Below are 114,277 nucleotides of genomic sequence, written 5' to 3'. Positions count from 1 at the left end.
AGGAAATCATCATGCGCCGTTGTTGTTGCCGAACCCAGAATCACTTCATAGCCAATGACCCGTACCCCGTTCTCGGAGAACACAATGAACGCCACGACTTTACCGATTCTCGATCTGGCCCGCTATACCAACCCTGCTGAAAAGAGCGGTTTTCTTGCCGACCTCCGCCAGGCCGCGCGCGATATTGGTTTCTTTTATCTTATTAATCACGGCGTGGACGCCGGATTGCAAACCGAAGTTCAACGCCAGGCGCGACGCTTTTTTGCTCTTGATGATAGCGAAAAGCAGCAGGTGGCGATGATTCATTCCCCGCACTTTCGCGGCTATAACCGCGCGGCTTCCGAGCTCACTCGCGGCCAGCCAGACTGGCGCGAACAGTTTGACATCGGCGCCGAACGCCCGGCTTTAACTCTCGCCGAAAACGCGCCACGCTGGCAGCGTCTGCAGGGACCGAACTTATGGCCCGCCGCGCTACCGTCGCTGAAACCGACCCTACTGGGCTGGCAGCAGGCGATGACCGGCGTTGGGATCACCTTGCTGCGCGCGTTTGCCGAAGCGCTACAGTTACCTGCCGACGCCTTTGACGCGCTGTATGGCGAGAAGCCGAATGAACATATCAAACTGATTCGCTACCCCGGTCAGCGTGAAACCAAAAGCGCACAAGGCGTTGGGGCGCATAAAGATTCTGGATTCTTAAGCTTCCTGTTACAGGACGAGCAAAAAGGACTGCAGGTGGAAGTCGCGCCGGAGCACTGGATCGACGCCACGCCGCTGGCGGGCAGCTTTGTGGTGAATATCGGTGAGCTACTTGAGCTGGCGACTAACGGTTACCTGCGCGCCACCGTTCATCGCGTGGTCTCGCCGCCGGCAGAACAGGAACGCCTCTCAATCGCCTTCTTTCTTGGCGCGCAGCTCGATGCCGTGGTGCCGGTGTACCGCCTGCCCGCCCATCTGGCGCAGGAAGCGCTCGGCCCGGATAGCGATCCGCAAAATCCGCTGCTGCGGGATGTTGGCTGGAATTACCTCAAAGGGCGGCTGCGTTCCCACCCGGATGTCGCCGAACGTTATTACCAGGATGTTTTTCGCGAACGTACTGAGCAACTGATCGTTTAATTTAATAAGGATAACAATATGAAATATGCCGCATTCAAACTGGCAGGGGTCGCTTTATCTCTTTCTCTGGCATGGACATCCGCCCAGGCTGCCGCGCTGCGCGTTGCCGCTGACCCGGTACCACACGCTGAGATCCTCAATTACATCAAAAAAATCGATCCCAGCCTCGATATCAAAGTGGTCGAACTCACCAGCGGCGTTAACGCCAACGAGCTGCTGGCAAATGGCGACGTTGATGCCAACTACTTCCAGCACGTTCCGTATCTGAAGGATCAGGAAAAAGCGCTGGGTAAGACCTTTGCCGTCGCCGCTACGGTGCATATTGAACCGCTGGGTATTTATTCCCGTAAGCACAAAGACTTTAATTCCGTCCCGGAAAACGGGACCGTCGCGGTGCCGAACAACACCACCAATCTCAGTCGCGCCTTGTTCCTGCTACAAAGCCAGGGATTAATCAAACTCGGCGCTAAATTCACCAACCCGGCGACCACGTTAGCTACCCCGAAAGATATCGTGGAAAACCCCAAACATCTGAAGATCCTCGAAATTGAATCGCCGCAGATCCCGCGTTCCTTAGACGATGTCGATTTAGCGGTCATTAACGGCAACTACGCGCTGGAGGCGGGACTGGTACCGGCGAAAGATGCGTTAGGGCTGGAGAGCGCGAACAACAACCCTTACGCCAATATCCTGGTGACGACGCCGCAATTGGCTAATGACCCACGCATTAAAGCGCTGGCCAAAGATCTCACCTCGCCGCAGGTTGCCGAGTTTATTCGCAAAAACTATAACGGCTCGGTTATCCCGGTTGCGCCGCAATCATGATTGAGGTCGTCGGGCTGAGTAAAACCTATGCCGGAACAGGCCGACCGGCGTTAAACGACGTGTCGCTGCAGATCCCGAAAGGCGCGATTTATGGCATTCTCGGGCGCAGCGGCGCAGGCAAAAGCACGCTGATCCGCTGTCTCAATTTACTCGAACGGCCCTCTGCGGGCCGGATTGTGGTGAACGGGCAGGATATCACTCAGTTAGACAAAGCCGGTTTACGTCAGCACCGTCTGCGCACCGGAATGATCTTCCAGCACTTCAACCTGCTGCATGCCCGCAACGTGGCTGACAACGTCGCGGTACCGCTGGAAATCGCCGGTGTCGAGAAACGTGCGCGCCGCGAACGCGTGCTCGAGTTGCTGGAGTTAGTGGGACTGGCGGATAAAGCAACCGCCTTTCCATCCCAGCTTTCCGGCGGTCAAAAGCAACGCGTCGGCATCGCCCGCGCGCTGGCGGCCGGCCCGGATGTGCTGCTATGCGATGAAGCAACCAGCGCCCTCGATCCGGAAACCACCGCCTCGGTGCTGGCGTTACTGGCCGATATCAATCAGCGGCTCAATCTGACTATCGTGCTTATTACCCATGAGCTGGAAGTCGTCAAAACGCTGTGCGATCACGCGGCGCTGCTGGAGCATGGCGAAGTCATCGAGAGCGGGAAAATCGCCGATCTGCTGGTGGCGCCGTGGTCCAGATTACGTCAGTCGTTACTGCATAATCCGCAGGCGGAGCAGGATTTCCTCGCCCGCCACGGCTTTCACGGGAGGCCTTTATGCGTAGTCGCATGAGTTGGGAAGATTTATGGCCCTTATTGTGGGAAGGCAGCCTGGAAACCCTCTATATGGTAGGGCTGGCGGCGCTGTTTACCATTTTAATCGGCCTGCCGGTCGGCGTGTTACTGTTTGTCTCCCGTCGCAACGGCCTGGCGCCGATGCCGAAACTGAATGCGCTGCTGGGGGCGATTATTAATTTTGGCCGCTCGCTGCCGTTTATTGTACTGCTCATTGCGCTGATCCCCTTCACGCGTTTGATTATCGGCACCACCTTAGGCAGCACCGCCGCCGTCGTGCCGATTACCATCGGCGCTTTTCCGTTCTTCGCGCGACTGACCGAAAACGCGCTCGACGAAGTGGATTACGGGCGCATTGAAGCCATTCTGTCGATGGGGGGTAATCTGTGGCACGTTATCTTTAAATCGCTGCTGCCGGAGGCGCTACCGACCCTGCTTGCCGGGATCACGCTGACTATCGTGATGCTGATTGGTTTTTCATCCATGGCGGGCGTCATTGGCGGCGGCGGTCTTGGGGACCTGGCGATTCGCTATGGTTATCAGCGTTTTAACGATCAGGTGATGGTCGGTACGGTGCTGATTCTGGTGGTGATGGTCCAGGGCGTACAAATGATCGGCGACAGGCTGGTACGACAGCTTGCCCATCGCCGCTAAGCTCTCATTCGCAGGCGGCTACTCCAGGCCGCCTTCCTCCACGAGAACCCTGACCAACTCTGCCGCCGGCATTTCGCGGATTATCGCCACCCCTTGTCCCGCCCAGTGCGCGCCGAAACCATGATCGCCCTGCGCTTTTGCCGCCGTCGCCAGCGCTTTTCCGGCGTCATAAGCGAGCGGATAGGCGGGAATTTCTCCTTCGCCGATTTCGTGCCAGCTATTTTTAACGCAACGTGCCGGCCGACCCGAAATAGCCGCCGTCAAAAAGGTGACAACGTCACTATTTTGCGTGAGCGCCTGTCGATATCCACTATCTATACCCGCTTCCGGGCACAATAAAAATGCGGTTCCCAGCTGAACGCCCGACGCGCCGAGCTGCATCAGGCTGGCTATCGCCGCCCCATGCATAATGCCGCCGGCGGCGACAATGGGTAAATCGACAGCCTGCTTTAGCGCCTGAAGCAGAGTGAAGGTGCTCATTTGACGATCGTCGCCGTGTGGGTCAAAAATCCCCCGATGGCCACCGGCCTCATACCCTTGCGCAATAACGACATCAATACCCGCTTGCGCAATTAATCGCGCTTCGTCGACGCAGGTGGCGGACGCCATCGTCACCGTTCCCTGTTGCTGGAATCGGCGAATAACCTCTGACGACGGCACGCCAAAATGAAAACTCACCACCGCCGGCTTCTGTTCAAGCAGCATATCGAGCATGGATTGATGTTGATGGAAGGTCTGATAAATCTCGTTAAGCTGTTTCGGCGGCGTGCCGTGATAACGGGCAAACGCCGGAGCCAACCGCGCCAGCCACTGCGCTTCCTGAACGGCATCGCGGCGCGACGGCGTATGACAGAAAAGGTTGACGTTAAAGGGACGATCGGTGAGCTGCCGGGTTTGTTCAATAAGCGCCTGCGCCTGCGTAACCGTCGACGCGCCGAGCCCCAGCGAACCCAATCCTCCGGCGTTGCTTACCGCTGCAGCCAGGGACGGTGTCGACACCCCTGCCATCGGCGCCTGAATAATCGGATAACGAATATTAAGTAATCGCGGTAAATGCTGATTCATTGGCGATCCTGTGCAATTTGCGATGTGAGGCATTAACCATCTCTTTTTAAGATGTTAAGATCAACAATATTGTCATATTGAGAAGAAAAATATGAACCATACCACATTACTGATCTTTAAGCTGGTGGCCGAAACCCAAAGCGTCACTCAGGCGGCGAAACAACTTGGCCGCGCGCAGTCCAATATCACCACGCGCATTCAGCAGCTTGAAGAGGAGCTGGAAGCCGAGCTTTTCGTACGCGGAAACAAGAAGATGCTGCTTTCTCCCGCCGGGCAAAACTTCCTCAGCTACGCGCGGCGAATTTTAAGCCTTGCCGAAGAGGCCAAACTGGCGCTGCACCCGGCACGGCCAACGGGAACGTTAAAGCTCGGCGCGATGGAAGCCTGTGCCGCCAGCCGCCTGCCGGCCATATTGCCTTTGTTTCAGCAACGCTGCCCGGACGCCGACCTGACATTGCGTACCATGCCCACCCGTCAGCTGACTGAACTGGTCGAAAACTCCACGTTGGACTGTGCGCTGGTTTCACTGCCGGCCGGTCCGGACGGCAGCCTTCAATGCCCACAGACGCTTGAATATCTCCCGCTTTTTATCGAACAACTGGTCCTTATCGCCCCTGTCGAGGGGCGCAACTACCGTTTTGCCGCCTTCCCGACAGGATGTTCCTACCGCCAGCACGGCATCGAGTATCTGCAGCAGACGGGAGCGCACGTGGACATCGTCGATGTCAGCTCCTATCACGCGATGATGGCCAACGTCGCCACCGGCCGCTACGCCTGTTTGCTCCCGGAAAGCGTTCTGGCCCTGCTCACGCTACCCGCAGGCTGCCAGACGCAATACGTCACCCAGGCCGCCACCCAGCTTATCTGGCGCCGCGGGTATGTATCGCCGATTCTCGACGCCCTGCGCCAGTTATTGCTGGCGCCGGCCGCAGGCAACCAACCCGGCGGCTCCCAGCAACACGCCGCTGGCCGTCAATAGTGAAGGGTTAAACGATCCCGTCAGGCTGTATAAACCATCGGCGACCAGCGGCCCGATTATCTGTCCGACGCCGTAAGTCGCCGTTAGCGCGGCGATCATATTAAATTTTACCGCCTGATTTAGCCGCTTGCCCTCTGACAAGGCGATGGTTACCGTCCCAAGGAAGGTCGCTCCAACCAGCAGCGCGCTCAACAAACAAAATGTGAATGAGTGGCTCCACGCCGGTAAGGCCACGCCGAAGGCCTGAATAACGAGATTGCTACAAAATGCCCGCTGATAGCCAATTTTCAGCACGAGTTGGTGCCAGATAAAACAGGAAGGTACCGCCGCGAGACCAAATACCGCCCACAGGTGCACCGGGTCGATACCCGAGAGCGCGCCGTGCAAAAACAGCGGCAAATAGGTCGCGGTGATGATGTAGCCGAAGCCCGAGAGACCATAAATCAGCAGCAATTTTACCGCATCGCTCGTGCGCCCATTGTCGCTCGGCATCGTTGTTGCGGGCCCGCTGTTTAACGCCAGCAGCGAATCCGCCGGGCTTAATAATCCGCGCAAGGCGCATAAAAACAGTATCGTCGCCGTGATGGCGCACAGTAGCCAGATTTGCTGACTGCTAAACGCCAGCGCTTTACCGGCGGCAATAAACTCCGCCGACAAAAAGATCCCCATCCCGACACCGGCAAACAGTACCGGCGCGCCGTTATGATGTTTCATATGTTGCAGTAGCCATAACGAGGCGGAGATAAGCGTTACCGCGCTGAGTACCCCGGCCAACCCGCGCAGGATAATGATAGCCAGCGGCGAACGCAGCCAGGCCAGTAGCGCCAGACAAATTAGCGTCAGAATGACCGAGACAATATTCATTCTGGTCGCCTGCTCCGGCTTTGCCTTCGCCAGTAACAATGCCCCCAGCAGGTACCCGGCATAATTAGCGGAGGCGGCCAGATTCCCCTGACGCAGCGTCAGGATCTGATCGCTTAACATCACCGGCAGGATCCCGGTGAAGGCGAAGCGGCCGTAACCCATACCAATCATTAATACCGTCGCCCCTGCCAGCGCTAATAAGAAAGCGTTTATCTGCGGCCTGATTTGTCGCATCTGCGTTACCCCTTGCACAATTTAATCTCAAAAAGAGAATATTATTTAATTTTAATTCTCTTTTTATTATGTATTAGCATGATGCGACGAGCAAGCCGCCGCGCCAGGGCAAAGAGTAAAAGCACCAACCAGAGGATACTTCGGTTAGCGACGAAGGATGGTTGTCAAAAGCGCACGGCCGTTAAACGCCGTACTCGATAATAGGCCGCATCATCTTCAGCGCAGCGCTCAGTTTATCGAGGCTCGGTGACGCCAGCGCCAGACGCAAAGCATGCGGCACATCACGACCGACGCTGTAAGGTTCGGCGGTGGAAATAGCGATATTCATGGTTAGCAGCTGTTTCACGACGCGATCGGCGCGGATCTCCTCGCCCAACGGCAGCCAAAGGAACCAGGCATTTTCATTGCCGATCATTGGTAAGCCAGCCAACGCCTGACGGGCGATGGCCTGCCGCCGCCGCGCATCTGCGCGCATTATGGTTTCGAGCCGGGCCAGCGTCCCATCCTGGATCCAGCCGCAGACCAGCGCCGTCGTTAAGGCCGGCGTATTCCAGCTGGTGGCGCGGATCGTCCGCTCTATCGCCGGCATTAACGCTTCGCGGCATACCACCATGCCAACCCGTAAACCGGTGGCGATGTTTTTTGAAAAACCGCACACATAGACCGTACGCTCAGGCGCCAGCGACATCAGCGGCGGCGGCGCGTTCTCGATCAACCACGCATAGGCGGCATCCTCAATAATGAACAAATCGAACTGGCGGGCAATATCAACCAGTTTGCTACGCTGCGCCAGATTCATTACCCAGCCGAGAGGGTTATGCAGCGTCGGCATGGTGTAAATCGCTTTTACCCGCCGTTTTTCACACAGGCTGCGAAGCATGTCGAGATCCGGCCCTTGCGCTGTGTGCGGGATAGCAACCAGTTCAAGTTGATAGAGCCTGGCGAGGGCGCGAAATCCCGGATAGGTCAAGGCATCTGCCGCAACCACATCGCCGGGACGCAGCAGGCCGCCGAGCGTGACCGCCAGCCCATGCTGAGCGCCGTTAACGATAGCGACCTGCCCGGCGCTGGCCGCCATACCCTGTCTGGTAAGATGCTGGGCCACTATTTCCCGTTCGCTCATGCGTCCGGCGTGCGGTTGATAGCGTAACAACGCCTCCAGATCGCCCGCGCCAGAGAGTTTTTTTAATGCCTCGCGCAGGAGAACGGTTTGTTCCGGCAACGCCGGAGAGTTGAAATTAAGATCGATCATGTCCGGGGCAATGGCGTGCTGATCGACACCCAGCCCCGGCGGCAAGCTCAGTTCACGCACAAAAGTCCCGCGACCCGTTTCGCCGCTGACCAGCCCCATTAACGCCAGTTCACGGTAGACCCGCGTCGCGGTAGCCAGAGAAATTCCGTGTTCAACGACCAATTGCCGATGGGTCGGCAGCTGGCAGCCAGCCGCCAGCGCACCGCTGCGGATGGCTGCCGCATAGCGATCAACCAGAGATTTATAGCGGTTTTTCATCGTCATTGTATCCATGACAATTATTTGATTGTCATGGATTGTGCGACCTACTATCGACCCGGTCAACCACCTTAACTATCACTACAAAGAGGTCACACGTGCACAACCGTCGCGCTTCCACTTCTATATCCGGTTGGATAAACGGTTTTATCGGCGTCGCTATTTTTAGCGGCTCGCTACCCGCCACCCGCATCGCCGTGCAGGAGTTCGATCCTTTTTTCCTGACTTTCTGCCGTGGGGCGATTGCCGGGGGGCTTGCGCTGGGCCTGATCTGGCTTTTACGCCTGCCGCGCCCGCAAGCGGGACAATGGCGTTCACTGGCGCTGGTTGCCGGCGGCGTGGTCATCGGCTTTCCGCTGCTGACGGCACTGGCGTTGCAGCGGGTGACGTCTGCCCACTCAATTGTTTTTATTGGGTTATTGCCGCTAGCGACGGCGATTTTCGCGGTGATCCGCGGCGGTGAGAGACCGCGCCCTGCCTTTTGGGGATTCTCGCTGCTGGGCAGCATACTGGTAGCCAGTTTCGCGCTGGCCGGTAACACCGGGATGTCCATTTCAGGCGACCTGCTGATGCTGGCGGCGGTAGTGGTCTGCGGATTGGGTTATGCCGAGGGGGCGCGCCTCACCCGAGAGCTTGGCGGGCTGGCGGTCATCTGTTGGGCGCTGCTCCTGTCCCTGCCCCTGATGGTGCTAGCCTGCGGGTTAACGCTTCCCGTCAGTTTCCGTGGTATCAGTGCGTCTGCGTGGACCGCGCTGGCCTATGTCTCGTTATTCAGCATGCTGATAGGTTTTATCTTCTGGTATCGGGGACTGGCAATCGGCGGTATTGCGGCGGTCGGTCAACTCCAGCTATTGCAGCCCTTTTTCGGCCTGGCGCTGGCGGCACTACTCCTTCATGAATCAGTGAGCCCGTTGATGGTTGTCGTCACGCTTGGCATCATTTTCTGCGTGATCGGTTCGAAGCGCTTTGCCCGTTAAAATAGTCGGCAGCCTGATTTGAGGCGAGTTCCTCTCTCAGGCTGTCTTTATCATCAATTAAACTGTGGCGCGACCGAATGGCCGCAGGCGCTGTTAGCGTCAATGGTGTCGTTCATGCAGGTCTGCGAATCAAGGCCCTGACCCGGCGCCATCCCCGAGGATGATGAGGAACCTCCTGAACAGGCGGATACAGCAAAAACAATGAGCAATATAAGTAATTTTTTCATCGCGATGACCTCCGGGAAGCAAATAGGTTGCCGTGCTCCATCCTAAGACTGGCCACTCATCCATTTCCCTTTCAAACTCAGGTATCACTCTAAGAAATAATATGGGCGTTATTTATCATCTGTATAGCTATATTATCGGTCATTTTGCCAATAAATGAACCGAGCGTTGGCATAAAATGCTCGCCCGCTCGCCGGAGCCGCCGCGCTTGCGCTATGCTTAACCTCCCTTTCGTTTTAAACACTTAGCGTTATGACTACTTCTGTCAGCACCACTCAGCTTAACCTGCGAATTATTTCCATCGTTGTCTTCACCTGTATCTGCTATCTCTCCATCGGCCTGCCGCTGGCGGTGCTTCCCGGCTACATCCACTACCAGCTCGGGTACAGTACGCTAATCGCCGGAGTCGTTATCAGCCTGCAGTACATTTCAACGCTAGTAAGCCGCCCGCATGCTGGCCGCTATACCGATATCTGGGGGCCAAAAAAGGTCGTTAGCCTCGGCATCATCTGCTGCATGTTAAGCGGACTCTTCACCCTCGCGGCGGTGATGTTGCAAGCTATACCGCTTCTCGCCGTCAGTGCCCTGTTGATTGGCCGGGTTTTCCTCGGCGTGGGAGAGAGCTTTACCGCCACCGGGGCAACGTTATGGGGCATTAAAACCGTTGGCGCGATTCACACCTCGCGGGTGATTTCATGGAATGGCGTCGCGACCTACGTGGCAATGGCCGTCGGCGCGCCGCTGGGGGTGATGCTCAATAGTTATTTTGGCATCAGCGGTTTTGCCGTAGTGGTGGTGCTGGTTGCGCTAATTGGATTACTCTTCGCCCGTACCCGCCAGGATGTCAGCGTGACCGCCGGAGTGAGAGCGCCATTCCATGTGGTAGTGCGCAGAATCTGGCCCTACGGGCTGGGACTGGCGCTGGGTACCGTCGGCTTTGGCGTTATCGCCACCTTTATTACCCTCTATTTTTCGGCTCACCACTGGCAAGGCGCGGCCTTCACCCTCTCTCTTTTCAGCATCGGTTTCATTTGTATACGCCTGATCCTTGGCAACACCATTACCCGCTACGGCGGCGTGCCGGTGTCGCTTGTCTGCTTCGTAGTAGAGTGTCTTGGGTTATTGATTATCTGGCAGGCACCGTCGGCGTGGATCGCCGGTATCGGCGCATTCCTCACCGGTTCTGGTTTCTCGCTGGTCTTTCCGGCGCTGGGCGTCGAGGCGGTGAAACAGGTAGAAGAACAAAACCAGGGTACGGCGCTGGGTACCTATTCAGCCTTTCTCGATTTGGCGCTGGGTTTGACCGGCCCGGTGGCCGGTTGGGTGGCGGGTTATTATGCGCTCGATACGCTGTACCTACTGGCGGCGGTGGTCGTCGCCATGGCGTTTATCCTGCTGCTTTGGGTTCGTCGAGGAATCCGAAGTTCAGTGTAACTAAAACTCGCGTTAAGCCTGTTTTTTTGATTTTCAGAAAAAAACAGAGGAGAATCCTTACAAATAGTAGGCATTAAAATCATGCCCCATCCCTGAATAAAAGGAATTATGGATGAATCCCTATTACAGGACTTTGCTGACCGGTGTCGTTCTGCTGCTTACCGGCTCTCCCGTCGCATTTGCAGGCACTATCGAAGCCATCAACCATACCAAATGGGCGATTAATCATTTCAGCGTTAACGGACAGTCCGGTCTTGATGCCATAGGCCCCTTTCAGGGGGGAGGCGGCGGATGCTGTTACCGCGCACCGCCGTCATGGAAACCCGGCATGACCGTCAGGATAGACTGGGAAACAGGTCTGGGTAGCACTCTTGATATGACAGAACCCAAACCCATCCCACCCAATACCACAGGGATGTCTCAAAAAGACAGAAATCGTGCCTGGGATGAGTACAGTGCTAAAAATAGGGAATGGTTCGCAAAAATCAGGCGGATGAAAAAACAGCATTCACGCATCGTGCCACTCCCGCCCTATACCTCCACAGACAAAACCTGCGGCATCACCGTGCATTTCCAGCCCTGTGACCAGGTAAAAGTCACAACAAGGTGCGCCGATTACGGCAGTCCGGCTTATCCGGTTAAAGACCCCATTCAGATGAAGGAGCCCGCCGTATGTCCGAAGTGAATAGTGCGCCGGTCTGGTATCCACCATTAATCAAAATACAACAGACCAGGGCGAACGTATGATGTATGCCGATTAATCATGATACTGGTAACAATTTAATCAATAATTGACGACGCTTTAATATCCGTGCCACCATTCCGCGAGCATCCAGTCCTGGATGCCGGGCGGTACGGGTGCAGTGATAGAGGTCGTCAACAAAACGATCCCCCCGTGACCTGGCTCCATTCGACTCGTCGCCTGATGCGGCGAGCGGCTTACCCTGGCGGGAAATACCGACATGCATCAAAGTTTCAACCAGCGCGTTCATTTTTACTACTGCATTCTGGTCGCGCTGAAAATCCACGTAAAAACGAAAAAATCGGGCGGAGCGAGAGGGAAAAATAACTTTCTTCTCAAATGGTTGCGTAAAGCGCAGGACAACAACATCTTTCACCCGGATATCACCAGCGAAATCGAATGGCTACGCGGAAAAATTATCCAGGCCGGTCATGATACTGACCTTGAGCCGATGCTGGAATTCGTCTATGCCACCGCCCGGCGCGCCGAAATGCTGAAAGATGCCGACTGATCCTTATTAAGCTAGCTGCAAAATATCCCCTGTAGCCGGCGCCTGTGCGCCGGCGAGCCACAGTTTTCCCCAGGCGCCGGTACAGTGGCAGGCCAAAATTTTCTCCACCTGCAGCTGCTGTAAATAACTTCGGACCTGCCAGACCCTGGCGACGGATGCGGCGCGCAGGTGTAGCCCACCGATCAATGCGTGGACCCGCTCGATGCCGGTGATATTCTGACAATGCCGCACAATGTTCTCTACGCCGCGATGTCCGCAGCCGCAAATGATGACCAGACCGTGGTCGGAAAGATAAATAAGGACGCCTTCATCGACGATATAATCAGGCGTTAACGGCGAGCTGGCTAAAACGCCAAAGGATTGCGGACGGTTTACCACGATCTCGCCCGACCACAACAGACGTTCGCTGATGGCAAACGGCTGCCGGTAGCATTCCATGCGAAAGCGGGAATAGTCGAGCTCAAGCGAGAGTTTTTTGATTTTGCGTACGTGCCGGCCAAGGCTGATAGCGGCATAGCGCGGTTGGGTAAGCAGTGGATGACAAATAATTCGGCTCCCCTCCGGCAGCCAGGGGACGCCACCGCAGTGATCGTAATGGCCGTGTGATAATACCGCCGCGGTCAAGTTATCCAGTTTAATCCCCATCCGCTGCGCATTCTTAAGAAAACTGCCGTCAGGGCCGGTATCAAACAGCACTTTGCTGGTTTCATCTTCAAGGAGCAGGCTAAGTCCGGCTTTGGCTGTCAACGCCGGATCGGCCTGCGCTGCAAGGCGATTTTCCAGCAATACCCTGATGGTTAAGGCCATTATTTCATTCATCCCTGTTATATATGCACTACCAGTGTAACGAAGAAACCCTGCAATCTGTGTGATGGGCGCCGCACCCTTCGCCCCGAAAAAAAGTGACGCTGTCACTAAAAAAACAGCTTCACAACCGCGCTACGTCCTCTATGCTGATAGACGCGGATCGTTAACATGAGGTTATCTATGGCAGACTGGAATCCCTCGCTGTATCTGAAATTTGCTGATGAGCGCACCCGACCGGCGGCTGAGTTAACGGCGCGTATTGCGCAACAGCCGGTCAAGCTGGCTGTGGATCTGGGCTGCGGTCCAGGCAACAGCACGGCCTTACTGCGTGCGGCGTGGCCTGAAGCGCGAATTATTGGCGTTGATAATTCCGCCGCCATGCTGGCACAGGCGGCGCAAGCGCTTCCCGATTGTGAGTTTATCACCGCAAATATAGAAGACTGGCAGCCATCTGAGCCCGCAGACGTGATCTATGCCAATGCCTCTTTACAATGGCTCACAGACCATCAAACGCTGTTCCCGCGACTGGCCGGTCAGTTAAGCGATGGCGGCGTTCTGGCGGTTCAGATGCCGGATAACTGGCAAGAGCCCTCTCATACCCTGATGCGTCAGGTCGCTGAAGAACTGGGATTTCCGGAAAGTGGCCGACAGCCGCTCCCCCGCGTCCAGCAGTATTACGACATGCTGAGCAACAGCAGTTGCGAGGTGGACATCTGGCGCACCACCTATTATCACCCTCTGGAATCGCACCAGGCGATCGTTGACTGGCTGCAGGCGACCGGTCTGCGCCCGTATCTGCAAAATCTTGATGAAGAAGAAAAGAACGTGTTTTTAGAGCGTTATCTGACGCTGTTACAACAACATTATCCGTTACAGTGTAACGGAAAGGTATTGTTATTGTTCCCGCGGCTGTTTATTGTCGCGCGACGCCTGGTTAACGCGTAGTCGCCAGTTCGACATCAACGTTAAGCGCATTCAGCTGATTTACCACACTGCTGCTAAGCCGGTCATCGCTGATGATGACATCAAGCTCGCTCAGCGGCAGGATCAGGTAATTCGCCATTTTTCCATATTTTGATGAGTCGCTTAGCAGGATACATTTTTCACTTACCTTCGCCACGGTCTGTTTCACGATGGCTTTATTTTCGTTGGGCGTCGACAGTCCGCGCAAATTCCATGATGACGCCGAAATAAACGCGACATCGATAAACAGGTTCTCCAGCATTTTTGCCGTCAGGTGGCCAACGGTCGACTGATTCTCACGGCATAAGCGTCCGCCGGTATGGATCAATTCACATTGCCCGCGTTCAATCATCAAATTGGCAATGGCGAAATCATTGGTGATGATCAGCAAGTCCTGACGCTCAACCAGGTTTTCGGCCAGCGCGAGCGTCGTGGTCCCGGCATCCAGATAGACGGTACTGTTGGCAGGAATGTGCTTAAGCGCCGCCAGGCCAATAGCCTCCTTTTCCTGGGGAAACATAAGCGTTTTATCGCGATGCGAAGGTTCATTCAGCAGGCGGGTTCGTTGCGGAAGTGCCACACCCCCCGATACGCTGGCCAGCACGTTAAGCTGCTCCAGGCGCTGAATATCGCGCCGGATTGTCATATGCGACACGCCCAGCGCCTCGACCAGTTCGACGACGCTGACCACCCCTTTGTCTTTAATGATTTCCAATATCTTCTCTTGTCTCTCCAATGGCAGCATCGATTTCTCCTGATGGTGTCTCGCTATCTCATATTTTCACATTTTATCACATCATCCAAGGCTGTACACTGGATTAACAGTGCCTGTTAATGTGAAAAATAGATAATAAATGTTATTTATTGTGATCGTCGTCGCTGTATTCATCACCTCAATCATTGATATTAACATTTAACAACAGATAATACCGTAAATTAACACTCGCTGTATGAGGGGACAGGATATGAGAGCAGGCATAATTGCCGATGATTTTACCGGCGCGACGGATATCGCCAGTTTTCTGGCTAATAACGGAATAGCGACCAGCCTGTTTAGCGGCGTCCCCGGTGAAGATTACCAGGGCGATGCGCGCGCATTAGTCGTGAGTCTAAAATCACGTTCTGTACCAGCCGAAGAATCTGTGACGCTGTCACTTAATGCGCTGCACTGGCTGCAACAACAGGGGTGCGATCGTTTTTATTTTAAGTACTGCTCTACCTTCGATAGCACGAGAAAGGGGAATATCGGCCCGGTAACCGATGCCTTAATGGATGCGCTGGGCGTCGCAACCACGATTATCTCCCCGGCGTTGCCTATTAACGGTCGTACGGTGTATCAGGGACATTTATTCGTAGAAGACCGCCTGCTACAGGAGTCCGGTATGCGCAACCATCCGGTCAATCCCATGGATGACAGCGATCTGCGCCGTTTAATGGAACGTCAGTCACGCGGCACATGCGCCCTTATCAATGTACAGATTCTGGAATCCGGCGAGGCAGCCGTGCGCGACGCGCTCCAAACCCTATCCGCCGCGGGCTATCGCTATATCGCGCTGGACGCATTAAACGAGAAACATCTGCAAATTCAGGGGCAAGCGTTGCACGATATGAAGCTGGTTACCGGTGGTTCCGGCTTAGCCGCGGGTCTCGCGCGTTGCTGGGCCAACGCCACCGAGCCTTCCCTTCCCTTTAGCGTCACCACGCCAGCGGCCTGTACGGTAGTATTATCCGGGTCCTGCTCTATGAGAACTCAGTCACAGGTGGAAAAATACCGCCAACTGGCGCCAGCGCTGGCCGTGGACGTGGCAGGTTTGCTTGATAAACGCTGGACGCTTGATGAGTATTGCGGTCAGATCGTTGAATGGCTGCACCAGCAGTCCGACGCGGCCATGGCGCCAATGGTTTACGCCACGACTTCGGTCGCAGAGCTGCACAACATCCAACAGCGCTATGGCGCCGAGCCAAGTCGGTTGATCGTTGAGACGCTGTTTTCTCAATTAGCAAAACAACTTGCGCAGCAAGGCGTGAGCCGGTTCATCGTCGCGGGCGGAGAGACCTCCGGCGCGGTAACGCAAGCGCTTGATATTCGCCATTTCACTATTGGCGCCGCGGTCTCACCCGGCGTTCCATGGATCAAGGCAGATTCCCGGCCGCTTTTCCTGCTGCTCAAATCGGGTAATTTTGGCGATGACAATTTCTTTGCCCGCGCGCAGACCGCGGAGGCTTGCGCATGAACGAGTCATCCTTACGCCAACAGATGGTCTCTATCGCTCGCTCTTTCTTTAATCGCGGCTATGCAACCGGTTCGGCTGGCAATCTTTCCGTCCAGCTTGCTGACGGCACGATTCTGGCCACCCCGACAGGCTCCTGTCTTGGCGAGCTTAACGCCGAAGAATTGTCGCACGTGACTCTGAGCGGTGAATTGCTCTCGGGTTTAAAACCCTCAAAAGAGGTGAGTTTTCATCTCGCGCTGTACCGCAACAATCCGCAGTGTCGCGCCGTCGTCCATCTGCATTGCCATTACCTGACGGCCCTATCCTGCCTGCAGGACCTGGACCCGGCTAATACCCTGCCGGCCTGTACGCCGTATGTGGTCATGCGGGTCGGCGAAATACCGCTGGTCCCCTATTTCCGCCCTGGCGATCCGCAGATTGGCCAATGGCTCGGCGAACGCGCCGCGAAGCATAAGGCTTTTTTGCTGGCTAATCATGGCCCGGTGGTGGTGGGCAAATCGCTACGCGATGCCGCCGACAATCTGGAAGAGATGGAAGCGTCCGCCCGCCTGTTCTTCACGTTGAAAAACAGCCCGGTGAACTATCTCGATCATCAACAAATGACTGTGCTTCGAGGAATGCAATAATGTTGAAACTTGCTGCCAATTTATCGATGTTATTCGGCGAAAATCCGCCTCTGGAGCGCTTCTCCCTGGCGGCCAGAGCCGGTTTTAATGCCGTTGAGATGTGGTTCCCTTACGAATATCCCGTAGAGACCGTCGCCCGCGAATTAGAGAAACATCACCTCAAGCTTATCGGCATTAATACTCCGGCAGGCAATACCGCACGCGGCGAATGGGGATTATCGGCTTTACCTGGCCGTGAAGAGGAAGCCCGCAAAGCCATTGATTTAGCCATTCACTATGCTGCGGCTCTGCAGTGCCCGGCGATACATGTTATGGCGGGCGTCACCGAAGGGTTCGATCGGCAGCACTGTGCGGACACGTTTATTGACAACGTACGCTATGCGGCGGATCTGGCCAAACCGCATAACATCACCATTTTGCTTGAAGGTTTATCGCCCGCCACCCGTCCGGGTTATTTATTTTCCAGCCAATATCAGGCGATGGAATATATTCGCCAGGCGGACCGCGACAATATTCGACTGCAGCTTGATATTTTCCATGCCCAGCAGGTCGATGGCAATCTAACGTATTTATTGAAAAACTATAAAGAGTATATCGGCCATATTCAGATTGCGTCGGTACCGGCGCGCCAGGAGCCGATTGACGGCGAAGTGGATTATCAATGGATTTTCGCCGTACTCGAGCAGGAAAAATATGATGGTTACGTCGCCGCGGAATATAGTCCTCGCGCCGGAACGCAAGCCGGACTGGATTGGGCGCAAACCTGGTTAAATAACTAAAACCTACATAATATCAATGCCTCAGTGAGCGCCGATGCGCGCTCATTTTTCGGAGATAGAACTATGTCAAACCACTCTGCGTTGAGTCTGGAGGGCGTTGCGCCTGCCATAAATGAAGAGTTAGTGTGGAAGAAAGTCGTCCGCCGCACGCTGCCCTTATTAATGATTTGCTATATTCTGGCCTATCTTGACCGGATCAACGTCAGTATCGCTAAATTACAAATGTCGAGCGATCTGGCATTTTCAGACACCGTTTACGGTATCGGTGCGGGAATATTTTTCATCGGTTTTTTCTTTTTTGAAATTCCCAGTAATATGATCCTTCATCGCTTTGGCGCCAGACGTTTACTTGGCGGTTTACTTATTTCCTGGGCGCTCATTGCGCCGCTGACGGCATTTGTGCGCACGCCGCTGGAGTTTTATACCGTGCGCTTCTTTTTAGGCGTGGCGGAATCTGGCTTTTATCCCGGGGTAATTCTGTATCTTTCGTTCTGGTTCCCCAGCTATCGCCGCGGGCGGATGTTCGCCCTCTTTGCTACCGCCGTACCGCTTTCCGGGATCCTCGGCGCTCCGCTCTCCGGGTGGATTATGGGCCATTTTCATGAGTACGGCGGCCTCGCTGGCTGGAAGTGGTTGTACATTATTGAAGGCGCGCCATCTCTGCTGATTGGCGTGCTGGTGATATTTCTGCTGACCGACCGCATTTCTCAGGCGAAATGGCTGTCAGATGACGAAAAAGCGTTGCTCGAGGCGCGACTGCGCAGCGATGGCAGCCATAAGACCGAACAGCATGGTTCAATGCTGGCTGTATTGAAGAATCCGAAGGTTTGGTTACTGACTTTTATCTATTTCTGCCTGATTGCCGGGTTCTATACCGTCAGTTTCTGGATGCCAACGCTGATTCATAACGCCGGTGAAGGCGATGTGCTGAAAGTCGGATTGTTAACCGCTATTCCTTATGCCGCAGCGATAGTCACCATGATTGCCGCTTCGCGCAGCGCCGATAAACATAGAGAACGTCGCTGGCATCTCGCCGCCATCGCCGTCATGAGCGGCCTGGGGATGATTATTGCGGCGCTGTTCAGCCACGATCTGGTGATTGCGATGATCGGTTTAACAATTGGCGCCGCCGGCGGATTGAGCACCCTACCACTCTTCTGGAGCCTGCCGACGGCCTTTCTTGGCGGCGCTTCCGCCGCGGTCGGTATCGCGGTAATCAACTCCTTTGGCAATCTAGCCGGCTTTGTCGCCCCGTGGATTATGGGCCTGCTCACCGATATGACCCATTCGACGCTAACCGGCACCTTAATCATCTCCGCGACGCTGTTTATCGGCGCTGCTGCGATATTCCGTATTCCTGCCCGTATGGTTAACCATTAATAATATTGAGAAAATCACCATGAATAATACATTAACGATTGCCGTCACCGGCGCCGCCGGATTTCTCGGCACCCAACTGGTCAAGGCGCTGCTTCAGCGCGGTTCGTTGAGCAACCCGCAGGGCGAAACGCAAGAAATCAGTAGACTGATCGCTATCGACCGCGTGGCGTTACAGGGGATCGACGATAGCCGTTTACAGGTATTAACCGGCGACATCAGCGATAGCGAATGGTTACGTAGCGCGATTCCAGCGCAGGTCGATAGCGTCTTCCATTTAGCCGCCATCGTTTCAAGCCAGGCTGAACAAGACTTCGAGCTGGGGATGAAAATCAACGTTGATGCCTTCCGTCAACTGCTGGAGCATCTGCGTCAGTTGCCGAAGAACGTCAAACTGGTGACCACCAGTTCGGTGGCGGTATTCGGCGGCGACTTGCCGGAAAAAGTGTGCGATTCACAGGTATGGTTGCCGCAGAGTTCTTACGGCACGCAAAAAGCCATTTGCGATCTGTTACTGGCGGATTACAGCCGTCGCGGTTGGCTTAATGGCAGAAGCCTGCGCATGCCCACCATCGTCGTGCGCCCGGGGAGGCCCAATCAGGCGGCATCGAGTTTTGCCAGCGGTATTATCCGCGAGCCACTTAATGGGGAATCCGCCGTTTGCCCGGTCGCGGCGGATACCCGTCTGTGGCTGTTATCGCCCCGTAACGCAATTAAGGCTTTAATTCACGGGCATGAACTGGCTGAAGCACAGTTGACGGACGGTCGGGTGATTAATCTCTGCGGGCTGTCGGTCAGCGTCGAACAGATGATCGCGGCGTTGCGCCAGGTTGCCGGCAGTGAAGTCGCGCAGCGTATCACCTTCACCCCCGATGCCGCCATTGAACGCATTGTCAATTCGTGGCCCGGCGATTTCGACACGCGCTATGCTCAGCGTCTTGGGTTTAGCGCCAACCACAGCTTCAGCGAAATGATCGAAGAGTATATGGCGGATTACCTCAAATAGGTTCGGTACCAGCGGCGCCCGACGGCGCCGCTGCATGTCACCAGGGGAAGTCGTGAACCAGCGAAAGATCCCAGGCGGTGGCCAGTAACGACAGAAACATAATCAGATTAACGGTAGTTTCGATTCGTTTTTCCATGCTGCTTCTCCTGTGTCGCACAGCTAGAGCTTCATCAGATACCGAACATAATCGTCCGCAGGGGTGAATTCATCATACAGTCGGCGTGCAGGATTATCGTGACGGGTGTGCCAGTACAGCCGCGACCATCCCTGAATTTTACCTTCAGCCTGCAGGGTTCGAATCAGCGTTCTCGCGACTCCCCGCCCGCGGGCTTTTGGTGCAACAAACAGGTCTTCCAGATAACAGACAGGCGTCGTTACCCAGGTGCCTTCGTGAAGTACGCAGATAGCAAACCCCAGCACCTCGCCCTCAACCACGGCTACCCGACCGATCACCGGAGACTGCGGATCCAGCAGACGTCGCCAGGTATGTTCGGTGACGGTTTCCGGCTGCGGGCTATTATAGAACTGCGTGTACCCCTCCCATAACACTCGCCAGGCGCTGTAATCCCGGTCAGTAGGTTCACGTATGTCTATATTCATTGATGGGATCTCCGCACGCTAAACATCATCGTTAAGTCATTATTTTGCTTTCTGAAAATGACTTCAAGCGCCGAGTGCACATTTCATCCCTTTCCCCGCTGCGAAGCGATGTCGGTACGATGTTACTGCAACGGTTTTCTGCTAACAACAACCAGAATGTTGTAACTAATGAAAGAGATTAACCCGGCAGCATGCCGGGTCATTGCAGAGGAGCGTTTAGCACAGCGGTTTTACGGCGCTGCGCATGCCGTCACGTAAGATAGCATCCAGATTAGCCGTTACCTGCGCCGTCAGTCCTGGCACCTGCGTCAGATCCTGCTGCCAGTGCGATTCTACCGACAACACCGACGTTACCAGATCCTGCGTTGAAAGCTGGCCATCGCGATGCTGCGCCCACAGCGTCTGAAAGCGAGCGATCCATTCCGCGTCGTCCTGAACCGGGTAGACTTCACCGTTACGCTCACCGCGGTAGAAGGCGATCAATGCCGCCAGCGCGAAAGTCAGGCGCGGTGGCAATTTACCGCTTTGCTTCTGCCCTGCCAGCAGCTGCGGCAGGATACGTGTACGGAACTTAGTCATGCCATTGAGGGCGATGGATAACAGCTGGTGTTTGATATAGGGGTTGCGGAAGCGTCCTGTTACCGCGCTGGCGAATGATTCCAGCTCATCGCGCGGCAGATCGAGAACCGGGATAATCTCCTGGTATATCGCTTTTTCGACAAATGCGCAGACTTCCACGTCGTTCATCGCTTCACCGACAGTTTCCAGGCCCGCCTGCCAGGCTACCGGCACCAGTGCGGTATGCGCGCCGTTAAGAATCGCTACCTTCCGTTCTTTATAGGGTTTGATATCGTCAACAATCAGCACGTTGAGCGGTAATTTATTGAGGCGCAGTTCGGCGGCAAGCGATTTCGGCCCCTGGATCACGAACAGGTAAAAGTGCTCGGCGGTATCAAGAAAGGCGTCGTTATAGCCAAGCTGCGTTTCAATCTGCTCCGCTTCATCGCGCGGATAGCCGGTCACGATGCGGTCCACCAGCGTCGAACAGAAGGTGTTCGCCTCTGCAAGCCAGGCGGCGAAAGCTGCCGGCAGCGCCCATTCACGTGCATAGCGCAGCACCAGTTCACGCAGCGCCTCGCCGTTATAATCAATGAGCTCACAAGGGATGATAACCCAGCCTTTATCGGCGGCGCCGGCAAAATGGCTGAAGCGCTCATATAGCAGCCGGGTCAGTTTCGCCGGATAACTTACCGCGGGGGCATCGTCGAAACGGTCGCCCGCATGGTAACTGATACCGGCCTCCGTGGTGTTGGAGAAGACAAAACGAATGTCCGGATTGTGCGCCAGGCGCAGAAATTCATCGTAATCGTGGTAGGCGCTAATTTCGCGGTTTACCGAACGAATAAGACGCGCATCGCTGACCGCCTCGCCCTTTTCATTCAATCCGCGAATAATCGTGGTATAGAGGCCGTCCTGAGTGCTCAGCGACGGCGGGAAATCGCTGGCGATGGGTCGGACGATGACCACGCCAGCATTCAGGTCAGTATGCTCGTTAAGCAGGTCAATCTGCCAGTCAACAAACGCGCGCAGGAAGTTACCTTCGCCAAACTGGATGATACGTTCAGGGTACTGCGCGCCGGGGAAATCACGACGGTTTAAGGTTTTCACAATGGGTTCCCTCTTAGAGTAGTCATACAACCTGAGTAATTGGTCCAATAAGTTATCAGGTTTTATGATTGGCAAAACCCCGTTTTGATCAAACCTCTTCGCTTTATTCGGTCACCGGGAGGATCTTATAGAACAGCGTGGTGCCCGTCATTTCCCCGTCAGGCATTAAGGCAAACTGCGGAATTTCTCCCGCTTTTTGCCAGCCGCACTGCTGATAGAAGCTCTCCGCGCCGCTGCCGGTGGCGGTATCCAGCACCAGCACGGTTTTCCCGTGCGCCAGTGCAATAGCCTCAAGCTCGCTCATCAGTAACCCGGCGATCCCCTGCCGGCGCGCATTTTGGTGAACCAAAAGCTTGGCGACATCGGCGCGATGCGGCTGGTTTTCCGGCTGGTCGATAATCAACTGGACGGTCCCCACTATCTGCCGTTGTTGGTTTTCGGCCGCCAGCACAATCCGCTCGCCGGCAGCGACGCTTTGCGCCATCCGCTGCCAGAAGCGCTCGCCGGTGTCCGGTGAAAACGGCTGCATAAAACTGACCGAAGCCCCGCCGTTAACGCAGCTGGCGAGGATTTCATTTAATTGCGGAAGATGTTCAAGAATGGATTCACGCGTAAGCGTGCGAAGTGAAATAGGTGTGGCCATGGGTTGCTCCCTGATAATGACCACATCACTATGTTTTTAACTAATATTTAACTCAAGCAAAAAGACCATTGGATTTTCTTATCACACGCCGTCAGGCAGCGCTTGCACGCAAACACGATTGCGCCCGGCCTGCTTGGCGTTGACTAACAGGTCATCCGCTTCCATTAGCAGCTGATTAAACAGCTCGGCGATCCGTCCTTCACCCACTTCACGACACTGCAAGCCGAGACTCACCGTCAGGCGAATACGCTGCTGCCCCCAGGTGAACGTTTCCGACTCAATCCCCTGGCGAATTTTTTCCGCCAGCAGATGGGATTGTTGAGCATTATCGAGCAGCGCCGCAACGGCAAACTCTTCCCCGCCGATACGCGCCACCATTCCCTCTTCGCCCGCCAGCTCACGCACGCGCTGGGCAAACTGGGCCAGCACGCAGTCACCGCATTCGTGGCCCCAGGTATCATTCACCCGTTTAAAACCATCGATGTCCAGCACCATCACCGAGAGCTGTTTATCCGGGTGCGGGGCCTGGCGTTTCAGCGCCTCGCCCAAACCGGATCGAGAGTAAACCCGGGTCTGAAAATCGAAGTCAGCGCGGAGCGCCAGTTGTTTTACCAGGTTGTTGATAGCCTCGACGCTGGTCGCCACGATCACCGGGCTAATCAGCATCGCCGCCATGCCAAGACGGGTTGAAAACAGCTGCCACGGCTGCGGACGCGCATCCGGCGACAGATGGATAAGCGAGTTTGCCACCAGCAGAATCTCAGTGATACCGGTAATAAACGTCAGCAGGCAGGTCAGCGGCAATGGATAGCGAATCGCGCACCAGATCAGCGCCGGCAGCGGGAAAGTCAGGCTTCCGGCGCCGCCTACCGCCACGCCGAGCGCCATCGATAGCACCAGCGCTATCACCGGCAGTAGTTGGCTAAAGCGAAAGCGGCCCAGAACCGATGGCAGCGTCAGGGTCAGAATAAACGGCAGGATGAGGACCGCGGTCGAGAACTGCTCGCTAAACCAGTCCGCCAGTTGCGGAATAAAAGTCGCTCGTTCAACATCAACCGAGCCCAACGCGCCAACCGCCGCGCACACCAGCGCCGCCAGCAGGCAATAACAGAAAAGATTCAGAGCGTTAATTGGCCCCGGCATCGAATCGGCACGCCGCTTATCCCACAGCACCAGCTGCGCCAGAATGACGATGAAGACGATATTGGAGAAGTTAATCAGCAGCGACGCAAAGCCCATGCCCCAACGGGAAGTCAGGCCGTCATAAACCAGCATCGCAGCAAAACAAATAGCGTAAAAATAGCTGCGATTTAGCCAGACGTAGCGTGCGAAAATACCTGCCATAACGGCATTGAGCGGCCAAAAGAACGAGAGCTCCTGCACCAGACGTAACATAGCGCCCATAAAGTGCAGCAGGATCGTCAGCGTGAATAACACCAGCGCATCGCGCACCGGTTGATCCTCGCGAAATAGCGTGAATGACCGAATCGACAGTGAAGACATTCAGTAATTATCCGTCTAATTGTTTCAGGCAATTATTATGTAAATAATTAGTTAGCGGATTATCATAGCATGAGAATATTTGTTAGGCATACTGCCATGCCTGAGCGTTATAGGTTAACGGTTGGTAAGCGCGTTCATTTCCATCACCAGCCAGTGGTGAATCACCTGTACCACGTAACGCTGCTCCTCGCCGCTCAGTTCCCGCCCGCGCGGGATCGCATGCCATTTTTCCAGGCATCCGCGGCAGCAGGTCGCCGTAGCGTGCTGGGCGATAAATACCGGGTGCCCGCGCATCGGCGTCTGCTTACCGTCATTAGCAATCTGCGCCGGAGCCAGCCGTTTAGCGATAAAATCCGCCGCGTGGCTGTCGATAATCTCCGGCCCTTTATCATAACAATACTGCCGCTCTTTCACCCCAAGGTGGAAGCGAGAGCGGAACGTTGAACGCCCAAGCCGGGCGAACAGATTTTCCATTGCAGACATCAGAACACCGATCTTCCTAAACGTTGGGTGAGTTTTTCCAGTAAGGCGATCCCCGCCAGCGAGTTACCCGCTTCATCAAGTTCAGGACTCCACACAGCAATCGCCATCTCCTGCGGCACAATCGCCACAATACCGCCACCGACGCCGGATTTTGCCGGCAGCCCGACACGCCAGGCGAACTCGCCGGCGTTCTGGTACATGCCACTGGTCATCATCAGCGCGTTAACCTGCCGTGACTGAATCGGCGCGATGACCGGGTCCGCCAGATGCGGGGCAATCCCCCGATCGGCGAGAAACAGGAAGGTCCGCGCCAGCTCAACGCAGCTCATCTCCAGCGAGCAGTAGTGGAAATAGTTTTGCAGCACCGTGGCGACATCATTATGGAAATTGCCGAAGGATTTCATCAGCCAGGCGATGGCGGCGTTACGCGCGGAGTGTTCGAACTCGGAGCGCGCGACCACCGAATCATAGGCGATATCGTCCACCCCGCTTAGCCGACGCACGATCTCCAGCATTCTCTGACGCGGCGCGCTCAGGCGGCTTTGCAGCATGTCGCAGACCACCAACGCCCCAGCGTTGATAAAAGGATTACGCGGTTTGCCCTGCTCGATCTCCAGCTGCAGTAAGGAGTTAAAGGGCTGGCCGGAGGGATCTTTACCGACACGCTGCCAGATCTCCTCTTCCTGATAATGGTTCATCGCCACCACCAGACTGAGCACCTTCGAGATAGATTGAATCGAGAAACGTTCGTGGGCATCGCCGGCGCTATAGTGCTGGCCGTCAACCGTACAGATGGCGACCCCCAGTTTATTGCCGCTGACCCGCGCCAGGGCTGGAATGTAGTCCGCTACCTTGCCGCGCCCTATCAGCGGCCTGATTTCTGCCAGAACGGCATCCAGCATTGCATTATTAATAACCGTCGCCACACTCGGCTCCTTGCCCACCATCGAAATTCGGGTGGCGAGTATAGCAGAGCGCGACGACGGACGTCAGGCGCTAACGTCGATTAGCGGCGGTCTTTCCATACGGTTTGAATATTGCAGAACTCATGCAAACCGAAATGCGACAGTTCCCGACCAAAGCCGCTCTTCTTCACGCCGCCGAACGCCACGCGAGCATCGCTGGCGCTGTAGCCATTGATAAACACCCCGCCGCACTCCAGACCACGCGCAAAACGCTCCGCTTCCGCGCTGCTTGACGTAAAGACGGTTGCCGAAAGGCCAAACTCGCTATCGTTAGCCAGTTCAAGGGCATGCGCGGCGTCGCGGGCTTCACTGATGGTAGCCACCGGGCCGAAAAGCTCCTGACGGAAACCGGTCATCTCCGGGGTAACGTTGGCCAGTACCGTTGGCGCGTAGTAGTTGCCGGCGCCGGCGATTTTCTCGCCGCCAAGCAATAACGTCGCCCCTTCCTTCAGCGTGGCTTCAACCTGTTGATGCAGTTCATCGCGCAAATCAAAACGCGCCATCGGGCCGATGTAATTTTGCTCGTCGCGCGGGTCGCCCATTTTCAGCGCCGCCACCGCGGCCACGAATTTTTTAGTAAAAGCGTCGGCGATACCCGCCTCAACGATAAAGCGTTTCGACGCCGCGCAGACCTGCCCGCTGTTCTGATAACGGCCGATGACGGCGGCTTTTACCGCTTCGTCCAGATCGGCATCGTTGAGTACGATAAAGGGATCGGAACCACCGAGTTCCAGCACGCATTTTTTCAGCGCTGCGCCGGCCTGAGCGCCGATTGCCCGCCCGGCGCGTACGCTACCGGTCACCGTGACCGCCGCGATACGATCATCATTGATAATTTGCGAGACGCCTTCATTGGTGGCGTTGATCCAGCCAAAGACGCCAGCCGGCAGACCCGCTTTGGCAAACAGTTCGCCCAGCAGCTGCGCGCAGCCCATCACGTTCGGTGCGTGTTTCAGCAGATAACTATTCCCTGCCAACAGAATCGGTACCGCGCCGCGCAGAACCTGCCAGACCGGGAAGTTCCACGGCATCACCGCCAGAATCGGCCCCAGCGGCCGGTATTCAATCACCGCCTTATTATCTTCTACCTGGGTGGCTTCGGTCGCCAGCATCGCCGGGCCATGTTCGGCATACCAGTCGCAGAGATTAGCCGATTTGCTCACTTCGCCGCGCGCCTGGGCGATGGGCTTACCCATTTCAAGGCTGATCATTTGCGCCAGCTCTTCGCCGCGGGCGCGCATTGCGCCGCCGACTTTACGCAGCGCGGCGGCGCGATCGGCGACCGTTACCTGGCGCCACTGGCGAAAACCCTGTTGCGCCAGGGCAATGGCTGAATCCACTTGTTGTTCGGTTGACCACGGCAGAGACGACACGACTTCACCAGTGGTCGGGTTCACGGAAACCGCATGGGTGGCAGATAAATTCATGGTTATTCTCTCTGTAGGGATTGCGAAGTGTGGATAGTGTGGCCTACTCTTCCTTTCATTGAAAATGAATAATATTAAGCAAAACATTCACAAAAGAAGAATGCTATGGACCTTACCCAACTTGAGATGTTTAACGCCGTCGCCAGTACCGGCAGTATTACCCAGGCCGCGCAGAAGGTGCACCGCGTCCCGTCGAATCTGACCACCCGCATTCGCCAGCTGGAGGCCGACCTCGGCGTCGAGCTATTTATTCGCGAGAACCAACGGCTGCGTCTGTCGCCCGCCGGGCACAGTTTTTTACGCTACAGCCAGCAAATCCTGGCGTTAGTCGATGAAGCGCGGATGGTGGTCGCCGGCGATGAGCCGCAGGGGCTGTTTTCCCTCGGCTCGCTGGAAAGTACCGCTGCGGTGCGCATCCCCACCACGTTAGCCCTTTTCAACCAGCGTTACCCGAAGATCCACCTGGCGTTGTCCACCGGCCCTTCCGGCACCATGATTGACGGCGTACTGGAAGGCGCGCTCAGCGCGGCGTTTGTCGACGGTCCGCTGGTTCATCCCGGTCTGGAGGGGCTACCGGTGTTCCCGGAAGAGATGATGATCGTCGCCCCTTATGGCCATGCGCCGGTAACCCGCGCCAGCGAGGTCAACGGCGCGAATGTCTACGCATTTCGCGCCAACTGCTCCTACCGCCGTCATTTTGAGAGTTGGTTTCACGCCGACCGCGCGACGCCCGGAAGGATCCATGAGATGGAGTCCTACCACGGTATGTTAGCCTGCGTAATCGCCGGCGCTGGGCTGGCGCTGATCCCACGCAGTATGCTGGAGAGTATGCCAGGCCATCAGCAGGTTTCCGCCTGGCCGCTCGCCGAAGAGTGGCGCTGGCTGACGACCTGGCTTGTGTGGCGACGCGGCGCGAAGACGCGCCAGCTGGAGGCATTTATTGAATTGCTGAACGAGGACCGTCAGGCGGCAAGCGCGACATGATGGCCGGACGTTAATCGGCGATAATCAGCCGCGGCGAGAGTTCCTGGAGCGCATCACGGGTCTCCCCTGGCAAATGCGCATCGGTGATGATGTCCGTGAGTGAGTCGAGGTGCGCGATATTGAACAGCGACCAGGCGCCGTATTTCGAACTGTCGGCCAGCAGGATCCGCCGCCGGGCGTTGGCGATCAGATCGCGCTTCAGCGCCGCCTTCTCTTCCGTCGGCGCGGTAATGCCCTTTTGCAAATCCCAACCGTTACAGCTGACGAATGCCAGATCCGGCCACACATTCTGCAGCAAGCGTCGCCCATGTTCGCCAATACACGACTGGCTGCTGTCATCGATGCGCCCGCCGATAATCGTCACCTCAATCTGTTTGAATTCAGCCAGAAACAGCGCGATATGCAGATCGCTGGTGATGACCCGCAGCGGCAGATGCGTAATCTGTCGCGCCAGTTCAATCATGGTGGTACCGGCGTCCAGCACAATGGCATCGCCGGCCTTGATAAGCGACGCCGCCGCCCTGGCGATGGCGTATTTCTCCTGAGGGCTACGCTGCGCTTTTTCCAGCGTCGTCGGCTGTGTGGGAATAAATCGGTTGAGCGTCACGCCGCCGTGGGTACGGCTAATGACCCCTTCCTGATCGAGTTTAATCAGATCGCGACGGATGGTCGCCGGCGAGGCGTTAGTTACCGCAACCAGTTGGTCGACCGTTACCAGATTATGGCTTTTCAGGAAGTCCATAATCTGCTCTAACCGATTATATCCCTTCATGTTATTCCTGTGCGATTTGCATGGCGAGCTCAATGGAGGTTGCCATGCTCTCAGACTTCGCTTTACCTGTCCAGGCAATATCAAAGGCGGTGCCGTGGTCCGCGGACGTGCGGATAAACGGCAGCCCGGCGGTGATATTCACCCCATCATAAAATCCAAGCAGCTTGAGCGGAATATGCCCCTGATCGTGATACATCGCCACCACCATATCGTACATGCCTTCGTGGCACTGCATGAAGACGGTGTCCGGCGGGCACGGTCCGACAACATGGATACCCTGCGCCTCCATCGCCGCGACGGCCGGGGCGACGATACGGATTTCTTCATCGCCAAACAGACCGTTTTCACCGGCGTGCGGGTTCACTCCGGCTACCGCGATGCGCGGCTGCGAATACCCCACGCGGCGTAAAAAATCATCGGCAACCCGGATAACCGTCTCCACCCGCGACTGGCTTAGGGTATCGAGGAAACGCCGCAGCGCGATATGGGTGGTAACGTGGATCACCTTAAGCTTATCGGTGTACAGCACCATAGCGTAATCTTTGGTCTGCGTCAGATGAGCCAGCAGTTCGGTGTGTCCAGGGAAATGGTGCCCGGCCAGATGTAACGCCTCTTTATTCAACGGCGCGGTGGCGATAGCTTTGACTTCGCCCGCCAGCGCCAGCGCGGTGGCGCGCTTGATGCAGCGATACGCCAAATCCCCGGCCTGTGCCTGGACTTCGCCTGGCCGCAACGCCTGCGGATCGCTTAACGGTTCATCAATCACGTTAATCGTCGCGGGTGAAAACAGCGCTTCTCTCGGGTGCTCAATAATCCGCAACTCCGCACGCGGGGTAATGTTCAGCGCCAGGATTCGCCGCAGCGTCTGCGCGCAGCCCACGACCACTACCGGCGCACCGCTCAGTTCCCCTTCGCTCAGTGATTTAATAATAATTTCCGGACCAATGCCCGCCGGGTCGCCCATCGTTACCGCAATCATGTTAGACACTCAGTTTCTCCTCAATAAAATTCACGACATCCCGCAGCGTGGTCTCCGTACCGAATCCCCCTGCTTTGGTCATCACCGGACGCGGCCAGCGACTTCCGAGAAAATGGCCGTACGGCACGCATTGCGCCACCCGGCCGGTTATATGAAACCCCTGCGCGCCGAGCGCATGAGCGACGGCGATAGCGACATCGCCGCCGGACAAATAAAGCGCCCCGGGCGCATGTAACTCAACGGCAAGTTGGGTGACCTGCGCGAGATAAGCGCAGATCCGTTCTCCCAGCGACGCGCGGCTCACCCCGCGTTCACGGCACTGCGCCTCAATACCGTGCCGGGCAGCGCTGTCCGCACAGGTGGTAACCACGCAATGATGACTTGCCGCAAGCACCGCGGCGATTCGCCGGGCATCGGCCAGGGCGTCGCCGTTAAAGGCGCGGGCGGTATCAATCCCGATCCGCTCGACCCGCGGATGGCCGGCCAAAGCGGCGACCTGAGCCTGTGCTATTTCGCTCATGGAGCCGACCACCGCCAACAACGGCCCGGCCGCATCCCGGCGCAGATAGCGCGCCAGCGCCTCGCAGATCCCCGCAGAGCCCACCAGCAGCGTTTGCCGCGCGCGGCTGGCTACCGCGGCGATAACCTCATCCAGCTGCTCGTCTTCTTCGGCATCAATAATCAACACTCGTGGTTGGTCGCTCTCTTCCGCGAGGGCGGCTTCCAGCTGTCGCACGTCAAGCGAACGGCACGGCAGTTGGCTCTGCATAGCGAGCAATTGCCCAATATCGGCGCTAGTGACCGGGGTTTTGGGGTCGCTGGCGAATTCTGTTTCATTAAGCGCTACGCCGTGGACATAACAGCGCCCCCCGCGGGTTATACGCCCTGCCCCCGGAAAGGCAGGCGCGACAACAGCGGTCACGCAACTCCGCGCACGCATCATCGCCTCCAGTTCTGCGCCGGGGTTGCCGCGCAGGGTGGAGTCGATTTTCTTCACCTGCCAGACGGCGGCGAAATTTGCCGCATCACGGAGTACTGCGTTCACTTTCTCTGCAGCCTGCGCCCTGGAAAGCGCCCGACTATCGCTATTGAGGACCAACGCCCGGGTGGTGGACTGATGGCCGGCGTTAAAGGCCACCTCAACCGCCAGGCCCGCTTCCGCCAGACTGACACCAGCATCATTGGCCCCGGTAAAGTCATCTGCCAGCACCAGAACAGGGTTATCGCCGCAGCTCATTCTCTTTCCTTCATCGCTTATTTGAATCGTTAATGATTATATTCAATCATATTTGATTAAATGTGAGCAAGCTCAAGTTATTAAACGTCCGTATAAATTATAACTTTTGCTCATTGAAATGAGTGAGAACTAAGTATGTTGATTGAATTCAATCATAACAATAGAGGAGTGAGACGTGGCGACGATTAACAGCACGATTATCAGCGGCGCGGGCGCCATATCAGCCCTGAAGCCAGTGCTGGCAGGTAAAAAAAGCATTTTGCTGGTCACCGATGCGAACGTCGGTAAGTTGGCAGCGACCAAACAGATCCAACATCTGCTGGGCGAGAATAACGTTGATGTGAGGATCGTGGATTCCGTACCGGCAGAGCCCAGCCAACATGACGTGGCGCAAATTGTTGCCCAACTCGCGGGAGCGCAACCGGAGATGGTCGTCGGTATCGGCGGCGGCAGCGTCCTCGACGTGGCGAAGCTGCTCTCGGTATTACTTCATCCCGCCTCCCCTGCGCTCAACGCGCTGATCGACGGCGAGAAACCGCGCCTGCGTCTGGCATCGCTGCTGATTCCCGCCACCGCAGGCACCGGCTCGGAAGCGACACCAAACGCCATCCTGGCTATTCCCGAGCGTAATACCAAAGTGGGGATTATCTCCCCGGTACTGCTGCCGGATTTCGTGGCTCTGTTGCCGGAACTGACCACCAGTATGCCTGCGGCCATTGCCGCCTCCACCGGCATCGATGCGCTGTGTCATCTACTGGAGTGCTTTACTTCTACCGTCGCTAACCCGGTGAGCGATAACGCCGCCTTAATCGGCCTGCATAAGCTGGTGCGGCATATTGAGCGTTCCGTAACCCACCCGCAGGATCTTACGGCGAAACTGGAGATGCTATGGGCCTCGTACTACGGCGGCGTGGCTATCAATCATGCGGGTACGCATCTGGTGCATGCGCTCTCCTACCCGCTTGGCGGCACCTGGCATCTGCCGCACGGCGTCGCGAACGCCATTCTGCTGGCCCCCTGTATGCAGGTCGTACGCCCGCACGCGGTGGATAAATTCGCTCAGGTCTGGGATCTGATCCCGGACGCCGATCTGACCTTGAATAACGAAGAGAAATCTCATGCGCTGGTCTGCTGGCTGGCGCAACTGGTGAAACGCCTGGCGCTGCCGGACAACCTCGCCGCGCTGGGCGTACCACCAGAGAGTATTGAAACGCTAAGCGCCGCGGCGCTGGAAGTAAAACGATTAATGAATAATGCCCCATGCAGCGTGAACCAGGACGAAGTCCAGGCGATTTACCAGACGCTGTTTCCACAGTCATCTCATCAGGGAGAAGAGAAATAAATGCATCATTCCATTCGCGGCGTGTTAACCGCCATTGTTACGCCCTTTACCGCCAGCGGTGAACTGAACCTGACGGCGCTGCGCCAACAGGTAGAACGACAGCTGGCCGCCGGTAATGGCATTTTTTGCGGCGGAACCAACGGCGAGTTTTTCGTCCTCAATGAAGCGGAAAAAATAGCTGTTGCCGAAACCTGCGTCGAGGCGGTTGCCGGACGCGCGCCGGTGGTGGCGCATATTGGCGAAGTGTCGACGCGGGAAACCATTCGTCTTGGCCAGCAGATAGCAAAGTCAGGCGTCGACGCGGTGTCCGTCATCACCCCGTGGTTCGTGCCGCTAAAACAGGATGAGCTGGTAAGCCACTACACGGCAATCGCTGATGCGCTAAGCGTACCGGTATTTCTGTATAACATCCCGGCGCGCACCGGTAACACCATTGAACCGCAAACCGCACGTCAGCTGGCTGCGCATGGCAACATCATTGGCATCAAAGATAGCGCCGGTAGTTATGAGAGTCTTAAGGGCTTTCTTGATGCGGTGAAAGATATCGACGGTTTTAATGTTCTGAACGGGCCGGATTCGCTGATTCATCAGGGTTTCGTTGACGGTTGTTCAGCGTGCATTTCCGGGTTGGCTAACGTTGCGCCACGGGAGATTAACGCGATTTGGTCAACCTTCCAGGCAGGCGATATTGAAGCCTCCAGGCTGGCGCAGGAAAACGTCACCGGCCTGCGTACCGATCTCTACAAAGTCGCCTTTTCCCCCGCCGCGGTGAAAAAAGCATTGCAGCTGATGGGCCATGAGGTCGGCGATAGCCGCTACGCGGTGCAGTTTAGCGCATCTCAACTGCAGCAAATACGTGGAATCATCGCGCAGTATCTTAATTAAGCGCTGCGCTTCTTCAACAAAATAGACCGGGCACCTGCGTGCCCAGGATTCGTACGCCCAAAGAGAGGCTAAGATGAATCATTTTACCACTGAAGATACCTTTATTATTGTTGGCATTGTCATCGCCTATATCTTATTTACCACCTGGCTGACGTTCCGTATTAGAAGTAAAAACTCCGGGGATTTTATGGAGGGCTCGCGCGCGATGCCGGCCTTTATTGTCGGTATCCTGCTGATGTCGGAATATATCGGCGCCAAGTCCACTATCGGAACCGCACAGGCCGCCTTTGAGAGCGGGATTGCCGCCTCCTGGTCGGTGTTGGGCGCCGCCATTGGCTTTCCACTATTTGGCCTGATACTGGTTAAGCGCATCTATAACACTGGCAAAATTACTATTTCCGGGGCGATTGCCGAGAAATACGGCACCAGCACCAAGAATATTATTTCCATTATTATGATTTACGCCCTGTTGCTGGTGAACGTCGGTAACTACGTCAGCGGCGCGGCGGCCATTTCCACGGTATTAAAGATCAATTTACCCTTCGCGGCGTTTATTACCGCCATCGTCAGTACTTTCTATTTTGCCTTTGGCGGTATGAAAGGCGTGGCCTGGGTCACCATGCTGCACAGCGCATTAAAATATGCCGGTCTACTCATTATTATGGGCTTCGCGCTGGCAAAAACCGGCGGTTTTACGCCAATGATCGAGAAAATGCCAGATTACTACTGGACCTGGGATGGTAATATTGGCGCCGGCACGATCTGCGCCTGGCTTATCGGCACCATCGGCTCCATCTTCTGTACCCAGTTTGTCATTCAGGCTATCAGCTCGACAAAAAACGTAAAATCGGCGAAACGCTCTACCTGGATTGCCTTTTTCTTCTGCCTGCCTATCGCCTTCGCGATCGCCATTATCGGCGTGGCGGCGAAGTTTTTACACCCGGAAATCAATAGCCTGTACGCCCTGCCGGTGTTCCTGCAAGATATGAACCCGTGGCTTGCCGGGTTAGTGACAACGTCACTTGTAGCTTCAATTTTCGTTAGCGTCAGTACCGTTGCCCTGGCGATTGCCTCGCTGGTGGTAAAAGATTTTTACGTGCCGTGGCGCAATCCAACGCCGGAGCAGGAGTTTAAAGCCACCCGTTGGGCCTCGCTGATCATCGGTTTTCTGCCGCTTATTTTTGTGCTGCTGGTACCGGAAGTGCTGAAACTCTCCTTCTTTACCCGCGCCATCAGGCTCTCTATCACCGTCGTCGCGGTCATCGCCTTCTATGCTCCGTTCTTTAAGAGCGCCCGCGGCGCGAACGCTGGCCTTATCGGCGCCTGCGTGGTGACTTCGGCGTGGTATTTGCTCGGCGATCCGTTCGGCATCAATAACATGTACATCGCGCTGATCACCCCGGCCCTGATTATGGTGATCGACCGCCTGATCCCCAATAAAGCGCAACAATCATCCCCGGCCCCCATTGAACAACGTGGAGTGTAAAAATGACCACCACCCCAACTTTTGACGGCGTAATTCGCCAACACCAACAGGATCCTCATCTGGCATGGGCAATGTTGCCCTCCGGCTGCCCGCAAAACCATGCCGCCAATCTTCTGCCGCTGCCCGATGGCACGCTGCTGTGCGTATGGTTTGGCGGTTCGCAGGAAGGAAAAGCGGATATTTCAGTCTGGGGGGCGCGTTTAGCGCCGGGCGCCACAACGTGGAGCGAAGCAGTAAAATTATCCGACGATCCGGACCGTTCGGAACAGAACCCGGTACTGTTTCAGGCTCCAGATGGCGTGCTGTGGCTGTTATGGACCGCGCAACACGCCGGCAATCAGGACACCGCTATTGTGCGTTATCGCCAGTCGCGCGATGGCGGAAAGCACTGGGGCACGATCGGCACCCTGCTCGATGAACCCGGCACCTTTATCCGGCAACCCATCAGCGTGATGCCCAACGGCAACTGGTTGCTGCCGGTTTTCTATTGTCGTACCCGGCCGGGGGAGAAATGGGTCGGTAACGATGATGTGAGCGCGGTAAAAATCTCAGCCGATGGCGGCAAGAGCTGGCGCGACGTGGCGGTACCGCAGAGCCTCGGCTGCGTGCATATGAATATCACCCCGCTGGCCGATGGCTCGCTGGCCGCCTTCTTCCGCAGCCGCTGGGCCGATCACATCTGGTACAGCCGGTCGACAGATTTTGGCGAAAGTTGGTCAGCGCCGATCCCCACCACGCTGCCAAACAATAACTCGTCCATTCAGGCTACCACGCTGAGCAACGGCGATCTGGCACTGGTGTTCAATAACATGAGCGCAGCAGGCGCCAGCGAGCGTCGGGCATCGTTATACGATGAAATAGAAGATGATGACGGTCGTAAAGAGCCTGAACGCACTGGCAAAACCGCCTTCTGGGGCGCGCCGCGTGCGCCAATGACCGTGGCGATTTCCGCTGACGGCGGTAAAAGCTGGCCATGGATGCGCAACCTTGATGAGGGCGACGGCTACTGTATGACCAACAATTCCGAACAAAAACTGAACCGCGAATTCTCCTACCCCAGTATTAAACAGGGTGAAGACGGTAATTTACACATTGCCTATACCTGGTACCGACAGGCCATCAAGTATGTCCGCGTGTCGCCGCAGTGGGTGAAAGGAGAAATCGCATGATCATCGGTAATCTGAATGTCCTGCCTCAGGCGGGGTTGCCACTGGCGTTACGGCAAATCCTCAGCCGTCCTGAATGTTCTCTTGCCGCCCTGGCAGCGCGTGAAGATGGTCGCTTTCAGCCTGCTGATAGCGACTGGTACTGCACCATCGGCACCGCGCAAACCCAGGCGGCAGAACAGCGACATACCGAATACCACCACCAGTGGGCCGATATTCAGGTCATTTTAAGCGGAAAGGAGACTATTCATGCCGGTACGCTGTACAGCGGCCAACCCGACGATGAACAACGCAAACCAGATCTCTTTATCAGCCAGCTGACGCCGCAAAGCGTCACGCTGCATTTGCATGCCGGCGACTTCGCGGTCTTTCTGCCCGGCGAACCACACCAGGCGCTGTGCGCCTTTGCAATACCCGCCCCGGTGAGGAAAGCGGTGTTTAAAGTACCGCGCAGCATGCTGGAGGCGCCATGAAGCAGGCACTGGTCACAGGCGCCAGCTCGGGGATCGGCGCGGCGATTGTGGGGCAACTGCTGGCGGAGGGCTGGCAGGTGCTCGGGCTAAGCCGCTCCGCGCCGCCGTTCGCTCATGAAGGCTTCAGGCATCTGGCAGTCGATGTGAGCGATCGCCAGGCGCTGGTTGATGCTCTGTCGTCGGTACCGACGCCGCAGGCGATTATCCATGCCGCCGGTATGATGGCGGCGGCGCCGCTAGGAGAACTTGACGCACTACGTGGCGAGACGTTATGGCGTCTGCATGTGGATGCAGCGCAGACCTTAGCCAACCGCTTTGCGCCCGTTATGAGCCGCGGCGGTCGGATTATCCTTTTGGGTAGCCGAACCTCTCGCGGAGCGGCAGGCCGTTCTCAGTATACGGCAACCAAAGCGGCGCTGGTGGCGCTGGCGAGAAGCTGGGCGGCGGAACTTGCCGCGGCGGGCATTACCGTTAACGTGGTCGCCCCCGGCGCCACCGATACGCCAATGCTGCGCCAGCCAGGGCGGGAGAGTTCGCCGCCGAAGACGCCGCCGCTCGGTAGATTGATTAAGCCACAGGAGGTGGTGTCGCTGGTGAGCTGGCTTCTTAGCGAAGGAGCCGCGGCCATGACCGGACAAGAGCTGGTAATGTGCGGCGGCACCTCGCTTAGTTAGGATTGCCCGGCTAAGCGCTGCGTCAGCCGGGGAAACTATCGTTAACTTTCGCGCAAATAGACCGTGCCGCGCAGATAGGTGGTCGCCTGGCCGCTAATCAATACGCGGTCATCGCGCCACTGGCAGCGCAGCTCGCCGCTGCGCGCCGACACCTGGCGCGCCAGCAGGTCGGTTTTATTGAGCTTCGCTCCCCAGTAGGGGATCAGCATACTGTGGGTTGAACCGGTTACCGGATCCTCCGGCACCCCATCACCGGGACAGAAAAAGCGGCTAACAAAGTCATACTCTTCGTCGGCGGCGCTGATGCAAATCCGCTTATCCAGCGTCTCCAGCAGCGCCATATTCGGACGTACCGCTTCAACCTGCGCCCGGTCGCGTAGCACCACCAGGTAATCACGCCCTTCCCGCACCTCCAGCGCATCATCGATACCCAACCCGGCGAACAGTGCCGTCGGTACGTCATGCACCGGCGTCGTTTGCCAGGCCGGGAAATCCAGCGTCAGCCAATCGCCGCTGCGCGTCACCCGCAGCTCACCGACAAAACGGGTGCTGAATACGATGGTTGCCGAAGGGTGATCGAGATATTCAAAAATCACGTGCGATGCCGCGAGGGTGGCGTGACCGCAGAGATTAATCTCATCCAGGGTCGTGAACCAGCGCAGCTCATAGCCGCTGTCGGTACGAACAAAAAACGCCGTTTCGGATTGATTATGCTGCTGCGCCATTTTTAAAAGCGTTTCATCAGGCAGCCATTCGCTGAGCGGGCACACCGCCGCGGCGTTGCCGCCAAAATTGCGATCGCTGAAGGCATCGACCAGGTAAAAACTAATTTCTTTCATCGTGCTCCCCTTTTTTATCGTCTATCAACATGACACAGAAAGCGCGGGTGCACACTATTAGCTGAAAAATTAAGTTGTTAGCAGGCACAGGCGTCAGCATAAAATGAGACACAGATCACAAAGTGATTGTATTTTCAGCAGCATTCGTTTTAAGATCGCCTTCTCTTCTTCTCATTACTACCAGCCCGGAATTTATGCTTACAAATACGGTCTCACGCAGAGTCGCGTGGCTGCGGGTCGTCACGCTGGCAATTGCCGCCTTTATCTTTAATACCACGGAATTTGCTCCGGTCGGTTTGCTGTCTGATATCGCCGACAGCTTCGGCATGGAAACGGCCCAGGTCGGGATCATGCTGACCATTTATGCCTGGGTAGTGGCATTGATGTCGCTGCCGTTCATGCTGCTGACCAGCCAAATGGAGCGCCGTCGCCTGCTCATTGGCCTGTTCGTGTTATTTATCGCCAGCCACGTCTTGTCGTTTTTCGCGTGGAACTTCACGGTGCTGGTAGTAAGCCGCATTGGTATCGCCTTCGCCCATGCGGTGTTCTGGTCGATCACCTCGGCGCTGGCTATCCGTATGGCCCCGCCCGGCAAGCGCGCCCAGGCGCTAAGCCTAATCGCCACCGGTACCGCGCTGGCCATGGTGTTCGGCATTCCTATTGGCCGTATCGTCGGGCAATATTTCGGCTGGCGAACCACCTTCCTGGCCATTGGTCTTGGCGCTTTAGCGACGCTGGTGTGCCTGGCTAAACTATTGCCGGCGCTGCCAAGCGAACATTCCGGTTCGCTGAAGAGCCTGCCGGTGCTGTTCCGCCGTCCGGCGCTGCTCGGCATTTATCTGCTGACGGTTATCGTGGTGACCGCGCACTACACGGCATACAGCTATATTGAACCCTTCGTTCAAACCGTCGCTGGCCTTAGCGGTAACTTCGCCACCCTACTGCTGTTAGTGCTCGGCGGCGCAGGTATTATCGGCAGTATTATCTTCGGCAAGCTGGGCAATCACTATGCTTCAGGGCTGATTACCACCGCTATCGGCCTGTTGCTAATATGCCTGCTGTTACTGCTACCCGCCTCACGGAACGCCAACCAGCTGATGCTGCTCAGCGTGTTTTGGGGGATCGCGATAATGGTCATCGGCCTCGGCATGCAGGTGAAAGTGCTGGCACTGGCTTCGGATGCTACCGATGTCGCGATGTCGCTGTTTTCGGGTATTTTCAATATTGGTATTGGCGCCGGCGCGCTGGTCGGCAGTCAGGTGAGTACGCAGCTGTCGATGTCGGCGATAGGCTACGTTGGCGCAGTGCCGGCGCTGGTGGCGCTGGTCTGGGCAGTGATGATTTTTCGCCGCTGGCCAACGCCGCTTGATGAACAGCAAGCGCATCACTCATGATAACGACGCGGGCGGTCAATGCCGCCCGCGGCGCCGACATCCTATCCCCAAAAGGCCCGAAACAGACACGTCGCCGGGCCTTTCAGAAAGTTATCGCGATCAGGCGTGATAGTTGGTGATAATCTCCAGCACGCCGTTAATGATGAACTGAACCCCCATACAGACCAGCAGGAAACCCATCAGGCGGGAAATCGCTTCTATGCCGCCTTTCCCCACCAGCCGCATGATTGCCCCGGAACTTCGCAGGCAGCCCCACAGAATGATCCCCACCAGCGCGAAGATAATCGGCGGCGCCGCCAGTACGACCCAATCAGGGAAATCGACGCCGTGCTTCACCGTCGAAGCGGAGCTGATAATCATCGCAATGGTGCCCGGCCCGGCGGTGCTGGGCATCGCCAACGGCACGAAGGCGATATTCGCCGTGGGTTCATCCTGCAGTTCTTCCGATTTGATCTTCGCTTCCATCGAATCATGGGCTTTCTGCTGCGGAAACAGCATACGAAAACCGATAAAAGCCACGATCAGCCCGCCGGCGATACGCAGACCGGGAATGGAAATACCGAAGGTATTCATGACCACCTGGCCGGCATACCACGCCACCATCAGGATCGCGAAGACATACACCGATGCCATCAACGATTGCCGGTTACGCTCGGCGTTGTTCATATTGCCCGCCAGGCCGAGGAACAGCGCCACGGTGGTGAGCGGGTTCGCCAGCGGTAAAATCACCGCCAGACCGATCCCTATTGCTTTAAAGAGTTCCAGCATAGTGAGTCAACATCCCGTTAAGTATCATTTTTTCAGTACAGTTTCACCCCGTGAGTATATCGACAGCAGCAGCGCAGATGCCACACCCCATGAAAAAATCACGCTTATAAAAAATAACAAGCGTTAGTAAAATGGAAAAAAGTGACCACCATCAAATTATCGTTCTTTAGCAAATCGTGGCATCGGCGAATTCATAATGTTGACTTATGATTGCCACGGCAATAATATCCATCGCAACTAAATAATTGCCTGGGCAACTATCATGGAAAACACCAACAATCTGTTCAACGAGATGATCCCTCTCGGCCGATTGATCCAGATGGTTAACCAGAAAAAAGATCGACTGCTCAACGACTACCTTTCACCCATGGATATCACCGCTACCCAATTTCGGGTGCTCTGTTCCATTCGCTGCGAGGTATGTACGACACCCGTTGAGCTGAAGACCGTTCTGTCGGTCGATCCAGGCGCAATGACGCGCATGCTCGACAGACTCGTCTGCAAAGGCTGGATAGAACGGTTGCCCAACCCCAATGACAAGCGCGGTATTCTGGTGCAACTGACTCCAGAAGGCGCAGCCCTTTGTGAGCACTGTCATCAGGTTGTGGGTCAAAAATTGCACCAGGAACTAACAAAAAATCTAACGGCAGACGAAGTGGTCATGCTTGAGCAACTGCTCAAGAAAGTCCTGCCGTAATAAGAAGAGGTAAGATGATGTCCAGACGCAATAACGACGCCATCACTATCCATAGTATTTTGTCGTGGATCGAAGAGAACCTGGAATCTCCATTGTCGCTGGAGAAAGTTTCGGAGCGCTCAGGTTACTCCAAATGGCACCTGCAAAGAATGTTCAAGAAAGAGACCGGCCACTCGCTGGGCCAGTACATCCGCAGTCGTAAGCTGACGGAGATTGCGCAAAAACTCAAGCAGAGCAACGAGCCTATTTTGTATCTGGCTGAACGTTACGGTTTTGAATCGCAACAGACGCTGACGCGAACGTTTAAAAACTACTTCGATGTTCCGCCGCACAAATATCGCATCACCAACGTTCCGGGAGAATCCCGCTACCTGATGCCGCTAAATAATTATTGTTGTTAATCGCCTGCATAAAGACGTATCGAGGAAATCATGAAATTATTCGCTACCGCCGCCATCGTGCTAATGGCGCTGGCTGCAGGCCAGAGTTACGCGGAGCAAACCACCACTCCGGTTCGCCACAATAACCGGGATGCGATGATTATTCCTTCGGAACATAACGACTCGCCGTTTGATTTTAATCACATGGCTGCCGGCAATGATAAATCGGATGAGCTGGGCGTACCGTATTACAACTAATGCTCCACTTGTTCTGATATCTCCTGGGCCCCGCTAACGCGGGGCTTTTTTATCCCGCGCCGCGCCCGGGCGCACCAGCCGCAGACCAAACACGTTAATGTAGAGCCCGCCCATAATCAGCGCCGCCCCCAACAGCTGCAGGCCATTGAGCCGTTCACCGAGTAGCAGAGCCGCGCTGGCCATCCCGACCACCGGCACCAACAGCGACAACGGCGCCACCCGCCAGGTTTCATAACGTCCCAGCAGCACTCCCCAGATACCGTAACCAACAATAGTGGCGACAAACGCCAGATACATGAGCGATAGCACGGTCGTGGCGTCGATATTCACCAGGCTCTCCGCCATCGCCTGCGGCCCATCAACAATACCCGACGCCAGCATAAACGGTAAAACCGGAATCAACGCGCTCCACACCACCAGCGACATAATCGGCGGCCTGTGCTGCTGAGACATAATCTTCTTGTTGAAAATGTTACCGCAGGCCCAGCTAAACGCCGCCGCCAGAGTCAGCATAAAACCGACCAGCGGCACGTGCTGGCCACCGAGGCTGGCCTCAACCAGTACCAGGACGCCAAAAATCGCCAGCGCGATACCGGCAACCTGCTTTCCCTGTAACCGCTCGCCAAAGACAAAAGCGCCCAGCACGATTGTGAAAAAGGCCTGCGCCTGCAGCACCAGAGAAGCCAGCCCGGCCGGCATACCGAGGTTGATCGCGCAGAATAAAAAGGCGAACTGGCCGAAACTGATGGTCAGGCCGTAGCCCAGCAGCAGACGCAGCGGTATTTTGGGCCGCGCAACGAACAGCAGCGCCGGAAACGCCACCAATAAAAAACGTAACCCCGCCAGCATCAGCGGCGGCATATTGTGTAACCCGAGCTTAATCACCACAAAATTAAGCCCCCACACCACCACTACCAGCATTGCCAGCAGTCCATCTCTGCGCGTCATACGAAGCCCCTGTCTTCCTGGTCAACGATGACCACCGTCAAAGTAACCAAATTCCCGCCGCTCGAACAGATCATTATTTTTAGCAGGTGCTGAAGGCACTTTCCGACACGGAGCCCGCTATACAAGGCTCAGTTAGCATGCTATTTGTGATCGGGCACAACAAAAATAAAACACATCATCGGGCAAGGAAAAAATGACAACCACCATCAGGCGCTCAACGGTAGCGCTGTTGGCGTCGTCGTTGCTGTTAACCATCGGCCGCGGCGCAACGCTTCCTTTTATGACGATTTATCTCACCCGTCGGTTCCAGCTGGAAGTCGATGTCATTGGCTATGCGCTCTCCGTCGCGCTGGTCGTCGGCGTTATCTTCAGCATGGGCTTCGGTATTCTTGCCGATAAGTTCGACAAAAAACGCTATATGCTGATCGCCATCGTGGCGTTTATCGTGGGCTTTATCGCCATCCCCGCGGTCAATAGCGTGGCGCTGGTGGTGTTCTTTTTCTCATTGATCAACTGCGCCTATTCGGTTTTCTCCACGGTACTGAAAGCCTGGTTTGCCGACGTGCTGACGCCGGAGAAAAAAGCGCGCATCTTTTCGCTCAACTATACCTTCCTCAATATCGGCTGGACCGTTGGGCCGCCAATCGGCACCCTGCTGGTAATGCAGAGTATTAACCTGCCTTTCTGGCTGGCCGCGCTGTGCGCCGCTTTCCCGCTGGTGTTTATTCAGCTCTTCGTCGAGCGCACCTCTGCCGCCAGTGCGGAAGGCATCACGCCGCAGTGGACGCCGTCGGTGCTTTTGCGCGACCGCGCCTTGCTGTGGTTTACCTTTTCCGGCTTGCTGGCGTCATTTGTCGGCGGCTCTTTCGCCTCCTGCATTTCGCAGTATGTGCTGGCCGCAGGCACCAGCGACTTCGCGGAAAAAGTGGTCGCGGTAGTGCTGCCGGTCAACGCCGCGGTGGTCGTCGCGTTGCAATATGCCGTCGGGCGACGGCTTTCGGCGCGAAACATCCGCCCGCTGATGACCTTCGGCACCCTGTGCTATGTGTTGGGTCTCGGCGGGTTTATCCTCTCCGGTAATAATCTGCTGATGTGGGGCATTTCCGCTGCCATCTTTACCCTTGGCGAAATTATTTATGCGCCGGGCGAATATATGCTGATCGATCAGATTGCCCCACCCGGTATGAAAGCCAGCTACTTTTCCGCCCAGTCATTAGGCTGGTTAGGCGCGGCTTTCAATCCGATGCTAACCGGGATAATCCTCACCCATCTGCCGCACTGGTCGCTATTCTTCATTTTAATGCTGGCGATCGTCGCCGCCTGGCTGATGATTTTCCGCGGCATGAACGTGCGTCCGTGGCAAACCGTACAGGCGTAAGCCGCGCGTCATGCGGCTGTCGGGTTGCTGTCGCCTGTCTGTCGGGTGCCTGTCGTGGCGCCCGGCAGGCTAAAAAACCACACTGGTCTCAGGTTCCCATCCGGAGATTAACATCATGAATAGCAGTACCCGAGTCAAACAATTACGTCTGCAGCGCGCCTGGTCCCAGGAACAGCTTGCCGAACTGGCTGGCGTCAGCGTTCGCACTATCCAGAGGATCGAAAACGGCGATCGCCCGGGGTTAGAAACCCTGAGCGCCCTGGCGGCGGTGTTTGAGATAAATGTGGCTGAACTCAGCGACGATGCGCCTGTCGGTCACGAAGCGTCGCTCGATTTACGGATCGAAGAAGCGAAAAGCCGTCTGCATCAGGAGAGCCGTTTTTTCCGCTCGCTGAGCGTGGCGGTCACGGTTTGCGTTTTGTTGCTGGTGATTAATCAATTCACCCAACCGGATGTCTACTGGTCAGTATGGGTGGCGATCGTCTGGGGTGCATTATTGCTACTACGGGGATTACGTCTGTTTGTCTTTGCCGGGTGGATCCGCCACTGGCGACAGGCACGCCTACAGCGCCTGCTGCGCAAATAGAAAAAGCCCGCTTAATGCGGGCTATCTCCTTACCAGACCTGGGCGGCGATCCCTGTGACCAGCCGCACTTTATCCCACTGCTGGGCTTCGCTTAACGAATTGCCCTCTTCGGTGGAGGCAAAGCCGCACTGCGGGCTCAGGCAAATCTGCTCCAGCGGCACATACTGCGCCGCCTCCTGCAGGCGCGCCTTCACGCCTTCCGGGTTTTCCAGCTCGCCATTCTTGGTGGTAATCAGCCCCAGTACCACCTGCTGATGACCTGGACGGATAAAGCGCAGCGGGGCAAAATCACCGGAACGGTCATTATCATATTCGAGGAAGAACGCATCGATGTTGACGCCGCCGAAGAGAATTTCCGCCACGGGCTCGTAGCCGCCTTCTGAAATCCAGGTCGAACGGAAGTTACCGCGACAGACGTGCAGACCAACGGTCAGATCCTGCGGTTTCCCTTCCAGCGCTTTATTCAGCACCCGGGCATAGGTACGCGCCAGTTCGTCCGGATCGTCACCGCGCTCGCGTACCTGCTGGCGTTGTTCGTCTGAACATAAATAGGCCCAGACGGTGTCATCGAGTTGCAGATAACGGCAGCCAGCGTCATAGAAAGCGCGGATCGCGTCACGCCAGGTGGTTGCTAAATCGTCGAAGTATTCGGCCAGGTCCGGGTATACCGTGCTATCGATATCTTTACGCCCGCCGCGGAAGTGCAGCACGCTGGGGCTGGGTATGGTCATTTTCGGCTGCGCATTGCCACTGACGCTTTTCAAAAAGCGGAAATCTTCCAGCATTGGATGGTTGCCGAAGCCCAGTTTACCGGTCACGCGCACGCCGTGCGCTTTAGTCTGCACGCCGTTGAACTGAATACCTTTCTCTGAATCGTAACGTTCCACGCCTTCCAGACCGTCGAAGAAGTCGAAGTGCCACCACGCACGCCGGAACTCACCGTCGGTCACCACGTGCAGGCCGCAATCGCACTGCTGCTGAACCAGTTGGCGGATGGCTTCATTCTCAATTTCACGCAGATGGCCGGCATCAATATTGCCTTCCGCCAGCTGCAGGCGCGCCTGCTTAATAGCGTCAGGACGTAAAAAACTGCCAACAATATCTGCGCGGAACGGGGCCTGGTGACGTTGCATGTTCTCTCCTTAACGGCAGGCAGGTAGTTGCCCGCCGTGATAATTCATTATTTGAATTTTTAGACTTCTGGATGTCTATATGTCCAGATACTGTCATGCGGAGAGAGCATCGGCAAACGAGAAAAATTCATGGCTGTTGAATTTATTTCATGTTGCTCGTTTCGCTGACGCTAAATGCGAACCCCTCATCCGCCCAACCGGTGAGGCCGCCGAGCATCATTTTTACCGGTCTGCCAAGCTGCGCCAGCTTCAAGGCGGCAATATCCGCGCCGTTGCAGTGCGGCCCGGCGCAATAGACAACAAACAGCGTTTCCGCGGGCCACTGCGCCATTCGCGCGGCATTGATCTCGCGATGCGGCAGATGCAGCGCGCCAGGCAGGTGGCGACGGGCAAACACATCATGACTGCCAATCACGTGCAGTAGCACAAAGTCCTGTTCGCCGTGCTGCATGGCGTGATGGACATCCGCGCAGTCGGTTTCGAAACTCAGTTTATGGGCAAACCAGGCAGCGGCATCGACCGGGGCGGCTGGTGTAAATTGGCTTACAACACTCATGGCGTATTCTCCTTGTCTGTGGTAACACTACTTTAACCACCACCGTACCCGGACCACCGCCCCTATTGATGACAGAAAACGCTGAAATCCTGACAACCCGCAATGTGACACTGTCACCACCAAAAGTCGTCGTTCTGGCCTATGACGGCCTGTGTACCTTTGAATTCGGCGTGGCGGTGGAGATTTTTGGCCTCCCGCGCCCGGAAATGGGGGAAAACTGGTATCGGTTCGCGGTCGCCGCCGTCGATGATGGCGAGCTTCGCGCCACCGGCGGTATCCGTATCGTCAGCGATGGCGGGCTGGCGCTGCTTGATGAAGCGGATACCATCGTGGTGCCCGGCTGGCGTGGCATAGAAAGCGATGTTCCTCAAGCGTTGTGCCAGGCGCTGGCGGCTGCGTACGCGCGCGGCTGCAGAATCGTTTCTATCTGTTCCGGGGTGTTTGTGCTCGCCGCCGCCGGATTGCTCAATGGGCGGCAGGCCACCACCCATTGGCGTTATACTGCCCGGCTGCAGCAGCGTTTTCCGTTGATTGAGGTGGTGGAAGACGTGCTGTACGTTGGCGATGCGCGGCTGATGACCTCCGCCGGCAGCGCCGCGGGCATCGATCTCTGTCTGCATCTGGTGCGCGAAGATTTCGGCCATGAAGCGGCGAATATCGTCGCCCGGCGGCTGGTGGTGTCGCCGCACCGCGACGGTGGGCAGGCGCAGCAGGTGATTCGCCCGGTGGCTACAGCGCGTGAAAGCCAGCGCCTCGGCCAGCTGTTTGATTACCTGCATCAGCATCTCGCTGAGAGCCATACCCTCGCCTCGCTGGCGCAACGGATGGATATGAGCCCGCGCACTTTCTTGCGCCGTTTTCAACAGGCGACCGGCAAATCACCGGCCCGCTGGCTGCTCGATGAGCGGTTGCTTCGCGCCCGCCAGCAGCTCACCGACAGCCGCCTCAGCATCGACAGAATCGCCGAAATATGCGGTTTCGCTAATGCCAGTACGCTACGTCATCACTTTCGCCAGCATTTCGCCGTGAGCCCGCTGCAATATCGAAAAAAGTTTTCCACCCGTCAGTGATAATATTAAGATGGCCAGCGACAATAATTCGCGTCGTTGATTTACACCTGCAAGGATTAAGCTGATGAAAAAAGAGTGTCGCGTCGTTATCTATAAAGAGGGGCTGCTGGGCAGTATGTTTTTTGGCGAAGCGAAAGCCGATCCCGACAAAATGAGCCGGTTCCTCACTGAGTACACGCAGCAGGGCTGGGAAGTCAAAACCATGGCAGTCGAACGCCGCCGCAGCGCACTGTTCTGGTCGCGCGAAGCGTATTTATTTGTGCTTGAACGCGCCATCTGATGCGTTAATTTATTTCATATACCCTAACGCCATTCTGGTTAATCGTTTGTTTAGATTGACCAGGATATTATCTATTCAACAACCGTAAACCCTGTTCAATGAGGACAACATTAGCGCATAAATAAGATGGAGGTAGACCATGCTGGGAAACATGCATGTTTTTATGGCCGTACTGGGAACAATCCTGTTCTTTGGTTTTCTGGCCGCGTATCTAAGCCACAAATGGGATGACTGATGAACGACGATAATCCCCACCCGTAAGCGCCCCCTGCTGCTGTTGCACCAGGGGGCGTTCTGTTTTTAAAGACCGTTATTGCCGTTGTTGCTGCCAGATAGTGATTTCGTCAAAAAGCCAGCCGATAAACAGCGCTGCCTCCTCCTTTTCCTCCGCCAACGGAGAGACCGCCAACCAGTAGTGCCAGGGATAAGGCGCAGTAATTGCCGTTATCTGCACCAACTCTCCTCTATCCAGCGCCCCCTGAACCAGAGATCTACGCTCCAGAGCGATACCTTCGCCCAGCCGTACCGCATCAAGAACCAGATTTGAATCATTAACCCGTAGTCCGCCTGGCTCGATCTCTTTCTCCAGCCCAGCGTTCAGGCACCAGCTTTTCCATGATTCCATCGAATAAATAATGTTGCTCGCAGCCACCTCCTCCGGCGTCGCTGGCAGCTTGCCGCCGTTATAATTTGGCGCGGCGACAACCATTAATTCATCCGCAAAGAGAAAATGACTTTTAACCCCTTCCCATTCACCACGCCCCATACGGATAGCAATATCAATCCCTTCCTGTTCCAGATCGCTCACCGTCAAGCTGGCCTGAAGCCGCAATAAGATATGAGGATATTTCTCGCGAAATCTCATTAGCCGCGGCAATAGCCAGTGACAGCCAAATGAAGGTAGTGTTGACAACGTAAGTTCCAACGTCCGAGGTTTAATTTGTACCAGCTTTGTCGCCTCTGCGATATGCTGCAGAGCCTCGCGAATTTGCAGCGCGTACAGCCGCCCTTCTTCATTGATTTGTACGCCACGCCCCTGGCGGATAAAGAGTTTTACCCCAACAAGCTCCTCGAGGATTTTGATTTGCTGGCTAATCGCCGAATGTGTCACATTCAGTTCCTTCGCCGCTAGCGTCACGCTGCCAAGACGGGCGACGGCCTCGAAACTGCGTAAACTTGCAATGGGTGGATAATTCGACATCTGTTGTTCTCTGCACCTTGCCGGCTAATGTCAGAAATACTTACGCTCTGTATAAGAAAACCATGATATTCGTCGCTATCGGTTTACGCTAATCTGCGGTGGTCTGCTTATCGGCAGCGCCTGAACACATGATTTCCCGATAATAGAATGATGTTAATCTGGAATAAAAAAATGACGATGAAACTTATTGGTATGATGGATTCGCCTTACGTTAGGCGTGTTGCAATCTCACTGGAACTATACGGCATACAATTTGTGAGCGTTCCTTTATCAGTATTCAGCACCTTTGATGCGTTTTCACAAATTAACCCGGTTGTTAAAGCGCCAACGGCGGTACTGGATAACGGTTTGTTATTAATGGACTCGACACTGATTCTACAATATTTCGAAATGCAGGCCGAACCCAGGCGTAAACTGTTAGCGAAAAATCCGCATCGGTTAGCGGAGGATCTGCAACTGTTGGGGTTTATTCTCGCTGCCAGCGAAAAGGCGGTACAAAATATTTATGAACATCGCCTCCGTCCGGCGGAAAAACAGCATCAGCCATGGATTGAGCGTGTAACACAGCAACTGCTGGCAGCTTGTCATGAATGGGATGCAAGATTGGCCGGCCGCACTACCGCCCAACAGCTTGATCAGGTCATGATAACCAGTACTGTCGTCTGGTCATTTATTCAGGCCATGATCCCAACGACGATCCCGCCCCACGATTTTAAACATATACATGGTTTAGCCGAAGCATGTGAGGCTTTAGCCGCTTTTAAAAAATATCCTCTGGCGGAATAATCGCGTTTATAAGGTTTTCCTACGCTTGCGCGAATACATCACTTCATCGCTTTGTTTTAGCATATCCCCGAGCATCGGATAACGGCTGACATCGCTCTGTAGCTCGCCGTAAGAGTAATTAATGTTATAGGGTTTTCCTGACGTCTGGTTGTAATGATCGACACTCTCACGCAGCTTTTGCAAGAATGTGTCGGCACGCCCGTTGCGGGTAATGATGGCGGCGAACTCATCGCCGCCTAAACGGCCGACAACCTCGCCTGGCAGCAGATGTTGCGCCAGAAACGCCGCGAAGGTTTTTAGCACCTCGTCACCTTCCGCATGCCCCCACAGATCGTTAATGGGTTTGAATTTATCGAGATCAAAAAAGACCAGGCTAAACGGCGTTGCATTGCTGGTAAGCGTACGGAAACGTTTATCGCCGATGCGGTAAAAGCCGCGCCGGTTAGCGATGCCGGTCAGACTGTCGGTCATCGCCATGCCAATCACCTGGAACTCATCCTCGACGATATACGCCAGATCCTTGAGTACGGCGATCTCTTCATCGTTAAACTCGCGCGGCGTGGTATGAATCAGGCATAGCGTACCGGCCACGGCGCCATCGGGCAGATGGACAGGATAGCCCGCGTAGAAGCGGATATAGGGTTCGCCCGTCACCAGCGGGTTATCATAAAAACGATCGTCATTGACCGCATCGTTAACGATGAAGGCGCCGTCCTGCAAGATGGCGTGGGCGCAAAAAGAGATATCGCGCCGGGTCTGGCGAATCCCCAGCCCCTGACAGGCGAGCAGCCACTGCCGTTCCCGGTCGAGCAGGCTGATAAGTACCACCGGCACCTGAAAAATTTTTTTAGCCAGCCGGGTGAGGCGTTCGAAACGCTCATCATCACGGGTATCGAGCAGGTCCGCCAGATATAGCGATTTCAGTCTTTCTTCTTCATTTTCCGGTACGCCAGGGAATTTCATAAAGCCTCATTGCACTAAAGCGAAAAAATCAGGTGGCGGGATTAATGAGCAGCCGATGAAAAGCGCGTCAGCGCCCCATACCAGTCATAGCTGCCCTGGGTGCCAATTTCGCGTTCCCCCTCTTCCAGCTTCAGCAGAAAACGTCGTTTGTTAAGCTGATCGAGGTTGTGGAAGTAAGTTGCCAGCCGTCGGGCTAAATCTTCATACATGGCAAAAGCCACCGCGGTCCCTTGCGCCGCATCGGCATACTTCGCAAATTCGTTCTTAATCGCCTGAAAATCATCGTTCATTGAAAGCACCACCACCTGTCACAATGTCATCAGTATGGTTAGCCCTGACCGTTTTTTCCATCCCGATAGCTATCAGCATTTTATGCTGCCTTAAAAAATACAGACCTGGGAATCGCCGAGACCCACGCCATGAAAAACAACGTATTTACGCCGCCATCAGCGCAAATTATCAACAAACAGCAGAAGATAATAAAATCGACAAGCGACGAGACCGGGGAAATGGGCAAAAAAAAACCGCCATGTGACTGGCGGTGAATAAATGCTTGCATGGATAGATCGTAGATTGTATTTAGCGTTTTCGTAGAAAAGCGTCGTGAGTTCCTACGTCTGACTCGCAGGCTAGCACGCCCTTGTTCAATAAATCTTAAACCGCAGACGTACTCATAGCTTCTCTACCAGCGCTTTGAGTTCAGCGATCAGCGGCGCGGTATTGCCCTGCGCCGCGAGCGGCCACGTCGACTGGCGTACCACCAGCCGCGCCGGCAGCAGTTCGCGCAGGCGGCCGGTCGGCGCCGCCATCTGCTGCATCAGTAACTCCACCGCCCGGCGGCCTAACAGATCAAAATCCTGGGCGACGGTGGTAAGCGGCGGCTGAAAGTAAAGGCTATCGGCCGTATCGTCATAGCCGGTCACCGAAATCGCCTGGCTGCCGCGCCGATTAAGCTGCGCCAGCGCGCTTAACACCCCGAGCGCCATCTGATCGTTGGCGACCACGATCGCGCTTAATTTCGGGTTTTTATGCAGCAACTCGAAGGTTTTTTGCCAGCCGCTGGCGGCGCTCCAGTCGCCGAACACCGTAATCGATTGACTGACCCCCAGCCGGTGCAGCGTCTCGCGCCAGCTGCCAAGGCGCATACGCGCCGATACCGAGCTTTCCGGTCCGGCCAACAGGCCAAACTCGCGATGCCCTAATTCCCAAAGGTGGCGCACGCAGGCGCCGCAGCCATCACGATGATCAAAACGCACGCAGGAGACATCCGTCTCCGGCGAGACATCGAGAAACAGACAGGCGATATCCGTATTTTCCGCCGCCAGCCGTTCGGCGACGCTGCTCTCCAGCGGCAGGCTGATAATGGCGCCTCGAATATGCTGGGCGCGAAACTCATCCAGCCGCGCCTGCAGCGCCGGATAATCACTTTGCGCCGGCATGGCGATGGCGACCTCCAGCCCCTGCTCACCGGCATACCGTTTCACCGCCGCGGCAATTTGCGACGGCGCGTGTAAGGTCAACGACGCGGTGATAAGCCCTATCGATGCCGCCGCTTTGCCCGCCAATAGCTGTGCCGAACGGTTAGGTACATAGTGCAGCGTCTGCATCGCGCGCAGCACCTTTTCACGGGTGCGCTGCGCCACTATCTGTGGGTTATTGACCACCCGCGACACCGTCTGCTGCGAAACGCCCGCCTCGCGGGCGACATCTTCTAAAGTGGCTGAACGGCGCTGCATCGCGTACTCCTGTCAGTGAAAACGGCTTAATGTCTTACGCTAACATTTTATGTCTTCCTTACGACAAAAATCTGCTATTTGCGCCGTGATTCGTGATCGTGAATGGGTTTCATTTTCGCCAACGTTGCGGGCCTGCAAAAAATACCCGATAACCCGATGAGATTGTTTAGCGAATAACATTTATTACCATTATCCGTCAGGTATGCGTATGCAACGATATGATTCAGGCGCCGCTCGCGGCCCCGCTTTTCACGAAGTCCTGGCCCGCGAGGACTGGCAGAACCAGACTATCACCCACCTCAACCGCCTGCCCGCACATCCCACTTTTGCCAGCTGGCGCGATGCCGATGCGGCGCGCGACAACCGCCCTTCCGACCGCCGTCGTCAACTGGACGGCGAATGGCAATTTTCCTATGCCCGCAGTCCGTTTCAGGTTGATGCCAGCTGGCTGCAGCATGACCTGCCTGACAGTCGCCCGACGCCGGTGCCTTCAAACTGGCAAATGGAGGGCTATGACGCGCCGATATACAGCAACGTCCGCTATCCGATTGATACCGTGCCGCCGCGGGTGCCCGAAGACAACCCTACCGGCTGCTATTCGCTACAGTTGACCGTCGATGAGGCGTGGCGGGCCGAAGGGCAAACGCAAATTATCTTTGACGGCGTCAACTCCGCCTTTCATCTGTGGTGCAACGGCGAATGGGTTGGCTACTCCCAGGATAGCCGCCTGCCCGCCGCCTTTGATTTAAGCCCGTATCTGCAGCAAGGCGCCAACCGCTTGTGCGTGATGGTGATGCGCTGGAGCGCGGGCAGTTGGCTTGAAGATCAGGATATGTGGCGCATGAGCGGTATCTTCCGTTCGGTCTGGTTATTGCATAAACCGCAGGCCCGCCTCAGCGATGTGCAATTAACCCCGCAGCTCGATGCGCGCTATCGCGATGCGCAATTGCAGGTCAAACTTAGCGTCGAGGCCGCGTCTGAAGCGCTGGCGGCGCTGGAAGTGGAGGTTGCGCTGTGGGATGGCAAAACGCGCCTTGCCAGCCAGCGCCAGCCGCTGGGTACGCCGATTATTGATGAACGCGGCAGCTACGGCGAGCGGGCAATCATCAATCTCGACGTCGAACGCCCGCGGCTGTGGAGCGCCGAGCAGCCTCATTGCTACCGCGCGGTGGTATCGCTATGGCGCGGCGAGACGTTGCTTGAAGCGGAAGGCTGGGATATTGGTTTTCGCCAGGTAGAAATCCGTGACGGGCTACTGTTGCTCAACGGCAAGCCGCTATTGATCCGCGGCGTCAACCGCCACGAACATCATCATCAGCGCGGCCAGGTGGTCAACGAAGAGGATATGGTGCAGGACATTCTGCTGATGAAGCAGAACAATTTCAATGCTGTGCGCTGTTCGCACTACCCCAACGCCCCGCGCTGGTACGAGCTATGCAACCGCTACGGCCTGTACGTCGTGGACGAAGCCAATATCGAAACTCACGGCATGGTGCCGATGAATCGGCTGTCTGACGATCCGGCCTGGCTTGCCGCTTACAGCGCGCGCGTCACCCGTATGGTCCAGAGCAACCGCAACCATCCCTCGATCATTATCTGGTCGCTGGGTAATGAGTCCGGCTGCGGCGACAACCATCAGGCCATGTACCAATGGTTGAAGCACAACGATCCTTCGCGTCCGGTACAGTATGAAGGCGGCGGCGCCGACAGCAGCGCCACCGATATTATCTGCCCGATGTACGCCCGCGTCGAGCGCGACCAGCCCTTCCCGGCGGTGCCCAAATGGTCGATCAAAAAGTGGATCGGTATGCCTGGCGAACAACGCCCGCTAATCCTCTGCGAATACGCCCACGCGATGGGCAATAGCCTTGGCAATTTCGCCGATTACTGGCAAGCCTTCCGCGACTATCCTCGCCTGCAGGGCGGTTTTATCTGGGATTGGGCCGACCAGGCAATCGAAAAAACATTCCCGGATGGTAGCGTCGGCTGGGCCTATGGCGGCGATTTCGGCGATAAGCCTAACGACCGGCAGTTCTGCATGAATGGCCTGGTATTCCCCGACCGGCGCGCTCATCCTTCGCTTATCGAGGCCAAACATGCGCAACAGTATTTCCAGTTCGCCTTGCTGGAACAAAATCCGCTGCGCATTGCTATCACCAGCGAATACCTGTTCCGCGCCACCGACAACGAAACGCTGCGCTGGCGAGTAGAGTGCGCCGGAGAAACGATAGCCAGCGGCGACTTAGCGCTGGCGCTGCCGCCGCAAGGGCGGGCGGAATTGATTCTTAGCGACAGCCTGGCCCTGCCGCGCGGTGCCCGCGATGTCTGGCTGCTGCTCGAGGTGATCCAGCCGCAGGCGACGTCATGGTCTGAGCCCGGTCACCGCGTCGCCTGGCAGCAGCTAGCGCTTACCGCGCCTCTGGCGCTAGCTGAGACCTCCGCCGAAGGCCCGGCGCCGGTCCTGACCATCAAACCCGCGATCTACGAGGTTAGCGTCGGATCCCAGCGCTGGGTTATCGATCGCCAGAGCGGGCGTTTAAGCGAATGGTATTGCGCGGGAGAACAGCAGCTGCTGACCCCGCTGGAGGATCAGTTTGTCCGTGCGCCGCTGGACAATGATATCGGCGTCAGCGAAGTCGAACGTATCGATCCGAACGCCTGGGTCGAACGCTGGAAGAGTGCCGGTCTGTATTCGTTGACGACCCGCTGCGTAAAATGCGAGGCACAACAGCTGGCACGGGAGGTGATCGTTGATAGCCACTGGCACTATCTGCGCGACGAGGAGACGGTCATTGCCAGCCACTGGCGCATGACCTTCACCGCCGACGGCAAGCTCCAGCTCACCGTTGATGGCGAACGTGCAGCCACGTTACCGCCGCTGGCGCGCGTCGGGCTGCGCTTCCAGGTCGCCGATCAACACACTGAGGTCAGTTGGCTGGGATTAGGGCCGCACGAAAACTATCCGGATCGCAAAAGTAGCGCCTGTTTTTCACGCTGGCAACAGCCGCTGCGCGACATGAGCACGCCCTATATCTTCCCCAGCGAAAACGGTCTGCGCTGCGATTGCAAAGCGCTGGACTGGGGATGCTGGCACGTCGCAGGCCAGTTCCACTTTTCGGTGCAGCCGTACAGCACGGAACAGCTGATGACGACCGATCACTGGCATCGCATGACGCCGGAAAAAGGCGTCTGGATCACCCTCGACGGCCAGCATATGGGCGTTGGCGGCGATGATTCCTGGACACCAAGCGTTCTGCCACAGTGGCTGCTGCTCGAGACACACTGGCACTATCAGGTTACGCTTCATTGTCAATAATAACGGGGGCCTCGGCCCCCACCGCACAGGTATAATAAGATATGAAACTCTCTGAACTCACGCCCCGCGAACGGCACAATTTTATCTATTTCATGCTGTTCTTTTTCTTTTACTATTTCATTATGTCGGCTTACTTTCCCTTTTTCCCGGTATGGCTGGCGGAAGTAAACCATTTAACGAAAACCGAAACAGGGATTGTTTTCTCCTCCATTTCGCTGTTCGCGATTATTTTCCAACCGGTGTTTGGCCTGATTTCCGATAAGCTCGGGCTGCGTAAACATCTGCTGTGGACCATTACCGTACTGCTTATTTTATTCGCCCCGTTCTTTATTTTTGTCTTCTCGCCGTTGCTGCAAATGAACATTATCGCCGGCGCGCTGGTGGGGGGCATTTATTTAGGCGTGGTATTTTCCAGCGGTTCCGGCGCGGTCGAGGCCTATATTGAACGCGTCAGCCGCGCCAACCGTTTTGAATACGGCAAAGTGCGCGTCTCGGGCTGCGTCGGCTGGGCCCTGTGCGCGTCAATTACCGGCATCTTGTTCGGTATTGATCCTAATATAACCTTCTGGATAGCCTCCGGTTTTGCGCTGGTGCTTGGCGTGTTGTTATGGCTATCGCGCCCGGAAGCCAGCAGCAGCGCGCAGGTTATTGACGCCATCGGCGCCAACCGCCAGGCCTTTTCTCTGCGTACGGCGGCCGAACTGCTGCGAATGCCGCGTTTCTGGGGATTTATTATTTATGTTGTGGGCGTCGCCAGCGTATATGACGTTTTTGACCAGCAGTTCGCAAACTTTTTTAAAGGCTTTTTCGCCACGCCGCAGCGCGGGACCGAAGTTTTTGGCTTTGTCACCACCGGCGGTGAATTACTCAACGCGATGATTATGTTCTGCGCCCCGGCAATTATTAACCGCATCGGCGCGAAAAACGCCCTGCTGATCGCCGGTATAATTATGTCGATGCGCATTCTCGGATCTTCATTTGCGACTTCGGCGGTGGAAGTGGTCATTTTAAAAATGCTGCACATGTTTGAATTACCGTTCCTGCTGGTCGGGACCTTCAAATATATTTCTTCCGCATTTAACCCTAAGCTTTCCGCCACCCTATTTTTAATCGGCTTTAACCTGTCGAAACAGCTTTCCGGCGTAGTGCTTTCGGCCTGGGTCGGGCGGATGTACGACACCGTGGGTTTTCACCAGGCCTACCTGATCCTCGGCTCAATCACCCTGAGCTTTACCCTGGTATCGCTATTTACCTTAAAAGGCGGTAAGACGCTGCTGCCCACGGCAGAGTATAACAACGCGGCCTGAGAGATTAACGTTCCGTCAGGGATGACGGCAACGCCGCTCTAATTTGCGTTTGCCCACCGTTATTTTCCAGTTCGTAGATGCGGCTCTGCGCACGCGCCGAGATCAATTGCGCCAGTTCCGCCGAGTGGCTGGTGAGCCAGATCTGGCTATAGCGTGATGCTTCGACAATCAGTCGCGCCAGCGCCGGGAACATCTGACGATGCAGGCTGTTTTCCGGCTCATTAATGGCGAGAAAGGCCGGTGGCCGTGGGCTGAGCAAGGCAACCGCCAGGCATAAAAAACGCAGGGTACCGTCAGACATCTCCGCCGCCAGCAGCGGCCGATAAATTCCCTCCCGGCGCATCTTCATCACGAACCGCGAGTTGTCGTTCTCACAGAAAAAGGTACAGTCAGGGAACGCTTCGCCGAGGATTTCATGCAGCAACTCCTCAGCGCCAATTTCGACGATAGTCTGAAATGCCGCCGCCAGATTGCCGCCATCGCTATCGAGCACCGGCGAACGGTAGCCGACCGTCGGCTGGCGCAGCGGTGAAAGCCTGCCGATGGCAAATTCATGGTAAAAACGCCAACGGCGCATGGTCTCCCGCACGCGCGACACTTCCGGAAAACGATGCGGTTCGCCAAGCTGGCCGAAAATAGATTCGTTTTCGTAAATGGTATCGGTGAAGGTACTTTTTTCACCGTTGACGTCGACCAGGAACGCTGCCTGGTTTTTCCGCTGCAGTACACGCGATGATGGTCGGCGGTTAAAGCCCGACAGCCAGATATTCTCTTCTTTAACGATCGGGTCGAGCATGAATTGCGTCGGATACGGCAGTTTTTCCGGAAACCCCACCTGCAGTTCATATTCAAATTCATCGGTCAGGCAGGCGATTTGCAGACGCCGTGGGTGGCGGTCGGTCGGCGCCTGCTTGCCTGACCACATGATGTTCTCCAGCCCGCCCTCCTCGCTGAGATAGCTGGAGAACTGGCCGTTAGCCGAGGCGGTTAACAGATGGATTGCTTTGTAGATATTCGATTTTCCGCAACCGTTAGGGCCAAACACAATGTTCAGCGGCCCCAGTTCCAGTTCAATCTCTCTGACTGAACGGAAATTATTGATACGAATACGGTTAATCATGCCATTCCTCAGGCGTGCCGACGCTCAACTGAGCGATTTTTTCATCCCGCGCGTCAGCGCGACTCTGGCGAGCTTATCGGCATCCAGGTGTGTATCACTAAACACGCCGAAAAACAGGCGTTCATTATCAATAACCTGCGACACCACCCGGTAGTTCAGCGGAAGCCCGGATGGCGCACCGTACTGCGCAGGCGTGACGGAAACTTCCGTCGCGGTGTCGGCGACGCTGACCAGCAGACCATCTGCTTTGCCGCCCACCAGCATGACCTTAATTAACGGGTGCACTGTGTTCCTCCCGAGTGGGGTCAAAAATGTCATTGAACAAGTCCCTGGCCACGCCCAAGCGCCGCAGGAAAAAACATCATCGTAAGTACTTTTTTATAGTTCATAGCGGCCAGGAATATAAAAAAAAACAAATTGCACTTTGTAAGTACGCATTATTAGTAGTAAAGGCCGACAAATGATGAAGGAAAAAAGTGGAATTGTGAATCTTAACAACTCTTATTTGTTGCTCCGGGCGTTGAGAATGGTCGCAAAATGTACATTGGTGACAGTAGCATGCCGTGCGTTTTGGTTGCCCGAACAAGGCGCAATGCGCCGCCGCCGGGAAAAACCCTGGCGGCGGCGGGTAGCACAGTATCTACAAACCGCGATTTTTCAACATCGGCTCGATCAGCGGATCGTGCCCGCGCCAGTCGCGATACAGCGCTTCGAGATCGCAGCTGTTACCGCGCGATAAGATCGCCTCGCGGAAACGTTGACCGTTTTCCCGGGTTAATCCCCCCTGCTCGACAAACCACTGATAACCGTCGTCGGCAAGCATTTGCGTCCACAGATAGGCATAATAGCCCGCCGCATAACCGCCGCCGAAAATATGTGAGAAATAGCTGCTGCGATAGCGCGGCGGAACCGCCGCCAGATCCATCTGCTCCTCGCGCAGAGACTGCTGTTCGAAAGCATCGACATCCTGCGGCAGCCCCTGCGGGGTGACGCTGTGCCAGTGCATGTCCAGCAGCGCCGCCGCCAGCAGTTCGCTCATGTCATAACCCTTATTGAACGTTGAGGCGCGGAACATGCTGTCTCGCAGATCGTCCGGCATGGCTTCGCCGGTCTGGTAGTGCTTCGCATAATGGGCGAAGACCTGCGGCTCGCGGGCCCAATGTTCGTAAATCTGCGACGGAAATTCGACGAAATCGCGCGGCGTATTGGTGCCTGAAAGGCTCGCATAACGCTGGTTAGCGAACAGGCCGTGCAGCGCATGGCCAAACTCGTGGAACAGCGTGATGACGTCATCCCAGGATAGCAGCGCGCAGCCGCCGGCTTTTGGTTTCTGGTAGTTGCAAACGTTGTAAATCACCGGACGCTGGGCACGCAGCGTCGATTGCTCGACAAATACGTCCATCCAGGCGCCGCCGCTTTTGCTATCACGCGAGAAATAATCGCCGTAAAACAGCGCCATGCCTTCGCCGTTGGCATCAAAGATTTCCCAGACCCGCACATCGGGATGGTAAAGCGGAATATCAAAACGTTCGACAAAACGGATGCCAAACAGTTGGGAGGCGGTCCAGAAAACGCCATCTTCCAGCACCCGGTCCAGAGCGAAATAGGGTTTTAGCTGCGCTTCATCGATGGCGAATTTAGCGCGCCGTACCTGCTCGCCGTAATATAACCAGTCCCAGGCCGCGGCCTGAAAATCACCGCCCTCTTCATCAATTACCTGCTGGATGTCGGCAAGCTCCTGTTCGGCGCGTCGGCGGGCCGCAGGCGCGATGCGGCGCATAAAGGCAAGCGCCTCAGACGGCGTTTTCGCCATTTGATCGGCCATCGACCAGCTCGCGTAATCGGCGACGCCCAGCAATTCGGCCTTACGGGCGCGGATTTCCGCCAGCCGCAAAACCAGTTCACGGGTGTCGTTGGCATCGCCCTTCTGGTTACGCGTCCAGCCCGCGGCGAACAAATTGTGCCGGGTCTGGCGATCGGCAAGTGCCTGCAGCGCCGGTTGCTGGGTAGTATTGGTCAGCGCCAGCAGCCAACGGTCGTGCAGGCCTTTGTCGCGCGCGGCATCGGCGGCGGCGGCAATCTCATCCGCGGCCAGTCCGTCAAGCTGGTGTTGATAATCAACGACCAGACCGCCAGACTTCACCGCCGCCAGCAGACGCTGCTGGAACTGACTTTGCAGTAACGCTTCCTCGGTATTCAATGCTTTTAGCGCGGTTTTCTGCTCTTGCGCCAATGCGGCTCCCGCCAGCTGAAAACGCTGCCAGCTCACTTCGAGCAGACGACGCGACTCCGGATCCAGACTCAGGGCGTCTCGCTGCTGCCAAACCTGTTTGACTCGCTGGTACAGCGCATCGTTGAGCCAGATATCGTTGCCAAGCTCGGCGAGCTCAGCGGAAAACTGTTCGTCCAGTTCCTGTATCAGCGGATTGGTATTCGCCCCGGCCATGGCGAAAAAGACCCGGGTCACCCGGCCCAGGAGCTGGCCGCTCTGCTCCAGCGCGACCAGGGTATTGTCAAAATCCGCCGGCGCCGGATTGTTGACGATTGCCGCAATCTCCTCGCGCTGGCGCCGAACGCCCTCATCAAAAGCCGGGCGATAATGACTATCTTCAATCAAATCAAAATGCGGCGCCTGGTACGGCAGTAGGCTGACGTGTAAAAAGGGATTATTGTCCGTCATCATTCTCTCCTGAACGCGGGTATCCACTAAGATTAGGCAACTCGTTGATTGGTCGCAATGATTTATCCTGCCAGCGCGTTATACCAACAGATGACGATACGATTTTCCTTTACCGCGCGGCGTTATCGCGTGCTATGTTATGACAACACAAAAAGCGTTGAGGAACAGTAAGATGATTATTCTGGTGACTGGTGCAACTGCTGGATTTGGCGAATGTATTACTCGTCGTTTTATTGCTAACGGCCACAAAGTAATCGCCACCGGGCGTCGTGAAGAACGCCTGAAGGCGCTCAAAGAGGAGCTTGGCGATAACCTGTATACCGCGCAACTCGATGTGCGTAATCGCGCCGCCATCGAAGAGATGATCGCCGGGTTGCCTGCACAGTGGCAGGCTATTGACGTCCTGGTGAACAACGCCGGCCTGGCGTTAGGTCTGGAACCCGCCCATCGCGCCAGCGTTGAAGATTGGGAAGACATGATCGATACCAACAATAAAGGCCTGGTTTACATGACCCGCGCGGTGCTGTCGGGGATGGTTGAGCGTAATCGCGGCCATATTATTAATATCGGTTCGACCGCCGGCAGTTGGCCCTACGCTGGTGGTAACGTCTACGGCGCGACCAAAGCGTTCGTGCGCCAGTTCAGCCTGAATCTGCGCACCGATTTGCACGGCACTGCGATTCGCGTCACCGATGTCGAGCCGGGCCTGGTTGGCGGCACCGAGTTCTCCAACGTACGTTTTAAAGGCGACGATGCAAAAGCCGGTAAAACGTATGAGAACACCCAGGCGCTGACGCCGGAAGATGTCACCGAAGCGGTGTGGTGGGTCGCGAATCTGCCGAAACACGTCAACATTAATACGCTGGAAATGATGCCGGTCAGCCAGAGCTTTGCCGGTCTCAGCGTCCATCGTCAGGGCTAACGTCCTCTGCGGCCTGGCCTGCAGGCCAGGTCTGGGCGGAACGGTAAAAAACGAGTAAAATAATGCTCATAACCCATTAAAAAGTAATCATCAATGGCCGCAGAAACGCAACTGAATCCGACCCAGCCCGTCAATCAGCAAATCTATCGCATCCTTCGCCGGGATATTGTCCATTGCCTGATCCCGCCGGGAACGCCGCTGTCGGAGAAAGAGGTGTCGGTGCGATTTGATGTCTCTCGCCAGCCGGTACGCGAAGCCTTTATCAAATTGGCGGAAAACGGGCTGATTCAGATCCGCCCACAGCGCGGCAGCTATGTGAATAAAATCTCGATGACCCAGGTACGCAACGGCTGTTTCGTGCGTCAGGCCATTGAGTGCGCGGTAGTACGCCGCGCAGGTTCGATGATCAACGATGAACAGCTCTATCAGCTGGAGCAAAACCTCAACCAGCAGCGAGTGGCGGTAGAGCGTCAGCAGCTCAATGATTTTTTCCAGCTCGATGACGAATTTCACCAGAAATTGTCTCTTATCGCCGACTGCCAGCTGGCGTGGGACACCATTGAAAATATTAAAGCGACCATCGACCGGGTTCGTTATATGAGTCTCGATCACGTGACCCCGCCGGATATGCTGCTGCGTCAGCATCTCGATATTTTTCATGCGCTGGAAAAACGCGATCTTGATGCCGTCGAACAGGCGATGAATATCCACCTGCATGAGATTAGCGAGTCGGTATTATTAATTCGTCAGGAAAATAGCGAGTGGTTCAGCGAAGAATAATGGGATAAGCGGCAGCCAACGTTGCGTCAGCTGCCGTAAAATAGATTACCGCACCACTAACACCGGAACGTTGGCATAGCGTAAAACGGATTCAGCGTTTGAACCAAGAAGGTGGGTTGAAATACCCGGTTTACGTGAGCCAATAACGATAACGTCAAACTTTTCTTTTTCGCTCAGCGCTAATATTTCATCGCGCACATTACCAAAAACAATGTGGGTATGGATCCGCGAAGCCGGGGTAGAAAACAACCGCGAGAGATCGCGCATTTTCTTTTCCGACTCCTCTTTCATATAGGCTTCAAATTTACGAATATCCGCCGTAAAGCCGCGCAGCAAAGAACTGGTGCTGTTTGGCAGCACGTTCAGCAACGTGATTTCACCCTCTTCGGCAGATGCTAAAAAATCGGCGTGACGAACGGCCTTATCGCTTAAATCCATTTCAAAAACATCGACCGGCAACAGTATTTTTTTGTACATAGCCTGAGCTCCTTAGTCCTGAAGAAACCGTTGGGATGATTTTATTCTGCCATATTTAAACGTATGGGAATACGATCAATCACCCAAATAAATACTTCAGAGATAAAAATAAATTTCAGAAATGTATAATTAATTATAGATTTTTAGAGTGATGTACAGGCGGGAAATATCAAAAGGTATTCGTATTGCTAATACAAAAATAGCCCGGCACGCTATATGTTGCCGGGCTACTAGTGGAATGATGGTTTTTTACTGGGCTTTAGCCCATTCGGCAACGGTCGCCTTCGCGCCGTGAATCTGCAAAGAGAGATACGCCGCCGTCACCGCATCGACAAAACGCGCTTCCTGCGGCAGGCTATCGCCGAAAATGGCCTTAATACCCAGCAGCGCCTGCACGCGTTCGCTACCCTCTTTACTGCCCTGCACCGCCTGTTGAATTACCGGCAGCAGCGGATCGCTGATTTCAATCGTCTGCCCCTGATCATCGACGCCGCTCACGTAGCGCATCCAGCCGGCAATACCCAGCGCCAGCAGGCTGAAATCACTGTGATGCGCCAGGTGCCAGCGCACGGAATCAAGCATACGCTGCGGGAGCTTCTGACTACCGTCCATCGCAATCTGCCAGGTGCGATGCTTAAGCGCCGGATTACTATAACGCTCAATAAGCAAACCAGCATAACGCGCCAGATCGACGCCCTGTACTTTTAGCGTCGGCGCTTGCTCTTGCAACATTAACGCCTGCGCGGCGCGGCGGTAGTTATCATCCTGCATGCAATCATTGATATGCTGATAACCGGCGAGATAGCCCAGATAAGCAAGGAACGAGTGGCTGCCGTTGAGCATACGCAGCTTCATCTCTTCAAACGGCACCACGTCAGTGACCAGCTCCGCACCAGCTTTCTCCCACTGCGGACGACCGGCGACGAAGTTATCTTCGATAACCCACTGGCGGAACGGTTCGCAAGCCACACCGGCCGGATCGCGCACCCCGGTGAGTTGTTCAATTTTATCCAGCGTATCAGCGGTCACGGCAGGAACAATACGGTCGACCATTGTAGAAGGGAACGTCACGTTCTGCTCAATCCACTGTGCCAGTTCGTCATCAACGGCGCGGGCAAACGCACAAACTACGTTGCGCATTACGTGGCCGTTTTCCGGCATATTATCGCAGGACATGACGCTGAAAGCCGGCAGACCGGCGGCGCGACGGCGCGCCAGCGCTTCTACCACCACGCCCGGCGCGGATTTTGGCTGGTGTGGAGTTTGCAGATCGGCGGCAATCAGCGGGTTATCGAGCTGCAGCTGGCCGGTGGCCGGAGAGTGACAGTAGCCTTTTTCGGTGATGGTCAGCGAGACAATCGCCACCTGCGGCTCGCACATTTTCGCCAACACGCTTTCCAGGCCATCGACCTGCGCATGCATCGCCTGCTTCACCACGCCGACGACGCGCGCGGTCCAGGCATCGGCGGACATTTCAGCCACCGTATAGAGCAAGTCCTGCTGTTGCAAATCGGCAATCTGCTGCTCGCCGCCAATAAGGTTCACTTCGGTATAACCCCAGTCGCTGCCGTGTTCGGCGGCAAGGATATCGGCATACACCGCCTGATGGGCGCGGTGAAAAGCCCCAAAACCGAGATGAACGATGCGAGAAACCAGCTTGCTGCGATCGTAAGAAGGAAGCGTTGCCCTGGCGTTTAAAAGCGTGTTTTCCATGGTGTCTCTCATTTTTATGATGACTGATAAATCATTCTCAAACAGAATGTTTTGGTGAGGTAAACCATCGCACGCAATTGGTATGACATCTTTGATTTCCATCAACTACCATACAAGAAGATCCGACGCTGTCGCGTTTCGTGATCCTGCGCGCAATGGTGGGAATGAGCCGGGAATAAACCCGGCTGGATAGCGTTAACGATGAGATTAGGATTTCGCGTATTGGCCGTTCGCGCTCAGCGCCTGGCGTGTACCAGCGTCCGCCGCATCGTGGTCCAGACTCAGGTCACGGTCGCACACTTCCGGCATCAGCAAGGACGAGATGAGACCGATAGCTGAATAGCAGACCAGCATCGCGACAATCGGCCACCACGAACCGGTTACGTTACAGAAGATACCGGCCAGCACCGGCCCGAATCCCACCGCCACCAGACCGCCGGCCTCTTTTGAGATAGCCATTCTGGTGAAACGATTACGCGATCCGAACATTTCCGCCATAGTAATATTTTCCAGCGCGAACAAGCCCAGCACCGCCACGTTATGAATGACAATCAGCGATAGCATAATTGTGCTGGCGCTATAGCTTTTATCGACAATAATGGCCAGCATCGGCCAGGCCAGAATAATGGCCGAAATATTCACGATAATATAAGGCAAACGGCGCCCAACTTTATCCGACAACCAACCTAACAGCGGAATAGTAATAAAACCAATCACTGAGCTAATCATTAAGGCATCGGTCGGAATCGCTTTATCAAATAATAGGGTTTGAACCAGATATCCCGCGAGAAATGTTTGTAATAAACCGGAATTACCGGCCTGGCCAAAACGTAAACCGGTCGCCAGCCAGAATGATTTACTTTTTAACATTGCGCCGAACGTGTTTTGCGCGGCGGCGGCTTTAGCCTGAATTTCATCGGCTTCGTTGACCTGTTCAAATACCGGGCTTTCTTTCAGATTCAAACGCAGCCAGATGGCAAAGATCATTACCACGACGCTCGCGAGGAACGGAATACGCCAGCCCCAGGCGATGAGTTGTTCGCGATCGAGCAGGAAGAACATTATCGCCCAGATGGCCGTGGCGCTCAGCGTCCCGCAGTTGGTGCCCATCGCCACCAGAGAAGAGATGATGCCGCGTTTGCCTTTTGGCGCATACTCCGCCAGCATGGTTCCGGCGCCGGAAATTTCAGCGCCCGCCCCCAGCCCCTGGATAATACGCAGGGTCACCAGTAACACTGGCGCAAAAATACCGATCTGCGCATAGGTAGGTAAAACGCCGATCAACGTGGTACAAATTCCCATCATGGTGATGGTAATAAACAGAACCTTTTTACGCCCGATGCGGTCCCCCATTTTACCGAATATGAAAGCGCCAACGATCCGCGCAATATATCCTGCGCCATAGGTTCCCATCGCTAATATCAGCGCCATAGCCGCCGACTGCTCCGGGAAAAATATCTCATGAAAGACCAGCGCGGCGCCTAAAGAATAAAGCTGAAAATCCATAAACTCCAGTGCCGTGCCAAGCCAACCGGATACCGCGGCGCGAATTAGATCCGAGGTGCTTCTCTCTTTTTTAGCTGTCGTCATAATAATAATCTCTAAAGTAGGATACAGCGAGGTTATTTATATTTATGCGTTGAAGGTTAATAACACCTTACAACAATGCTTGCGATCTTCTTCAAATAACGTCATGGCATCGACAACATCCTCAAAGGCAAACTGATGGGTGATGAGCCGATCCGGATTTATTAATCCGTTTGCCAACCATTCAAGAACCAGCGGGAATTTATTGGCATTGAGTCTGGAAGAATAAATAGTGAGTTCTTTGCCGGTAATCCCCTGCTGCGCCACCATTGAAGGTTCGGTAGAAAAGCCCATCAATACGATCCTGCCCGCCGGCGAGGCCAGTGCGATGGCCTCTGCGAAAATCGCCGGATGGCAGGCGGCGTCGATAATCAGCGTCGGCCGGATACCCTGCGCTTCCAGCGCCTGCGCCAGCGGCTGTTCCTTATTATTGATGGTCAAGTCGGCGCCGTTTTGCTGCGCCATCTGCAGCCGCTCGGGGATCTGATCGGCAACGATGACCTGCCGCACGTTATAGACGCGCTTGAGCACCTGAATGGTGGTCAGCCCCATTGGCCCGGCGCCGTAGACCAGCGCAATATCCTGTTCGCGTGGTTTAGCCTGCCCGGTGACATTCGCCGCAATGGTAAAGGGCTCCACCATTACCGCGTGATGGTCGCTCACGTTCTCCGGCACCGGCCAGGCGTTTTTGGCCGGTACCACCGCGTATTCGCTAAACCCGCCATCGCGATGGACGCCCAGCACCACCAGCGAAGCGCAGACGTTGGGCTTACCGACCGAGCAGGGATAACAGTGGCCGCAGCTGATAACCGGATCAACCGTCACCCGCTGGCCTACGATTTTATCCGTCACGCCCTCGCCCACGGCATCAATCACGCCGAAAAACTCGTGGCCGATGACCCGTGGATATTTGGCGAACGGGTTATGTCCACGATAGATGTGGCTATCTGAGCCGCAAATTCCCGCCAGTTTCACCTTTACCCGCACTTCTCCATTTCCCGGCTGCGGCAGCGGCCGTTCTTCAATCGCCAGCGCGTTTGGCTGTTGGATAACAATGCTCTTCATTTTTCTCTCCTTACCAATTCCACAGCGTGCCATCTTCGAGGCGCGCCACCGGCAGACAGGCGGGTTCATAGGGATATTTCGCCGCCAGCTTCTCGTCGAATTCGATGCCCAGCCCCGGTTTATCGCCCGGATGCATATAGCCATTGTCAAAACGCCAGCTATGCGGGAAGACCTCCAGCATCTGTTCGGAATAGCCCATGTACTCCTGTACACCGAAATTTGGCACCCACAGGTCGAAATGCAGCGCCGCCGCCATGCATACCGGAGAGAGATCGGACGGCCCGTGAGAACCGGTACGTACCTGGTACAACGAAGCAAAATCGGCGATGCGCCGCATGCCGCTGATCCCGCCAGCGTGGGTAATGGTGGTGCGGATATAATCAATGAGCTGCTCTTCAATCAGCTGTTTGCAGTCCCAAATGCTATTGAAGACTTCGCCCACGGCAATCGGCGTGACGGTATGCTGACGGATTAAGCGAAAGCACGCCTGATTCTCTGCCGGGGTCGGATCTTCCATCCAGAACAGGCGATACTCCTCAATGCTTTTACCAAAACGCGCCGCCTCGATTGGCGTCAGGCGATGGTGCATGTCGTGTAGCAGGTGCTCGTTAAAGCCAAATCTTTCGCGCACGGCGGCAAACAGCCGCGGGGTAAAATCGAGATATTTTTCCGTTGACCACAGCTGTTCTTCCGGCCACACGCCTTTGGTCGCCGGCTCGTATGCCTGACCTTTGCCCTTGGCCATGCCGTAAGTGGTTTTCATCCCCGGAATACCGCACTGCACGCGGATCGCCTTAAAACCCATTTCCTGATGGCGGGCGTAGTCGTCCAGCACTTCATCAATGGAATGACCGGTGGTGTGGCAATAGACCATCACCCCTTCGCGCGAGGCTCCACCCAGCAGTTGGTAAAGCGGCATTCCGGCGGCTTTGGCTTTGATATCCCACAGCGCCATATCAACGGCGGAAATCGCCGACATGGTCACCGGGCCGCGGCGCCAGTAAGCGCCTTTGTAGAAGAACTGCCAGATATCTTCGATGCGGTGAGCATCACGGCCAATCAGCTGCGGACAAAGGTGATCTTTCAGGTATGAGGCGACCGACAATTCACGGCCGTTTAGCGTGGCATCACCGAGGCCGACAATCCCTTCATCGGTGGTGATTTTTAAGGTGACGAAGTTACGCCCTGGACAGGTAACAAACACGTCGGCGGCAACGATCTTCATGGATAATTCCTTACATCTGTGCGGTTAGTGATCAAAATTAAATCACCAGACCTACTACCATACAAGTATGATATTTAAAAAAGATGCGAAGGATCACAAACGGATGTGGTTGCGGGGGGCGACTGGCGCCCCCCGTTAGCGATTAATTGATGCGGTCTTTTACGATGAAGAAATAACACAGCGCGCCGGCAAAGGTCACGCAGGCGGCGATAACCAAGGCCAGGTTGAAAGAGTGCGTGGTATCCACCACCCAACCGGTGACGACCGGTGCAAAAGAGGCGAAAACAAAGCTGCCGAAGTTCTGAATCGCCGCCACCGACGCGACTTTATTCTCGCTGACCATCACCTGTACCAGCCCCCAGGCCGAGGTCCCGGCAAAGTGGACGCAGAATAGCGCCATGGAGATAAACGCCACCGCCTGGGTCGGCGAGTTTGATTGCACCACCAGCAGCGTGCCGAGCGCGGAAAGTGTCAGCCCGACTACAATGGCTGTTTTGCGCGTTTTTGCCAGATCGTAACCGCGGCGCGCCAGCGCATCGACTACCAGCCCATTGACCCACATGCCCACCGCCGCGGCCAGGAACGGGATCGCCGCCACCCAGCCGGTTTTCGCCAGGCTCAATCCCTGCTGCGCCTGCAGATAACCCGGCAGCCACGCGATATACAGCCAGCCGGTATAGTTCACCCCGGAGAAGCCAAAAATCATGCCCCAGGTGGTGCGCCGTTTGAACAACGCCAGCCACTCGCTGAATACCAGCGTTGGGCGCGCTTTTTCCGGCGCCGCCAGATACTGGCGCTCCTCCTGTTGCAGATCGAACTGCGCGCGGTTGCGATACCACGCGTACCAGCACAGGCCTACAACGATCCCGGCAAGGCCGATAACCACAAACATGGTGCGCCAGCCCCAGGCTATCTGCATCAGCACCAGCGCTGGCGGCGCAATCGCCTGGCCAAGCACCGTTGACGAGTTAAAAATGCCGACCGCGGTGCCGCGCTCTTTTTGTACGTACCAGTCGGTAATGGATTTTACCCCCGCCGGCATAAACGGCGCTTCGCCAATTCCGAGGCCAATGCGCAGTAAAATAAAGTGGCTAAAGGAGTTCACTACCCCGGTCAGCGCCTGCATCAGTGACCAGAAAATCAGCCCTGCCCCCAATACAATTCGCGGGCCGAAGCGATCGAGCAAAATACCCGAGGGCAGTTGAGCAAAGCCGTATGACAGAGAGAACGCCGACAGCAGCACGCCAAATTCGGTCGCGCTAAGCCCGAGATCGCCGCGAATAGCCTCACCGGCGACGCTTAATGACGAACGATCGAGGAAGTTGACGATACCGGCGATAAACAGCAGCGTCAGGGTGACTTTTTGCACCCGGCCAATGCGCACGGGTTTGGCGCCAGCTTCGCTGGCAAGGGTTTGTGTAGCCATAATTGCCTCTTACGATAAACAGCACGATGCGGTTAGAGTAAGTAAGGCAACTAGTCGGCTACCATACAAGAATCAAGGTTAAAATTAGCGTGGAAGATCACAAAGGGCATTTTTTATGCTGCTGCCAGACGTTATACCCGCCCCCAGCCAGCAACGATGATCAGCATGCCGCACAGCGCAATCGCCGCCCCCGCCCAGTCAAAGTGGTTTAGCTTCACGCCGTCAACGAAACGCAGCCACAGCAGCGCAGTACAGACGTAGACGCCGCCATAGGCGGCATACACCCTACCGCTGGCCTCCGGATGCAGGGTCAGCAGCCAGACGAACATCGCCAGCGCCATCGCCGTCGGGATCAACAGCAGCGGAGAACCTTCCCGCTTCAGCCATAGCCACGGCAGATAACAACCGATGATTTCGCACAGCGCGGTAGCAAAGAAAAGTAACGTGGTTTTCAGCATTAAAGTTTGGTAAATGAGACAATTTGTTGCACCAGTGTACGCGATAATGTTCCTGAACCCATGCCATTTTGTCAGGTAGGCGTGGGTAGCGAGTTGTAGTAAACTTGTCCAACTGGTTAACCCTTTTTATCACTCAAAGGAAATCGTGATGAAAATGACACGCAATAAACGCTGGTGCCTGACCGCCCTGCTGGCGGCAAGCGCAATGGTCTATACCGCTTCGTCCTTCGCGCAAACCGACAAACTGGTGATCGAGTCCGGCGACAGCGCGCAGAGCCGTCAGCAAGCCGCAATGGAAAAAGAGCAGTGGAACGATACCCGCTCGCTACGGCAGAAGGTGAATAAACGCGCGGAGAAAGAGTGGGACAAAACCGACGTCGCCTTCGATGCGCAGGATAACTGCCAGAAGAGCGCCAACGTCAACGCCTACTGGGAACCTAACACCCTGCGCTGTCTTGACCGCCGTACCGGTCGCGTTATTACGCCATAATTCCCCGGCGCCCGTGGGCGCCATCCTCTATTTCTATTCATGCACACAGGATTTCCCATGTCTGACGCCCCTCACGTCAAACTCCGCCCGCTTGAGCGCGAAGACCTGCGCTTCGTCCACCAGCTTGATAATAACGCCAGCGTAATGCGTTACTGGTTTGAAGAACCTTACGAGGCCTTCGTCGAACTCTCTGACCTTTACGACAAACACATTCACGATCAAAGTGAACGCCGTTTCGTTATCGAATGCGATGGCGAAAAAGCCGGGCTGGTTGAACTGGTGGAGATAAACCACGTTCACCGTCGCGCCGAGTTCCAGATTATCATCTCCCCGGAATATCAGGGCAAAGGGCTGGCGACGCGCGCCGCTAAGCTGGCAATGGACTACGGCTTTACCGTTCTGAATCTGTATAAGCTGTATCTGATTGTCGATAAAGAAAATGAAAAAGCGATCCACATCTACCGCAAACTCGGTTTTATGGTCGAAGGCGAGCTGATTCACGAGTTCTTTATCAACGGCGAATACCGCAATACTATTCGCATGTGCCTGTTCCAGCATCAGTACCTTGAGAAACATCGTCCTCAAGGCCAGACGCTACTCAAGCCCACGGCTCAGTAATAGTCGATACTGTTTTTGATGCTGTAGTGTCGCGTCACCGCCGGCTGGACGCTTTCATCGACAACCTGCATCTCGCAGCGGATCGGGTTGTCATGATCGTCATAGTCGCAGGTTTGATTGACCTTGCCTAACGCGCGGTCGTTAAATACGCTCACCGCGCTGTAATCGAGCTTTTTACGCGGATCGGTGGACGGCGTCGATACGACGCTGAAGCGCTCATCTTTCGCGGTGGTGGTTTTGCCCAGCGGATAACCTTCGCTGTCGTAGCGATAGCTGGAAGTACTCTCTTTCCCGCGAGCCGTCACCACAAAGCCGTTGTCATCGGTCTCCCAGCTGACGCCCGCCGCCGGCATCTCGGCGAGCTGGCATTTCCCCTGCAGCCGCAGGCGTTTCTCCTGCGTTTGCGCATCCAGATAGTAATTCGCGTCAAGTACCAGCGTCGCGCCGGTTTTATTTTCGAGGTCGGTAAAATCCAGCAGATCAAAACAGCCTTCTGCCGACACCTGGGCACGCACCCGTTTCACCATTTCCCCCTGGTCGTCGAACAGGATCTGAGTAAAGGTTTTAACCGGGCCGCGCAGCGGATCGAACTCAAACTCATTGGAAAAACTGGCCATCTCCGGGGTAAACGCCGCCGGCGCTGACGGCTTATCGCAGGCGCTGAGCAGCAACGCCGCCGGGATCAGCAAAAACAGTTTATTCACAGCCGCTACCTTTTTGGGAACATTCCAATCATTTTAGCAAATACAATTGTTTACACCAATTCTGCTATGCTTAAAACTGGATGACATCAATAAGGAGCTTATGATGAAACTATCCTCATGGTTGTGCGCGGCCCTGCTGCTGGGTTCGGCATCCGCACTGGCAGCGCCGGACTCCTGCGAGCGGGTAAAGGGCGAGATCCAGCAAAAGATCATCAACAACGGCGTTCCGGCTTCTGGTTTTAGCCTGGCCATTGTACCGAACGATCAGCCTGACCAACCCGGCGCTCAGGTGGTGGGCCACTGCGCTAACGACACCTTCAAGATAATCTATACCCGCAACGCCGACGCGGCGGCCACCGATTCAGACGGGCAATAACCGCCGCTTTCGAGTGAAGGATCTTATCTCTGGTTGACCGGAGATAAGATTCGCCTACCCCTATTTAAGTATTATTCCTCACCCATGCGCCAGCACCCCCGCGGTTGCCAGCGGCATTTCGCATAATAAAAATCATGGAGTGAGCACAATGTCCTACCCAGAACATCCCGGCGGCGTCAGCCGTCGCAACCTCATAAAATCCTCAGCAATCGGTTCCCTGGCCCTGGCCGCCGGCGGCCTGTCGCTGCCTTTCAGTCTACGCGCCGCGGCCGCCGCCGTGCAGCAAGCCACCGGAGCAGAAGAAAAAACCGTATGGGGAGCCTGCTCGGTTAACTGCGGCAGCCGCTGCGCGCTGCGCCTGCACGTTCGCGACGACGAAGTGGTGTGGGTGGAAACCGATAATACCGGCCACGATATCTACGGCGATCATCAGGTTCGCGCCTGCCTGCGCGGACGTTCTATCCGCCGGCGTATCAATCACCCCGATCGTCTTAACTACCCAATGAAACGCGTAGGCAAACGCGGCGAAGGAAAATTCGAACGCATTAGTTGGACCGAAGCGCTGGATACCATCGCCGAAAGTCTGAAACGCGTGGTAAAAGAGTACGGCAACGAAGCGGTCTATATTAACTACTCTTCCGGGATTGTCGGCGGCAATATGACCCGCTCTTCCCCTTCCGCCTCGCCGGTGATGCGGCTGATGAACTGCTACGGCGGATCGCTCAACCAGTACGGCACCTACAGTACGGCGCAGATCGCCTGCGCCATGCCCTATACCTACGGTAGCAACGACGGCAACAGCACTTCGGATATTGAAAACAGTAAACTGGTGGTAATGTTCGGCAATAACCCGGCGGAAACCCGCATGAGCGGCGGCGGCATTACCTGGTACCTGGAGCAGGCCCGTGAGCGTTCCAACGCCCGCATGATCGTCATCGACCCACGCTATACCGATACCGCGGCCGGGCGTGAAGATGAGTGGATCCCCATTCGTCCCGGTACCGATGCCGCGCTGGTCGCCGGTATCGCCTGGGTATTGATTAATGAAAATCTGGTAGACCAGCCGTTCCTCGATAAATACTGCGTCGGCTACGATGAGAAAACCTTGCCGGCCGATGCTCCGGCCAACGGCCACTATAAAGCCTATATTCTCGGCCTGGGCGACGACGCTACCGCCAAGACACCGCAGTGGGCCTCGCGTATTACCGGTATTCCCGCCGATCGCATCATTAAGCTGGCGCGCGAAATTGGTATGACCAAACCCGCCTATATCTGCCAGGGCTGGGGCCCGCAGCGCCAGGCGAACGGCGAACTCTCCGCGCGCGCTATCGCCATGCTGCCGATTTTAACCGGCAACGTCGGCATTAACGGGGGTAACAGCGGCGCCCGCGAATCGACCTATACCATCACCATTGAGCGCCTGCCGGTGCTGGAGAATCCGGTAAAAACCGCCATCTCCTGCTTTAGCTGGACCGACGCTATCGCTCGCGGGCCGGAGATGACCGCCACCCGCGACGGCGTGCGCGGCAAAGAGAAGCTGGCGGTCCCTATTAAATTCCTGTGGAACTATGCTGGCAACACCATCATTAACCAGCATTCCGACATCAATAAAACCCACGATATCCTGCAGGACGAGAGCAAATGCGAGATGGTCGTGGTTATCGAAAACTTTATGACCTCGTCGGCAAAATATGCCGATATTCTGCTGCCGGATCTGATGACCGTCGAACAAGAAGATATCATTCCTAACGACTATGCCGGCAATATGGGCTATCTGATTTTCATCCAGCCCGCCACCACGGCGAAGTTCGAACGCAAACCTATCTACTGGATCTTAAGTGAAGTAGCAAAACGCCTTGGCGACGATGTGCATCAGCGCTTCACCGAAGGACGAACTCAGGAGCAGTGGTTACAGTATCTGTACGCCAAAATGGTCGCCAAAGATCCGGCGCTGCCGGGTTATGACGAGCTCAAAAAAATGGGCATTTACAAGCGTAAAGACCCGAACGGCCATTTCGTCGCCTATCGCGATTTTCGTCGCGACCCTGAAGCGCATCCGCTAAAAACCCCCTCCGGCAAAATTGAGATTTACTCCAGCCGCCTCGCCGATATTGCCGCCCGCTGGCAACTGGAAAAAGACGAAGTCATTAGCCCGCTGCCGGTCTATGCCTCCACCTTTGAAGGCTGGGACGATCCGTTGCGCAGCCAATTCCCGCTGCAAATGTTTGGCTTCCATTATAAGGCGCGTACCCACTCCAGCTACGGCAACGTCGATGTCTTACAAGCGGCCTGCCGCCAGGAAGTGTGGCTTAACCCCATCGATGCCGAAAAACGTGGGATTAAAAACGGCGACATGGTGCGCGTCTTTAATCAGCGCGGCGAACTGCGTATTCCGGCAAAAGTTACGCCGCGTATTATGCCTGGGGTAACGGCGATGGGTCAGGGAGCATGGCACGATGCCAATATGGCTGGCGATCGCGTCGACCACGGCGCCTGCATGAATACCCTCACCACCCACCGGCCTTCACCGCTGGCGAAGGGAAACCCGCAGCATACCAACCTGGTCGAAATCGAGAAGGTTTAAGGAGTAAACCATGAGCGCTCAGTATGGATTTTTTATCGATTCCGCCCGTTGCACCGGTTGCAAAACCTGCGAGCTGGCCTGTAAAGACTACAAGAACCTGACGCCGGACGTCAGCTTCCGTCGTATCTATGAATATGCAGGCGGCGACTGGCAGGAGGACAACGGCGTCTGGAATCAGAACGTTTTTGCCTACTACCTTTCCATCGCCTGTAACCACTGTGAAGACCCGGCGTGCACCAAGGTCTGTCCGAGCGGGGCGATGCACAAGCGCGAAGATGGTTTTGTGGTGGTCAATGAAGAGGTGTGCATTGGCTGTCGCTACTGCCATATGGCCTGCCCGTACGGCGCGCCGCAGTACAACGCCGCTAAAGGGCATATGACCAAATGCGACGGCTGTCACGAACGCGTCGCACAAGGCAAGAAACCGATTTGCGTCGAGTCCTGCCCGCTGCGGGCGCTGGACTTCGGGCCGATTGCCGAACTGCGTGAAAAGCACGGCCAGCTGGCCGCCGTGGCGCCGCTGCCGTCGGCGCACTTCACCAGGCCGAGCATTGTGATAAAACCAAACGCCAACAGCCGTCCGTGCGGCGATACCACCGGCTATCTGGCCAATCCGCAGGAGGTCTAAAATGGGAAATGGATGGCATGAATGGCCGCTGGTTCTGTTTACGGTACTGGGGCAATGCGTAGCTGGCGCGATTATTGTCAGCGGCCTGGGCTGGGTGTCGCTCTGCGATCAGCGCGAAGCGCGACAGCGGCTGGTGCGCAGCATGTTCTTTATCTGGCTATTGATGGGAATAGGTTTTCTCGCTTCTGTCATGCATCTCGGCTCGCCGCTACGGGCATTTAACTCATTGAACCGCGTTGGCGCTTCAGCGCTCAGTAATGAAATCGCCAGCGGCGCCCTCTTCTTCATCGTCGGCGGATTCTGGTGGCTATTGGCGGCGGTGGGAAAAATGCCCTCGGCACCTGGCAAAATCTGGTTGTTTCTCACCATGTTGCTGGGGTTGCTATTTGTGATGGCGATGACCCGGGTCTACCAAATTGACACCGTGCCAACGTGGTACAATGGCTACACCACCAGCGCGTTCTTCCTGACGGTACTGCTCGCCGGGCCGCTGTTCGCTGCCCTGCTGCTAAAGCTGGCGAGAGTCGATTTCAACGGCTGGTTTTTTGCCGCTATTAGCGTGGCCGCACTCATCATCAGCGTGGCCGTAGTTGTCTTGCAAAACGCGGATCTCAGCACGATCCACAGTTCAGTACAACAGGCGAACGCCCTGCTACCGGATTACGGCAGACTGCAGGTTCTACGGCTGAGCCTGCTGGCGCTCGGTCTCGGCTGCTGGCTGTGTCCGCTGATCCGCCGCCAGCCGCCGCGCGCCGCCGGGTTATTGTTCGGGCTGATAATGGTTTTAGTCGCGGAGTGTATAGGCCGCGGCCTGTTTTATGGCCTGCATATGACCGTGGGTATGGCGGTTGCGGGTTAACGAGACGGCGCGCCTGTGCGCGCCGCAGTAAGGAATAGGGTAATGATGCAGATCCCAAATCGCGACGCCGTCGCACTAAGCGCCCGCACGTTGGGCGCGCTGTTCTCTTATGCGCCGAATAGCGAGCAAAACGCGCCGCTGGTCGCCGCTTTTCTCGATGGTAGCTGGCAGCCGCAGTGGCCGTTCCCGGTCTCCGATTCACTGGCAATGGAATTCGCCGCCAGCAGCGACGAGGCGCTGCCGCAAGCCTGGCAGCGTCTGTTTATCGGTCCATGGGCGCTTCCCGCTCCGCCGTGGGGTTCGGTGTGGCTGGATAAAGAGTCGGTGTTATTCGGCGACTCAACGCTTGCGCTGCGCGAGTGGATGCGCACCAGCGGTATCGCGCTGGATCTTGAGCGCAACGAACCCGAAGACCACTTCGGAACACTGCTGCTGCTGGCCGCATGGCTGTGTGAAACAAATCAGGATGAGTTGTTTGCGCAACTGCTGGCCTGGCATCTACTGCCGTGGTCCGGGCGTTTTCTGAGCGTTTTTAAGGAAAACGCCGGGCATCCGCTCTATCGGGCGCTGGGCCAACTGGCGCAGTCGACGCTGGCTAACTGGCAGGAATATTTACCCATCGCGGTGGCGGAAAAGCAGCTGTATCGTTAACTCACCCGCCGCGTCGATCCCTGGCGCGGCACTTATAGCTTTTGCATCTAAGGTTATTCCCTATCACAATAACGCTATGACTCCCAATTTCATTCCCGCTAATGCATCGTCTTCATAACTACCCTGATGTGCAGGTGATGTTCCGTCGCCTGATCATCGCCACGCTCGTCGGCATCTTTGCGGCGCTGGCCGTGGCGCTGTTTCGCCACTCGATGGTGGCACTGGAAACTTTATTTCTCGGTAATGATAGCGGCAGTCTGGTGAACGCCGCGCAGTCGCTACCGTGGTGGCGTCGGCTGCTGACGCCGGCGCTTGGCGGAATCGCGGCGGGGACATTGCTCTGGTTATGGCAACGGCGCAACGTGTCGCGTCCGCACGCCCCGACCGATTACATGGAAGCGCTGGAAACCGGCGATGGCTGTTTCGATACGCCGGCAAGCCTCGTCAAATCGCTGGCATCGCTGCTGGTGGTCGTGACCGGCAGCGCCATTGGCCGCGAAGGGGCCATGATCCTACTGGCCGCGCTGGCCGCCTCGCTGTTTGCCCGCCGTTTTACCCCGCGCGCTGAATGGAAGCTGTGGGTCGCCTGCGGCGCCGCCGCCGGGATGGCCAGCGCCTATCATGCGCCGCTGGCGGGGAGCCTGTTTATCGCCGAAATCCTCTTCGGCACCCTGATGCTGGCCTCGCTCGGGCCGGTGGTCATTTCAGCGGTGATCGCCCTACTGCTGACCAATTTACTCAATGGCGGCGCCGCGCCGCTGTACCACGTCGTCTTGCAACAAAACCTGACCGCGCTGCATTACGGTTTAATGCTGGCAACCGGCCTGCTGGCCGGGCTGTGCGGGCCGCTGTTCATCTGGCTGATGGACTACAGCCACCGTGGTTTCGTCCGGCTGAAACTGTCGCCGCCGTGGCAGCTGGCGCTGGGGGGACTCATCGTAGGCGTGTTATCGCTTATTACCCCGGCAGTATGGGGCAATGGTTATAGCGTGGTGCAAAGCTATCTGCTATCGCCGCCGCTATTTAGCGTCATTATCATCGTCTTTGTCTGTAAGCTGTTGGCGGTGCTGGCCAGCAGCGGCTCCGGCGCGCCGGGCGGCGTCTTTACCCCGACGCTATTCGTCGGGCTGGCAATAGGAATGCTATTCGCCACTTTTAGCGGGCTGTGGTTAGATAACGATCAGAACATAGCTATTATGATTGGGTTAACCGGAATGGCGGCGTTTCTCGCCGCGACAACGCATGCGCCGATGATGTCGACGCTGATGATTTGTGAGATGACCGGGCAGTATGTGCTGCTGCCCGGTTTATTGATCGCCTGTGTACTGGCTTCGGTAGTGTCGCGAACGTTACGCCGGGATTCGATCTATCGCCATCACGTTGCCGAGCACGTCTAAGTCAACATACTGGCTGAGTTCGCGCTGTTCGGCGCGCGGCAGATAAGGCAGCTCGCCAATCAGCGGCGCAGGCAGCTTTTTGCTCAACACATCGATGATTTCAGCGTAGTGCGCAAGGCCAGGGTTAATGCGGTTGGCGACCCAGCCGATTAACGGCAGACCATCGTTGGCGATCGCCTGAGCGGTCAACAGAGCATGGTTGATACACCCTTCCTGAATACCCACCACCAACACTACCGGCAGTTGTTCCTGCACTACCCACTCGGAGAGCGGGCGTAAGTCGTTCATCAGGCTGCGCCAGCCGCCGGTACCTTCCACTACGACATGATCCACTCTGCCGCTGAGCTGCTGCAGGCCGTCACTGAGTAAGCCGTAGTTGATCGGGCAGCTGTGCGCCACGCTGCTTTCTTCTTCGCTTAACGCGATGGGATTGACAGCATCATACGGCAGCGACAGCGTCGACACGCTCTGTAATACCAGCGCATCTTTGTTACGCAGTCCTTCCGGCGTCTCTTTGCTGCCCTTCGCCACAGGCTTATACCCGGCGACGCTTTTACCGCTGGCAGCAAGTGCCTGCAGCAGCGCGCGGGATACTACCGTCTTCCCGACAGCAGTGTCAGTACCTGTTATAAAGAAACGCTTAAACATCACTAACCCCAAAGTTGTGTATACGAAAAATACATAAGAGAAATAATCAACAGTGGGAAAAGTCTACGCGAAGCCGTCGGGGCCCAGATTGAGATAGCGCAATTTTTGGTGCGACTATGAAAAAATGTTAACCCTGTAACAGTCGGATAAGGAGCGATCCGTTATAGAGGGCGTCTTTCACCAAAGCCGCGCCAGCCATCGTTCCGCGGTTTGAGAACTGGGTACTCTCAACCGCGATATGACGACTATATGCCGGTAGCGCCTGTTGCCGAATACAGTCAGAAATTGCCGGAAACAAAATATCAGACGCCTGATTGAACGGCGAACCAATAAGGATTTTTTGCGGGTTAAACAGATTGACCATGATAGCCAGAATACGCCCTACATGAGCGCCAACGCCGGTAATGATATCCCGCGCCAGTAAATCGCCCTGCTGCGCCGCCTGACATAACCATTCAACGCTCAACTGCTGTTGATGCAGCATAGAGCTCATCGATTTTGCCATGCGCATCTGCGCCAGTTCCAGCACGCTTTCGACGCTGGCGATGGTTTCCAGGCAGCCGTGATTGCCGCAATAGCAGCGTTTACCATAGGGGTCAACCTGGGTGTGGCCGATCTCCACCAGGCTGCTGCTGCCAGCGTGCAACAGGCGGCCATCGGTGATCACTCCCGCGCCGACGTTGTGGTCGATTACCACCTGGATGACGTCGCGCGCCCCCCGCGAGGCGCCAAACAACGATTCGGCCATGGTCCAGGCGCTGATATCGTGCTGTATATAGACCGACACTCCGGTGTGATTAGCCAGAGCCTCACCGAGCGGCATATCTTTCACGTCATCATAAAACGGCATCCGGTGGATGATACCGTTTTCAGTATCAATGATCCCCGGCAAGGTGATGGCGATTGCGGTAAGTCGTTCGAGCTTGTGCTGATGGCGAATAAAAAACTGGTCGATATGCTCGATGATCCGCGTCAGCAGTGGTTGCGCATGCTGCAGCGGCAGTTCCAGTTGTTCTTCCACCACCAGCTTGCTGCTCAGATCGCGCAGCGCCAGGTGGATTTCCCCCCGGCTGATGCGCAACGACAAATAATGCCAGGCTTCCGTTTCAACCATCAGCCCGACCGCCGGGCGGCCGCGGCTCCCCGGCTCCTGGATTTCGGTCTCCTGCACCAGGTGCGCTTCCAGCATCTCGCGAACAATTTTGGTAATGCTGGCCGGCGCCAGTTGCGCAAATCGGGAAAGGTCGATACGCGACACCGGGCCAAGCTGATCAATCAGGCGATATACCGCGCCGGCATTGGTCTGCTTTATTTGATCGATATGGCCTGGTTGACTGTCCGCTACCACCGTTGACTCCCTTTATTTTCGCGCTTCGAAATAAACTTTTGGCTATGGTGAAGCACTTCGATGGTGCACGTCAAATTTTTACTTAGCCTTGTGATTTGCCGCACATTTTTACCCCGTTTTTGTCTTAATTCGCCAGGGCGGCGGCAGCGAGAAGATAATCGCGAAAGCGCTGCGCCGCCAGACCCTGTTCACGGTGTTTGGCCCACACCAGCCACATTTCCGACACCGCATCGGGTTCACTAATCGGCAGCCAGCGCATTTCATTTAACTGCACCCGCTTAAACGAGGCCGGTAGGATCGATACCCCAAGACCTGAAGCCACAAGGCCAATGATGGTCATTGCCTCGCCGACCTCCTGGGTGATAACGGGCGTGGTACCGTAGCGGCGCATCAACCCGAGAATATCGTCATACAGGCCGGTACCCACGTGCGGATCGAAAAAGACAAACGGCTCGCGCGCCAGCTCAAGCAGACTGACCGATTGCTGACGGGCCAGGGGATGATCGCTGGGCACCATCGCCAGTAGCGGTTCGCGCAGCACCCTTTCCCAGCACAAGGTATCCGGCAGCTGCGTGTTGCGCATCAGGCCAAGGTCAAGCGCCCCTTCATTCAGCGGCACGATCTGTTCGCGGGTGTTGGTTTCGCGGGTCTGGATATGGACATCGGGAAAGCGGCGACGAAAAGTGGAAAGCGTATCGGAAACCGCTTTGATAAATGGCGCCGACGAGGTGAAGCCGATACGCAGTTCACCGGTTTCGCCGTGGTGCAGGCGCCCGGCGCGAGCGGCGGCATCTTCAACCTGCGTCAGTATTTGCCGACTATCGGCGAGGAACTGCACTCCCGCCGCCGTCAGGCTGACGCTGCGATTAGTGCGGGCAAACAGCCGCGCGCCAATCTGTTGTTCGAGAATCTGAATTTGCTGGCTTAACGGCGGTTGAGAGATATTCAGGCGCGCCGCCGCGCGGCCAAAATGCAACTCTTCCGCCACGGCGACAAAGTAACGCAGATGACGCAGCTCGATATTCATATTTAAAACGTCTTATTTGAGATTATTAATATATTAGACGGAATATTTACAATTTTATACCCTAAAAATGTGAGCTGAATGGTCACATCAGTTTGTTTGTAATCCAGCTGTATATAAGCAAGGAATTCTCCGTGAGTAACACAACAACCGCTGACACCGCGCCGGCGAGCGATGTCAGGGATAAGGTCGCTTCCCAGCCAAATCAATTTATTAAACGCGGCACCCCGGCGTTTATCCGCGTCACCCTGGCGCTATTTTCCGCCGGACTGGCCACCTTCGCCCTGCTCTATTGCGTGCAGCCCATTCTGCCGGTGCTGTCAGGCGAGTTCGGCGTAAGCCCGGCCAGCAGCAGTATTTCGTTATCGATTTCCACCGCGATGCTCGCCATCGGCCTGCTATTTACCGGTCCGCTGTCGGATGCCATTGGCCGTAAACCGGTAATGGTCACCGCCTTACTGTTGGCGGCGTGTTGCTCATTATTATCAACGATGATGACCAGCTGGCACGGTATTCTGATCATGCGCGCGTTGATCGGCCTGTCGCTCAGCGGCGTAGCCGCCGTAGGGATGACTTATCTCAGCGAGGAGATCCACCCAAGCGTGGTGGCGTTTTCAATGGGGCTTTATATCAGCGGTAACTCGATAGGCGGCATGAGCGGCCGCCTGCTCACCGGGGTCTTTACCGATTTCTTCGGCTGGCGCGTGGCGCTGGCGGTGATAAGCGCCTTCGCCCTCGCTGCGGCAATCATGTTCTGGCGTATTCTTCCGGAGTCACGCCACTTCCGCCCTATTTCGTTGAAACCGAAAACGCTGCTGATTAACTTCCATCTGCACTGGCGCGATCGCGGCCTGCCGTTGTTGTTCCTCGAAGGCTTCCTGCTGATGGGCGCATTTGTGACCCTGTTTAACTATATTGGCTACCGTTTGATGATGTCGCCATGGTCGCTGAATCAGGCGGTGGTTGGCCTGCTGTCGGTTGCTTACCTGACCGGGACCTGGAGTTCGCCAAAAGCCGGCGCGCTGACGGTGCGTTATGGCCGCGGTCCAGTAATGTTGTTCTTTATTGCGGTGATGCTTTTTGGCCTGCTGATGACGTTATTCTCGCCGCTGTGGCTGATTTTCATCGGCATGCTGCTATTCTCCGCCGGCTTTTTTGCCGCGCACTCGGTCGCCAGCAGTTGGATCGGACCACGGGCGCGTCGCGCGCGCGGCCAGGCATCTTCGTTATACCTGTTCAGCTACTATCTTGGCTCAAGTATTGCGGGGACGCTCGGTGGAGTCTTCTGGCATCATTACGGCTGGAATGGCGTCGGCGGCTTTATCGCCCTGCTGTTAATGGCCGCGCTGCTGACCGGCGCCTGTTTGCACAACCGCCTGAAATAATCGTTAAACGACGTGACCTTATTGGTCACGTCCGTTCACCACAGCCCGAGTACCGATGGTAACCCCAACAGTTCTCTGAGAGCATCCATAGAAAGCAGTGCGAAAAACACCCACGTGAACGGATTCATACTCGCCTCCGCTGACAGCCAGCGCCTGTTTTCAGTGTAGCCGCTGGCGAAGCGCACCGTCCGTTATGGTTATCACATGCGCATTTTTCGATACACGCAAAATGTCGTTCCAGCGACTCGACCAAATCACCCCGACGCGCTAGTGTACCCACTGACAACAGATTTATTTCACTCGCCACAGGCCAGCAGAGACTATGACTGACAACAACAACTATCAGCAGCTCACCCGCACTTTCCAACGGCTCTCCCGCTTCTCTCACCTTGCCGCCATCGCCGGCTGGGATATGTTCGCCATGATGCCGCCCGGCGGCAGCCGCGCGCGCGGCGAAGCGCTGGCGGAGCTCGGGGTGCTGCAGCACCAAATTTTGACCGATAAGAAGGTTGGTGAATGGCTGGAAAACGCCCTGCAGGAAGATCTTAACGATCTGGAACAGGCTAACCTGCGCGAAATGACCCGCCAGTACCAGCAAGCGGCGCTACTGCCGGAAAGCCTGGTGGAAGCGAAATCGCTGGCCGGCAGCCGCTGCGAACACGCCTGGCGCAGCCAGCGCCCGGCTAACGACTGGCAGGGGTTTGCCGAAAACCTGCGCGAGGTCGTTAAGCTCAGCCGCGAAGAGGCGCAGATCCGTGCCGATGCGAAAGGCTGTTCACGTTATGATGCCCTGCTGGATATTTTCGAACCCGATATGACCAGCGCGCGTCTTGACGTGCTTTTCGCCGATCTGAAATCCTGGCTGCCGTCGCTGCTGGCAAACGTCGTCGATAAGCAAGCGCAGAAGACGCTGCTCGAGCCACAGGGGCCCTTCGCCATCACCGACCAACGCGAGCTGGGGCTGGAAGCAATGCGGGTTTTAGGCTTTGATTTTGATGGCGGCCGCCTGGATATTAGCGCACACCCCTTCTGCGGCGGCGTGCCTGAGGACGTTCGTATTACCACCCGTTGTAACGAAAACGATCTACTCAGCGCGCTATTTGGCGTGATCCACGAAACCGGCCACGCGCGCTATGAACAGAACCTCCCGCGTAACTGGCTCGATCAGCCGGTTGGGCTGGCTCGCTCAACGGCGATTCACGAATCTCAGAGTCTGTTCTTCGAAATGCAGCTTGGCCGCAGCGAAGCCTTCCTCAACCGCCTGCTGCCCGCCGTGCGTCAGCGCTTTGGCGACCAGCCGGCGTTCAGCGCGGAAAACTTTATCGCCTGGAACCAGCGCGTGAAGCCGGGCTTCATTCGCGTCGATGCCGACGAAGTCAGCTACCCGGCGCACGTCATTCTGCGCTATGAACTCGAGCGGGCGCTGATCGACGGCGATATTGAAGTAGACGATATTCCCGCCCTGTGGGATGAGAAAATGCAGAGCTGGCTGGGTATTTCGACCCTCGGCAACTATCGCGACGGTTGTATGCAGGATATTCACTGGACTGATGGCGGTTTCGGCTATTTCCCTTCCTATACGCTGGGGGCGATGTACGCCGCACAGCTGATGGCGGCCGCCAGACGCGCGTTACCGAATCTCGCACAGGATATCGCCTGCGGCGATTTTAACGCTCTGTTCGACTGGTTGCGGCAAAATATCTGGCAGCACGGCAGCCGCTTTACCACTTCGCAGCTGATTAAGAATGCCACCGGCGAAGATCTCAACGGTGAGTATTTCCGCCAGCATCTTACCGCGCGTTATCTCTAAGCCTGCGCGCCGGGGCCTGCTCCGGCGCGTTATACCCGTTCGCTTCGCGTTGTACATATGGTTACACGCCGATACCAAACACTCACGGAAAGCTCGAAAAGACAAGCATATAGTTACCTCAACGGCCCCGCAGTGGGGTTGAAATGAAGAAACCTTTTCGAGGATATCAGAATGAAAAAAGTATTAGCTCTGGTCGTTGCCGCTGCTATGGGTCTGTCTTCCGCTGCTTTCGCTGCTGATGCAGCAAGCACCACTCAGGCACCTGCTGCTGCAACTCACAGCACCACTGCCAAGACAACTCACCATAAAAAACATCACAAAGCTGCCGCCAAACCGGCTGCAGAACAGAAAGCCCAGGCTGCCAAGAAACACAAAAAAGCCGCGGCGAAACCCGCTGTAGAGCAAAAAGCTCAGGCTGCGAAAAAACACCACAAAGCCGCCACTAAACCGGCTGCACAGAAAGCCCAGGCTGCCAAAAAGCACCACAAAACTGCCGCTAAACCAGTAGCGCAGAAAGCTCAGGCTGCGAAAAAACACCACAAAACCACTAAACACACCGCTGCTAAACCTGCTGCTCAGCCGGCTGCATAATCGTTTCGGTTAGTCTGGTATTGTATAAATCGGCGCTGTTTCAGCGCCGTTTTTTTCTGGAGAGCGCTATGCTGCGACGCTATCGTTTTGAGCTCATCCTGATACTGCTGATAATATGCGCGCTGGTGGCAACCCGCTTTTTCCTCTATTAGGCGCCGCTAATCATCCCCCTCAATAGGAAAACCGGCTTCACGAATTGCCTGACGGCAATCGCTGACTCCCGCAGCATATCCCGCTTCAATTTCGCATACCGGGCTCGCACTGGAGAAAGGTAAGCGAATCGGCGTCGCCAGTTGACGTTCCAGCTCGCCAATTTTTACCCGCGCCGCCAGCAATTCCTTCGCCAGTTCTGGGGGCGACACTTCGGTTTTTTCCCCCGTAATGATCGCCCGCAATTGCTTCTCATCGATAGTCATCATATCCGCCAGTTTGCATTCATTGACAGATATTATAGCCAACGCCACCTCAGTGGCGTTGGCGTGCCGCTACATGGCACGTACCGCCTCAATCACGAGATAGCCCATCGCTCCCCACATAAAAAAAGAAACCAGCGAAACATAAACTAATGCGCGAATACCTTGTTTAGACATACACCCTCCCACTACGGGAAATGACCTTGCGCTTATAATGGCCGGGACAACCTCACATTTCACTCAACGGGAATCGCCAATGACAATGTTTACAGTGAGAAAATGTTTCGTAGTGAAAATAATTGAGAAGATGGTAAAAAAACGCCAATGACCATGAACTTTTGCGGTCTTAAGGCGACTAAAACACCCTCGAAAAATTGCGCTTTGCGAATGTCCTGTAAGGCAAAGTGATTATTTTGCCGTCGTTTTACGTACGTTCCGATACACGAATTATGTTGCGTTGCACGCCGCTTTCTGCGGAAATGACGACAGCAGAGATAATGCGTTAACCATCTGAATTAACATGGTTCTTGCATAGATGAAATGTCTTCAGGAGTCATTTTAACTGCCGTTTGGCTTAATAAAAATTATTCTTAACTTTCATAAACTTAAATCTCCTGCTACTTTCAATAGACATAATTATCTCCCCAGAGAGTGATATGCGTAGAGACGTACTGTTATTACTGTGTTCGTTTTGTGTATTTCCCCTGTTTGCTCACGCCGATGATGACGGCATGAGCGCGAAAGATATCAAAACGCTTTTTTTCGGCCATGACGATCGTAAAGCGGTCAGCGATCCGGCCAGTTCCCCCTGGGATGCCATCGGCCAGTTAGAAACCGCCAGTGGTAATCTGTGTACCGCAACGCTGATTTCGCCGCATCTGGCCCTCACCGCCGGTCACTGTTTGCTGCAGCCGCCGAAAGGAAAGCCGGACAAGGCCGTTGCGTTGCGTTTTATCTCGCGTAAGGGCAGTTGGGTCTATGAAATTCACGGGATTGACGGCCGTACCGACCCATCGCTAGGCAAACGGCTTAAAGCGGACGGCGATGGCTGGATTGTCCCCTCTTCCGCAGCCCCCTGGGACTTTGGCCTGATCGTCCTGCGCTACGCGCCCGGCGGCATTACGCCTGTTCCTGTGTTTCGCGGTGATAAAGAAGCGCTGACCGCGGCGCTGAAAGCAACGGACCGCAAAGTGACGCAATCCGGCTACCCGGAAGATCATCTCGATAGCCTCTATAGCCACCAGGATTGTCTGGTGACGGGATGGGCGCAAGCCTCAGTTCTATCACATCAATGCGATACGCTACCGGGCGACAGCGGTTCTCCGCTGCTGTTAAAAACGGACAACGGCTGGCAGGTCATTGCAGTGCAAAGCTCGGCGCCGGGACCGAAAGATCGCTATCGCGCCGATAACCGGGCTATTGCCGTAACCGGTTTTCTCGACAAGCTGGAAGCGCTGGCTAACGAGTGATTATCCCTGCTGCTGGCGCAGTTGAAGCAATGAATCGATCGGCATCGGTTGGCTGAAATAATATCCCTGAAGTCGATCGCATCCCGCCCGCCGCAGCAGCGCCAGCTGCTGCTGAGTTTCTACCCCTTCAGCAACCACGGTGATCCCCAGCGCATTAGCGATACGTACCGTGCCGCGCACCAGTTCTGCCGCCTGCGGGTCGACATCCACCACCCCGGCTAACGACTTATCAATCTTGAGGCTATCAAAACGACAGCTGCGTAGATAACCAATACTGGAATAGCCAATGCCAAAATCATCCAGCGCGACGGCGATACCTAACGATTTCAGGTTCTCGATAGCCACGCGAGCGCGCTCCGGGTTTTCCAGTACGTAGCTTTCGGTTACCTCAAGCTGCAGGCGGCGGGCAGGAAACTGACAGCGTCCCAGAGTTTGTACCACCCGCATTTCGAATTCCGGGTCGCGGAACTGCGCCGGGGATATATTGACGGAAAGGAGTAAATCCCCCATCGTCTGGAGATCGTAACAGGCTTGCGACAGCGCAAACTGGCCCAAGGCATAAATCAATCCGCTGCTTTCGGCAATGGGGATGAAAGCATCCGGCGCCAGCGGGCCTTCAGGACGTCGCGGCCAGCGCAGCAAGGCCTCTACGCCTTCCATCACCAGCGTTTCGGCATTGACGATCGGCTGATACCAGACATCAAATTCGCCTTTTTCGAGACCTTCGCGGATACCATTTTCAATGTGCAGCTGGTGCTGACGCGTTTCGTTAAGGGTGTCATCATACCAGGCCGCTCTTCCCTTACCGCTTTTCTTCGCGTGGTACATGGCCATGTCCGCACGGCGAAACAACTCAGTACTGGAACACTGCGTCGGCACCCCGCTGGCAATACCAATACTGGCGCTGATATATATTTTCCGGGCGCTGAGCGCAACGGGAGTTTTTAATAATTCGAGCACCGCCAGGGCGAATGCTGAGGCCTGATTAACCGCATGTTCGCCGCTCATGGTCATGGCGAATTCATCCCCGCCCATCCGCGCCAGCATCGCCCCCGCCGGAACCCGATCGCGTAATTCGCGGGCGATATGGGCAATCAGCGCGTCGCCAGTATCATGGCCGTAGTTATCGTTGACGTCTTTAAAACCATCGAGATCGATAAATACCACGCTCTGCATTTCATTCTTACCGCATTCGCCCATCGCATTTAAACGTTCAATCAATGCCCGACGGTTCGGCAAAAGGCTCAGCCAATCGATAAGCGCATTTTTTCGCGCCTGCTGTTCGCCGCGCGCCAGCTTGTAAAGCCCCAGGCTACTCAGCATGATAAACAGCAAAATTAAACTTGCCGCCAGAATGGCGATGAGCCTGATGCTGTTTGACGCGGCGCGCGCCGCTTCCGCACCGGGAAGGCGCGGTTGCCAGCTCAGATAGGCCAGCGTCTCCCCGCCCTCTGTGCGTAATGGTACGCTGTATTCGCCGGCAAACTGCGTCGTATGCAGACGATTAATCTGGAAAGTGTTCCCCAGGGTTTCCAGCATGGTTGGATTAATGTGGCGGGTAATCACCAGATAGCGACGGGTTTTATCATAAATCGGTAAGCGGCCGATTGTCGGGCGAATCAAGCCGATACCGACAAACGCAATGCCCGCGCGGGTACGGGTGATTCCGGCAAAGGCATTTTTACCGCGTCTCAGCGCATCCGCGTGCTGCTCGATAAGGGTTTGTAACCCGCTGCCGAAAAAACCAATATCGGATTCGGTAAATGGCTCGCTGCGAAAAGCCCCCCACAAGATGCGATAGTTTTCATCCAGGATAAAAGTGCCGTCGTAGAGATTATTAATCTTAAAACCCGATCCCCACGAATCATACAGCCAGTGTGCATCAAGATGGGGCGTATAGGTTTGTTTAACCGCATCATCCCAAATCGAATTATCCAGTACCAATGACAGCACCCGGTTCACCGATGTCTGCACGGCGCCTTCTACCGAAAGCATCGAACGGTGTTTATCTATTTCATTAGTTTTAATACTGACCAGATGTTGCGACAAATAGAAAAGAGAAATCACAGAGACGACCAGGCCCAGGCCGGCAAGAAATACCAGAATGGAAAGGATTTTGGCAGAGGGAATATTCCGCCAGCCAGGCAAAGGAATCATGTGCTGTCCTCATAGCGGCGTACAGAAAGATGCCGAATCTGCTTTTTTAAGCGTAATACAGAGAACAGAATTTGCCGCCTGCGAACGCAGGCGGCATCATATCAGGCCAGTTTTATCAATACCATACCGGCCACCAGCAGCACGACGCCGACCCAACCTTTATGGTTCAGACGCTGACCAAAGAGGATCCAGCCAGCGGCAATGGTGGCCGCAATCCCGAATCCGCCCCACAGCGCATAAGCGACGGACAGGTCGATACCTTTTACCGCCTGCGACAGGGCGCTAAAGGCCCCTAACACTGCCGCCAGTGACAGAATACCGTAGATCTTACGACGGAAGCCGTCGGAAAACTTCAGAAATACGTTCGCGGTAATTTCCAGTACGATAGCCAGCGCCAGCCAGGCGCCGTGAATCCACTCAAACTGTTCCATGAGCTGTCTCCTCACGCTGTTTCACCGCTTTCTTTGTGCCGGACTTAATCAGCACAATACCCGCGACCAGCGTTGCCAGCCCGGCAAGTTTTACGATAGACAGGCTTTCATCGAACAGCAGCACGCTAAATACGGTAATCAACAGAATACCGATACCTTCCCATAGCGCATACGCCACACCGAGAGCAATTTTTTTAACGGCGAAGGCCAGGAAAATATAGGAAAGCGCAATCATTGCCAGCATTAAAATATAACCTGTATGACCGCCGCTGACGCTTGCCCATTTCATAGACAACGTGCCGGTAATTTCAGCGACGATAGCTAAGGCTAATAAAATCCAATAAAACATAATCCCTTCTCCTGCTTGAGAATACAATCCATGACGGCTTACGAGAGTAAACCGAAAAAATTCTGACGTAGTTTTAGCCGTGCGCGGTGCGCCAGCTCAGGCAGAGAGAATGGGACTATAGCGCGGAGCGCCAGTGCTGTTCGCCAGCAAATCGGGAAAGGATGAAGGGTAATGCGTGATGAGTCGAAAAATAAAGGCTGAACTGATTGTTCATAAAATTACAATTATCCGCGGTGTTGCTTCTCGTCATTGCGGAAAAAAATTGTCCTCGGTAGTTAAACACAAGTAAATTTGTACCATAGTGTTAATATTAACTCAAAGAATTTGCAATTCTTTACGTCTAACGCGCGATTTCAATTAGTATTTTCTCAAACTGATCTCCATCATAAACGTGTATAGCAAAGTCGCTATGATCAAGGACGTTTTCATCTTCACCGTAAGGAACCCAATGGCCAAACCCATCATCACCCTAAATGGACTCAAGATCGTCATCATGCTGGGCATGTTGGTTATCATCCTTACCGGCATCCGTTTTGCCGCCGACATTATCGTCCCCTTTATCTTAGCGCTATTCCTTGCGGTGGTGATCAATCCGCTGGTCCAACTGATGGTACGCTGTCGGGTGCCGCGAGTGCTGGCGATTTCGCTACTGGTGGGCGCTATAGTGCTGCTGGCGGTGGTACTGCTGGCGTCGCTTGGCACCTCGCTTAACGAACTGGCGCGCACCCTGCCGCAATACCGCACGTCGCTGGCCGAACCGCTAAAGACGGTCACCCCATGGCTACAGCGCTTTGGTTTTACCGTCTCCGCCATTGAGCTGAATAAGTATATCGATCCCAACGCGGTGATGACCCTGGTTACCAGCTTGTTGACCCAGTTGTCGAATGCGATGTCGTCCATTTTTCTGTTGCTTCTCACCGTGGTATTTATGCTGTTGGAAGTGCCGCAGCTGCCTGCCAAGCTTCAGCAGCTAATGTCGCGGCCGGTTGAGGGAATGGGCGCCATTCAGCGGGCGATAGATAGCGTCTCACATTACCTGGTACTGAAAACCGCGATTAGCCTGGTCACCGGGCTGGTGGTCTGGGGTATGCTGGCGCTGCTGGACGTCCGCTTCGCCTTTATGTGGGGGCTACTGGCCTTTGCGCTGAACTATATTCCCAATATCGGTTCGGTACTGGCGGCCATCCCGCCGATTCTGCAGGTGATGGTATTTGGCGGCCTGTATGAGGCGCTGATCGTCACTGCCGGTTACCTGATTATCAACCTGGTGTTCGGCAATATTCTCGAGCCACGTATCATGGGCCGTGGGCTGGGGCTCTCCACGCTGGTGGTGTTCCTGTCGTTAATATTCTGGGGCTGGCTGCTGGGCCCGGTCGGCATGCTGCTGTCGGTGCCGTTGACCATCATTGTGAAAATCGCCCTTGAGCAAACCAACGGCGGGCAGAGTATTGCCTTCTTACTCAGTGACTTAAGTAAAGAATAATCGGCAATCTGGCTGGCCTATCCGCCAGCCTTCCCTCCTTTCATCTTTTCCGCTTAGACCGTTACTCCTTTTTTATTATTGATCCCCATCACAAATGGGCACATCCAATCATTACTCTAAAGCTAACGATTAGCCGGCGTGCTTAATTGATGCACAGCGCCGCGCATCGCACACTAACTTCCACCAGGACAAACGAAACGATTTGTCGAATCAGGAGGTTAACAATGAATGCTGAACAAACGACGGGACGGGTCTGGAACCGTCGCCGGACGGAAAAACAGCGGCGGCTGGCCGAAACGAAGATTGCCGGCAAAGTCATCCCCACTGACCAACTGGTCAGCGTACTGGAAAATCTGCTCGCCCCTGGCGACCGGGTAGTACTGGAAGGTAACAACCAGAAGCAGGCTGATTTCCTCTCCCGCATGCTCGCCGAGGTTAATCCGCAGAAAATCCACGACCTGCATATGATTATGCCAAGCGTCGGGCGCAGCGAGCATCTGGACCTGTTTGAAAAAGGCATTGCCCGTAAACTGGATTTCTCTTTCTCCGGCACGCAAAGCCTGCGCATCTCGCAACTGCTGGAAGATGGCCTGCTCGAAATCGGCGCCATCCATACCTATATTGAACTCTACTCCCGCCTGTACGTCGATCTGTCGCCAAACGTCGCGCTGATCGCTGGCTATAAAGCGGACCGTAAAGGCAACCTGTACACCGGGCCAAGTACCGAAGATACCCCGGCGCTGGTCGAAGCCGCCGCCTTCCACGACGGCATTGTGATAGCCCAGGTCAACGAACTGGTGGACGACGAATGCGACCTGCCGCGCGTCGATATTCCCGGCTCGTGGATTGATTACGTGGTGGTCGCCGACAAACCGTTCTTTATTGAACCGCTGTTCACCCGCGACCCGCGTCTGATTAAGCAAGAACACATTCTGATGGCGATGATGGCGATCAAAGGCATCTACGCGGAACATCAGGTGCAGTCGCTTAACCACGGCATCGGCTTTAATACCGCCGCCATCGAGCTGTTGCTGCCCACCTACGGCGAACAGCTCGGACTGAAAGGCAAAATCTGTAAACACTGGACGCTGAACCCGCATCCGACCTTAATCCCGGCCATCGAAAGCGGCTGGGTGGAGAGCGTGCACTGCTTCGGCGGCGAACTGGGGATGGAAGAGTATATCCGCGCCCGCCCGGATATCTTCTTTACCGGCCCGGATGGCTCAATGCGTTCCAACCGTGCCTTCTGTCAGCTGGCAGGTCAGTACGCGGTAGATATGTTTATCGGCTCGACCCTGCAGGTTGATGGTCTGGCTAACTCCTCAACCGTCACCCGCGGTCGTCTTTCCGGTTTCGGCGGCGCGCCGAACATGGGCCATGACCCGCACGGTCGCCGCCACGCCACCCCGGCCTGGCTCAATATGATCACCGAACCAGACCCGATGCAGCGCGGTAAAAAACTGGTGGTGCAGATGGTCGAAACCTTCCAGGCCGGCGTAAAACCGACCTTCGTTGAAACGCTCGACGCGGTCGACGTCGCCAAAACCTCCGGCATGCCGCTGGCGCCGGTGATGATTTATGGCGATGACGTGACCCACGTGCTGACCGAAGAGGGTATCGCCTACCTGTACCGCGCGGAGAGCCTTGAAGAGCGCCGGGCGATGGTCGCCGCGGTGGCCGGGATCACCGATATTGGCCTCGGGGTGGACGCCAAACGCGTCGCCGCGCTGCGCCAGAGCGGCAAAGTGGTGTACCCGGAAGATATCGGCATTCGTCGCAGCGATGCCACCCGCTCGCTACTGGCCGCCGGCAGCGTCGCCGAGCTGGTGGAGTGGTCCGACGGACTGTACAACCCACCGGCAAAATTCCGGAGCTGGTAATGAAAAATCTCTCCCCCCTACACGCAGAAAGCCGCGTCAGCTGGTTGGCGCATACCGCCAGCGCCTGTCTGATTGACGAAGCCCGCCTGAGTCCGAAACCGGGTCTGGTCGATAGTCGCGGCAACGGCGCGCATCAGGATCTCAATCTGGACCTGATGGAACGCTCCGCCCGCAGCCTGCAGCCAACCTTTCACGCGCTGGCGCAGCAAAGCTGGCAGCGTCCGGCTGATATCGCCCTGCGCGAAACCGTCGGCCGCCTCGGTCGCGAAGGTGAAGAGCAGATGATGATGGCGACAGGTGGCGTTAACACCCACCGCGGCGCCATTTGGGCGCTGGGCCTGCTGGTCAGCGCGGTGGCGATGTTGGGTGGAGAGGGTCAATCACAGGCGATCGCCGGGACCGCCGCCGCCCTTGCCCGCCTGCCTGACGGTTTCGCGCCAAAAAGCTTTAGTAAGGGGCTGCGCGCCAGCCGCCGTTGGCAGGTGCCGGGGGCACGCGAGGAAGCGCAGCGCGGATTTCCGCATGTTACCGCCCTGGCGCTGCCGCAACTGCAGCAGAGCCGGGCGCGAGGCGCCAGCGAGCAGCAGGCGCGCCTTGATGCGCTGATGGCCATCATGACCTCGCTGAGCGATACCTGCGTGCTGTCGCGCGCCGGCATGAACGGCCTGCATGCCATGCAGCAAGGCGCCCGCGAGGTTCTGGCGGCGGGCGGTTGCGCCAGCGTCGCCGGTCGCGCCGCGCTGGCGCGCCTTGATGCGCAGATGCTGGCGCAAAACGCCTCGCCGGGTGGCGCGGCCGATCTCCTTGCCGCCACCCTGTTTCTCGACCGGGTTTCCGGCTAACGCATTCAGAGGATGTTATGGAACAGATTACATTGTCATTTCCTGCCAACCGCGCCCTCAGCGGCAAAGCATTGGCAGGAGTCGTAGGTTCAGGCGATATGGAAGTGCTTTATACCGCCGCACAGGGCGCCACGCTCAACGTACAGATCACCACCTCAGTGGATAACAGCCAGGCGCGCTGGCAGGCGCTGTTCGACAGGCTGAACCTGATCAACGGTCTGCCCGCCGGGCAGTTGATTATCCACGACTTCGGCGCCACGCCGGGCGTCGCTCGTATTCGTATTGAACAAGTATTTGAGGAGGCCGCTCATGCGTAACGATCGCAGCTTTATCGAACTGCGCGCTCGCGAACGCGCCCACGCCCTGCTGGACGACGGCAGCTACCGCGAACTGCTGGATCCGTTTGAAGGCATTATGTCGCCGTGGCTCGGCGCGCAGGGCATCGTCCCACAGTCCGACGACGGTATGGTGGTCGCCAAAGGCACGATCAACGGCCAACCTGCGGTGGTAATTGCCATCGAAGGCACCTTCCAGGGCGGCAGTATGGGTGAAGTCTCCGGCGCCAAAATGGCCGCCGCGCTGGAGCTGGCGGCGGAAGATAACCGCAACGGTATCCCGACCCAGGCGGTGCTGTGCCTCGAAACCGGCGGCGTACGTCTGCAGGAGGCCAACCTCGGTCTGGCCGCCATCGCCGATATTCACGCCGCGATTGTCGACCTGCGCCGCTACACCCCGGTGGTCGGCATTATTACCGGTACCGTCGGCTGCTTCGGCGGCATGTCCATCGCCGCGGCGCTGTGCAGCTACCTTATCGTCACCCGTGAAGCCCGTCTCGGCCTCAACGGCCCGCAGGTTATCGAGCAGGAAGCCGGCATTGAAGAGTACGACTCCCGCAACCGTCCGTTTATCTGGAGCATGACCGGCGGCGAAATTCGCGCCGCCAGCGGGCTGGTTGACGCGCTGGTTAACGATGGCGTTAACGCCGTTAAAACCGCAATGAATGAGGCGATCGCCAAAGGCGTACCGGCACAGCACCGCAGCGACAATTATGACGATTATCTGCGTCGCTTGAGCCAGTTCGATACCCGCCAGCAGGCGGATACCGCGCAGATTAAACAGCTTTTTGCCCGGGAGGATAAATAATGAGTCAGTTCCCAAACCGCGCCGCGCTATGGCTGAATAAACTGGCGCCCAACGCGCCGCTGATGAGCGGGTTATGCGCCTCTGTACAGGTCGCAGATGGCCAGATTGATGGCGAAAACGTCCGCTTTATTGCCGTGGTGCCTGACGCCAACAACCACTACCCGCGCGCCGCCGGCGGCGAAGTCGGACTGCTGGAAGGCTGGACGCTGGCGAAAGTGGTCAACGAAACCATCGCCGCCGACGCCGATCGGCCTGTCAAACGGCCGATCGTCGCGGTAATTGATGTCCCGAGTCAGGCCTATGGCCGCCGCGAAGAAGCCTTTGGCATCCACCAGGCCCTGGCCGGGGCGGCAGGCGCCTACGCCAAAGCCCGTCTTGCCGGCCATCCGGTGATTGGCCTGATTGTCGGAAAAGCGATGTCCGGGGCGTTTCTGGCCCACGGCTATCAGGCCAACCGCCTGATCGCTTTTAACGATAGCGGCGTGCTGGTTCACGCGATGGGTAAAGAATCGGCAGCGCGCATTACGCTGCGTACCGTAGAGGCGCTGGAGAAACTGGCGGCGACGATCCCGCCGATGGCCTACGACGTCAGCAACTACGCTACGCTCGGCCTGCTCTCCGCCCTGCTCGATATCAACCATCCGGATGCGCCAGACGAAGGCGATCTGTCGCTGGTCAGCCGTACCCTGCGCGACGCCATCGCTGACGCGCGCACCGATACCTCACTGAAGTGCCGTTTGGGCGCGGAAAACCGCCGCAGCTCGCAACTGGTTCGCGATCGCATGCGCGCCAGCTGGTAAGACGTTCGTACGTAAGTAGTAGAAGAAAACCTGCCGGAAGCAGTCTCCCGGAGCGCGGAATAAACGCTCCGGGAAGGGACGGCTTTTAGAAAAAATAACAATCGCGCCAGTACTCTATTTTATTTACAGGTGATTTATGACTTATGTGATTATTCATGCTCTTGCCCCGATTTTCGTCATTATGCTGCTGGGCTTCTGGGCCGGTAAGGCCGGGATGGTAGATAACAAAAACGTCTCGCTGCTTAATATTTTTGTAATGGATTTTGCCTTACCCGCCACGCTGTTTAGCGCGACGGTACAAACGCCGTGGGCCGGTATCGTCGCCCAGTCGCCGCTGGTGCTGGTGCTGACCGGCGCGATGTGGATCACCTATGCCGCGATCTACTTCCTCGCCACCAGCGTGTTCAAACGCACGCCGCAGGATGCCGCGGTGCTGACCCTCACCGTCGCCCTGCCAAACTATGCCGCGTTAGGTCTGCCGATCCTCGGCAGCGTGCTGGGTGAAGGCGCGTCAACCTCGCTGTCGGTGGCGGTCTCTATCGCCTGCGGCTCGGTACTGATGACCCCGTTCTGCCTGCTGATTCTGGAGCGTGAAAAAGCCCGCGCCGCGGGTGAAAACAGCGGTTCTACACTGGCGATGCTGCCGGTGCTGATGTGGCGTTCGGTGAAAAAACCGATCGTCTGGGGCCCGCTGCTTGGGGTGGTGCTTTCCGCGATCGGCATTAAAATGCCGGACCTGTTGCTGGCGTCAATCAAACCGCTGGGCCTGGCCGCCACCGCCGCCGCGCTGTTCCTCACCGGGGTGATCCTGTCGGCACGTAAACTGCAGCTCAATGCGCTGATCGCTACATCAACCATCGTAAAACTGCTGGTGCAGCCGTTTATTGCCTGGGGTCTGGTGATGTTACTTGGTCTGCACGGTTCTATCGCCATTACCGCGATCCTGATGATTGCGCTGGCCGCCGGCTTCTTCGGCGTGGTCTTCGGCAACCGCTTCGGCGTGCAGTCTCCGGATGCTGAAGCCGTGCTGCTGTTAAGCTCGGTTCTGTGTATCCTGTCGCTACCGCTGTTTATCTCTTTAACTTCAGGACTGTAAACCATGTCATCAACGCCGCGTCCCCACGATTTAGTTTGGTTAAACCACGCCAGCGCCCTGGAAGACATTGCCGAGCCATGGGTGGCTCAACAGTGGCGAGCCGCGCTGCCGGTGGTGGTGAGGCGCGACGTTGACGGCCAGGCCCGCATCCCGGTTGGGGTGCGGGGCATGAAGCGCGAACAGCGCGCCGCCGGCTGGGTTCAGCCGCGCAATATCGTGCGCAGCGTCACCCCAGAGACGCTTGTCGAGCGCGAAGCATTACTCTGCTCGCCGTTTGTCTCGCAGCCGCCGGTTCAGGCGGCTATCGCCCTCACCTTACACCGCTGGCCCTGGGGCTGGGGCGTCACCGGCAGTACCGGCTACGCGCTGGCAACCGAAATCCCGGTGCTGCATGCGGCAAGCGATCTGGATTTGCTGATCCGCGCGCCGCAGCCGCTGGACCGCGAGGCATTGCTGGAATGGCAGGCCCGGGTGGCCCTACTACCGTGCCGCGCCGATACCCAGATAGAAACACCGTACGGCGCCTTCGCCCTTAATGAGTGGCTGCGCGATGGCCGCGCGCTGCTGAAAACATCCCGCGGCGCGCGTTTAACCGCGACGCCGTGGCACAGGGAGGACTGATGAAGATTATATTTACTTTTCCCGGTCAGGGCGGCCAGCGCCCCGCAATGCTGGCGGCAATCCCCGATCGCGAGGCTATCCTCACCCAGGCGCGCGCCGTGCTGGGGGATGAAGTCGATACCCTCGATAGCGCCGACGCGCTAAAGCATACCCGTGCAGTACAACTCTGTCTGCTGATCGCCGGGGTAGCCTGGGCGCGCGAACTACAGCGCCAGGGCGTGGATCCGCAGATGGTCAGCGGGCTCTCTATCGGCGCGTTTCCGGCAGCGGTGATTGCCGGCGCGCTCGATTTCGCCAGCGCGCTGCGGCTGGTGGCGCTACGCGGCGATTTAATGGAGCAGGCTTATCCCGAAGGTTACGGGCTGACGGCGATTACGGGGCTGACCCGCCCGCGGGTTGAGGCGCTGATGCAGGGCCACGAGGTTTATCTCGCCAACCTGAACGCCGAAACGCAAATCGTGATCGCCGGGCGCGATGAAGCCATGGCCGAGGTGGCGCAGCTGGCGCTGCAGGCTGGCGCCAGTAAAGCCCAACGGCTGGCGGTCAGCGTGCCGTCGCACTGCGCGCTGTTGGATAAACCTGCCACAGCCCTGACAAAAGCCTTTGCCGACGTCACCTTAACGCGCCCTCAGCGCGCCTATTTAAGCGGCTCGACGGCGCGCGTGCTGTGGGATCCGCAGCGGATCGCCGACGATCTGGCGATGAACATGGCGCGCACCGTGCATTGGCAGGAGGCGATGATCGCCGCTGATGAACGCGACGCGAGGCTGGCAATCGAGATGCCGCCCGGCGGCGTGCTCACCTGCCTGACCCGCCAGGCGGGCTGGCGCGGCGAGACAATTTCGCTGGAGCGCAGCGGCGTAGACGTCGCCCGCCATCTGGCGCAGCGGCTTAGCGATTAATACTGCGGGCGTACATGCGCCCTTCCGCCGCCAGCGCCAGCAGGTCGGCATCGCGCTCGCGATGGTGTGAATAGACGATAGAGATCAGCTGGCGCATCTGATAGGGTTCCGCCAGCTTTAACAGCTGCACATCGTTTTCGTAAACCTTCTTCATGCGCCCCGGCAGCAGCGCAAACCCGACGCCCGCCTGCACCAGGCTTATCATCGAAAAGATATCATTCACCCTGGTCACGATTTCCGGCTCAAAACCGGCTACATGAAAGGCCTCCTGAAATCCGGCATACGTCGCAAACCCTTCCGCCAGCGAGACAAATTTACGATCGGCGTAATCGCGCAGGTCGGCGAGCTGAGTGGTATCGAGCTGTTCCGTCGCCGGCGCGGCGAGGAAGATATCATCTTCAAACAGCGGCACCACGTCGAAAGCCGAATTATTGTATTCGCCTTCATTGGTGGCGATTAAGATAGCGTCAAGGGCATCGTCTTCCAGCATATCCAGCAGCATCTGATTGGAGCCCATCGTCAGATCCAGTTCAAGCTCCGGGCGACGCAGCTTCATCCCCATGATGATGCGCGGAACGGTTTCCAGCGTCAGCGAATAGAGGGTACCGATGCGCAATCGCCCCTGACCAACGCCGGCGACTTTACGCGTCGCCTCAAGCCCGCGGCTCATCAGACTCATCACATCCTGGCAGTACTCGAGCAGCGTCCATGCCGCCTGCAACGGCAGCAGGTTGCGCCCTTTGTGAACAAACAGCGGGCAGCCGACTCCCTCTTCGAGCGTATGCAGCGCGCGGTGAACGCTAACGCTGCTGAGCTTCATGGCTTCGGCGGTTCTGGCGATATTGCCCTTCGCCATAAACATCATAAAGACCGATAGCTTGCGGAAGGTGATCTCCTGGTTGATATCGTCTTTCATAACCCTTCCACACCCCTGGTTTAATTTTCTTATTTCAATTCAAACCAGTATATCTTTTATGAGGCCAAAGTTGCAGGCAGCGCGCGGCCTCAGCCGGTAAAAAACGCAAAAAGGGAAGACCATGGTCTTCCCTTTTGTTCACTGCCTGGATGCGTCGTTACAGCGCCATATCGTGCTGCGGCGAGGCTTCGCGCGGCGTCTCTGCCGGTTTGGCGGTCGCGGTCGGCGCCGTCTCTGGCATCTGAATGACCGGAGGTTTGGTCAGTTGCAGCGCCGCGGCGGTGTCATCCCAAACCTGCTGGGTCAGGGCCACGTTGCCGTTTAACTTCTCGCCGTAGCTCGGTACGATAGCGCGAATGCGGCTCTGCCATTCCGGCGAGTTAAACTGCTGCGGGAACATCTGCTTGAGAACGTTCAGGGTGATCGGCGCGGCGGTGGAAGCACCTGGCGATGCGCCGAGCAGCGCAGAAATCGTTTTCTGCTGATCGACCACCACTTCGGTACCGAGCTTCAGCACGCCGCCCTTCTCCGCGTCTTTTTTGATGATCTGCACGCGCTGACCGGCCTGAATCAGTTTCCAGTCTTCTTTACGCGCGTTCGGGTAGTACTCTTTTAGCGCCGCAAAGCGGTCATCATCGTTGAGCATAACCTGGCTAATCAGGTACTTCACCAAATCGAAGTTGTCGAGGCCAACGTGGGTCATCGGCAGTACGTTGCTGGTGGTGGTGGTACTCAGCAGATCGAAGAACGAGCCGTTTTTCAGGAACTTGGTGGAGAAGGTGGCGAATGGCCCGAACAGCACCACGCGCTTACCATCGAGGTAACGAGCATCCAGGTGCGGTACCGACATCGGCGGCGCGCCAACTGAAGCCTGACCATAAACTTTCTGCTGGTGCAGTTTAGTCAGCTCCGGGTTCTCGGTCATCAGGAATGAGCCGCCTACCGGGAAGCCCGCATAGTTGTCCGCTTCCGGAATACCGGTTTTCTGCAGCAGCTTCAACGCGCCGCCGCCGGCGCCGATGAAGACATATTTGGCGTCGATAGCCTGCTCTTCACCGCTCTGCACGTTCTTAATCGTCACGTGCCAGGAGTTGTCGGCATTGCGTTTAAAATCGGTGACTTCAGAAGAGGTCTGCAGCGAGAAGTTGCTGCTCTTTTTCAGGCTGCCGATCAGCTGACGGGTAATTTCACCGTAGTTCACGTCGGTACCGACCGGCGTCCAGGTCGCGGCCACTTTTTGCTGCGGATCGCGTCCTTCCATCACCAACGGCGCCCACTGTTTAATTTGCGCGTGATCGGTGGAGAATTTCATTCCCTGGAATAAGGTGGTCTGCTGCAGCGCGTTATAACGCTTTTGCAGATAATCCACATTATCGCCCCACACGAAACTCATATGCGGTGTGGAATTAATAAACGAGTGCGGGTCGTGCAAAATACCGCGTTTGACCTGCGCCGACCAGAACTGGCGCGAAATCATAAACTGTTCGTTGATATCCAGCGCTTTGCTGACATCAATAGAACCGTCTGCACGCTGCGGCGTGTAGTTCAGTTCCATATTTGCCGAGTGACCGGTACCGGCGTTATTCCAGCCGTTGGAGGACTCCAGCGCGACGCCGTCGAGTTTCTCCACCATCACCTGTTTCCACTCCGGCTGCAACTCCTGCAGCCAGGTGCCCAGCGAGGCGCTCATGATGCCGCCGCCGATCAGCAGAAAGTCAGTTTTTTTCGAGGTATCGCCATTTGCGTAGGTCGCCGTACTGACGAACATCGCTAATGCGGTCATAGATATAATCGTTTTTTTAATTGCAGGCATAATAGAAATATCGCGTAGCAAAAGTGTAATAAGAGCCGTCATATTAACGCACTTTTACTTTATTTTAAAATATCATTTACACTTCGATGTTTTAATCAAACAGTTTTTTAACTTAAAAAATCAGCTTATTTATTTCGCTGGCAGTCATTGTGAAAAATAGCGACGGAAAATCAGGATCATTCGGGCGATAAGAAATATAGCGCCGGTTTATTTAGTTATTTAACAAACCGGCGCGGCGAGGAAATTAATTAACGTTACTGAGCGTTTTCTCTTGCGCTTCAGCCAGGGCGACACGCAAATGGTTGTTGTTTTCGCTGAGCAGATCCCGCGCCTGCCAGGCATCTAGCCCCGTCATCAGCATCAGAATCGCCGTCCGACAATGCTGATTGCAACTGGCCAGCGCGGCTTTGGCTTGCGCGCGCGTACACTCTGCGGCGGCCATCACCATGGCGATTTGCCGCTCCTCCCAGCGCGGGCTGGTTGCCTGTAGATCAACGCGCAGGTTGCCGAACACTTTCCCGCTGCGTACCACAAGGCCGGTGGTTAACAGGGTGAGGATCTGCCGCTGCGCCAGTTGCGCTTTCGGATTGCCATAACCCGCCACCGCTTCCGGCCCGGTCTGCGGCGCAATCATAATATCCGCCAGCTGCGCGGCTTCGCTATCAGGCTGCTGCGTCAGGATCGCAATCGGCGTCCCCAGCGACCAGGCGTGACGCATGGCTCCCCACACCCACGGCGTTTTGCCGCTGACGGTGAGCGCCAGCAGCATATCGTTAGCGCTCAGGGACAATAGCTGCATATCCCGTAAGCCCGCGTCATAATCGTTAGCCGCCCGCTCGGCGGCCTGCAGCGCGCTCCCTTCGCCACCGGCGATCATTGCCACCAGTGAGTGATTGGCTTCAGGGGAATAGTCATTAACCGTTTGCAACGCCGCCTGCCCGGATGCCCCGGCGCCAACGATCACCAGCCGTCCTCCCCGGCTCAGGGTCGCCGCGGCGTTATCCACCAGCCGGGTAATCTGCGGCAGGCAGGCATCGATGGCAACGGCTATCTGTTTGTTATCCTGCTGCAGCAGGGTCAGCATATCGTGGGTGGCGAGCGTATCGATATGGCGCGTTTGCGGGTGGCGTCGTTCCAGCATTGATGCGGTTGGCTTACTGCTCATAAAACCTCCATTTAAAACCGAACTCACTGCGGCGAAATCAATAGCGGTGACATATCCATTCATTCATCACGGCTATTTGATTGATGCAGCCAGTGTAAAGCCTTCATTCACGGCTTTACCGCCACGGGGGTCACAGTTTGTTCACCCGACACCTAATCGCAGCGCGATTGCGCGTTATCCGAGCATGAGGGCTACGCATGTCAGGCAGCGGATACCCGGTACGCCGGTTTTACTGTTATTACACGGCTTTATGAAAGCCGCCCTATCGGCGATAATGATCGTTCAACGAATCGATCGGGGTTGTCATGAAGGAAGCCGAGCTACAGCCGCCCGCCCGCAAGCGCGCCCGCAGCCTGAAATTAAGTACCGCCGTCACGCTGATGATTGGCAGCGTTATCGGCGCGGTGCTGCTGCTGGTCTACGCGCTATGGTTTATGCAAATCAGTAACGCCACCCGCGACGGCTTAAAAGAGACGGCGCTGGCGGTGGCGCGCACCATGGCCGATATGCCGCAGGTAAAGCGCGGTCTCGGCGAGCCGCCGCAGAGCAATATTATTCAGCCGCTGGCGCAGGCCATTACCCGGCGTAACGACCTGCTTTACGCGATTGTGACCGACATGCGCGGCATTCGCTATTCGCATCCGGATAGCGCCATCATCGGTAAACCCTTTATCGGCGAGGATATCCGCCCGACCCTCGCCGGGCGGGAAAACGTGGCGATTAACCACGGCGTCCTGGCGCCGGCGCTGCGCGTGTTTACCCCGGTATTCAATGAACAGCATCAGCAGATAGGCGTGGTAGTGGTAGGTATTTCGCTGAGTAAAGTCGACGAACAGATCGCCAATAGCCGCTGGGACGTTCTGCTGACCATTCTGTTCAGCGCGCTGGTCTGCGCTATCGGCACCTGGAGCCTGGTGCGCGGCTTAAAACGTATTCTGCTGGGGCTGGAGCCGCAGGATATCTCCACCCAGTTCCAGCAGCGACAAGCGATGCTGCACTCGCTGAAAGAAGGCGTGATCGCCGTGGATAGCAGCGGCCAGGTCACGCTGATTAACCCGGCCGCCCGCGGCATGTTACTTAGCGGGCCGGATAAAAGCATCGATCGCACCCCGCTGCTGGCGGACCTGCAGGAAGTTCTGCGTAGCGGCGAGCCTATCTATGACCGAGCGCTCGGCTGTAATGGCTTATTGCTGATCAGCAATACCGTCCCGGTGCGCAGCCAGAACGCCATCGTCGGCGCGATCAGCACCTTCCGCGATAAGACCGAGATGAGTCAACTGGTGCAGCGGCTGGACGGCATGATGAGCTACGTCGATGCCCTGCGCACCACTTCGCACGAGTTTATGAACAAGCTGCACGTGATCCTCGGCCTGCTGAATATGAAAAGCTATGACAAGCTGGAAGAATATGTGCTGCAAACCGCCCATGCCTATCAGGCCGATATCGGTGAAATTCAGCACCGGATAAAATCGCCGGTGGTCGCCGGCTTCCTGATTGGTAAAATCCAGCGCGCCAAAGAGCGAGGCTTCACGTTGAACCTCGCCGAAGAGAGCCTGGTGCCGGATTGCCCCAATGAAAAACAGGTCACCGTACTGGTGACGGTGTTAGGCAATCTGATTGAAAATGCGCTGGACGCGATGAGCGGCCAGGAGGAAGGCGAAGTGAGCCTGCTCTTGCACTATCAGGATGGCTGGCTAAGCGGTGAAGTGAGCGACGATGGCCCGGGGATCCCGGCGGCCAATATTGACGCCATCTTTAATAAGGGCTTCTCCACTAAAGGCGAAAATCGCGGCGTCGGCCTGTTTCTCGCCAACCAGCAGCTGCACGAACTCGGCGGCACGTTGTCCGTCGAGTCCGAGCCTGGCGTATTTACCCAATTTTTTGTTCACCTGCCCTGGGATAGTAAAAGGAAAAAAGCGTGATAAATGTATTAATTGTTGACGACGATGCGATGGTTGCCGAGCTGAACCGCCTGTACGTGGCGCGCATCCCCGGTTTCAGCTGCTGCGGCACCGCGTCGACGCTCGGCAAAGCCCAGGAGATGATTAACGACCCGCAGATGGCGATCGATTTGGTGCTGCTGGACGTTTACATGCAGCAGGATAGCGGACTCGATCTGCTGCCGACCATTCGCGCCAGCGGCCGCGCCATCGACGTGATTATGATAACTTCCGCCGCCGATGCCGCCACCGTCCAAACCGCTATGCACTATGGCGTGGTGGATTATCTGATTAAGCCCTTTCAGTTCCCGCGCTTTGAAGAAGCGCTGACCGCATGGCGTGAAAAACGCAAACTGATGACCGGCCAGCCCTATTACGAGCAGGCGGATGTCGATCGTCTGTTGCACGGCGGCACGCCGGAAGCGGCTGACGCGCGTAAGCTACCGAAAGGCTTAACGGCGCAAACTTTACGCACGCTGTGCCAGTGGATTGATAGCCACCCTGATGTGGAATTCTCTACCGATGAGCTGGCGGCGGCGGTGAATATTTCGCGCGTCTCCTGCCGCAAATATCTGATCTGGCTCGCGCAGATCAATATTCTCTATACCACCATCCATTACGGCGCGACCGGCCGACCGGTGTATCGCTACCGGCTGGTCGCCGAGCAGTACGGCCTGCTCAAGCAGTACAGTCAGTAATCTGGTAGCCGCTGTCGAGCAGTTGAAAGCGGATGCGCTGCGGTGACGACAGAATCACGTTGCGGTTTTTGGTGACAAAAATCGCTTCAATGTCGTCCCGCTGGCGCAACGCCGCACAGCCCTTCTCCACGCCAAGGCCATACAGCAGCGTGGTCCAGATATCGCCGTCCAGTGAATCCGCGGAAATGACCGTTACGCTATCGAGTTCGTTATCCAGCGGATAGCCGCTGCGCGGATCGAGGATATGGTGCCAGCGTTTGCCATCCTGCTCGAAATAGCGTTCATAGGTGCCTGAAGTGACAACCGACTGCCCGCTAACGGCAATAGAGCCAATAAGTTCCTGCGCCGCGGCAAAGGTTTTTTTCAGCCCAATCGCCCATTCCCCTAACGTATGTACATTGCCGCCGAGATTAATCAGCGCCTGTTCGATCCCCTGCTGGCCCAGGTAATCGTGTACCCGGTCGGCAATATATCCTTTGGCGATTGCGCCAAGGTCGATTTCCATTCCGGCCTGCGCCAGCCACACGCTCTGCTTTTCGTCATCAAGAATGACATCCTGCGGGCGGATTAACGGCAGCCGGGCCGCTATATCCGCCGCCGACGGCACGCTATGCCCCTGAAAGCCAATGCGCCACAGTTTAACCAGCGGACCGATAGCCAGATTAAAGGCGCTGTCGCGCACCATACTGGCGGCTTTAGCGCACTTAATCAGTTGGTACACCGGACGGCTAACGGTGACGGGATGACGCCCGGCGGCATGGTTGATATCCATCACCTGCGACTGCGCGCGGTTAACGGTGAGCAGATCTTCGTAGCGTTTAATTAACTGAAATACGCGGGAGGCCAGCGCCTCATCGTGGGAATAGAGTTTGAGCAGGATGGGCGATCCCATCAACACGGCGGAGTAGCTATAGACGCGGTTATCGGACATTGGGCTCTCCTTAGAAGGGATAAGCCGGGCGGCTAAGCCAGCCCGGCATCAGCAATTACCTATTATCCTCTGGCACGTTTCGCCGCCTGATGGCCCGCGAGGGTACCGAAGATGATGATATCCGCGACCGCGTTACCGCCGATGCGGTTACCGCCATGGATACCGCCAACCACTTCACCCGCGGCGTAGGCGCCGCGAATCGGCTGCTGCGCCACATTCAGCACTTCGCCATCGGTATTAATGGTCACGCCGCCCATAGTGTGGTGCACCCCTGGGGCAATACGAATGGCGTGGAACGGGCCTTCGTTAATCGGCGCGCGCAGCGCGGTTGTGCGGCCAAACGCTTCATCGTGCTGTTTTTCCACCGCGCCGTTGTAGCATTCCAGGGTAGCGAGGAACGCATGGTAATCCATCCCCAGTTTCTCCGCCAGTTCACGCGGCGAGCTGGCGCTGGTGACGAAGCCTTTGGCGATATACTCGTCGGCGGCTTTGTTTTTCGCCCGCACATGCTCGTCGAAGACGATGTAAGCATAGTGTTCCGGCAGCGCGATAATCGCCGCAGACACTTTATCGCGGGTCTCCATCTCGTTGAAGAAGCGGTTCCCCTGCTGGTTAACGAGAATAGCGCCGCCGCCGCGAATCGATTCGGAAATCAGGTACGAGGTCTGCTGCTCGACGGTCGGGTGAATTTGAATTTCGCCCATGTCCACGGTGCCGGCACCAATGCGCTCCAGCAGCGCAATACCGCTACCGGTCGCCCCTTTATGGTTGGTGGTCACGAAGCCTGCGAGGTCGGGACGATATTTCACCACCATCGCGCTGTTGGCGCTGAAGCCGCCGGTCGCCACGATGATACTTTTGGTCTGCACGTCGATTATCTCTTGTTCATCGTTGATAAGACGCACGCCGCTCACTTCGTCGTGGCGCATCAGGATCTCTTCTACCGAGGTATCCAGCAGCACATCGATACCGCGTTTGGTGATATTACGCACCAGACCGCTAATCAGGTAGCCGCCAACCGCCGATCCGTCGCGCGGACGGTGGGTACGGTCGATACTCATCCCGCCGGTGGTGGTGATATCGTTAAGCATAATCCCACGGTCCGCCAGCCATTCAATGGCTTGCGGCGCGTTTTCAACGAAACGGCGCAGCAGCTGCGGGTTGTTTTTGTTGTGGCCGCCCTTCAGGGTTTCCTGATAGAACAACTCTTTACTGTCCTGAATACCTTTGACGCGCTGGAAGCGGGTTTCCGCGGCGTTCATCCCGGCGGAAGCTTTGATGGTGTTGCCGCCAATAGTCGGCATTTTTTCAACGATCAGCACGCTGGCGCCTTCGTCGTGGGCCTGAATCGCCGCAGCCAGACCGGCGCCGCCGCTCCCTACCACCACCACGTCATAGCTTTTCGGCGCGGCATCGTTGCCGCCCTCTTCCGCAGCCAGCGCTTTGCTGGATTTCAGCATCGCTTTGGACACCGCTTTTTTCACCGCTTCGCTCTGGCTAGTCGCGCCGGAGATAGCGTCGACGTGCGGCGTGTTGGCGGTCAGAATACGTTCGCGGATCTCTTCGAAGCTGGTGGTAAATTCAACGCTCTGTACTGGGCTTGCGGCCAGCTCGATATCCGCAATGCGATCGTTTTCGAGGCTGACGTTAATGACCAGTTCGTTGGCATCGTCCTGAACGGTTTCGACAAACATCCCCGGTTTAAATTTCGCGTCGCCCATGCTCATGTCGCGGATCATCGCTTCGACCAGCGAGAAACGCCACAGCGGTTCCGGAATGTGCAGCGCCTCGCGCTGGGTGCTGTCGATAAAGAGTTCCAGCTCTTCGCCGGCGGCGATACGTGAAGCCCAATCCGGATAGGCGATGCAAGCGCGGCCGACGGCCATCAGGTCATAACCGTGATCGAGGCCCTGTTCGGCGTCGGCTGCGTTAACCACTCCGCCGACGCCCATCACCGGCACCTGCGCCAGCGTTTCAGAACGCATCGCGCAGTATTTTTCAATCAGCGGCGTCGGATCGCTGGTATCTACGATAGACGGGCGCAGCGTCGCGCCAACCGAGAAGTGCAGGTAATCGACGCCGCGGGCGGCCAGTTTCTCCAGCAGATACATGGTGTCATCGAAGCGGATCCCCGGGACTTCCATCTCTTCCGGCGAGAAGCGATAGCCGATAATAAAGGCATCATCAGCGTACTGACGGGCCATTTTATGCGTGATGTCCAGTACCGCCAGCGGGAATCTGGCGCGGTTGTCACGGCTGCCGCCCCACTCATCGTCACGCTGGTTGGAGTTCGGCGAATAGAACTGTTGAATAAGATAGGTGTTGGCGCCATGGATTTCGACGCCGTCGAAACCGGCGAGAATGGCGCGGCGTACGCCGTCGCCAAATTTGGCAATCATGCCTTCGACTTCTTCACCACTGAGGGCGCGCGGCATGGCGGCGCCGTCGCGCGGCGCGGCAATGGCGCTCGGCGCCACCGGCTGGCGACCACCAATCAACTGTGGGTCAACCATGCGGCCGCCGTGGTAAATCTGCAGAATCGCTTTCGAGCCTTCCGCTTTTATCGCTTCGGCGATTTTCGCCAGTCCGGCGATTTTTTCATCGTTATCAATGCCAATAGCGCCCGGGAAGGCCAGACCATAATCATCAATAAAGCAGCATTCAACGATGATAGTCCCGATGCTGCCGGCGCGGGCGCGATAGTATTCAACGAGCTCGCTGGTGACGGTACCATCGAAATAACCGGTGCAGGTGGTCATTGGTGCCATTAGCAAACGGTTTTTCAGTTCAGTCCCATTCGGTAAAGTAAATGGCTGCAGAATTCGTTCGTTACTGGTCATATTAATACTCCAGATTTTAAATATTGAAATTCAGAATTGGGTGACGGAAATTTTATTGATTGTTTATTTTCATTCCTGTTGTCATGCCAATAATATAGCGCGTTTTTTAGTTACCAAATTAATTACGTTAGTTAAAAAACTATTTAATACCTGCAATAACAGCAATACCTCTATTGTATTATTAAATTTATATATCGCATTTACATAATACAAATGAATGATAACATTTCGGTCACTTTTGTTAACGTATTAAAAGCACAAAGAGGCGGAAATAACTCATATATATCAATTGGTTAAAATAAACACCCACTATATAATGCGTTATAATTCTCGCGACTATTTAACAATTTCCATTTCTTTATGATAATAACCACATCATCATATGTGGTTATTGCCAAACGAAAAAAAGATCCAGATCACCTGTTTTTTTTGATCTCGATCAATTGCAATGCAACGTGAAAGCGCAATATATAAATACCCAATGAATTTAATTTAACGCCGCGAAAAACGCGTTAAATAACCGTTTAAGCAATAAGCAATCTCGACCATTAATAATTAAAGAAACTTTCGCAACTAAAAAAATCGAGAATTGTAAGCGAAGACGGAACCGTATTTTCAACTACTAGCAGATACTCATTATGAAAGAGAAAAAGACAACCATACCGCCTGCCGGTGCCGCGTCTAACGCGGCGTATAAACGTCTGATCATGATGGCGTTGCCCATTATCGTCGCCGCACTGCTGCTGTTCGTCCCGGTGCCTGACGGCTTACCGCCATTCGCCTGGCACTATTTTGCTATCTTCGTCGGCGTTATCGTCGGCCTTATCTTCGAACCGCTGCCGGGCGCCGTTATCGGTATCACCGGGGTGGTGGTGATTGCTTTATGTAGCCAGTGGCTGCTGTTCAGTCCAGAACAGATGGCGGCGCCGAGCTTTAAGCTGGCCGGCGCGTCATTTAAATGGGCGGTGAGCGGCTTTGGCAACTCTACCGTGTGGCTGATCTTCGGCGCGTTCATGTTCGCCGCGGGTTATGACAAAACCCAGTTCGGCCGCCGTCTGGCGCTGATTCTGGTAAAATATCTTGGCCGCCGCAGCCTGACGCTGGGCTACGCCATTACCTTCGCTGACCTGCTGCTGGCGCCGTTTACCCCGTCCAACACCGCACGTAGCGGCGGGACCATCTACCCGATTATTGCTAACCTGCCGCCGCTGTACGGTTCTAAACCTAACGATCCGAGCGCACGCCGTATTGGTTCTTATCTGATGTGGGTAGCTATTACCGCCGCCTGTATCACCAGTTCCATGTTCCTGTCGGCGCTGGCGCCGAACCTGCTGGCGCTGGCGCTGGTAAAAAGCATCGTCGGTATCAACATCTCCTGGGGTACCTGGTTTATCGCCTTCCTGCCGCTCGGTATCCTGCTGATCCTGGCCATGCCGCTGCTGGCGTACTGGTTCTACCCGCCAGAAGTAAAAATCAATAACGAAGTGCCGCTGTGGGCCGCTCGTGAACTGGAAAAACTGGGCAAACTGTCGCGCAATGAAATCCTGCTGCTGGTGTTTGTTTGCTTCGCGCTGATGATGTGGATCTTCGCCGCCGACTGGATTGAACCGGCGCTGGCTGCCCTGCTGGTTATCGTGCTGATGCTGTGGACCGGCGTGCTGTCCTGGAGCGATATCACTAACAACAAAGCGGCATGGAATACCTTTGTCTGGTTCGCCACGCTGGTCGCGCTGGCTGACGGTCTCTCCTCCACTGGCTTCATCGCCTGGTTGGGTAAAGAAGGCGGCGCGCTGATGAGCGGTATTTCTCCGGGCGTTGCGACCATCGTCCTGCTGCTGGCGTTCTATCTGCTGCACTACCTGTTCGCCAGCACCACCGCGCACACTACCGCGCTGCTGCCGGCCATGCTGACCATCGCTTCGACTATCCCGGGCATGAATATGGAAGTCTTCGTCCTGCTGATGGTGACCTCGCTGGGCGTGATGGGCATCATCACCCCGTACGGTACCGGTCCGAGCCCGATTTACTACGGCAGCGGCTACCTGCCAACCAAAGACTACTGGCGCCTCGGCACCATCTTCGGCGCCATCTTCCTGGCCGCCCTGCTGCTGATTGGCTATCCGTGGATGTCCATGATGTTCTGATTCATAACCGCCGGGTCTTCCCCCGGCGGTTTTTATCTTTATGGAGTATGTGAATATGTCGACGAAACCCTTTGTTTATCAAGACCCGTTCCCGATGGCGCATGACGATACCGAATACTATTTGCTCAGCAAAGAGCACGTCTCCGTCGCCGAATTCGCTGGCCAGGAAGTATTGAAGGTTGAACCGCAGGCGTTAACTCTGCTGGCGCAGCAGGCCTTCCACGATGCCGCTTTTATGCTGCGCGTCTCTCATCAGCAGCAGGTCGCGGCCATTCTGCTCGACCCGCAGGCCAGCGAAAACGACAAATACGTCGCGCTGCAGTTCCTGCGTAATTCCGAAATCGCCGCCAAAGGTGTGCTGCCCACCTGCCAGGATACCGGCACCGCCATCATCATGGGTAAAAAAGGCCAGCGCGTTTGGACCGGCGGCGGCGATGAAGCCGCGCTGGCGCAGGGCGTCTATAACACCTATACCGAAGACAACCTGCGTTACTCACAGAATGCGCCGCTGGATATGTATAAAGAGGTCAACACCGGCACCAACCTGCCGGCGCAGATCGATCTCTACAGCGTCGACGGCGACGAATATAAATTCCTGTGCATGGCGAAAGGCGGCGGTTCCGCCAACAAAACCTATCTGTACCAGGAAACCAAAGCGTTAATCACCCCGGCGAAGCTGAAAAACTACCTCGTCGAGAAGATGCGTACCCTCGGTACCGCGGCCTGCCCGCCTTACCACATCGCCTTTGTGATTGGCGGCACCTCAGCGGAAGCGACGCTGAAGACCGTTAAGCTGGCTTCCGCCCGCTATTATGACGACCTGCCGACCACGGGTAACGAACACGGTCAGGCGTTCCGCGATGTGCAGCTGGAGCAAGAGCTGCTGCAGGAAGCGCAAAATCTCGGTCTCGGCGCGCAGTTTGGCGGGAAATATTTTGCCCACGATATCCGCGTTATCCGTCTGCCGCGCCACGGTGCGTCCTGCCCTATCGGTATGGGCGTCTCCTGCTCCGCCGACCGCAACATCAAAGCTAAAATCAACCGCGACGGCATCTGGATTGAAAAACTGGAGAGCAACCCGGGGAAATATATCCCTGAACACCTGCGCCAACAGGGCGAAGGCAAGGTGGTTAGCATCAACCTGAATCAGCCGATGAGTGAGATCCTGACGCAGCTGTCGGCGCACCCGGTCTCCACGCGTCTGAGCCTTAACGGCACGATTATCGTGGCCCGCGACATTGCCCACGCTAAGCTGAAAGAGCTTATCGATAACGGCGAAGCGCTGCCGGAGTACGTGAAAGATCACCCTATCTACTATGCCGGCCCGGCAAAAACGCCTGCCGGTTACGCCTCCGGCTCCCTCGGCCCGACTACCGCAGGACGCATGGATTCCTACGTCGATCTGCTGCAATCGCACGGCGCCAGCATGGTGATGCTGGCCAAAGGTAATCGCAGCCAGCAGGTGACTGACGCCTGCCATAAACACGGCGGTTTCTACCTCGGCAGCATTGGCGGCCCGGCGGCAGTACTCGCCCAGCAGAGTATTAAGAGTCTCGAGTGCGTGGCTTATCCGGAGCTGGGAATGGAAGCTATCTGGAAAATCGAAGTGGAAGATTTCCCGGCCTTTATCCTCGTTGATGATAAAGGTAACGACTTCTTCCAGCAGATCCAAAATCAGCAGTGCGCCGGTTGTAAACAACACGGCTAATTCCCTCCACGCCCGGCGGCTCATCGTCGGGCGTATTCTCCCCCTTTATTCTTGAATTCACCTGACGCTGAACTATGCTCAATCCAGCAGCCGTTCAGAGTTTGACCAGCTGAAAAATAACAATAATTCCCCCTTTTCCGGTGTCGCATATGAACAGGATCCAGGCGTTATTAACGGCGTGTTTTCTGCTATGGCTGGCCTTTCCGCTTTCGGCGGCAGAACCGCGTCAGCAGCCCACCGCTCGCGAGCAGGCGCGAACCGTCGCGATTTTCCATCAACCGATCGTCATGCTGCAGGCCACCTTCGGCCAGACTACGCCGGAAGAGCGGGTTCTGCGCATCCGCAATACGCTACGCGCCTTTACCGAGGCCGATATCAGCCAGCCGCTGCAGGTGGTGCCAGTCACCCGCTACAACCAGCCGGGGCGGCTGTTTCTGATGAATGGCAAACCTATTATGTTGCTAAGCCAGGCCGACCTCGATGAAGGCGACGATCTTACCCTCGATCAGGCGGCGCAGCGCGTTCTTGCCCGTATGGAAGCGCAGCGGACGTCGCTACGCGAACAGTACAATACCCGCTATCTGCTGCTGGCGGCGCTAAAATCCGCCGCCGGCGCGTTGCTCCTCGCCCTGGCCTGCTATCTCGCTTTCCGTTCGTGGCGGCGAGTGAGGCGCTTTTTCCATCTGCGGATCCTCGAAAAGCGCAGCCTGATCCCGCATAACTGGCGGCGTTTTCTCGGCAACATTGAAAGCCGGCTATACGCGCTGCTGGTCATACTGCTTGGGGTACTGGCGGGTTATGTCTGGCTGAGTTGGGTATTCAGCCTGTTTCCGTGGACCCGGGTATGGGGAGAGTCGCTCGGTGAGTGGTCGGTAGGGGTGATTCGCGATATTTCGCTGTCCATCGTGTCGGCGCTGCCGGGACTGATGATCGTACTGCTTATCTTTCTGATTACGTGGTTTATCATCCGCCTGCTGAAGGTGGTGTTGGATCAGGTCGCCGCCGGGCGTCTGCAGATCCCCGGACTGCATCCGGAAACCGTCGGCGCCACGCGAAAGCTTATCGCCGTGGTTATCTGGCTTTTTGCGCTCTCCGCCGCCTATCCTTTCTTGCCTGGCGCAAACTCTCTGGCCTTCAAGGGGATTAGCGTGTTCTTCGGCCTGATGTTGACGCTGGGCTCAGCGGGGGTGATGAATCACGCCATGAGCGGCCTGGTGCTGATTTATACCCGTGCGCTGCACAAAGGCGACTGGATCCGCATCGCCGATAACGAAGGCCAGGTCAGCGAGATCGGCATGCTGGCGACCAAAATCCTGACCCGCGAAAACTATATTGTCACCCTGCCGAACGCGGTGGTGGTCAGCGGTAAAAT

Annotated in this window: 108 protein-coding genes and 1 pseudogene (1 of these 109 running past the window's edge); 62 read left to right on the top strand and 47 right to left on the bottom strand. The window is 56.1% G+C overall.

The genetic code is table 11. The features are described 5' to 3' along the window. Positions 1-84: 84 nt before the first annotated feature. Genes ABLU80_RS03845 through ABLU80_RS03830 form a run of 4 tightly spaced genes read left to right on the top strand, consistent with a single transcriptional unit; the run spans position 85 to position 3,382 of the window. The gene (locus ABLU80_RS03845; RefSeq protein ID WP_151585015.1) at positions 85-1,113 is read left to right on the top strand and encodes an isopenicillin N synthase family oxygenase; all 1,029 of its coding nucleotides are present in this window, start codon (positions 85-87) and stop codon (positions 1,111-1,113) included. 18 nt (positions 1,114-1,131) lie between these two features. Continuing rightward, the gene (locus tag ABLU80_RS03840) at positions 1,132-1,938 is read left to right on the top strand and encodes a MetQ/NlpA family ABC transporter substrate-binding protein (protein WP_015366692.1); all 807 of its coding nucleotides are present in this window, start codon (positions 1,132-1,134) and stop codon (positions 1,936-1,938) included. After that, on the top strand, positions 1,935-2,726 hold the full coding sequence (locus tag ABLU80_RS03835; protein WP_015705346.1) for a methionine ABC transporter ATP-binding protein: 792 nt from the start codon (positions 1,935-1,937) through the stop codon (positions 2,724-2,726). The genes ABLU80_RS03840 and ABLU80_RS03835 overlap by 4 nt, the downstream gene beginning before the upstream one ends. After that, positions 2,723-3,382: a methionine ABC transporter permease gene (locus ABLU80_RS03830; protein ID WP_161798788.1), complete on the top strand. Its 660-nt coding sequence runs from the start codon at positions 2,723-2,725 to the stop codon at positions 3,380-3,382. Before ABLU80_RS03835 ends, ABLU80_RS03830 begins: the two co-directional genes overlap by 4 nt. Before the next feature lie 18 nt (positions 3,383-3,400). On the opposite strand, the gene ABLU80_RS03825 is transcribed toward ABLU80_RS03830, so the two are convergent. Continuing rightward, positions 3,401-4,447: a nitronate monooxygenase gene (locus ABLU80_RS03825; RefSeq protein WP_348849720.1), complete on the bottom strand. Its 1,047-nt coding sequence runs from the start codon at positions 4,445-4,447 to the stop codon at positions 3,401-3,403. A 91-nt stretch (positions 4,448-4,538) separates the two neighbouring features. Here ABLU80_RS03825 and ABLU80_RS03820 point away from each other — a divergent pair, with 91 nt between their 5' ends. Next, positions 4,539-5,426 (top strand): LysR family transcriptional regulator, encoded by an 888-nt coding sequence (locus tag ABLU80_RS03820; protein WP_047739777.1) that lies wholly within the window; start codon positions 4,539-4,541, stop codon positions 5,424-5,426. On the opposite strand, the gene ABLU80_RS03815 is transcribed toward ABLU80_RS03820, so the two are convergent. After that, a complete protein-coding gene (locus ABLU80_RS03815; RefSeq protein ID WP_260841526.1) occupies positions 5,358-6,524 on the bottom strand; it encodes a YbfB/YjiJ family MFS transporter in 1,167 nt (388 codons plus the stop codon). The genes ABLU80_RS03820 and ABLU80_RS03815 overlap by 69 nt on opposite strands. 181 nt (positions 6,525-6,705) lie before the next feature. Further along, positions 6,706-8,034, bottom strand: coding sequence for a PLP-dependent aminotransferase family protein (locus tag ABLU80_RS03810; RefSeq protein ID WP_348849818.1), 1,329 nt, complete (start codon positions 8,032-8,034; stop codon positions 6,706-6,708). A gap of 98 nt (positions 8,035-8,132) precedes the next feature. On the opposite strand from ABLU80_RS03810, the gene ABLU80_RS03805 reads away from it, so the two are divergent. From ABLU80_RS03805 to ABLU80_RS03790, 4 genes are all read left to right on the top strand, one after another. After that, positions 8,133-9,011: a DMT family transporter gene (locus tag ABLU80_RS03805; RefSeq protein WP_260841527.1), complete on the top strand. Its 879-nt coding sequence runs from the start codon at positions 8,133-8,135 to the stop codon at positions 9,009-9,011. Positions 9,012-9,488: 477 nt separating this feature from the next. Then, a complete protein-coding gene (locus tag ABLU80_RS03800; protein ID WP_348849719.1) occupies positions 9,489-10,670 on the top strand; it encodes an MFS transporter in 1,182 nt (393 codons plus the stop codon). A 112-nt stretch (positions 10,671-10,782) separates the two neighbouring features. Beyond that, positions 10,783-11,355, top strand: a complete 573-nt coding sequence (locus ABLU80_RS03795) for a DUF3304 domain-containing protein (protein ID WP_348849718.1) — start codon at positions 10,783-10,785, stop codon at positions 11,353-11,355. Positions 11,356-11,632: 277 nt separating this feature from the next. After that, positions 11,633-11,923, top strand: a complete 291-nt coding sequence (locus ABLU80_RS03790) for a hypothetical protein (protein WP_015366702.1) — start codon at positions 11,633-11,635, stop codon at positions 11,921-11,923. A gap of 6 nt (positions 11,924-11,929) precedes the next feature. Here ABLU80_RS03790 and ABLU80_RS03785 read toward each other — a convergent pair whose 3' ends face one another. Next, the gene (locus ABLU80_RS03785; RefSeq protein WP_348849717.1) at positions 11,930-12,730 is read right to left on the bottom strand and encodes an MBL fold metallo-hydrolase; all 801 of its coding nucleotides are present in this window, start codon (positions 12,728-12,730) and stop codon (positions 11,930-11,932) included. A 180-nt stretch (positions 12,731-12,910) separates the two neighbouring features. On the opposite strand from ABLU80_RS03785, the gene tam reads away from it, so the two are divergent. Then, positions 12,911-13,675 carry a trans-aconitate 2-methyltransferase gene (tam, locus tag ABLU80_RS03780; protein WP_063446911.1) on the top strand — a complete coding sequence of 255 codons (765 nt, stop codon included), beginning with the start codon at positions 12,911-12,913 and terminating at the stop codon, positions 13,673-13,675. Here the strand turns inward: tam and ABLU80_RS03775 are convergent. After that, the gene (locus ABLU80_RS03775; RefSeq protein WP_015366705.1) at positions 13,665-14,438 is read right to left on the bottom strand and encodes a DeoR/GlpR family DNA-binding transcription regulator; all 774 of its coding nucleotides are present in this window, start codon (positions 14,436-14,438) and stop codon (positions 13,665-13,667) included. The two genes, tam and ABLU80_RS03775, sit on opposite strands and share 11 nt — an antisense overlap. Positions 14,439-14,658: 220 nt before the next feature. On the opposite strand from ABLU80_RS03775, the gene otnK reads away from it, so the two are divergent. The 5 genes from otnK to denD all read left to right on the top strand — a co-directional run bounded on the left by otnK (position 14,659) and on the right by denD (position 19,715). Further along, the gene (gene otnK, locus ABLU80_RS03770) at positions 14,659-15,927 is read left to right on the top strand and encodes a 3-oxo-tetronate kinase (RefSeq protein ID WP_285176896.1); all 1,269 of its coding nucleotides are present in this window, start codon (positions 14,659-14,661) and stop codon (positions 15,925-15,927) included. Further along, positions 15,924-16,553, top strand: coding sequence for an aldolase (locus ABLU80_RS03765; RefSeq protein WP_020078909.1), 630 nt, complete (start codon positions 15,924-15,926; stop codon positions 16,551-16,553). Before otnK ends, ABLU80_RS03765 begins: the two co-directional genes overlap by 4 nt. Beyond that, complete coding sequence (gene otnI / locus ABLU80_RS03760) at positions 16,553-17,332, top strand: 2-oxo-tetronate isomerase (RefSeq protein WP_126027956.1); 780 nt, start codon at positions 16,553-16,555, stop codon at positions 17,330-17,332. The genes ABLU80_RS03765 and otnI overlap by 1 nt, the downstream gene beginning before the upstream one ends. A 63-nt stretch (positions 17,333-17,395) precedes the next feature. Then, positions 17,396-18,712 (top strand): MFS transporter, encoded by a 1,317-nt coding sequence (locus ABLU80_RS03755; protein WP_348849715.1) that lies wholly within the window; start codon positions 17,396-17,398, stop codon positions 18,710-18,712. Between the two features lie 19 nt (positions 18,713-18,731). After that, a complete protein-coding gene (gene denD / locus ABLU80_RS03750) occupies positions 18,732-19,715 on the top strand; it encodes a D-erythronate dehydrogenase (RefSeq protein ID WP_348849714.1) in 984 nt (327 codons plus the stop codon). Positions 19,716-19,874: 159 nt separating this feature from the next. On the opposite strand, the gene ABLU80_RS03745 is transcribed toward denD, so the two are convergent. From ABLU80_RS03745 to sad, 7 genes are all read right to left on the bottom strand, one after another. Next, positions 19,875-20,315 carry a GNAT family N-acetyltransferase gene (locus tag ABLU80_RS03745; protein ID WP_032711589.1) on the bottom strand — a complete coding sequence of 147 codons (441 nt, stop codon included), beginning with the start codon at positions 20,313-20,315 and terminating at the stop codon, positions 19,875-19,877. 216 nt (positions 20,316-20,531) lie between these two features. Further along, positions 20,532-21,983 (bottom strand): tagaturonate reductase, encoded by a 1,452-nt coding sequence (locus ABLU80_RS03740; RefSeq protein WP_348849713.1) that lies wholly within the window; start codon positions 21,981-21,983, stop codon positions 20,532-20,534. Positions 21,984-22,086: 103 nt separating this feature from the next. Further along, a complete protein-coding gene (locus ABLU80_RS03735) occupies positions 22,087-22,626 on the bottom strand; it encodes a GNAT family N-acetyltransferase (protein WP_320885704.1) in 540 nt (179 codons plus the stop codon). Positions 22,627-22,707: 81 nt separating this feature from the next. Next, positions 22,708-24,129, bottom strand: a complete 1,422-nt coding sequence (locus ABLU80_RS03730) for a GGDEF domain-containing protein (RefSeq protein WP_047079450.1) — start codon at positions 24,127-24,129, stop codon at positions 22,708-22,710. Positions 24,130-24,243: 114 nt separating this feature from the next. Continuing rightward, complete coding sequence (locus ABLU80_RS03725; protein WP_015705325.1) at positions 24,244-24,612, bottom strand: DUF4186 domain-containing protein; 369 nt, start codon at positions 24,610-24,612, stop codon at positions 24,244-24,246. Continuing rightward, complete coding sequence (glsB, locus tag ABLU80_RS03720; protein ID WP_015366717.1) at positions 24,612-25,538, bottom strand: glutaminase B; 927 nt, start codon at positions 25,536-25,538, stop codon at positions 24,612-24,614. Before glsB ends, ABLU80_RS03725 begins: the two co-directional genes overlap by 1 nt. An 80-nt stretch (positions 25,539-25,618) precedes the next feature. Then, positions 25,619-27,004, bottom strand: coding sequence for a succinate-semialdehyde dehydrogenase (gene sad, locus ABLU80_RS03715; RefSeq protein WP_072382808.1), 1,386 nt, complete (start codon positions 27,002-27,004; stop codon positions 25,619-25,621). 105 nt (positions 27,005-27,109) lie between these two features. On the opposite strand from sad, the gene ABLU80_RS03710 reads away from it, so the two are divergent. After that, the gene (locus ABLU80_RS03710) at positions 27,110-27,988 is read left to right on the top strand and encodes a LysR family transcriptional regulator (RefSeq protein WP_015705323.1); all 879 of its coding nucleotides are present in this window, start codon (positions 27,110-27,112) and stop codon (positions 27,986-27,988) included. Between the two features lie 10 nt (positions 27,989-27,998). Here ABLU80_RS03710 and ABLU80_RS03705 read toward each other — a convergent pair whose 3' ends face one another. From ABLU80_RS03705 to ABLU80_RS03695, 3 genes are read right to left on the bottom strand one after another with little or no spacing between them, the layout of a single operon-like run. Then, positions 27,999-28,760, bottom strand: coding sequence for a DeoR/GlpR family DNA-binding transcription regulator (locus tag ABLU80_RS03705; protein ID WP_015366720.1), 762 nt, complete (start codon positions 28,758-28,760; stop codon positions 27,999-28,001). 1 nt (position 28,761) lies between these two features. Beyond that, the gene (locus ABLU80_RS03700) at positions 28,762-29,748 is read right to left on the bottom strand and encodes a D-threonate 4-phosphate dehydrogenase (RefSeq protein WP_015705322.1); all 987 of its coding nucleotides are present in this window, start codon (positions 29,746-29,748) and stop codon (positions 28,762-28,764) included. Then, positions 29,741-30,976 carry a four-carbon acid sugar kinase family protein gene (locus ABLU80_RS03695; RefSeq protein WP_348849711.1) on the bottom strand — a complete coding sequence of 412 codons (1,236 nt, stop codon included), beginning with the start codon at positions 30,974-30,976 and terminating at the stop codon, positions 29,741-29,743. The genes ABLU80_RS03700 and ABLU80_RS03695 overlap by 8 nt, the downstream gene beginning before the upstream one ends. A 175-nt stretch (positions 30,977-31,151) precedes the next feature. Between ABLU80_RS03695 and ABLU80_RS03690 the strand changes: the two genes are divergently transcribed. The 6 genes from ABLU80_RS03690 to ABLU80_RS03665 all read left to right on the top strand — a co-directional run bounded on the left by ABLU80_RS03690 (position 31,152) and on the right by ABLU80_RS03665 (position 37,002). Next, on the top strand, positions 31,152-32,318 hold the full coding sequence (locus ABLU80_RS03690; protein ID WP_047080285.1) for an iron-containing alcohol dehydrogenase: 1,167 nt from the start codon (positions 31,152-31,154) through the stop codon (positions 32,316-32,318). Beyond that, positions 32,319-33,203, top strand: coding sequence for a dihydrodipicolinate synthase family protein (locus ABLU80_RS03685; protein ID WP_015705319.1), 885 nt, complete (start codon positions 32,319-32,321; stop codon positions 33,201-33,203). It begins immediately after the preceding gene. A 73-nt stretch (positions 33,204-33,276) separates the two neighbouring features. Next, positions 33,277-34,689, top strand: coding sequence for a sodium:solute symporter family protein (locus ABLU80_RS03680; protein ID WP_015366725.1), 1,413 nt, complete (start codon positions 33,277-33,279; stop codon positions 34,687-34,689). 2 nt (positions 34,690-34,691) lie between these two features. Next, on the top strand, positions 34,692-35,858 hold the full coding sequence (locus ABLU80_RS03675; protein WP_348849709.1) for an exo-alpha-sialidase: 1,167 nt from the start codon (positions 34,692-34,694) through the stop codon (positions 35,856-35,858). Next, positions 35,855-36,328 (top strand): YhcH/YjgK/YiaL family protein, encoded by a 474-nt coding sequence (locus ABLU80_RS03670; RefSeq protein ID WP_348849708.1) that lies wholly within the window; start codon positions 35,855-35,857, stop codon positions 36,326-36,328. The genes ABLU80_RS03675 and ABLU80_RS03670 overlap by 4 nt, the downstream gene beginning before the upstream one ends. Continuing rightward, positions 36,325-37,002 carry an SDR family oxidoreductase gene (locus ABLU80_RS03665; RefSeq protein ID WP_348849706.1) on the top strand — a complete coding sequence of 226 codons (678 nt, stop codon included), beginning with the start codon at positions 36,325-36,327 and terminating at the stop codon, positions 37,000-37,002. The genes ABLU80_RS03670 and ABLU80_RS03665 overlap by 4 nt, the downstream gene beginning before the upstream one ends. Before the next feature lie 41 nt (positions 37,003-37,043). Here the strand turns inward: ABLU80_RS03665 and ABLU80_RS03660 are convergent, their stop codons facing one another. Further along, positions 37,044-37,841 carry a PhzF family phenazine biosynthesis protein gene (locus tag ABLU80_RS03660; RefSeq protein WP_020078923.1) on the bottom strand — a complete coding sequence of 266 codons (798 nt, stop codon included), beginning with the start codon at positions 37,839-37,841 and terminating at the stop codon, positions 37,044-37,046. Between the two features lie 194 nt (positions 37,842-38,035). Here ABLU80_RS03660 and ABLU80_RS03655 point away from each other — a divergent pair, with 194 nt between their 5' ends. Next, entirely contained in the window at positions 38,036-39,235 is a 1,200-nt protein-coding gene (locus ABLU80_RS03655) for a sugar transporter (RefSeq protein WP_260841542.1), read from the top strand. Between the two features lie 99 nt (positions 39,236-39,334). Here ABLU80_RS03655 and ABLU80_RS03650 read toward each other — a convergent pair whose 3' ends face one another. Continuing rightward, on the bottom strand, positions 39,335-40,003 hold the full coding sequence (locus ABLU80_RS03650) for a MarC family NAAT transporter (RefSeq protein WP_015366731.1): 669 nt from the start codon (positions 40,001-40,003) through the stop codon (positions 39,335-39,337). Between the two features lie 262 nt (positions 40,004-40,265). On the opposite strand from ABLU80_RS03650, the gene marR reads away from it, so the two are divergent. Genes marR through marB form a run of 3 tightly spaced genes read left to right on the top strand, consistent with a single transcriptional unit; the run spans position 40,266 to position 41,338 of the window. Beyond that, positions 40,266-40,700, top strand: coding sequence for a multiple antibiotic resistance transcriptional regulator MarR (gene marR / locus ABLU80_RS03645; RefSeq protein ID WP_015366732.1), 435 nt, complete (start codon positions 40,266-40,268; stop codon positions 40,698-40,700). 17 nt (positions 40,701-40,717) lie between these two features. Continuing rightward, on the top strand, positions 40,718-41,101 hold the full coding sequence (gene marA / locus ABLU80_RS03640) for an MDR efflux pump AcrAB transcriptional activator MarA (RefSeq protein WP_015366733.1): 384 nt from the start codon (positions 40,718-40,720) through the stop codon (positions 41,099-41,101). A gap of 30 nt (positions 41,102-41,131) precedes the next feature. Continuing rightward, positions 41,132-41,338: a multiple antibiotic resistance protein MarB gene (gene marB, locus ABLU80_RS03635; protein WP_015366734.1), complete on the top strand. Its 207-nt coding sequence runs from the start codon at positions 41,132-41,134 to the stop codon at positions 41,336-41,338. Positions 41,339-41,371: 33 nt separating this feature from the next. On the opposite strand, the gene eamA is transcribed toward marB, so the two are convergent. Further along, complete coding sequence (gene eamA / locus ABLU80_RS03630; RefSeq protein WP_047058811.1) at positions 41,372-42,286, bottom strand: O-acetylserine/cysteine exporter; 915 nt, start codon at positions 42,284-42,286, stop codon at positions 41,372-41,374. Between the two features lie 193 nt (positions 42,287-42,479). On the opposite strand from eamA, the gene ydeE reads away from it, so the two are divergent. Then, on the top strand, positions 42,480-43,664 hold the full coding sequence (gene ydeE / locus ABLU80_RS03625; protein WP_015705311.1) for an efflux MFS transporter YdeE: 1,185 nt from the start codon (positions 42,480-42,482) through the stop codon (positions 43,662-43,664). Between the two features lie 115 nt (positions 43,665-43,779). Next, entirely contained in the window at positions 43,780-44,250 is a 471-nt protein-coding gene (locus ABLU80_RS03620; protein ID WP_045387754.1) for a helix-turn-helix domain-containing protein, read from the top strand. A 29-nt stretch (positions 44,251-44,279) separates the two neighbouring features. Here the strand turns inward: ABLU80_RS03620 and ABLU80_RS03615 are convergent, their stop codons facing one another. Together ABLU80_RS03615 and ABLU80_RS03610 are read right to left on the bottom strand one after the other, a co-directional pair. Continuing rightward, positions 44,280-45,383 carry a cobalamin-independent methionine synthase II family protein gene (locus ABLU80_RS03615; RefSeq protein WP_042897583.1) on the bottom strand — a complete coding sequence of 368 codons (1,104 nt, stop codon included), beginning with the start codon at positions 45,381-45,383 and terminating at the stop codon, positions 44,280-44,282. Positions 45,384-45,525: 142 nt separating this feature from the next. After that, positions 45,526-45,939: a rhodanese-like domain-containing protein gene (locus ABLU80_RS03610; protein ID WP_032705757.1), complete on the bottom strand. Its 414-nt coding sequence runs from the start codon at positions 45,937-45,939 to the stop codon at positions 45,526-45,528. A gap of 68 nt (positions 45,940-46,007) precedes the next feature. Between ABLU80_RS03610 and ftrA the strand changes: the two genes are divergently transcribed. The 3 genes from ftrA to mgtS all read left to right on the top strand — a co-directional run bounded on the left by ftrA (position 46,008) and on the right by mgtS (position 47,524). Further along, positions 46,008-47,009, top strand: a complete 1,002-nt coding sequence (gene ftrA, locus ABLU80_RS03605) for a transcriptional regulator FtrA (protein WP_047076479.1) — start codon at positions 46,008-46,010, stop codon at positions 47,007-47,009. A 64-nt stretch (positions 47,010-47,073) separates the two neighbouring features. Further along, positions 47,074-47,289, top strand: coding sequence for a DUF4177 domain-containing protein (locus ABLU80_RS03600; RefSeq protein WP_015366741.1), 216 nt, complete (start codon positions 47,074-47,076; stop codon positions 47,287-47,289). Between the two features lie 139 nt (positions 47,290-47,428). Continuing rightward, entirely contained in the window at positions 47,429-47,524 is a 96-nt protein-coding gene (gene mgtS / locus ABLU80_RS03595; protein ID WP_004102377.1) for a protein MgtS, read from the top strand. Between the two features lie 75 nt (positions 47,525-47,599). Here mgtS and ABLU80_RS03590 read toward each other — a convergent pair whose 3' ends face one another. Then, positions 47,600-48,490 carry a LysR substrate-binding domain-containing protein gene (locus ABLU80_RS03590; protein WP_020078931.1) on the bottom strand — a complete coding sequence of 297 codons (891 nt, stop codon included), beginning with the start codon at positions 48,488-48,490 and terminating at the stop codon, positions 47,600-47,602. A gap of 177 nt (positions 48,491-48,667) precedes the next feature. Between ABLU80_RS03590 and ABLU80_RS03585 the strand changes: the two genes are divergently transcribed. Next, on the top strand, positions 48,668-49,276 hold the full coding sequence (locus ABLU80_RS03585) for a glutathione S-transferase family protein (RefSeq protein ID WP_047042869.1): 609 nt from the start codon (positions 48,668-48,670) through the stop codon (positions 49,274-49,276). Between the two features lie 6 nt (positions 49,277-49,282). Here the strand turns inward: ABLU80_RS03585 and ABLU80_RS03580 are convergent, their stop codons facing one another. From ABLU80_RS03580 to ABLU80_RS03570, 3 genes are all read right to left on the bottom strand, one after another. Next, positions 49,283-50,239, bottom strand: a complete 957-nt coding sequence (locus ABLU80_RS03580) for a sensor domain-containing diguanylate cyclase (RefSeq protein ID WP_032705756.1) — start codon at positions 50,237-50,239, stop codon at positions 49,283-49,285. A 41-nt stretch (positions 50,240-50,280) separates the two neighbouring features. Further along, entirely contained in the window at positions 50,281-50,529 is a 249-nt protein-coding gene (locus tag ABLU80_RS03575) for a hypothetical protein (protein ID WP_015705306.1), read from the bottom strand. Between the two features lie 381 nt (positions 50,530-50,910). Next, positions 50,911-51,975: a LacI family DNA-binding transcriptional regulator gene (locus tag ABLU80_RS03570; protein WP_045365781.1), complete on the bottom strand. Its 1,065-nt coding sequence runs from the start codon at positions 51,973-51,975 to the stop codon at positions 50,911-50,913. Between the two features lie 208 nt (positions 51,976-52,183). On the opposite strand from ABLU80_RS03570, the gene ABLU80_RS03565 reads away from it, so the two are divergent. Together ABLU80_RS03565 and ABLU80_RS03560 are read left to right on the top strand one after the other, a co-directional pair. Next, positions 52,184-55,291 (top strand): beta-galactosidase, encoded by a 3,108-nt coding sequence (locus ABLU80_RS03565; RefSeq protein WP_100279820.1) that lies wholly within the window; start codon positions 52,184-52,186, stop codon positions 55,289-55,291. Positions 55,292-55,332: 41 nt separating this feature from the next. Next, positions 55,333-56,598 (top strand): MFS transporter, encoded by a 1,266-nt coding sequence (locus tag ABLU80_RS03560; RefSeq protein ID WP_015705302.1) that lies wholly within the window; start codon positions 55,333-55,335, stop codon positions 56,596-56,598. 4 nt (positions 56,599-56,602) lie between these two features. Here ABLU80_RS03560 and ABLU80_RS03555 read toward each other — a convergent pair whose 3' ends face one another. From ABLU80_RS03555 to dcp, 3 genes are all read right to left on the bottom strand, one after another. After that, positions 56,603-57,718, bottom strand: coding sequence for an AAA family ATPase (locus ABLU80_RS03555; protein ID WP_042897591.1), 1,116 nt, complete (start codon positions 57,716-57,718; stop codon positions 56,603-56,605). A 24-nt stretch (positions 57,719-57,742) separates the two neighbouring features. Beyond that, positions 57,743-58,003: a hypothetical protein gene (locus ABLU80_RS03550; protein WP_015705301.1), complete on the bottom strand. Its 261-nt coding sequence runs from the start codon at positions 58,001-58,003 to the stop codon at positions 57,743-57,745. A 355-nt stretch (positions 58,004-58,358) separates the two neighbouring features. Beyond that, positions 58,359-60,398, bottom strand: a complete 2,040-nt coding sequence (gene dcp, locus ABLU80_RS03545; RefSeq protein ID WP_348849817.1) for a peptidyl-dipeptidase Dcp — start codon at positions 60,396-60,398, stop codon at positions 58,359-58,361. A 172-nt stretch (positions 60,399-60,570) separates the two neighbouring features. Here dcp and ydfG point away from each other — a divergent pair, with 172 nt between their 5' ends. Together ydfG and ABLU80_RS03535 are read left to right on the top strand one after the other, a co-directional pair. Further along, positions 60,571-61,320 carry a bifunctional NADP-dependent 3-hydroxy acid dehydrogenase/3-hydroxypropionate dehydrogenase YdfG gene (ydfG, locus tag ABLU80_RS03540; RefSeq protein ID WP_348849703.1) on the top strand — a complete coding sequence of 250 codons (750 nt, stop codon included), beginning with the start codon at positions 60,571-60,573 and terminating at the stop codon, positions 61,318-61,320. A 93-nt stretch (positions 61,321-61,413) separates the two neighbouring features. Further along, complete coding sequence (locus ABLU80_RS03535) at positions 61,414-62,100, top strand: GntR family transcriptional regulator (RefSeq protein WP_015366754.1); 687 nt, start codon at positions 61,414-61,416, stop codon at positions 62,098-62,100. A gap of 45 nt (positions 62,101-62,145) precedes the next feature. Here the strand turns inward: ABLU80_RS03535 and ABLU80_RS03530 are convergent, their stop codons facing one another. The 7 genes and pseudogenes from ABLU80_RS03530 to ABLU80_RS03500 all read right to left on the bottom strand — a co-directional run bounded on the left by ABLU80_RS03530 (position 62,146) and on the right by ABLU80_RS03500 (position 70,086). Continuing rightward, positions 62,146-62,577 carry a universal stress protein gene (locus tag ABLU80_RS03530; RefSeq protein ID WP_015366755.1) on the bottom strand — a complete coding sequence of 144 codons (432 nt, stop codon included), beginning with the start codon at positions 62,575-62,577 and terminating at the stop codon, positions 62,146-62,148. 249 nt (positions 62,578-62,826) lie between these two features. Continuing rightward, positions 62,827-64,290: a mannitol dehydrogenase family protein gene (locus ABLU80_RS03525; protein WP_348849702.1), complete on the bottom strand. Its 1,464-nt coding sequence runs from the start codon at positions 64,288-64,290 to the stop codon at positions 62,827-62,829. 207 nt (positions 64,291-64,497) lie between these two features. Further along, entirely contained in the window at positions 64,498-65,880 is a 1,383-nt protein-coding gene (locus tag ABLU80_RS03520) for an MFS transporter (RefSeq protein ID WP_126027944.1), read from the bottom strand. Between the two features lie 42 nt (positions 65,881-65,922). After that, the gene (locus tag ABLU80_RS03515) at positions 65,923-66,942 is read right to left on the bottom strand and encodes a Zn-dependent oxidoreductase (protein ID WP_348849701.1); all 1,020 of its coding nucleotides are present in this window, start codon (positions 66,940-66,942) and stop codon (positions 65,923-65,925) included. A gap of 10 nt (positions 66,943-66,952) precedes the next feature. Next, the gene (gene manD / locus ABLU80_RS03510) at positions 66,953-68,167 is read right to left on the bottom strand and encodes a D-mannonate dehydratase ManD (protein ID WP_015366759.1); all 1,215 of its coding nucleotides are present in this window, start codon (positions 68,165-68,167) and stop codon (positions 66,953-66,955) included. 142 nt (positions 68,168-68,309) lie between these two features. Further along, positions 68,310-69,593, bottom strand: a complete 1,284-nt coding sequence (locus ABLU80_RS03505) for an MFS transporter (protein WP_348849700.1) — start codon at positions 69,591-69,593, stop codon at positions 68,310-68,312. A gap of 131 nt (positions 69,594-69,724) precedes the next feature. After that, positions 69,725-70,086, bottom strand: a pseudogene (locus ABLU80_RS03500) (YnfA family protein). Between the two features lie 113 nt (positions 70,087-70,199). Between ABLU80_RS03500 and ABLU80_RS03495 the strand changes: the two are divergent. Both ABLU80_RS03495 and speG read left to right on the top strand, forming a co-directional pair. Beyond that, positions 70,200-70,541: a DUF1283 family protein gene (locus ABLU80_RS03495; RefSeq protein ID WP_015366763.1), complete on the top strand. Its 342-nt coding sequence runs from the start codon at positions 70,200-70,202 to the stop codon at positions 70,539-70,541. A gap of 57 nt (positions 70,542-70,598) precedes the next feature. Beyond that, the gene (speG, locus tag ABLU80_RS03490; RefSeq protein WP_015366764.1) at positions 70,599-71,159 is read left to right on the top strand and encodes a spermidine N1-acetyltransferase; all 561 of its coding nucleotides are present in this window, start codon (positions 70,599-70,601) and stop codon (positions 71,157-71,159) included. Here the strand turns inward: speG and ABLU80_RS03485 are convergent. Continuing rightward, complete coding sequence (locus ABLU80_RS03485; RefSeq protein WP_015366765.1) at positions 71,153-71,863, bottom strand: YnfC family lipoprotein; 711 nt, start codon at positions 71,861-71,863, stop codon at positions 71,153-71,155. The genes speG and ABLU80_RS03485 overlap by 7 nt on opposite strands. A gap of 103 nt (positions 71,864-71,966) precedes the next feature. Between ABLU80_RS03485 and ABLU80_RS03480 the strand changes: the two genes are divergently transcribed. The 6 genes from ABLU80_RS03480 to clcB all read left to right on the top strand — a co-directional run bounded on the left by ABLU80_RS03480 (position 71,967) and on the right by clcB (position 78,358). Further along, complete coding sequence (locus ABLU80_RS03480) at positions 71,967-72,239, top strand: DUF1161 domain-containing protein (RefSeq protein WP_047047125.1); 273 nt, start codon at positions 71,967-71,969, stop codon at positions 72,237-72,239. A gap of 148 nt (positions 72,240-72,387) precedes the next feature. Beyond that, positions 72,388-74,823, top strand: coding sequence for a selenate/tellurate reductase subunit YnfE (gene ynfE / locus ABLU80_RS03475; protein WP_348849699.1), 2,436 nt, complete (start codon positions 72,388-72,390; stop codon positions 74,821-74,823). A gap of 10 nt (positions 74,824-74,833) precedes the next feature. Next, positions 74,834-75,451, top strand: coding sequence for a DMSO/selenate family reductase complex B subunit (locus tag ABLU80_RS03470; RefSeq protein WP_101704515.1), 618 nt, complete (start codon positions 74,834-74,836; stop codon positions 75,449-75,451). A gap of 1 nt (position 75,452) precedes the next feature. After that, positions 75,453-76,310, top strand: a complete 858-nt coding sequence (locus ABLU80_RS03465; RefSeq protein ID WP_348849698.1) for a dimethyl sulfoxide reductase anchor subunit family protein — start codon at positions 75,453-75,455, stop codon at positions 76,308-76,310. A gap of 42 nt (positions 76,311-76,352) precedes the next feature. Next, on the top strand, positions 76,353-76,961 hold the full coding sequence (gene dmsD / locus ABLU80_RS03460; protein ID WP_063445976.1) for a Tat proofreading chaperone DmsD: 609 nt from the start codon (positions 76,353-76,355) through the stop codon (positions 76,959-76,961). A 101-nt stretch (positions 76,962-77,062) separates the two neighbouring features. Continuing rightward, positions 77,063-78,358 (top strand): voltage-gated ClC-type chloride channel ClcB, encoded by a 1,296-nt coding sequence (gene clcB, locus ABLU80_RS03455; protein WP_059444075.1) that lies wholly within the window; start codon positions 77,063-77,065, stop codon positions 78,356-78,358. Here clcB and bioD read toward each other — a convergent pair. The 3 genes from bioD to ABLU80_RS03440 all read right to left on the bottom strand — a co-directional run bounded on the left by bioD (position 78,311) and on the right by ABLU80_RS03440 (position 81,381). Beyond that, a complete protein-coding gene (bioD, locus tag ABLU80_RS03450) occupies positions 78,311-79,006 on the bottom strand; it encodes a dethiobiotin synthase (RefSeq protein ID WP_015366772.1) in 696 nt (231 codons plus the stop codon). The two genes, clcB and bioD, sit on opposite strands and share 48 nt — an antisense overlap. A gap of 127 nt (positions 79,007-79,133) precedes the next feature. Then, positions 79,134-80,354, bottom strand: a complete 1,221-nt coding sequence (gene mlc / locus ABLU80_RS03445) for a sugar metabolism global transcriptional regulator Mlc (protein WP_015366773.1) — start codon at positions 80,352-80,354, stop codon at positions 79,134-79,136. A gap of 124 nt (positions 80,355-80,478) precedes the next feature. Next, the gene (locus tag ABLU80_RS03440) at positions 80,479-81,381 is read right to left on the bottom strand and encodes a LysR family transcriptional regulator (RefSeq protein ID WP_015366774.1); all 903 of its coding nucleotides are present in this window, start codon (positions 81,379-81,381) and stop codon (positions 80,479-80,481) included. A gap of 92 nt (positions 81,382-81,473) precedes the next feature. Between ABLU80_RS03440 and ABLU80_RS03435 the strand changes: the two genes are divergently transcribed. The 3 genes from ABLU80_RS03435 (at position 81,474) to asr (ending at position 85,164) form a co-directional block, all read left to right on the top strand. Then, complete coding sequence (locus ABLU80_RS03435) at positions 81,474-82,763, top strand: MFS transporter (protein ID WP_071596080.1); 1,290 nt, start codon at positions 81,474-81,476, stop codon at positions 82,761-82,763. 322 nt (positions 82,764-83,085) lie between these two features. Continuing rightward, positions 83,086-84,573: a carboxypeptidase M32 gene (locus tag ABLU80_RS03430; RefSeq protein WP_348849697.1), complete on the top strand. Its 1,488-nt coding sequence runs from the start codon at positions 83,086-83,088 to the stop codon at positions 84,571-84,573. Between the two features lie 171 nt (positions 84,574-84,744). Next, complete coding sequence (gene asr / locus ABLU80_RS03425) at positions 84,745-85,164, top strand: acid resistance repetitive basic protein Asr (protein WP_015366777.1); 420 nt, start codon at positions 84,745-84,747, stop codon at positions 85,162-85,164. 158 nt (positions 85,165-85,322) lie between these two features. Here asr and ABLU80_RS03420 read toward each other — a convergent pair whose 3' ends face one another. After that, positions 85,323-85,580 carry a hypothetical protein gene (locus ABLU80_RS03420; protein WP_015366779.1) on the bottom strand — a complete coding sequence of 86 codons (258 nt, stop codon included), beginning with the start codon at positions 85,578-85,580 and terminating at the stop codon, positions 85,323-85,325. A gap of 653 nt (positions 85,581-86,233) precedes the next feature. Here ABLU80_RS03420 and ABLU80_RS03415 point away from each other — a divergent pair. Further along, positions 86,234-87,046 (top strand): serine protease, encoded by an 813-nt coding sequence (locus ABLU80_RS03415; RefSeq protein ID WP_015366781.1) that lies wholly within the window; start codon positions 86,234-86,236, stop codon positions 87,044-87,046. Here ABLU80_RS03415 and ABLU80_RS03410 read toward each other — a convergent pair whose 3' ends face one another. The 3 genes from ABLU80_RS03410 to mdtJ form a co-directional block, all read right to left on the bottom strand. Further along, entirely contained in the window at positions 87,047-89,203 is a 2,157-nt protein-coding gene (locus tag ABLU80_RS03410; protein ID WP_260841553.1) for an EAL domain-containing protein, read from the bottom strand. It abuts the gene before it with no gap. A gap of 101 nt (positions 89,204-89,304) precedes the next feature. Then, complete coding sequence (gene mdtI / locus ABLU80_RS03405) at positions 89,305-89,634, bottom strand: multidrug/spermidine efflux SMR transporter subunit MdtI (protein WP_348849696.1); 330 nt, start codon at positions 89,632-89,634, stop codon at positions 89,305-89,307. Then, positions 89,621-89,983 carry a multidrug/spermidine efflux SMR transporter subunit MdtJ gene (mdtJ, locus tag ABLU80_RS03400; RefSeq protein WP_348849695.1) on the bottom strand — a complete coding sequence of 121 codons (363 nt, stop codon included), beginning with the start codon at positions 89,981-89,983 and terminating at the stop codon, positions 89,621-89,623. The genes mdtI and mdtJ overlap by 14 nt, the downstream gene beginning before the upstream one ends. Positions 89,984-90,431: 448 nt before the next feature. On the opposite strand from mdtJ, the gene ABLU80_RS03395 reads away from it, so the two are divergent. From ABLU80_RS03395 to mdcH, 9 genes are all read left to right on the top strand, one after another. Beyond that, complete coding sequence (locus ABLU80_RS03395) at positions 90,432-91,466, top strand: AI-2E family transporter (protein ID WP_015366785.1); 1,035 nt, start codon at positions 90,432-90,434, stop codon at positions 91,464-91,466. 224 nt (positions 91,467-91,690) lie between these two features. Further along, a complete protein-coding gene (gene mdcA / locus ABLU80_RS03390) occupies positions 91,691-93,346 on the top strand; it encodes a malonate decarboxylase subunit alpha (RefSeq protein ID WP_015705280.1) in 1,656 nt (551 codons plus the stop codon). Beyond that, complete coding sequence (locus tag ABLU80_RS03385) at positions 93,346-94,188, top strand: triphosphoribosyl-dephospho-CoA synthase (RefSeq protein ID WP_285176954.1); 843 nt, start codon at positions 93,346-93,348, stop codon at positions 94,186-94,188. The genes mdcA and ABLU80_RS03385 overlap by 1 nt, the downstream gene beginning before the upstream one ends. Positions 94,189-94,205: 17 nt before the next feature. Continuing rightward, positions 94,206-94,505, top strand: coding sequence for a malonate decarboxylase acyl carrier protein (mdcC, locus tag ABLU80_RS03380; protein ID WP_008805033.1), 300 nt, complete (start codon positions 94,206-94,208; stop codon positions 94,503-94,505). Next, positions 94,498-95,331 (top strand): biotin-independent malonate decarboxylase subunit beta, encoded by an 834-nt coding sequence (locus ABLU80_RS03375; protein WP_012541866.1) that lies wholly within the window; start codon positions 94,498-94,500, stop codon positions 95,329-95,331. Before mdcC ends, ABLU80_RS03375 begins: the two co-directional genes overlap by 8 nt. Next, entirely contained in the window at positions 95,331-96,131 is an 801-nt protein-coding gene (gene mdcE / locus ABLU80_RS03370; RefSeq protein ID WP_063447891.1) for a biotin-independent malonate decarboxylase subunit gamma, read from the top strand. Before ABLU80_RS03375 ends, mdcE begins: the two co-directional genes overlap by 1 nt. A 136-nt stretch (positions 96,132-96,267) precedes the next feature. Then, positions 96,268-97,227 carry an AEC family transporter gene (locus ABLU80_RS03365; protein ID WP_004148291.1) on the top strand — a complete coding sequence of 320 codons (960 nt, stop codon included), beginning with the start codon at positions 96,268-96,270 and terminating at the stop codon, positions 97,225-97,227. 3 nt (positions 97,228-97,230) lie between these two features. After that, complete coding sequence (locus ABLU80_RS03360) at positions 97,231-97,848, top strand: malonate decarboxylase holo-ACP synthase (protein WP_032711558.1); 618 nt, start codon at positions 97,231-97,233, stop codon at positions 97,846-97,848. After that, positions 97,848-98,750 (top strand): malonate decarboxylase subunit epsilon, encoded by a 903-nt coding sequence (mdcH, locus tag ABLU80_RS03355; RefSeq protein ID WP_047058502.1) that lies wholly within the window; start codon positions 97,848-97,850, stop codon positions 98,748-98,750. The genes ABLU80_RS03360 and mdcH overlap by 1 nt, the downstream gene beginning before the upstream one ends. On the opposite strand, the gene ABLU80_RS03350 is transcribed toward mdcH, so the two are convergent. The 3 genes from ABLU80_RS03350 to ABLU80_RS03340 all read right to left on the bottom strand — a co-directional run bounded on the left by ABLU80_RS03350 (position 98,740) and on the right by ABLU80_RS03340 (position 102,644). Further along, entirely contained in the window at positions 98,740-99,666 is a 927-nt protein-coding gene (locus ABLU80_RS03350; RefSeq protein ID WP_015366791.1) for a LysR substrate-binding domain-containing protein, read from the bottom strand. The two genes, mdcH and ABLU80_RS03350, sit on opposite strands and share 11 nt — an antisense overlap. A gap of 157 nt (positions 99,667-99,823) precedes the next feature. After that, positions 99,824-101,479: a malate dehydrogenase (quinone) gene (mqo, locus tag ABLU80_RS03345; RefSeq protein ID WP_015705274.1), complete on the bottom strand. Its 1,656-nt coding sequence runs from the start codon at positions 101,477-101,479 to the stop codon at positions 99,824-99,826. A gap of 244 nt (positions 101,480-101,723) precedes the next feature. Continuing rightward, the gene (locus tag ABLU80_RS03340) at positions 101,724-102,644 is read right to left on the bottom strand and encodes an N-acetylmuramic acid 6-phosphate etherase (protein WP_348849694.1); all 921 of its coding nucleotides are present in this window, start codon (positions 102,642-102,644) and stop codon (positions 101,724-101,726) included. Between the two features lie 305 nt (positions 102,645-102,949). Here ABLU80_RS03340 and ABLU80_RS03335 point away from each other — a divergent pair, with 305 nt between their 5' ends. Then, the gene (locus ABLU80_RS03335; protein ID WP_047037097.1) at positions 102,950-104,566 is read left to right on the top strand and encodes a sensor histidine kinase; all 1,617 of its coding nucleotides are present in this window, start codon (positions 102,950-102,952) and stop codon (positions 104,564-104,566) included. Beyond that, positions 104,563-105,282, top strand: a complete 720-nt coding sequence (gene dcuR, locus ABLU80_RS03330; RefSeq protein WP_015366795.1) for a two-component system response regulator DcuR — start codon at positions 104,563-104,565, stop codon at positions 105,280-105,282. Before ABLU80_RS03335 ends, dcuR begins: the two co-directional genes overlap by 4 nt. Here the strand turns inward: dcuR and ABLU80_RS03325 are convergent. Together ABLU80_RS03325 and ABLU80_RS03320 are read right to left on the bottom strand one after the other, a co-directional pair. After that, positions 105,263-106,213, bottom strand: a complete 951-nt coding sequence (locus ABLU80_RS03325) for an FAD:protein FMN transferase (protein ID WP_348849693.1) — start codon at positions 106,211-106,213, stop codon at positions 105,263-105,265. The two genes, dcuR and ABLU80_RS03325, sit on opposite strands and share 20 nt — an antisense overlap. A gap of 62 nt (positions 106,214-106,275) precedes the next feature. Further along, positions 106,276-109,053 carry a flavocytochrome c gene (locus tag ABLU80_RS03320; RefSeq protein WP_047037102.1) on the bottom strand — a complete coding sequence of 926 codons (2,778 nt, stop codon included), beginning with the start codon at positions 109,051-109,053 and terminating at the stop codon, positions 106,276-106,278. Positions 109,054-109,691: 638 nt separating this feature from the next. Between ABLU80_RS03320 and ABLU80_RS03315 the strand changes: the two genes are divergently transcribed. The 3 genes from ABLU80_RS03315 to ABLU80_RS03305 all read left to right on the top strand — a co-directional run. Next, positions 109,692-111,197 carry an anion permease gene (locus ABLU80_RS03315; RefSeq protein ID WP_348849692.1) on the top strand — a complete coding sequence of 502 codons (1,506 nt, stop codon included), beginning with the start codon at positions 109,692-109,694 and terminating at the stop codon, positions 111,195-111,197. Between the two features lie 55 nt (positions 111,198-111,252). Continuing rightward, complete coding sequence (fumA, locus tag ABLU80_RS03310) at positions 111,253-112,905, top strand: class I fumarate hydratase FumA (RefSeq protein ID WP_047053766.1); 1,653 nt, start codon at positions 111,253-111,255, stop codon at positions 112,903-112,905. Between the two features lie 149 nt (positions 112,906-113,054). Further along, a protein-coding gene (locus ABLU80_RS03305) for a mechanosensitive ion channel domain-containing protein (protein WP_221694355.1) crosses the window boundary here: on the top strand, positions 113,055-114,277 show its 5' portion. It continues 394 nt past the right edge of the window; only the first 1,223 of its 1,617 coding nucleotides appear in the window; it begins with the start codon at positions 113,055-113,057; the stop codon falls past the right edge of the window.

The organism is Klebsiella sp. CN_Kp104 (assembly GCF_040064515.1).
Taxonomy (GTDB): Bacteria; Pseudomonadota; Gammaproteobacteria; order Enterobacterales; family Enterobacteriaceae; genus Klebsiella; species Klebsiella aerogenes.
The sequence above is the reverse complement of the archived record's forward strand: the minus strand, read 5'-3'. Positions and strand labels throughout refer to the sequence as shown.

Excerpts from the sequence above, each read along its gene's own strand:
- ABLU80_RS03695 (WP_348849711.1), bottom strand. The coding sequence starts at position 30,976 with ATGAGCTGCGGCGATAACCCTGTTCTGGTGCTGGCAGATGACTTTACC.
- ABLU80_RS03735 (WP_320885704.1), bottom strand. The coding sequence starts at position 22,626 with ATGGCCACACCTATTTCACTTCGCACGCTTACGCGTGAATCCATTCTT.
- ABLU80_RS03660 (WP_020078923.1), bottom strand. The coding sequence starts at position 37,841 with ATGAAAGAAATTAGTTTTTACCTGGTCGATGCCTTCAGCGATCGCAAT.
- ydfG (WP_348849703.1), top strand. The coding sequence starts at position 60,571 with ATGATTATTCTGGTGACTGGTGCAACTGCTGGATTTGGCGAATGTATT.
- ftrA (WP_047076479.1), top strand. The coding sequence starts at position 46,008 with ATGACAGAAAACGCTGAAATCCTGACAACCCGCAATGTGACACTGTCA.
- ABLU80_RS03785 (WP_348849717.1), bottom strand. The coding sequence starts at position 12,730 with ATGGCCTTAACCATCAGGGTATTGCTGGAAAATCGCCTTGCAGCGCAG.
- ABLU80_RS03410 (WP_260841553.1), bottom strand. The coding sequence starts at position 89,203 with ATGATTCCTTTGCCTGGCTGGCGGAATATTCCCTCTGCCAAAATCCTT.
- mdcA (WP_015705280.1), top strand. The coding sequence starts at position 91,691 with ATGAATGCTGAACAAACGACGGGACGGGTCTGGAACCGTCGCCGGACG.
- ABLU80_RS03570 (WP_045365781.1), bottom strand. The coding sequence starts at position 51,975 with ATGCAGCGCCGTTCAGCCACTTTAGAAGATGTCGCCCGCGAGGCGGGC.
- ABLU80_RS03360 (WP_032711558.1), top strand. The coding sequence starts at position 97,231 with ATGTCATCAACGCCGCGTCCCCACGATTTAGTTTGGTTAAACCACGCC.
- ABLU80_RS03470 (WP_101704515.1), top strand. The coding sequence starts at position 74,834 with ATGAGCGCTCAGTATGGATTTTTTATCGATTCCGCCCGTTGCACCGGT.
- ABLU80_RS03650 (WP_015366731.1), bottom strand. The coding sequence starts at position 40,003 with ATGCTGGAACTCTTTAAAGCAATAGGGATCGGTCTGGCGGTGATTTTA.
- ABLU80_RS03615 (WP_042897583.1), bottom strand. The coding sequence starts at position 45,383 with ATGCAACGTCACCAGGCCCCGTTCCGCGCAGATATTGTTGGCAGTTTT.
- ABLU80_RS03800 (WP_348849719.1), top strand. The coding sequence starts at position 9,489 with ATGACTACTTCTGTCAGCACCACTCAGCTTAACCTGCGAATTATTTCC.
- ABLU80_RS03430 (WP_348849697.1), top strand. The coding sequence starts at position 83,086 with ATGACTGACAACAACAACTATCAGCAGCTCACCCGCACTTTCCAACGG.
- ABLU80_RS03365 (WP_004148291.1), top strand. The coding sequence starts at position 96,268 with ATGACTTATGTGATTATTCATGCTCTTGCCCCGATTTTCGTCATTATG.
- ABLU80_RS03580 (WP_032705756.1), bottom strand. The coding sequence starts at position 50,239 with ATGAAATTCCCTGGCGTACCGGAAAATGAAGAAGAAAGACTGAAATCG.
- ABLU80_RS03835 (WP_015705346.1), top strand. The coding sequence starts at position 1,935 with ATGATTGAGGTCGTCGGGCTGAGTAAAACCTATGCCGGAACAGGCCGA.
- ABLU80_RS03395 (WP_015366785.1), top strand. The coding sequence starts at position 90,432 with ATGGCCAAACCCATCATCACCCTAAATGGACTCAAGATCGTCATCATG.
- ABLU80_RS03825 (WP_348849720.1), bottom strand. The coding sequence starts at position 4,447 with ATGAATCAGCATTTACCGCGATTACTTAATATTCGTTATCCGATTATT.
- ABLU80_RS03680 (WP_015366725.1), top strand. The coding sequence starts at position 33,277 with ATGAATCATTTTACCACTGAAGATACCTTTATTATTGTTGGCATTGTC.
- asr (WP_015366777.1), top strand. The coding sequence starts at position 84,745 with ATGAAAAAAGTATTAGCTCTGGTCGTTGCCGCTGCTATGGGTCTGTCT.
- ynfE (WP_348849699.1), top strand. The coding sequence starts at position 72,388 with ATGTCCTACCCAGAACATCCCGGCGGCGTCAGCCGTCGCAACCTCATA.
- otnI (WP_126027956.1), top strand. The coding sequence starts at position 16,553 with ATGTTGAAACTTGCTGCCAATTTATCGATGTTATTCGGCGAAAATCCG.
- mdtI (WP_348849696.1), bottom strand. The coding sequence starts at position 89,634 with ATGGAACAGTTTGAGTGGATTCACGGCGCCTGGCTGGCGCTGGCTATC.
- ABLU80_RS03525 (WP_348849702.1), bottom strand. The coding sequence starts at position 64,290 with ATGGAAAACACGCTTTTAAACGCCAGGGCAACGCTTCCTTCTTACGAT.
- tam (WP_063446911.1), top strand. The coding sequence starts at position 12,911 with ATGGCAGACTGGAATCCCTCGCTGTATCTGAAATTTGCTGATGAGCGC.
- sad (WP_072382808.1), bottom strand. The coding sequence starts at position 27,004 with ATGAATTTATCTGCCACCCATGCGGTTTCCGTGAACCCGACCACTGGT.
- ABLU80_RS03655 (WP_260841542.1), top strand. The coding sequence starts at position 38,036 with ATGCTTACAAATACGGTCTCACGCAGAGTCGCGTGGCTGCGGGTCGTC.
- ABLU80_RS03685 (WP_015705319.1), top strand. The coding sequence starts at position 32,319 with ATGCATCATTCCATTCGCGGCGTGTTAACCGCCATTGTTACGCCCTTT.
- ABLU80_RS03505 (WP_348849700.1), bottom strand. The coding sequence starts at position 69,593 with ATGGCTACACAAACCCTTGCCAGCGAAGCTGGCGCCAAACCCGTGCGC.
- ABLU80_RS03420 (WP_015366779.1), bottom strand. The coding sequence starts at position 85,580 with ATGACTATCGATGAGAAGCAATTGCGGGCGATCATTACGGGGGAAAAA.
- ABLU80_RS03775 (WP_015366705.1), bottom strand. The coding sequence starts at position 14,438 with ATGCTGCCATTGGAGAGACAAGAGAAGATATTGGAAATCATTAAAGAC.
- dmsD (WP_063445976.1), top strand. The coding sequence starts at position 76,353 with ATGATGCAGATCCCAAATCGCGACGCCGTCGCACTAAGCGCCCGCACG.
- ABLU80_RS03335 (WP_047037097.1), top strand. The coding sequence starts at position 102,950 with ATGAAGGAAGCCGAGCTACAGCCGCCCGCCCGCAAGCGCGCCCGCAGC.
- mdcC (WP_008805033.1), top strand. The coding sequence starts at position 94,206 with ATGGAACAGATTACATTGTCATTTCCTGCCAACCGCGCCCTCAGCGGC.
- mdcE (WP_063447891.1), top strand. The coding sequence starts at position 95,331 with ATGAGTCAGTTCCCAAACCGCGCCGCGCTATGGCTGAATAAACTGGCG.
- marB (WP_015366734.1), top strand. The coding sequence starts at position 41,132 with ATGAAATTATTCGCTACCGCCGCCATCGTGCTAATGGCGCTGGCTGCA.
- ABLU80_RS03465 (WP_348849698.1), top strand. The coding sequence starts at position 75,453 with ATGGGAAATGGATGGCATGAATGGCCGCTGGTTCTGTTTACGGTACTG.
- ABLU80_RS03535 (WP_015366754.1), top strand. The coding sequence starts at position 61,414 with ATGGCCGCAGAAACGCAACTGAATCCGACCCAGCCCGTCAATCAGCAA.
- ABLU80_RS03730 (WP_047079450.1), bottom strand. The coding sequence starts at position 24,129 with ATGTCTTCACTGTCGATTCGGTCATTCACGCTATTTCGCGAGGATCAA.
- ABLU80_RS03675 (WP_348849709.1), top strand. The coding sequence starts at position 34,692 with ATGACCACCACCCCAACTTTTGACGGCGTAATTCGCCAACACCAACAG.
- ABLU80_RS03440 (WP_015366774.1), bottom strand. The coding sequence starts at position 81,381 with ATGAATATCGAGCTGCGTCATCTGCGTTACTTTGTCGCCGTGGCGGAA.
- ABLU80_RS03765 (WP_020078909.1), top strand. The coding sequence starts at position 15,924 with ATGAACGAGTCATCCTTACGCCAACAGATGGTCTCTATCGCTCGCTCT.
- ydeE (WP_015705311.1), top strand. The coding sequence starts at position 42,480 with ATGACAACCACCATCAGGCGCTCAACGGTAGCGCTGTTGGCGTCGTCG.
- ABLU80_RS03755 (WP_348849715.1), top strand. The coding sequence starts at position 17,396 with ATGTCAAACCACTCTGCGTTGAGTCTGGAGGGCGTTGCGCCTGCCATA.
- clcB (WP_059444075.1), top strand. The coding sequence starts at position 77,063 with ATGCATCGTCTTCATAACTACCCTGATGTGCAGGTGATGTTCCGTCGC.
- ABLU80_RS03320 (WP_047037102.1), bottom strand. The coding sequence starts at position 109,053 with ATGACCAGTAACGAACGAATTCTGCAGCCATTTACTTTACCGAATGGG.
- mgtS (WP_004102377.1), top strand. The coding sequence starts at position 47,429 with ATGCTGGGAAACATGCATGTTTTTATGGCCGTACTGGGAACAATCCTG.
- ABLU80_RS03325 (WP_348849693.1), bottom strand. The coding sequence starts at position 106,213 with ATGTCCGATAACCGCGTCTATAGCTACTCCGCCGTGTTGATGGGATCG.
- ABLU80_RS03610 (WP_032705757.1), bottom strand. The coding sequence starts at position 45,939 with ATGAGTGTTGTAAGCCAATTTACACCAGCCGCCCCGGTCGATGCCGCT.
- ABLU80_RS03575 (WP_015705306.1), bottom strand. The coding sequence starts at position 50,529 with ATGAACGATGATTTTCAGGCGATTAAGAACGAATTTGCGAAGTATGCC.
- dcp (WP_348849817.1), bottom strand. The coding sequence starts at position 60,398 with ATGACGGACAATAATCCCTTTTTACACGTCAGCCTACTGCCGTACCAG.
- ABLU80_RS03590 (WP_020078931.1), bottom strand. The coding sequence starts at position 48,490 with ATGTCGAATTATCCACCCATTGCAAGTTTACGCAGTTTCGAGGCCGTC.
- ABLU80_RS03315 (WP_348849692.1), top strand. The coding sequence starts at position 109,692 with ATGAAAGAGAAAAAGACAACCATACCGCCTGCCGGTGCCGCGTCTAAC.
- ABLU80_RS03495 (WP_015366763.1), top strand. The coding sequence starts at position 70,200 with ATGAAAATGACACGCAATAAACGCTGGTGCCTGACCGCCCTGCTGGCG.
- ABLU80_RS03810 (WP_348849818.1), bottom strand. The coding sequence starts at position 8,034 with ATGAAAAACCGCTATAAATCTCTGGTTGATCGCTATGCGGCAGCCATC.
- ABLU80_RS03480 (WP_047047125.1), top strand. The coding sequence starts at position 71,967 with ATGAAACTATCCTCATGGTTGTGCGCGGCCCTGCTGCTGGGTTCGGCA.
- ABLU80_RS03340 (WP_348849694.1), bottom strand. The coding sequence starts at position 102,644 with ATGAGCAGTAAGCCAACCGCATCAATGCTGGAACGACGCCACCCGCAA.
- fumA (WP_047053766.1), top strand. The coding sequence starts at position 111,253 with ATGTCGACGAAACCCTTTGTTTATCAAGACCCGTTCCCGATGGCGCAT.
- ABLU80_RS03565 (WP_100279820.1), top strand. The coding sequence starts at position 52,184 with ATGCAACGATATGATTCAGGCGCCGCTCGCGGCCCCGCTTTTCACGAA.
- ABLU80_RS03350 (WP_015366791.1), bottom strand. The coding sequence starts at position 99,666 with ATGAAAGACGATATCAACCAGGAGATCACCTTCCGCAAGCTATCGGTC.
- denD (WP_348849714.1), top strand. The coding sequence starts at position 18,732 with ATGAATAATACATTAACGATTGCCGTCACCGGCGCCGCCGGATTTCTC.
- ABLU80_RS03705 (WP_015366720.1), bottom strand. The coding sequence starts at position 28,760 with ATGAAGGGATATAATCGGTTAGAGCAGATTATGGACTTCCTGAAAAGC.
- ABLU80_RS03670 (WP_348849708.1), top strand. The coding sequence starts at position 35,855 with ATGATCATCGGTAATCTGAATGTCCTGCCTCAGGCGGGGTTGCCACTG.
- ABLU80_RS03520 (WP_126027944.1), bottom strand. The coding sequence starts at position 65,880 with ATGACGACAGCTAAAAAAGAGAGAAGCACCTCGGATCTAATTCGCGCC.
- mdtJ (WP_348849695.1), bottom strand. The coding sequence starts at position 89,983 with ATGTTTTATTGGATTTTATTAGCCTTAGCTATCGTCGCTGAAATTACC.
- ABLU80_RS03725 (WP_015705325.1), bottom strand. The coding sequence starts at position 24,612 with ATGTCTGCAATGGAAAATCTGTTCGCCCGGCTTGGGCGTTCAACGTTC.
- ABLU80_RS03745 (WP_032711589.1), bottom strand. The coding sequence starts at position 20,315 with ATGAATATAGACATACGTGAACCTACTGACCGGGATTACAGCGCCTGG.
- ABLU80_RS03820 (WP_047739777.1), top strand. The coding sequence starts at position 4,539 with ATGAACCATACCACATTACTGATCTTTAAGCTGGTGGCCGAAACCCAA.
- bioD (WP_015366772.1), bottom strand. The coding sequence starts at position 79,006 with ATGTTTAAGCGTTTCTTTATAACAGGTACTGACACTGCTGTCGGGAAG.
- ABLU80_RS03560 (WP_015705302.1), top strand. The coding sequence starts at position 55,333 with ATGAAACTCTCTGAACTCACGCCCCGCGAACGGCACAATTTTATCTAT.
- ABLU80_RS03515 (WP_348849701.1), bottom strand. The coding sequence starts at position 66,942 with ATGAAGAGCATTGTTATCCAACAGCCAAACGCGCTGGCGATTGAAGAA.
- mqo (WP_015705274.1), bottom strand. The coding sequence starts at position 101,479 with ATGCCTGCAATTAAAAAAACGATTATATCTATGACCGCATTAGCGATG.
- ABLU80_RS03790 (WP_015366702.1), top strand. The coding sequence starts at position 11,633 with ATGCATCAAAGTTTCAACCAGCGCGTTCATTTTTACTACTGCATTCTG.
- ABLU80_RS03585 (WP_047042869.1), top strand. The coding sequence starts at position 48,668 with ATGAAACTTATTGGTATGATGGATTCGCCTTACGTTAGGCGTGTTGCA.
- otnK (WP_285176896.1), top strand. The coding sequence starts at position 14,659 with ATGAGAGCAGGCATAATTGCCGATGATTTTACCGGCGCGACGGATATC.
- ABLU80_RS03665 (WP_348849706.1), top strand. The coding sequence starts at position 36,325 with ATGAAGCAGGCACTGGTCACAGGCGCCAGCTCGGGGATCGGCGCGGCG.
- marA (WP_015366733.1), top strand. The coding sequence starts at position 40,718 with ATGTCCAGACGCAATAACGACGCCATCACTATCCATAGTATTTTGTCG.
- ABLU80_RS03375 (WP_012541866.1), top strand. The coding sequence starts at position 94,498 with ATGCGTAACGATCGCAGCTTTATCGAACTGCGCGCTCGCGAACGCGCC.
- ABLU80_RS03600 (WP_015366741.1), top strand. The coding sequence starts at position 47,074 with ATGAAAAAAGAGTGTCGCGTCGTTATCTATAAAGAGGGGCTGCTGGGC.
- ABLU80_RS03710 (WP_015705323.1), top strand. The coding sequence starts at position 27,110 with ATGGACCTTACCCAACTTGAGATGTTTAACGCCGTCGCCAGTACCGGC.
- ABLU80_RS03840 (WP_015366692.1), top strand. The coding sequence starts at position 1,132 with ATGAAATATGCCGCATTCAAACTGGCAGGGGTCGCTTTATCTCTTTCT.
- ABLU80_RS03555 (WP_042897591.1), bottom strand. The coding sequence starts at position 57,718 with ATGATTAACCGTATTCGTATCAATAATTTCCGTTCAGTCAGAGAGATT.
- speG (WP_015366764.1), top strand. The coding sequence starts at position 70,599 with ATGTCTGACGCCCCTCACGTCAAACTCCGCCCGCTTGAGCGCGAAGAC.
- ABLU80_RS03815 (WP_260841526.1), bottom strand. The coding sequence starts at position 6,524 with ATGCGACAAATCAGGCCGCAGATAAACGCTTTCTTATTAGCGCTGGCA.
- ABLU80_RS03530 (WP_015366755.1), bottom strand. The coding sequence starts at position 62,577 with ATGTACAAAAAAATACTGTTGCCGGTCGATGTTTTTGAAATGGATTTA.
- ABLU80_RS03830 (WP_161798788.1), top strand. The coding sequence starts at position 2,723 with ATGAGTTGGGAAGATTTATGGCCCTTATTGTGGGAAGGCAGCCTGGAA.
- ABLU80_RS03795 (WP_348849718.1), top strand. The coding sequence starts at position 10,783 with ATGAATCCCTATTACAGGACTTTGCTGACCGGTGTCGTTCTGCTGCTT.
- mdcH (WP_047058502.1), top strand. The coding sequence starts at position 97,848 with ATGAAGATTATATTTACTTTTCCCGGTCAGGGCGGCCAGCGCCCCGCA.
- ABLU80_RS03620 (WP_045387754.1), top strand. The coding sequence starts at position 43,780 with ATGAATAGCAGTACCCGAGTCAAACAATTACGTCTGCAGCGCGCCTGG.
- ABLU80_RS03385 (WP_285176954.1), top strand. The coding sequence starts at position 93,346 with ATGAAAAATCTCTCCCCCCTACACGCAGAAAGCCGCGTCAGCTGGTTG.
- eamA (WP_047058811.1), bottom strand. The coding sequence starts at position 42,286 with ATGACGCGCAGAGATGGACTGCTGGCAATGCTGGTAGTGGTGGTGTGG.
- manD (WP_015366759.1), bottom strand. The coding sequence starts at position 68,167 with ATGAAGATCGTTGCCGCCGACGTGTTTGTTACCTGTCCAGGGCGTAAC.
- marR (WP_015366732.1), top strand. The coding sequence starts at position 40,266 with ATGGAAAACACCAACAATCTGTTCAACGAGATGATCCCTCTCGGCCGA.
- ABLU80_RS03845 (WP_151585015.1), top strand. The coding sequence starts at position 85 with ATGAACGCCACGACTTTACCGATTCTCGATCTGGCCCGCTATACCAAC.
- ABLU80_RS03415 (WP_015366781.1), top strand. The coding sequence starts at position 86,234 with ATGCGTAGAGACGTACTGTTATTACTGTGTTCGTTTTGTGTATTTCCC.